This is a genomic window from Mycobacterium ostraviense, from assembly GCF_002705925.1.
GTDB lineage: Bacteria > Actinomycetota > Actinomycetes > Mycobacteriales > Mycobacteriaceae > Mycobacterium > Mycobacterium ostraviense.
Window position 1 is genome coordinate 1373657 of the sequence record NZ_NKRE01000001.1, and the last position, 112530, is coordinate 1486186.

Genomic DNA, 112530 nt, shown 5'->3' on the forward strand with positions numbered 1-112530 from the left:
GGCTTTGGATCAGACTCCCGATACAACCGCACCGCGCGTTCACGCAGCTCGGCCGGATACTTCCTGTTCGCTGCCACTGCACACTTCCTTCCTCCAGGCATCTCAAGATCAAACCTGGTTCGGAAGTCTCCGAGAAACCGGGGGAAGCACACCGGAACGCTATTCGAATGAATTGAAGTCGTTGATGCCGAACTCATTTCACATCGGCGCGCAGCGAATCAAGCAATCCCAGCTGCCCCAGACCGTGATCGAGGAGACTTCGGGAAATACCTGGTCACGTCCCTCGAAATGGCGCTAATCGTCGTTACTATACGTGACCGCTCAAGCATAATAGTCAGTATGGTCAACCGGCTCTCCACCGATCAGCGGGCACAGATCGTGTCCTGTCTGTGTGAGGGTATGAGTATCCGCGCCACGGTGCGTGTCACTGGGGCCGCGAAGAACACCATCACCAAATTGCTGGTCGACCTTGGACGCGCATGCGCCGAATGTCAGGACGGCGCGCTACTTTACTTGCCCCGCAAGAACATTCAGTGCGACGAGATCTGGTCGTTCTGCTACTCCAAACAGAAGAACGTGCCCGATGAACACCGTGGCAAGTTCGGCTACGGCGACGTATGGACATGGACTGCATTCTGCGCCGACCCCACCAAAATCGTGCCCAGTTGGCTAGTCGGGGAACGGACCGCGTTCGACGCCGAAGTGTTCATGCGCGACTTGGCATCCCGGCTCGCCAGTCGGATACAGCTGACGACCGACGGGTTGCGCCTCTATGTGAATGCCGTAGAAACGGCGTTCGCCGGAGACATCGACTACGCCGTGCTGCACAAGCTCTACGACGCCCCTGGCGGCGCGGACAACGAACGCCACTACAGCCCCGCCGTCTGCACCGGAATCGAGATCAGAAAGGTCAATGGTGACCCGGACATGGACAAGGCCAGCACGTCCTATGTGGAACGCCAGAACCTCACCATGCGCATGGGCATGCGACGCTTCACCCGTCTCACCAACGGGTTCAGCAAGAAGGTGGAGAACTTGGCGCACGCGGTATCACAGCATTACATGAACTACAACTTTGCCCGGCCCCACGCCACGCTCACCAAGGACGCTGGCGGGCACAAGGTCACGCCCGCAATGGCTGCAGGCATCGAACGGCGCGTTTGGACGCACCGCGACATCGCAGCCCTACTCGACTGAGTGTTGGGTGGCGCGCCGTTCACATGAGCAGCTGAACTCCCAGCGCTCAGGCCATGACCCGGTGAAGTCGCCGTAGCAGCAGAATCGGATACGTTCACTGTCGGCAATCAGTTCGATTTCGTGCCAATCCTCGTAGATGCGGCACGACAACAAGTAGAGCTTGCGCGATAACCAGCGCCGGAATGGGACCATAGCGAGCCTTGCCAAGAACTCCGCTTTCGGCGAAGTCGTATAGCGTACCTCGCCGTAGCCGCCCACTCATCCGCCGTCAAACTGACCCACTACCCACGGCTGATCCTGGGCGGCGAGCGTGGCGATGGTCGTCAGCGCTATGTTGCGCTCGGGATCGAGGCCCTTGATCGCAACCTTGAGCCCGGCGAGGGTAACGCTGGCCTTCTCCGGTAGCTCCCACGTGTCGTCGCCGATACCACCGCACTACGTCGGCCTCGGAGGGAATATGGTCGATCAAGCCGGCATCCTTGGCGCTGGCAGCCTGTATGCCAGCTGAGTGCCGCCACCGCGTCGTACCCGCCCTTGCCCGCCGGGAACTGCCCCGAGCCTTGCCGTGCTCGGCGGCGTACAGCCCGCCTATGACGGTAGCGGCCTGCGCCGAGCCATATTTCGCGTCCTCAGCATGCTTGGCGTTGACGCCCTTAGTGTCGAACGGGTTGTGGCCCCCATCGCCCGGCCTCCGGCCGGCCATGTCAGTCCCGTCGTCGGTGTCAGGGCCAGCGGAATCGGCGGCGTGGAACAGTTCGCACCCGTTGTGGCCAGCGGCGTTCGCGCGAGCGGGACTGCCACCAGGAGCGGTATCGTTCATATTGTGCATCCCGTCGGTGGGGGTGCTCATCGGGTCCCCTTCTTCATCGGGAGTCGTTGGTGGTGCCGCTGGGCACATCGCGCGAAGGCGAAACGCGCGTCCCCAGCGGCATCGCTCTTTCTTGGGTCATTCCCGCTGCTGCACAGGCGGTTCCGGCGTCACGGTTGCCGGCTTTGACAGGGCTGTCATGCGGCTCCGCCAAGAACCGCGCGGATCTTCGCGGCCTGCTCGGGGGTCAGCGGCGGCGCGTCATCAACCAGCCTTCTAATTGCGGCGCGGTACTTATCGACGAGGTGGCCGTGCTCGACCAACCAGGCCACCGCCTCGTCGCGGTCGAAAACGTAACGACGCTGATCTAATTGGTAGGCGGGCAGGCCCTCGGCCACAAGTTCTTGGATGCGGCTCTGCGGCAGTTTGATCTCCCTGCCGAGCTGGCCGGAGGTGAGGAATGGCGCGGGGCGCAGGTTGGGCAATGACTTGAGTTTGGCGGCTGTGACGGACATCGCGCGAAATCTCCGAAGGGTTCGGTTCGATTTCGCGGGCATCCCTGAGCCGGGGCGACCCGACGTACCCCTCTGGTTAACCACGCACGGGCACCGTTCCGGCACCCTCAATGAGCGTCTGTACATACCTAGCGCCAAACCATCGGGGCTCGCAGTAGGCAGCCCTCGGCTCCTGCGGGTCTGCTCATCGCCGGGGGCTCCCGAAGACTATAGCGTCTCCGCGCTTCCGATAGCGCTAGACGAAAACTGTTGGCGCGCCGACTAACCCGTTAAAGTCGGCTAACTCAACAGGCCGCCTACGCCATCCGTGCGACCGCTATAGCGGCTAAATAATTTGTTCACGGCGACACCCAATGGCTCCCACCGGCCCACCTCGACTCCACCCGTCTGAGGAGCCAACCGCGGGTCAACACCTTCCATCACCCCGAGAAACTCTTCGCACCCGACGAGGATGGCGACCCTTAGGTTCAGCCATCAGCAGGACCTCCCGCGGCGAATCCGCATGCGCACAACGACTTCAAGCAAACCCAACCGCCGGGCCTTGGTTTGTGCGATCCCCGCACGCGTCCACCCCATGCTCTGCTCGACCGGCGGCAGGGCGCCGCAGCGCGCCGTACTCGTCGGGATCAGCCTGACCGCCGACGAACTTCTGGGCGCGACCATGTAGCGACGCGACAGCATGCCGTCAGCGGCGTGGCGCGCGCGCAATGACGTTGAGCCGCAGGGCTATCCGATCAAGACTTAGTCGGAACCCTTGACGGCCGCCCTCTCGCGCTCGGAGCGTACCGGTTGCCGACCGGGCAGCTGCCCGTCGGAGAGCAGTTTGCGCAGCTCCTTCTTGTTGAACTTGCCGACGCTGGTTTTGGGAACCTCGACGATGTAGGCGTATTCGTCGGGGAGCTGCCACTTGGCGAACTGGGCCTTGAGGTGCTCGTTGAGCGCTTCAGGCGTCGCGGCTTCGGCGGCGTCGACCACTACGCATGGCAAAGGTCGTTCGGTCCAGCGCTCATCAGGCTTGGCGATCACCGCAGCCTCGAGCACCGCCGGGTGCGACATCAGCGCGTTCTCCATCTCTATCGACGAAATCCATTCGCCGCCAGACTTGATCACGTCCTTGGCGCGGTCGGTGATTTGGATATAACCCAGGAGGTCGATTGTCGCGACGTCTCCGGTGCACAACCAGCCGTCATGGAATTTCTCCTGCCCCGCCTGCTCGTCGAGGTAGTAGCCAGACGCGATCCAGGGACCCGCGAGCTCCAGCTCGCCGCTCTGCTCGCCGTCCCATGGCAACTCGTTTCCCGATGGGTCGACGATCCGGGCCTCGACAAGCGGGCTGATGCGTCCCGTCTTTGATCGATAGCGCCACAGCTCCTCGCCGGTCGCACCGGCCGGCGCTTCGGCAACCGCTACCAGCGGACTTGTTTCGGTCATGCCGAAGCCCTGGATGAGCGGCGTGCCGAACGCCTCTTCAAACCGTTCCATCAGCGATCTCGGCACAGCCGCCCCGCCGCAGACGACGCGTCGCAGTGTCGACAGTGCCTCCGGCTTGTCCTCAGCTTTGCGCAGCACGTCGCTCCAGATTGTTGGCACCGCAGCGGCATACGTCACACGCTCGGATTCGATCAACTTCAACAACGGGTCGGCCTGAAGAAAACGGTTCGGCATGATCAGCGGCGCGCCAATCATCCCGCAGGTATACGGCAGGCCCCACGCGTTGGCATGGAACATCGGAACGACCGGAAGGACACGATCGCTGGAACGCACGTCGAGGGTGTCCGTCAGGCACTCGGCCATGGCGTGCAGCACCGTGGAGCGGTGTCCGTAGAGCACGCCCTTCGGGTTGCCGGTGGTGCCGCTGGTGTAACACAGGCTGGCCGCGGCCCGGCCGTCGAGCTCGGGGTAGTCGTAGCCGTCAGCCTGATCGGAAATCAGCTCCTCATATCGGCAGACGTTGGGAAGGCTTCCGCTACTCCCGTCGCCGATGACAATGAACCGCTCGACGCCGCCGATCTCGGGAAGGACCTTCTCGAGCTGCGGAACAAGCGAATCGTCGACGATGATCACACGGTCTTTCGCGTGGTTGACGACATAGGCCAGCTGCTCGTCGGAAAGTCGAATGTTCAACGTGTGCAAGACGACACCCATGCAGGGCACCGCAAGATAAGCCTCCAAGTGCTGCTGGGTATTCCACGCGAACGTTGCCACCCGGTCGCCGGGCCGCACACCGAAACCATGCAGAGCGTTGGCTAGCCTGTCGGCTCTGCGAACCACGTCGCCGTACGTGGTTCGAGTGGTGTTCCCGTCGGCATCGAGCAGTGTGACGACTTCGATCTGGGAATTCATGGTGCGCATGCGCCGCATGACGTGCTGGAGGGTGATCTCGTACTCGTTTTGGACTAGCGATTCCAACATCGGATTCTTCTCCTCCGGACACAGCGAAGTGGCTCGTCCATGCAAGTCAACGCTATGGACCACCTTGCTCGTGGGCGATCTCCCATCCGTAGGAACTGCCTCCCCCGACCGGCTTTCCAGCCCCAAAGTGGCCTCCCCCGGCAGGTAACGTCCGCGCCGGATGACTTCACAGAGGAGACCAATGAGTACACGCCCAAGTCAGGAGCAGGACTTGGAGACGCGCTTCGTCGACGTCGCTGGCCGCCGAGTACGGGTCGCGGTACGGGAAGGCGACGGAAGCCGTCCCCCGCTACTGCTGTGCAACGGGCTCGGGGTGAGCCTGGAGGGGCTCCAGCCGTTCGTCGACGCGCTGCGGCCGCAGACGGGTGTGATCCGCTTCGACGTCCCAGGGATCGGGGAGTCGCCGACCCCGGTGCTGCCGTATCGGATGTGGGGAATCGCGCGGCTGACAAGCCATTTGCTCGACGTCCTCGAGGTTCCCCAGGTGGACGTGCTCGGCGTCTCCTGGGGAGGCGCGCTGGCACAACAGTTTTCGTTCCAACATCGTCACCGCTGCCGCAAGCAGATCCTGGTCAGTACCGCACTGGGTGTGTTGGGAGGTATACCCGGCCGCCCGCGGGTGATCCCGGAAATGCTTTCCCGCCGGCGTTTCGACGACCCCGAACACGCCCGGCGGATCGCACCGAATATCTATGGCGGCAAGGCTCGTTCGGAAAAGCAATCAATTCCCATCTTCACGCACATGCGCAATGACCGGCGCGGTCTGTTCTACCAGCAGCTGGCCGCGCTGGGCTGGACCAGCCTTCCGTTTGCCCCCCTGATTCGCCAACCGACCCTGATCCTGACCGGAGACGACGACCCGGTCATTCCACCGGTGAACGGCAGGATGCTGCGCCAGGCGCTGCTGAACTCTGAGCTCAAGATCTTCCACGACGGTCACCTGGGACTGGTGACGAGTGCCGACGAGCTCGCCCCTATCGTCGAGGAATTCCTTGATCGGCAATAGCCGCGCGAATAGTCGCGTTCGGGGTATGGCGGTGCATCTTCGACGGCCGCCAGCCCAATCCCGCTGCGAGGAAGCATCCGCGCTGAATGACGTGTACGTGCCACTGCCAACTCCCGACCGACCAACCGGTCGCAATGACCCGTTACCGCAACCCACCGCAGGGAGCAAAGTAATGAATTCCGTTCGCGGCCAGCAAGAGCCGGACTCCTGGAGGAGTTTCGTCGACGTCGACGGCCGTCGGCTCCGGGTCGCTGTCCGCGACGGCGACGGTAGCCGCCCACCGTTGCTGCTGTGCAACGGTCTTGGGGTGAGCCTGGAGGGACTCCAACCCTTCGTCGATGCCCTGCCGCCCCAGACCGGCGTGATCCGCTTCGACGTCCCGGGGGTAGGCGAGTCCGAAACGCCTTCACGGCCATACCGGATGCGCATGCCGGCAAAGTTGACGAGCCGCCTGCTCGATGCGCTGCAGGTGCCGATCGTCGACGTGCTCGGCGTATCTTGGGGAGGAGCGCTGGCACAGCAGTTCGCGTTTCAATACGGTCACCGGTGCCGCAGGCTGATCGTGGTCAGTAGCACTCTAGGCCCCCCCATACCACGCCGGCTGGGCGTCGTACGCGAGATGCTTACCCGGCGCCGCTTTGACGATCCCACCCACGCCCGTGAGGTTGCGCCCACAATTTATGGCGGCAAGGCCAGGACGGGATCCCCGACACCTGCCATCTTCGAGCACATGCACAACGATCGGCGCGGTCTGTTCTACCAGCAGCTCGCCGCGCTGGGTTGGACAAGCGTTCCGTTCGCCCGGTTGATCCGGCAGCCGACGCTGATCCTGACCGGGGACGATGACCCGATCATTCCACCGGTGAACGGAAGACTCATGCGCGCACTACTTCCGAACGCCGAGCTGCACGTCTTCCACGATGGTCATCTCGGGCTTGTGACGAGTGCCGACGAGCTGGCTCCCATCGTCGAGGACTTCCTCGATCGCGCCTAACCCTCGAATACTCCCATTCGGGGTATAACGGTCCATCCTCCGACGGCTTGTTGCGCGATCTCACACGCCGCACGCTCGATGACATGCGCTTAGCAGTGATCGTGTCAAAGGAGTTCGGGTGAGCCAAGTTCCGCAGATGCAGGAGCGCACGGTCGAACTGATCGTCGCCGAACGCGAAGAACTCGCCGACGACGTAGTTGGCCTGGTGCTCGAAGAGCCGTCCGGTGGCGACCTGCCGGACTGGAACCCCGGCGCGCACATCGATTTGATATTGACCGACTCGCTGGTGCGACAGTACTCGTTGTGTTCGAGCCCGCTCGACCGACGGCGATGGAAGGTGGGCGTCCTGCTCGATCCGAACGGCCGCGGCGGATCCAAGCACGTTCATCACGAATTGCACCGGGGTTGCCGGATCCAAGTCCGCGGTCCCCGCAACCATTTCCCTTTCCAACGGGCGAATCGATACCAGTTCATCGCCGGAGGCATCGGCATCACCCCGATGCTGCCGATGATCGAGGCGGCGCAAGCGGACGGAGCTGACTGGCACCTGCTGTATGGCGGGCGACAGCGATCATCGATGGCCTTCGTGGATGAACTCTCGAAATACGGTGAGCGGGTGACGATCTGGCCCCTGAACGAGCAGGGTATGCCAGACCTTGCCAGCGTCCTCGGCAGCCCGCGTGACGACACCCTGGTGTACTGCTGCGGGCCCGAAGGCTTACTCAGCGCCGTCGAACAGTTCTGCCAGTCCTGGCCGAAAAACGCGCTGCACATCGAACGATTCGCGGCCAAGCCAGATGCGCACACGCCGTCCGAAGAAGCCCTCGACAACTTCCAGGTCGTATGCCAGCGCTCCGGCATCACCGTCGACGTCGGGCCTGGCGAATCAATCCTCGCGGCGATCAAGGCGAAAGGGGTCAGCATGCTGGCGTCGTGTATGGAGGGCATCTGCGGTACGTGCGAGGTGGCCGTGCTGGAAGGCAGCCCCGATCACCGCGATTCGGTGCTCGACGATGACGAAAAGGCCGAGAACGATTGCATGATGATTTGCGTGTCGCGGTCGCTATCGGAAAAGCTGGTGCTCGACATATGACCGCGAACTACCCCCGGGACTGCTGGTACGTGGCGGCCGTCAGTGACGAGATCGGCACAGCGCCTCTTGGCCGCCGGCTGCTGGATCGTCGTGTCGTGCTCTACCGACAAGAGTCAGGCCAGATCGTTGCGCTCGCCGACCAGTGCGGTCACCGCGGTTATCCGCTATCCAAGGGACATGTCAAGGGCGACAACATCGAATGTGGCTACCACGGGTTCCAGTACGACCCGACCGGAGCCTGTGCGAAGGTTCCGTCGCAGCCCCACCCGCCGTACGGAGCTTGCGTCGCGCGTTATCCCGTCCGTGAAGTTGCTCCGTTCGTGTGGATTTGGCTCGGCGCGCCCGGGCGCTCAGCAGGCCGGCCGGTGCCCGCGCTGCCATGGTTGACCGGGCACGATTGGGCTTCGTCGGGCACCTCACTTCGCGTGAACGCCAACTACATGCTGGTGCACGAGCACTATCTCGACCTGACGCACATCCCGTGGGTGCACCCGCAGGAGACGCCGCCGACCATCGGCTCGGTGGCGCCCCTCGACGAAATCGAGGTGTCCGAGACGTCGGTGACGTTCTCCCGCAACATGCCGGTGGCGCCGCTGGCCGACTGGGAAGCGGCGGCGACGGGCCTGCCGCGTGATCGCGATTACCACCGCCGGCATTACGGCACGTTCATCTCGCCCGCCGTGCTGGTGGAAGGGTGGGATCTCTTCGGTGCCGACGGCCAGACCTTCGGGCAGGTCCGAATCCAAGCCGTGACGCCTGAAACGCCTTGGAATACCCATCTTTTCTGGCAGTTCGCCCGCAACTACAGCCTCGACGACGAGCGGGTCGGACAAAGGTTACACGCCGTCTTCGAGCAGGTCATGCGGGTCGACGTCGGCGTCGTCGAGACGATCCAGGACACCGTCGGTTATGCAGGCGCCGCGAATGGATTCCATGTGTCGGCCGACGCGGGAGTCCTGAAAGTGCGCCGCATCGTCGAGTCGATGCTCACACACGAACGCCAGTACCGCTCCCCCACCGCCGGGATGCCGGTGCAGGCATGAAAGCGATCACCACCTACCTGTCGCCGGAACTGCTCAGTGGCACATCCGCTTTCATCACCGGTGGTGGCAGCGGCGTTAACCTCGGCATAGCGCGCTGCTTCGCACAGGTGGGCGCCGACATCGCGATCTGTGGCCGCACCCCGGAGCGCCTGGAGGCGGCCGCCGAAGAACTCGGTGAACTCGGGGCAACAGTGTCGATATCGGTGGCCGACGTCCGCGACATGGATGCGATGTCAGCCGCATTTATTAAGGCGCGCAATGACATTGGGCCGATATCCACCGTGGTTTGCGGGGCCGCCGGCAACTTCCTGGCTCCCGCGGAGACGATGTCGAGCAATGGATTCCGAACCGTCATCGACATCGACCTGCTCGGCTCGTTTCACGCGGCGCATGCGGCTTTCGATCAACTCAAGGAGACACGCGGCAGCCTGCTGTTCATCTCGGCGGGTCAGTCGGACGCGCCGTATCTGTATCAGGCACACGTCGGCGCCGCCAAGGCGGCGATCGACAGCCTAGTGCGACACCTCGCCCTGGAGTGGGGCCCGCACGGCATCCGTAGCAACACCATCGTCCCCGGTCCGATCGAGGGTACGGAAGGAATGAAACGGCTGGCCGCGCAGGTTGGCCGCCAGGCCTGGACCGACGGCATCGCGTTGGGCCGGTTTGGCACGGCCGAAGAGGTCGGAGCCATGGCGGTGGTTTTGGCATCGCCGCTGGCGTCGTTCGTGACGGGCGCGCGCATCGTGGTGGACGGTGGACTGGCGTTGTCCGGGTCGGGCATCTTCAACCACGCGCTCGCGGTGGCGTCGGCAGACCGCACGCCGGCAGGTGATCGATGACGTCGCGATGTGGGCCTATCCCCACCAGGCACCCCCAACGAGAGATGTGCTTCCGCCGTGTGCCGGATCGTCAGGCGAATCGGCCGGTGGCAACCTGCTTTCATGACCAGAATTGCCGAACACCCCCTGATGATCACGGACCCCGAATTGGACCTAGCCGCCAGGTCGTTCTGGGAACAGGACTTCGAGCAGCGGGATAAGGCCTTCGCGCGATTGCGCACGGAGCGGCCCGTCTCCTATAGCCGGCCGTACGAGTCGACATTGCTGCCACCGGATGAGAACACGCCGGGATTCTGGTCGGTCACCAAAGCCGCGGATTGTCGCCACGTTTCCCGCACCAAGGAGCTGTTCTGCTCCGGCCTAGGCGTGTTGATGGAGGACATGCCGATAGATGCCATCAGGGCCACGGCGTCGTTTCTGGTGATGGATGGCGAGGACCATCGCAGGCTGCGCGGCCTGATCCAGCAGGCCTTCACCGTGCGCAACATCCGGAAATTGGCTGACTGGGTGGCCCAAACCGCACGGGAGCGCTTGGACGAGATCATTGACCGCGGCGAGGGCGACTTCGCCGATCTGTACGCGAAGTACGTCCCCGGCCGGATCTTCGCTCACTTTTTCGGCGTCGAACGCGACAGCGAAGAGCAACACATCATCATGGAGGCGGCCGAGCGGATGCTGGCGTGGGACGACCCGCGGATGGCGCTGGGTCGTGATGCCCTGACCACGCATGTAGAGGAAGCCATGCGCATTCAGGCCGTCGCGCTCGCGCAGGCTAAGAAGTGCCGCAAGGATCCGAAGGACGATCTCATGAGCTGGGTCGCCAACGCGGAGTTCGAGGGCAAGAAGCTCGACGACCAAGAAATAATGTCGTTTTTCTCGCTGCTGGGTTCGGCCGCCAACGACACCACCCGCCACACCATCGCACACGCGGTGCGGCTGTTCGCGCAGCACCCGGACCAGCGCGATCTGCTCGTTGAGGACCTTCCCGGCCGGGTGGGCACTGCTGTGGAGGAGGTCGTGCGCTACAGCAGCCCGGTCATGCATTTCCGGCGCACCGCCACGGCGGACACGACGATCGGCGACGCCGAGATCAAGAAGGGCGAGCACGTCGTGATGTGGTACTGCTCGGCGAACCGCGATGCTGAGGAGTTCGAGAATCCGGGCAAGTTCGACATCCTTCGCAACCCGAACGATCACCTTGGCTTCGGCGCCGGTGGCCCACATTTCTGCCTCGGCAACACCCTTGCGCGTCAGATGCTCAGCGCGGTCCTCACCGAGCTTTATGCGCGCATTCCCGATATCACTCTGGCTGGCGAGCCCGAGTTCCAGATCAACAATTTCATCCACGGCGTGCACTCGCTGCCGGCGCGCTGGACGCCTCCAACCCGTACCTGACCATCACCACGAGCAACCGCGCGGCTTTCCGGCTGTCGGGGGGCGAAAAAATGCTACTGTCGCCCTTGTCGATGCGATCTAGGGGCGTAATTGGCTCAGGACCTCGTACACGTCGCAGCTCAGGAGGCCGCCGCGGTCGCGGCATCGATTGACGTGGCCGAGCTAGCCGAGCGCATCGGCCTGCGCGCGGTGGCGGTGGTCGCAGAACTGCACCAGCCCGAAGACAAGGACCTCGAGCAGTTGACGGTCGAGGCCGCGTTGCCCAACGTGCAGGCGGTGCTGCGCGGGTTCGCTACCTGCGAGTCGCCGGCCTCGGCACAGGCCCCAGAGGTGACCCTCAACTGGGTATCCACCTTGGCGCAGCGAGGCATCAGCGTCGCGGCGATTCCGCGCTGCTATGTGATCGGGTTGGGCATGTGCGACGCGGCAATACGTGAGGCGGTGCAGCGGCTGGATGCTCCCGAAAAGGTGAAGTGGCAGTTGGCCAATTCCGCCTCACGGTACCTCTACGGATTCTGCGAAAAGGTCTCCGGCGACCTCGTCGATTACTACCAGCGGGAACGCGAGCTTTGGATACGAAGCGCCGACTCCGTTCGTGCGGAACTGGTCCACGCGATCGTGGCGGGACGTCCAGTTGATCTACATGCGACGAGCGCGGCGCTCGGATACAACCTGGAACGACGACACGTCGCACTGATGGTTTGGGTTGATCCCCGCTCGCAACACAAACCGTCGCTACAGGCATTGAAAGGTGCCGCCGCCGCGGTCGCACACAAACTCAAGGGCGTAGAGCTACTGGTCGTTCCGGCGGGCCCGTCAATGGTCTGGGCTTGGACGGGCGGACCAAACGTGACCGATTCCCCGCCCGGCGCATTGTCGGTCGACGCGCCGCTTCTCGCCTCGGTCGGGGGAATCGGCGCCGGGCTGAACGGGTTCATCCAGTCCCATCGCCAGGCGCGTGACGGCCGCCGCGCGAGCGGTGTGTTTTCCCACCCGTCGGGCACGGTTGCCCGCTACCACGACATGGTGCTGCGCGCGCTACTGACCCAGGATCTGTCGGCCGCGGGGCAGTTCGTCAAAGCAGAGCTTGGCGAGCTCAGTTTGGACACTGAGCGCAGCCGCAGGCTCCGTGCGACGCTTGTCGCCTTCTTCGAGGAGGGTATGAGCTGGGCAAAGACTGCCGAACGGCTAGCTTCGCTAGATCCGGCACAGCCGGAATTTTGAGTCAAGTTTGACGTACTTGGGCTCGATTTGGCGTCTAGGCGGCCAATAGTGTTGTGCGACTGAGGTTTTCCAGGGCACCGGTCCGCCGGTCACGGTCTCAACCCCATCCGACCGGAGCCCCAAGACCAAAGCTGACCACGACATGCCTCGTCGGGCTGGGGTGAAACCCCGTTAGGTGTGCATCAAAACACCGTGATGTACCGCGTTGAACAGGCGAAAGACCTGCTCGGCCGTTCGCTAGTCGACCGCCGACTCGAGCTTGAGGTGGCGTTGCGCCTCGCTGATGCCAGCACCAACCTCAGTCCCGGCGGGCTAGCCTCCGCGGGCCAATCCGACACGCAAACTTCCTAGCGCCGCCCTGTGGCCGGCTTCCAGTGCCCGGCGTGAGATTTGGAAGCGGCTTCCATGTTGAAGGGGCGCACGCCTCAGTAGCTTTGGCCACATGAGTACCGCCACCTTAGATCCGCCCGGCACCGCCGATTTCTGGCCCCGACCCGGTGAGAACGTGCTGCGTTTTCCGGAAATCCGTTCCATCCGCGTTGCCGACGCTGGGAAGTGGTCTCTCGTGGGCGATCCCCTGCGCGATCCGGAACTACGGGAGCGAGTCGTGTTGGCGTTGCGCGAGGTCGCCGCGCTGCCCGAACTCGAAAACCTTGAAACGCTTCACGACGACCGCAACTTCGGAAACATTCACGCCGCCCTCAAGTCGGCCTACAGTCATCTCGCCGAAGTCGCCGGCAAGAGCTCGACAACCAACGGACCGAGCCGCTCGCAACTCGTCGCGTTGCTCACCAAAATTGGCCACCTGCAACTGGCGGTCGCCGAAGCCCAGGCCACGCAGAAGAATGGCCGCTACGCCGCCACCCGCAACGCGCTATCCAGGTTGCACGGTGTCGACTCGGTCGAGCAGATGCTCGAGCGCGCGCCGGCCGAGCTGTGTCGATGCGGCTTCGATCGCGCCATCGTCTCCCGCGTCGAGGAGTCGATGTGGTGGGTGGAGAGCGTTCACGTCAAGGGCGACCCGGAATGGGCCAGCGAAATCGCCCGGGTGGGGCGCGCCCATCCGGTGCACATCGACCACATGCTCATTGAAAGCGAAATCATGCGTCGCCGTGCTCCGGTGCTCGTCCGAGACGCGCAACATGATCGCCGCACCAATGCCGCGATCGGGCAAGCGTCGCTGTCGCGGTCCTATGTCGCCGCGCCGATAATGCCCGACGGCCGGATCATCGGCTTGCTGCACGCCGACTGCTACGTCAGCCGCCGGCACGTCGACGACGAGGACTTGGCGGTGCTGTGGATGTTCGCCGAGGCGTTCGGCTACGCATTCCAGCGCACCGCGCTCAGCGAGCGATTACGCGCGGCGCGCAACGAGATTCAACGTATGGTGCGTGGCATCGCGACCGCAGCGGACGACCTGTGCACCGCCCGGACCGAGCTCGTCCGCCCGCAGCCACAGGCTGATGGTGTCGCTGCGCCACCCCCCATCGCCGCATCACTGGCCGCCAATTCCGGCATCGAGTCGCTGCTATCGCGCCGTGAGATCGAAGTGGTGGCGCTCATGTCCCAAGGCAAGAGCAACGGTGCGATCGCAACGCATCTAGTGATCTCCGAGGGCACCGTCAAGACGCACGTCAAGCACATTCTGCGAAAGTTGAAGGCGTCGAATCGAGCTGAAGCGGTGTTTCGGTACATGCGGATGACCGCCGTGCATGGATCCGCACCGGCAATGCAGGGACGTCTATCAACCGTCACGCGATAGCGAGATATTTTCTCGTCCAACGTTGGCAGGCGTCGCGACCGTCGGCTGTCGGCGGCACTAGCGGCCGCCCACGCCAGTTCATCGAGATGTGCGAAAACAGCCGATGCTCGATCTTGTTCCATTTTGAGGTTCCGGGCGACAGGTGGCAGGTCATCAGCTGGGGCCTCGGCGACTCCTGAGCACCGATCTGTTCGCGAAGCACGGCCATGCCGACAGTGATGCATCATGATGCGATTGCCGCTATTATCGGATTCGTGCGGACAACGGTGGTGATTGACAGCGATGTCGCCAGTGAGATCGAGCGCCTGCGCCGCGAGGGGATGGGCCTGAGCGAGGCCCTGAATCTGCTGGCGCGCAGAGGGATGGCCCGGGGAGCCCCACCCACGTCGGTTGTGTACAAGCATCGGACCTCGCGTATCGGCCTGAAAGTAGACGTCACGAACGTCGCCGACGTGCTCGATCTGCTCGACGATGATCGTTGACGCGAATTTGCTGCTGTATGCCGTCGACGAGAGCAGCGCCCATAACGTCGCCGCCGCGTCCTGGCTAGAAGAAGTGCTTGACGGCGATAGCCGAGTCGGCTTGCCCTGGCAGACAATCGGTGCGTTCTTGCGAATCGCTACCCATCCAAGAGTCGCTGAGAATCCGTTGTCCGGCCCCGCCGCTTGGAGATACGTGGCGGAGTGGCTCGCCGTCCCAGTGGTGTGGATCCCACCCGCGACCGAGACCACAGCGCGGGTCTACGCGAGACTGTCCGAACAAGTGGAGATCACGGGTAACCTCGTGCCAGATGCCCAACTAGCCGCGCTCGCGGTCGAACACGGGGTCGAATTAGCCTCTGCCGACACAGATTTCATGCGGTTTCCCGGACTTCGCTGGATGAACCCGCTGAGCGCATAGCTGCCCGCCGGATAAGCGGGTTTGCGGGACAACACTTTCCATAGGCTTCCCGGCAAGTGTTTGGGCTCAGATAGCACCGGTGACCGACTGACCAAGTGCCGTGCCCGGAGCCGGACCGCGCGCACCCCGGCCTATTGACCGGCAATCGGAAGAAAACAACGGCCATCACGAACTGGGGTTCCCCCAAAATAGTGGACACGGTTAACTTGCTTCCGTGGTGACAGTCAGTGTGCGCTCGTAGTCGATAGGTGAGCGCATCCCGATCGCTGAATGCCGGCCCTCGATCGCTTCTTGCCACCAGATCCAGCCACACGCTAATTGTCCTACACCGCAAGGCAAATCCGACGCAACGACTCACTCTATTACCGAAACCTCTTTAATGGCGATGGCGCCGTTAGCTCGAGCACCGTGCCACATAGGAGGCTTCCCACCTTCGGCCGTGTCAAACGGTCAGTGCCGGGTTTGCCGTTTGCGCACCACGTCTTCGAGGTGCAGGTCGTGTGGTCGTGGCGCAAAGGTGACGCGTTCGATCGAGCATCTTGGTTCGGCACCCGGCGAGGAGGAGTTGATGGCCTTGAAGGCCGCGGCCAACCGGTTGGCCGCCGGGCAGACAGAGCTGGATCTGGCAATCGGCGGCAGCTTTGATACAGGCGCAATGCCGATCCTGTACTCGCAGACGACCCACTGTGGGAGGCGCAATGTGTCGCGTACCGGGTCCTGGTATTGAGTCAGCGACCAAGACCAACGACGTGTTTCATGCTCTGGTGCTCGCACGTGGCATCGGGCCAATCAGCAGGATCTACGCCGAGCGGGTGTTGCGCGAAGTCAGACACAAACCAACAACCTCCTGGTCCAGTGCGCGGCCAACCGTCGTCCGAACGCCCGCCGACCGATAGCACTGCGCTTCCTGCGCACGCCGACAGAGGTCCTGGGCGCCGACAAGGTCGAGGGCTTGCTTTGGACGCGGACGAAGGCTCAGCCCGCCGCCACGGACGTCATCCCGACGGGCCTGCTGATCAGGTCCATCGGCTATCGGGGAAATCCCCTGCCAGGGTTGCCGTTCGACGACACTCACGGCGTCATCGAGCACATCGATGGCCGCGTGGTAGGGCGCCTGGGAAGCTACGTCACGGGATGGATCAAACGCGGACCCACAGGCGTGATCGGGACCAATAAGAAGTGCGCCCGCGACACCGTGCGTGCACTTCTGGACGACGCCGATGCCGGTCGGCTGTCCACCGACCGCTCACTCGATCGTTTTGCGGTTGCTGCGCGGCTACGGCAGCGTAGCCGAGACGTTGTGGATTTGACCGGGTGGAACGCGATCGATCTCAGCGAACGCCGGGGCGGCCGCGCCGAGGGGCGCCCGCGTCACAAGCTCACGCGGGTGCCAGAGCTGGTCGCGGCCTCGCAGGACAGTCGCTCCGGCGGTCCTCACCACTACGACGTCATCGTGGTCGGATCGGGACTGGGTGGTTTGTCCAGCGCGGCATGTCTTGCGGCGTCGGGCAAGTCCGTTCGGGTTGCCCCGACCTCGTCGTGGCCTTGGCGAATCGTGACCGATGAGCGCATATCCACCGTGGCAATCTCACCCGGCTGCATCTCGACCGCATCGACCTGCTCAATACGCACATCCAGACGCTCACCGGGCTGATCGTCGCACTCATCACCGAGCACAGTCTGGGCTGGGCGCGGGATCTGCTCGTAACGATCCTCGGTATCAGTGCAACGGCGCGGAGAACATCCTCGCCGAGACAGGGATCGACATGACCTGCTTCGACACCGCCGCCCACCTCGCCTCCTGGGCTGGTGTCTGCCCAGGGCAGCATGAGTCAGCCGGGAAGTCCCGCCAGGTGCACACGCGCCCGGGCAACGCTCACCTCAAAGGTGCGCTCGGGATCGCCGCGATGGCCGCCGCGCGGACCAACGGGTCATTCTTCCAACACCGCTACAAGCGACTCGCTGCCCGCCGCGGGCCAACCCGCGCCCTCGTAGCCATCGAACATTCCCTCCTGAACGCAGTCTGGAACATCCTCACCAACGGCGAGCCCTACCGAGCCGGACAAACCGCCGCCTAACCCACCTAACCTAAACCCAAACCGCCCCAGCGCCAGTCACGCTCGCCGGGCGGTCACCCACGCCCACTCACCACCGCATCTTCGCGTCAGGCACCGAGGGTGTTGCGCGGGCAGTTTTCGTGAGTCAAGCCGGGCACTTGCAGTTTGGCGCTTCTGGCGCCAAACTAGCGCCATGCCCAGTGTGCAGATCAAGGACGTTCCGGAGGACACTCACCGAGTTCTGCGGGAGCGAGCCGCACGCGCACATCAATCCCTACAGGAATACCTCCGAAGTCGGCTCATCGCCGACGCGAATCAACCCACGCTGGATGAGGTGTTCGACCGCATCACCACACGTCGCGGCGGCCGCGTGTCTTTCAGAGCCGCCGTCGACGACGTTCGGGCTGATCGTGATCGTCGTTGATGCGAGCGTACTGGCCGTAGCGCTGGGCGACGACGGGTCGGACGGCCGGCTCGCGCGGGAACGTTTGGCGCACGAGACGTTGGTTGCTCCGGAACTCATCGACCTCGAGGTGGTCTCGGTGTGGCGCCGCCACGTCGCGGCAAAACGGATGCCGGCTCGCAGGGCCGCGAGCGCGGTGGCGGACCTGACGGATCTGCCGCTGCGTCGGTCCTCACATCAGCCATTGCTCCACCGGGTATGGGAACTGCGGCATGTCCTGACGACCTACGATGCCGCCTACGTTGCGCTGGCCGAGGCTCTCGACGTCGTACTGGTCACCGCAGATGCACGCCTTTCCCGGGCTTCGGGCACCCGTTGCGAGATCGATGTTTTGGGCAAAGTCGGCGACTACTGACAGCCGTCGCGGGGTCTGCTTGAGACCAGGTCCGCCACGACAATGGACGATGGCGGGACGGCGTTGATCTGGTTGCCGCGCACACCGGAGTCCTGGTGCGCCAGTCACATTGGTAAAATCGGTCTTTCGCCGAACCGGTAGGCAATTTGCCGGGCTCACTCGGAAATTCATGGTGACCAGTAGTTGGTGGGCGGGCTGCCCGCAGGTGTTGGGCGGCGTCGGTGTGGGGTTGGTGGCGGCGTCGACGGGCGTGTGGGGGGTGCCCGTGAGATTCGTGCGTTCGAGCGCAACGATGGCGGTTCGCCCGGCGGCCGATGGCTGATCCGACTGTCATTCCGCCAAATCGAGTGTGCGCTGGCGGCTTTGAGTGTGTGTGTAGGGCGGCACCCAAGGTGGGGCCGAGTTTTCGCCATGAGTACACGCTCGGCGCGGTCTACGTGTGAACGATCGACTTGTACCCAACCCCACCAGCCCCGTGCAGCCTGACCCCCGACGAACCTACGGGCGCGACCACCAAGACTCCTGCTCGCTGCCCCCTATTCGTAGGTCGCTTGCCGGAAGTGCTCCGACGCTCATCGGTTCCGACGTGGATGCGAGGCGGGCGGCTACCGAACCGATCGCACCCGGCGGACGCGCTTTCGGGTCCCGAACAACCTTCAGTCGCAACATCTTCCGCAGCAGGCCCACCAAGCTAGCGCTAACGGATCTCGATGACGGCGTTCGATAACACCGGCGTGCCGCGGTCCTTGCAGAGCGCTTCGACGAACACCGCCTCGGGTTCCTGCCAAATCCGGACGGTAATCGTTTCCCCGGGGAAAACCACTCCGGCGAATCGAGCGCGGTAGCGTCCGACACGGCCGACGTCTCCGTCCAGTGCCGAGTCGACCACCGCCTTTAGGACCATCCCGTAGCTGCACAGGCCGTGCAGAATGGGCTGATCGAAACCGCCCTTGCGGGCAAACTCGGGGTCGGCATGGATCGGGTTCATGTCGCCGGACAGGCGATAGAGCAGCGCCTGTTGCGGCAGGGTCCGACAGTCAACTTCCACGTCCGGCGGCCGGGCCGGTGGAGCCGGCGGCGGTGATGCCGATCGCGCACCATCGCCGTCGCCAAACCCTCCCTCACCTCGAATGAACGCGCTGAACCGGTTGGTGACCAGAGGCTGATCGCCTTCGGCGTCACGGGTGACCGTCTCGAGCACCACCAACGCCGCCTTGCCCTTATCCACGACGTCGCTGATCCTTGCCGACGTTCGAACGGCGCGATTGACGGGCAGAGGTCCGTACAGTTCCATCTCCTGCTCGCCGTGGAGAAGTTTGCTCAGATCGACGTCCATGCCGGGCAGCTCCAGCATGTCGAACAACATCGGGGAGGCCGGGATCACCCCGAATGACGGCAGAACTTTGAGCTGGCCCTCATACGTATAAGCAAGCTCAGCGGGATCGGTGGGCGGAACGCCGGCGCCCAAACCCAGGTGGTAGAGGATGACATCGCTCGCGCTCCACGAGCCCTGCCGCTCCGCGAGTTCTGCGCCCAGGACCGAATCTACATCGATGGGCATGTCATCAACCTTGAGACTGCTTGAAGACGTACGTGCCGGGGGCCGGGTCAAGCGGCGTGTACCGACTGTTGCCGAGTCGGTCTGGTGCTTTTTTCTTCTCGCCCGCCCGCTCAGCGAGCCACGGCGCCCAGTCCTGCCACCAGGTGCCCTTGTGCGCCTGCGCGGACCGCAGCCATTCCTCCGGCGTCGGGCACGACTCGTCGCCGATGCGGTAAGCCGATTTCGGGTTCCCGGGAGGGTGGATGACCGCGGCGATGTGGCCGCTGGTCGACAGCGCGAAACGTGTCTTGCCGCCCAGCATTTCGATGCTGCGATAGCAACTCGGCCAGGGGGTTAGGTGGTCGGTTTCGCCCGCGGCTATATAGGCGTCGCAGGTGATCTGGGCCAGATCGATCGGCGTGCCGAGGACCCGGAGGGCACCGGGGGTCGCTAACGGATTGGCGAGCGCGAGGTCCACCAGATCGGCGTGCAGCCCCGCCGGCATGTTCATCGAATCCAGATTCCAGAACAACAGGTCGAGCGCCGGCGGTTTGTTGCCGAGGTAGTAGTTGTTGACAAAGTTGTTCCAGACCATGTCGTTTGGTCGCAGCCACGCGAAAGTTCGCGCCAACTCTGTGCCGGCGAGGTAACCCTTGCGCTTGATTTTCGCTTTGGCCGCTTTGGCGATATCGGGCGAGGCGATGCTGAGGATGGGACCGCCGCGGCGAACGTCAAGCACGGTGACCATAAGGCTCAGACTCGCGACCCGATCGATGTGGCCCAGCGCGGCCATATGCGCGACGGCGGTAGTGGTGGCGATTCCGCCAGCACAGAAGGCCACCACGTGAACCGCGTCGGCTCCGGCGATCTCGCGTGTGGTCTCGATCGCCTCGACAATTGATTCGAGGTAGTCCTCAAGGTTCCAGCCCGCGTCGTCGCGGGTCGGGTTCGCCCACGACAGCGCGAACGGCTGCAGCCCGTGGTCACCGAGAAACTCCACCATGCTCTTGCCGGGCGAAAGGTCAACGACATAGAACTTGCTGATCATCGGCGGGATGAGCAGTACCGGGACCTTGTGCACCTGTTCCGCGCGCGGCTCGTACTGAATGAGTTCGAAGCGATCATCGCGGCGCACCACGGCACCCGGCGATGCAGCCATCGTCTTTCCGACCTCGAACGGGGTGGGATCGACACTAGCCGGCAGCTTGATCGGGGAGCGGGCATCGCGCACTGCGGCGCGTGCGCCCGTGACGAAGTTCTCTCCCCCACGATCGATCGTCGTCTTCCATACGGTGGGGTTGGTCAGCGGGAAATTCGTCGGGGCCAGCGCGTCGATCAGGTTGTCGACCACCAGGCGCAGGCGTTCGTGGTCGGCCCAGTCCAAGCCTGATTCATCGGCCAGAGCGCGCGCGTAGTCGCTGACGCTCAGATACCCCTGGCAGATCCGACGAAACAGCCAACTTTTCGTCCACGCAGGATCGCGGAATCGCGAATCACCCTTTGGCGGAGTGCGTCCGGACCGACCCGCGATCACCCGGGCAAGGTCGGCGGCGACCGTCGCGGTTTGGCCCGCTAGTAGGCGGGGTCGCAGTGCAAGCCCACCGGCCGCCTTGAGAAACTCCGCGCCGGGCACGAACCGGCTTTCGGCGCTGGCGGCCTCGGTCAGCAGCTGGTCGAGGCCGACATTCTGCACCTGACCGGTGGGGTCGGTGATCTCCGGCCGCACGGCCCCGGATCGCGCCTGCGCCAGCGGAGCGCCCGCGTTGTCGGACTTCGATGATCGCGTCCCCGCTCTAGACTTCGGCTCGGCGCCGTTCGTCCCCGAAACGTGGGTCGCCCTCGAAGCACGGGCCTTTTGCGTTGGTGCGTCCATAGCAACACGCTATGAATCCCGCGAAGTGTTGGGGACCTCCCATTTGCCGTAACTACGTCTCCCAAATGGGCTTTCGCGAAAGGAACCGGCCCCGATCCTGGGTACCGTTCATGCCGTGCCGTGAAACTGTGATTCGGCACTGTTCTTCGCAGCGAAAGGAGTTCGCGTGCCTGTCGAACGCCTGCTGCCCACCGACGAGGCTCGCGAGCTGATCCATCTCACGCGGGAAATCGCAGACAAGGCACTCGAGCCGATCGTCGACCACCACGAGCGGATGGAGACCTATCCAGAGGGGGCCTTCGCGACCCTCGGTGCCGCGGGGCTGCTGAGCCTGCCGTATCCCGAGGAATGGGGAGGCGGGAATCAGCCGTACGAGGTTTACCTGCAAGTGTTGGAAGAGATCGCCGCACGATGGGCTGCGGTCGCGGTGGCAGTGAGCGTCCACAGCCTGGTTTGCCATCCGTTGGTCGCGTTCGGCACCGACGCACAGAAGCAAGCGTGGCTGCCGGAAATGCTGAGCGGCAACATGATCGGAGCCTACAGCCTGTCCGAACCACAGGCCGGCTCCGACGCGGCCGCGCTGCTATGCAGTGCTGCCGCCGTGGACAACGGGTACCGTGTTAGCGGCGCCAAGGCATGGATCACCCACGGCGGCATCGCCGACTTCTACACCCTGTTCGCGCGCACCGGCAAAGGCGCACAAGGTATTTCCTGCTTCCTCATGCCCAAAGACACCGAGGGGCTCACCTTCGGCAGACCGGAAGAGAAGATGGGCCTGCACGCGGTGCCGACGACGACGGCGCACTACGACGATGTGTTCATCGCTGTTGAGCGGCGCATCGGCAACGAAGGACAGGGCCTACCAATCGCGTTCAGCGCACTGGACAGCGGACGCCTCGGAATCGCGGCCATTGCAGTCGGATTGGCGCAGGCGGCGCTCGATGAAGGGTCGCCTACAGCCAGCAGCGGACCACCTTCGGCCGGAAGATCATCGACCACCAAGGCCTGGGATTCCTGCTGGCGGACGCCGCCGCAGCGGTGGATTCCGCACGCGCGATGTACTTGGACGCCGCCCGACGCCGCGATGCGGGGCTGCCCTACTCCCGGCACGCGTCCGTCGCAAAGCTGGTCGCCACCGACGCCGCCATGAAAGTCACCACCGACGCTGTCCAGGTGTTCGGCGGCGTCGGTTACACCCGCGACTACCGCGTGGAACGCTACATGCGGGAGGCCAAGATCATGCAGATTTTCGAGGGCACCAATCAAATCCAGCGACTGGTGATCAGTCGCAGTCTCGCTAGTCACTAAGCAGCTCCCACCAGAGGAGCCGCGGGCGCGAACCGCACTGAAACGAAAGGAGATGCCGAGTGGAGATCAAAGACGCGGTCGCCGTAGTCACCGGAGGCACGTCCGGCCTCGGTCTAGCCACCACGAGGCGACTCCTTGACGCAGGTGCGCACGTCGTCGCGCTCGATCTGAAGGGCGAGGAGGTGCTCGCCGAGTTCGGCGATCGTGTCCAGTTCGCCGGGGGCAGCGTCACCGACGAGGTGGCCGTGGCCGCGGCACTCGACACCGCGGAATCGCTTGGCCCGCTGCGCATCGTGGTCAACTGTGCCGGGGTGGTCAACGCCGTCAAGACCCTTAGCCGGGCTGGCGCTTGCCCACTCGATGAGTTCACCAAGGTGGTCCAGGTCAACCTGGTGGGCACGTTCAACGTGATTCGGCTGGCCGCCGAACGCATGGCCCAGACCGAACTGCTCGGCGAGGAGCGCGGCGTCATCGTCAACACCGCGTCGGTGGCTGCGTTCGACGGACAAATCGGGCAGGCCGCCTACTCGGCGTCGAAGGGCGGGGTGGTCGGTATGACGTTGCCGATTGCCAGAGACCTGGCGAGCATGGCCATTCGCGTTGTCACCATTGCACCCGGCCTGTTCAAGACGCCCATGCTGGCGTCGCTGCCCGAGCAAGCGCGAAAGTCGCTGGGCGCTGCGGTGCCGCATCCGAGCCGACTCGGCGACCCCGACGAGTACGCCGCACTGGCCGTACACATCGTCGAGAACCCCATGCTCAACGGCGAAGTCATTCGCCTCGACGGCGCGATCCGCATGGCGCCGCGATGACCGTTTCGGTGAAGAGCTAAGGAGAACCGATGCCTGCGCCCGCTATCGCCCGATGGCTCGAGTTCATGGAGCAAGGAAAGACAGACGTCCTCGACAATTTGCTCGCCCCAGATGCTGTCTTCTACTCCCCCACTGTCTTCGCCCCGCAAGAGGGTCGGGCGAAGGTAGGCGAGTACTTGCGTGCCGCAGAGCTCATGTTCTGCAACGCCGACTTTCGCTATGTCGCACAGTGGTTCGACGATCGCTGCGCAGTTCTGGAATTCACCGCGGATCTCGAAGGCGTGCTTATCGAAGGCGTCGACATCATCCACTGGAACGACGAGGACACGATCACCTCTTTCAAGGTGCTGGTGCGCCCGCTGAAGGCGATCCAGGTTGTCGTCCCCAAGATGGGCGAGCTGTTAGGCGCGGGACGAACGGCAATGAAGGTCGTCTCGCTGCTCGACAGGCCATCCAGGACGGCTCTGGGCGGGAGCGACCAGGTGAACCAGGCTAGGCTGCTAGCGCTTTCCGATATTCGAGGCCTCGGCGACCTCTCCGACGCGAGTAGCCGAGTCGCGACAATCGCCGGTGTGTTCAGCCAGCGCGGTGATCCGCGGGGTGTCTTTCCACTGATCTACCGCCTTGGCCTGGATGCTGTCGCGGCGGCCAGGTCCACGGTGGCTACGGCTTTGTGCGTCAACTCACCGCCGACGGCCGAACCAACCATCTCGAGTCCATCTGGCGCGACAGCAAAGTCGGCGAAATCTATGAAGGCGCTAGCGAAGTCAAACTGTGGAGCATCGAACGCCGCAGATTAGGAAGGAGACAACGAATGCAAATCTCAGCCGCGGTGGTGCCAGAAGTGGGCGCGCCGTTCAGTCTCACCGAGGTCGAACTTCAAGACCCAGCACCTGATGAGGTGCTAATCGAGATCGCCGGAGCCGGCATCTGTCACACCGACATCGCTGTGCAGCACGGGCAATTGCCGTTCCCGCTGCCCGGCGTCCTGGGCCATGAGGGCAGTGGAACCGTGGTGCAGGTCGGCGCCGACGTGAAGTCGCTCGCCGTCGGTGATCAGGTCGCAGTCAGCTTTAACAGCTGCGGCGCATGCCCCACTTGCGCGACAGGTGCACCCGCCTATTGTCACGACTTTCTCGCATACAACTTCGGCGGAGTGCGCCCCGACGGATCCTCCGGGTTAGCCTCTGCCGGAACAACATTGGGGGCCAACTTCTTCGGCCAGTCATCGTTGGCGACGCACGCGCTGGCTCACGAACGAAACGTCGTGAAGCTACCACCGGGTGTCCCGGTCGAACTCGTGGGGCCGCTCGGATGCGGCATCCAGACCGGGGCCGGCGCAGTGATGAACTCGCTTGACGTTCAGCCCGGATCGACGGTGGTAGTCGCCGGCGCGGGGGCTGTCGGCCTGTCCGCGGTGCTGGCGGCCGTGGTGCGCGAGGCCACGTCCATCATCGCAATCGATCTGCACCAGAGCAGGCGGAAGCTAGCCACCGAGCTTGGCGCCACCCATGCTATCGACCCTAACGCTGGCCCTCTGGCCGACCAGATTAAAGCGATCTCGCCGGCGGGCGCCGGTTACGCGATTGACACTACGGCGGTGCCGCCCGTCACCGAGCAGCTGCTTGCCTGCCTTGGCGTGCGGGGCAAGCTGGGATTGCTTGGCGTGCCTGCCAGTCCGGAGGCAGTCTTTTCGGTTGGGCTGTTTGAGCCACCCCTGCTCGGCCTCACCATCCGAGGCATCATCGAAGGCGACGCCGACCCGCAGACCTTCATCCCCTACCTGCTCGATCTGCATCGTCAGGGCAAGTTCCCGTTCGACAAGCTGATCACCACGATGCCGCTGGCCCAGATCAACGAGGCGGTGGAGGCACAGCACCGCGGCGAGATCCTCAAAGCCGTGCTGACTCCGTGATCCAGCTAGAACCTGCTCGTTAGAGTTGCGCAATGACCGAATACGAGGCCATCGTCCTTGAGTCATCCGGGCCGATTGCCCGCATCACCTTGAATCGCCCCGATGCCGCCAACGCGATGAATGACACACTGCTCCGCGAGCTTGCTGATGCGGCCAAGCGCTGCGATCGCGGTGCCACCAGGGTTGTCGTCCTCACCGGTGCTGGACGATTCTTCAGCGCCGGGGGAGACCTCAGGGCGATGGCATCGTCATCGAGCACGCCCGGCGACTACGTCAAGGCGATGGCCGACGACCTGCACCGCGCCATCTCCACGTTCGCCCGGATGGACGCGGTACTGATCACCGCCGTCAACGGGGTTGCGGCTGGAGCCGGTTTCAGTCTGGCGGTGACGGGCGACCTGGTGCTTGCGGCAGAGTCGGCGTCGTTCGCGATGGCTTACACCACAGTCGGTTTGAGCCCCGACGGCAGCTCGTCGTTCTATCTGCCCCGGCTCATCGGCGTCCGCAGGACGCAGGAGCTGATGTTGACCAATCGGGCACTGTCCGCCGCTGAGGCGTTGGCTTGGGGCTTGGTGACAGAAGTCGCCGAGAGTACGGAGCTGGCTGCCCGCACGGATGCGCTCGCGGAGAAGGTCGCCTCTGGCGCAAGGCAATCCGCGTCATCGGTGAAGAAGCTGGTGTTGATGTCGTTCAATACCGGCCTCGAGGAACAGATGGAGTTGGAGGGTCGACTCATCGCCGAATGCGCCGATTCCCCCGACGGAAACGAGGGCATCAACGCGTTTCTCGAAAGGCGCCGACCGCAGTTCGCGCACTAAGCGCCGAGCGACTGGACCAAATCTCCACGCAAGGAAACCGGCTGCAGCTGCTGTCGGGTCGGGACCGAAGATCTGGCCAACACAGCGGCGCCGATTGGTTCAGCGCTACTCCGACGCCGCCGCCGCCGAATTGCTCGTGCCCACCCTGCCCGCGTTCGCCGCGTCAAAGACCGCGACATGGGCGGACCGGCTCGCACCACGCGACCTCTCGGATGGCTTTGACATGGTCGTCGAAAGACAGTGACGATTGCTTGCCGTTCACCCTGAACAGCACCGACGTGTAGGCGCGGCCGTCTTTGCGGCTGCGCACTCGAAGCGTCGCCATGCAGGCAGAAGACGCCTGATGTTGACCGCGATGTTGACGGGACAATCGCTAAAACGCCGTGACCCGTGGTTTCTCTGTGGAGCTAAGGGGACTCGAACCCCTGACCCCCACACTGCCAGTGTGGTGCGCTACCAGCTGCGCCATAGCCCCGAGATGTCGTGCCCATCGAAGCTACACCACCGCCGGGAAGGGTTCAAAGTCCCAGGCCACGGCACCTACCCGATGACCTGATTGACCACCTCACGCGCGGTCTTCTGCACCTCGGCCAGATGCTCGGGCCCGCGGAACGACTCCGCGTAGATCTTGTAGACGTCCTCGGTGCCCGACGGGCGCGCGGCAAACCACGCATTGGCCGTCGTCACCTTGAGCCCACCCAGCGGGGCACCGTTGCCCGGCGCGGCGGTCAGCTTGGCGGTGATCGGCTCGCCCGCCAGCTCGGTGGCGCTGACCTCGTCGGCCGATAGCTTGGCCAGTCGCGCTTTCTGATCCCGATCAGCCGGCGCATCCACCCGGGCGTAGGTCGGCGCACCATACTCATCAGCCAACGCCAGGTACCGCTGCGACGGCGTGGCGCCGGTGACCGCCAGGATCTCGGCGGCCAGCAAAGCCATGATGATGCCGTCCTTGTCGGTGGTCCACACCGAGCCGTCCCGGCGCAGAAACGACGCCCCCGCCGACTCCTCACCACCGAACCCGATGGTGCCGCCGATCAAGCCGTCGACGAACCATTTGAAGCCCACCGGCACCTCGACCAGTCGACGGCCCAGCCCGGCGACCACCCGGTCGATGATCGACGAGCTGACCGCGGTCTTGCCGACGGCGATGCCCGCCGGCCACGACGGTCGGTGGGTGTAGAGATAGTCGATCGCGACGGCCAGGTAGTGGTTGGGATTCAGCAACCCCTCGTCGGGGGTGACGATGCCGTGCCGGTCGGCGTCGGCGTCGTTACCGGTGGCGATCTGGTAGCGGTCGCGGTTCGCGATCAGCCCTGCCATCGCGTCCGGGGAGCTGCAATCCATCCGGATCTTGCCGTCGTGGTCGAGCGTCATGAACCGCCACGTCGCGTCGACCAGCGGATTGACCACGGTCAAGTCCAGGCCATGACGCTGCGCGATCTCGGCCCAGTAGTCCACGCTGGCCCCGCCGAGCGGGTCGGCGCCGATGCGGACTCCGACCTCGCGGATCGCGGCGACGTCGACGACGCTGGGCAAGTCGTCGACATAGTTGGCCAGGTAGTCGTGGCGGCGGGCGGCGCGCAGCGCCCGCGCGACCGGCACCCGTTGCACCGCCGAGACGCCGGCACGCAGAATCTCGTTGGCGCGCTTGGCGATTGCGCTGGTCACCGCGGTGTCGGCGGGGCCGCCGTGGGGCGGGTTGTACTTGAAGCCGCCGTCGGGCGGCGGGTTGTGCGACGGCGTCACGACGATGCCGTCGGCCAATGCCGTAGTGCGGCCCCGGTTGTAGGTCAGGATGGCGTGACTGATGGCCGGAGTCGGGGTGTAGCGGTCGCGGCTGTCCACCACCGCCGGCACGTCGTTGGCGGCCAGCACCTCCAGCGCCGACACCCAGGCCGGTTCGGAAAGTCCGTGCGTGTCACGGCCGATGAACAGCGGCCCGGTGGTGCCCTGCTGCGCGCGGTACTCCACGATGGCCTGGGTGATCGCCAGAATGTGGGCCTCGTTGAAGGCGCCGTCAAGTGCCGAGCCGCGGTGCCCGGAGGTGCCGAACACCACCTGCTGTGCAACGTCGTGGGGGTCGGGTTGGATCGAGTAGTACGCCGTCACCAGGTGCGGTAGATCGACGAGGTCTTCGGGCTGGGCCGGCTGACCGGCTCGCGGGTGGGCCACCATGGCACCAATTCTGCCCATTGGCACCTTGCCCGCCGTCGGTCAGGCTCTACGCTGCGAAGCGCACCCTTGGCACACCGGAAGGACTCGACCAGTGGCACGCCATGACTACCGGGAGTTGGCCGCGATCTTCGCCGGCGGAGCGCTGGGCGCGCTGGCACGTGCGGCGCTGGCCACCCTCGCGGTCCCCGACTCGGCACGGTGGCCATGGCCGACGTTCACCGTCAACATCGTCGGCGCATTCCTGGTGGGCTACTTCACCACCCGGCTGCTGGAACGGCTGCCGCTGTCGAGTTATCGGCGCCCGCTGCTGGGCACCGGACTATGCGGTGGCCTCACCACGTTCTCGACCATGCAGGTCGAGACGGTCAGAATGCTCGAACACGGCCACTGGGTGCTCGCCGCCGCCTACACCGTCGTCAGCATTGTGCTCGGCTTGCTGGCGGTGCAGCTGGCCACGGTCGTGGTCCGCCGGGTGCGGGTGCGCGGATGATCTCGGTTGCCGTCTGGCTGGGCGTCATGGTCATCGGCGGGATCGGGTCGGTGTCGCGGTTCCTGGTCGATCGCGCCGTCGCGCGCCGGACGGCGCGGGCATTTCCCTACGGCACGCTGGCGGTGAACCTCAGCGGTGCCGCGCTGCTGGGGTTCCTCGGCGGCTTGACGTTACCCAAAGACGTTGCGCTGCTGGCGGGCACGGCGTTCGTCGGGGCCTACACCACCTTCTCCACCTGGATGCTGGAAACCCAGCGGCTGGGCGAGGACCGCCAGCTGCGTGCGGCATTGGCCAATATCGCCGCCAGCGTCATACTCGGACTGGCGGCGACGTTGCTGGGCCAATGGATCGCGGAGCAGATATGAGTGAGCAAAGCCTGAAGTTGACCGCTTACTTCGGCGAGCGACAGCGTGCGGTCGACACCAAACGGTTTCTGGCCGACGCGATGCTGGATCTGTTCGGCGAGAACGGCGTCGCGACGAGCGTTTTGATGCGCGGTACCACGGGCTTCGGGCCCGAGCACGAGCTGCGCTGCGACCGGATGCTGAGCTTGTCCGAGGATCCTCCGGTCACCATTGTCGCCGTCGACGTCGCGTCGAAGATCCGCGGTCTGGTCGACGATGTGACGGCGATGACCGACCGCGGATTGGTGACGTTGGAACGCGCCCGACTGGTCACCCGACACAGCGGCGCCGAGGCGCTGGGCGAGATGGAAAGCCGAAACGGGGATGCCGCCAAGCTCACCGTCTACGTCGGCCGTCAGGTGCGGGTCGGTGGGACCGCCGCTGGCTACGCCGTCTGCGAACTGCTGTATCGGCACGGATTCGCCGGTGCCACAGTGCTTCTCGGCGTCGACGGCACGGCATATGGTGAACGTTTCCGGGCGCGCTTCTTCGGCCGCAACGTCAATGTTCCGTTGATGATCATCGCTATCGGTTCGGTTCCGCAGGTGTCGGCCGCCGCCACCGACCTCGCCGGCCTACTGCCCAACCCACTGCTGACCATCGAACGGGTACGGCTGTGCAAACGCGACGGCGAGCTGTTGGCCCGCCCCCAACAGCTGCCGCCGACCGACGACCAGGGACGAAATTTGTGGCAGAAGCTGATGGTGCACACCGCCGAAGCGACCCATCATGAGGGCCTGCCGATCCACCGCGCGCTGGTGTATCGACTGATGCAGTCGCAGACGGCCCGGGGCGCGACTGCCCTGCGTGGAGTCTGGGGTTTCCATGGCGATCATAAACCGCACGGGGACAAGCTTTTTCAGCTCGCGCGTAGGGTACCGGTGACCACCATCATCGTCGATACGCCGGAGGCTATCGCGCGCAGCTTCGATATCGTTGACGAGCTGACTACCCGCCACGGGCTGGTCACCAGCGAGATGGTCCCGGCGGCGGTGTCCTTGACGGGATCGCCGGGATCGCCTAGAGCGGCCGAAACGCCGCTGGCACAGTACAACTACTGACGGTCGACCGTCACTGCTGCCGAAGGGCAGGCACGTCGTCGAGCGTGCGCGGCAGCACGTAAAGGGCCACCCGCCGGTTCGCCAGTTCGTGTTCGCCGAGGAAGACGCAGCCACCGTTTTCACAGAAGTGGCGTATCCCTTTGCTTCGATAGTCCGGGTCGAAAATGATCCGGCGACACTGCGGTTCGGCATTGAGCACGCTGGCCACAAAGTGCGGCAGTAAGAGTTGAGCGACACCAAGGGAGATGATGTTCGGGTCGGCGGTGGCGGCGTGGATACCCAAATCATAGGGATCGGATTCGTAGAGGGTAGAGATCAAATCCTTTGCAGCCCAGTATAATTCGAGGTAGCCGTAATATTGGCCGTCCAGACTGCCGACGAACGGCCGCGAGTAGTTGCCGTCGAGCTGGGCTCGCAGATACCGCTGCCACCGCGCCGCCGGCCACACGCATTCCCACGCTCTGGCCAAGTGCGGCCTGCTCATCCACTCGGCGATCATCTCCGCGTCGGTATCCGGGTCGGCCAGCCGAAACGCGTACGGCGAGGGCACCGCCGGCGTGGGCGGCGGCGGGACGTTACGGACCTCGTCGGTGAGATCGGTCAGTTGGCGCGGGAAAAGCGCGTCGGCTTCGCTCATGTCAACCCGCAAGCCTACCTACCGCACCCGTTGCGGACAGCCATTTGTCGGCCAGCGCCGAAACCCAGCCGGCTACCGCGCCGGCATCCGCCGGCGGCGCCTGGACCAGCACCAGCTCGTCGATGCCCAGTTCGGCCAGGGTCTCGACATCGCTGACCCGGGGGCTGCGCAGCGCCACGGCCAGTGACAGCCCATCAGGGTCTCGACCCGACTCGGCACACAACTGCTCGAGCCTGCCGACCCGTTCGCGCACCGCGTCCACGCCGTCGAGGTTGAACCCGTACCAGCCGTCCGCCCAGGCCGCGACTCGTCGCATCGCCGCATCGCTGTTGCCCCCGACCACGATCGGGATGCGGCGCTCCCGAGCCGGCTTGGGGTTGACCCGGACGCAGTCGAACGCGACGAAGTCTCCGCTGAACGACGCCACATCGTCGCGCCACAACGTGCGCATCGCGGCGACGTATTCGGCGGTGCGCGCCGCGCGGCGCTCAAACGGCACCCCGAGCGCTTCGAACTCCTCTTTGGACCATCCGACGCCGACGCCGAGTACCAGTCGTCCGCCGCTCAGCCGATCCAGGCTCGCCGCCTGCTTGGCCACCACGACCGGGTTGCGCTTGGGCAGCAGCAACACACCGGTAGCGACCGCTATCCGCGACGACGCGGCAGCGGCGAACGCCAACGCGACCATCGGGTCCAGCCAATCCGCCTGGGCTGGAACCGCGATGACGCCGTCGTCGGAATACGGATACCGGGACTCGGGCCGATCCACCATCACGACATGTTCGCCGGCCCACAGGGTGGCGAAACCGGCGTTGTCCGCCGCGGATGCGACGGCGTCAATCACCGTCCGGTCGGCGCCGGATCCGATCCCCAACGCATGCAATGCGAGCCGCATCCGACGATCGTCTCATGCCGGTCAGCGACTCTCGAGCAGCTTCGCCAGGACGGCCGCGTGACTGCCGTCGATTTCGCGCGTGGCGGTGACCAGGGTGATGGGCCCGCTCGCGGCGAGCTTCCGCAGTTCGGCCAGCGCCGGGCCGCCGGACAGTTCCGCTTCGTAGCGCGCCTCGAATTCGTCGAACCGCTCCCGCCGGTGGTGGTACCACTCACGCAGTTCCGTCGACGGGGCCACGTCCTTACGCCAGACACCCACTCGCGGGTCGTCTTTGCGGATTCCCCTTGGCCAGATGCCGTCGACCAGGATGCGCTGTCCCACGTCGGCATCGGGGTCCGCGTAGATCCGCGTTATTCGAATCTGGCGCTTGGCGACCATGGCGTCAGTGATACAGCAGATTGGTGTGCTGGCTGCAGTAGCTGTTGACGGCAGCGAGCACGGTCGACCTCGCCTCCTGCTGGGTGAAGTTGCCGGGGCCGCCGACGAGTCTGTTGACCGTCGCCTGGTACGTCTGCGGGGTGGGGCTCTGGTCGAGCATCGCGCAGGTGGTGTGGGCCTCGGCGATCATCGTCTGCAGCGAGACCCGGCCCTGATAGTTGACTCCGTTCTCGGAGAGCCACTTCGTGTAGTAGGAGTCCTCGGTGCTCAGCGGATCGGCTTGGGCAACCGGGCAGGTCGGCAGCGCCAGGCCCACCAGCGCTACCGCAAGCGTTTGTGCAGGCCTCATGATCCGCCTCCCGATGAGCGTCTTCAGCACCGAAGCAAGCAGGACCAACGCTACGCCGGGAATTCCCAGTTGGGGGCGGCGGCGGCGTCTCGATGTCGATCACGTCCGGGGCGAATGTCATCAATGTCGGCGGACCGTGTTACTATCGAACACATGTTCGATTTAACGAGGATCGGCCCTCGCGCCGGCCAAGCGGCCCTGATCGAGCGCATCGCCGAGCTGGAGAGAATCAAATCGGCGGCCGCTGCGGGCCAGGCTCGAGCGGCGGCCGCCCTGGACGCGGCACGCAGGGCCGCCGAAGCTGCCGGCGGCATGCCCGCCGATCGGCGCGGACGTGGGGTGGCCAACGAGGTCGCGCTGGCGCGACGAGACTCACCGGCCCGCGGCGCCCGGCATCTCGGCCTTGCGAAGGCCCTGGTGCACGAGATGCCGCACACGCTGGCCGCGCTGGAATGCGGCGCCCTGTCGGAATGGCGGGCCACCCTGATCGTGCGGGAAAGTGCGTGTCTGGACGTGGCGGATCGGCGCACGCTGGACGCCCAGTTGTGTGGTGACCTGGCGAACCTCGATGGGCTGGGCGATGCGCGGGTGGCCGCGGCCGCCAAGGCGATCGCCTACCGGCTGGACCCGCATGCCGTCGTCGACCGGGCGGCCAAGGCCGCCGAGGAACGCACGGTCACCATCCGACCCGCACCCGACACCATGTCGTATGTGACCGCCCTGCTCCCGGTAGCCCAGGGCGTGTCGGTGTATGCGGCGCTGCGCCGCGAAGCTGACGCTTGCTGCGACGGGCGCTCGCGCGGACAGGTCATGGCAGACACCCTGGTCGAGCGGGTCACCGGCCGGGCCGCAACGGTCCCGACCCCGATCGCGGTCACCTGGTCCTGTCCGACGAGACACTGCTCGGCGCTGACAGCGCACCGGCGGATGTCTGCGGCTATGGCCCCATCCCCGCGGCCGTGGCCCGCGCGATGGTCGCCGACACCGTCGCTGACCCACGCTCGAGAGCCACGCTGCGCAGGCTCTACGCCCATCCGAAAAGCGGAGCGCTGGTCGCCATGGAGTCACGCGTGCGACTGTTTCCTCGCGGGCTGGCCACCTTCATCGAGTTGCGGGATCAGCGGTGCCGAACGCCTTACTGCGACGCGCCGATTCGCCACCGCGACCACGCCCGGCCGTGGGCCGAAGGCGGTGCGACCACCGCCAATAACGGGCTCGGCTCCTGCGAGCGCTGCAACTACGCCAAGCAAGCCCTTGGCTGGGAGGTGACAACGAGCGATGAAAACCACACGCACACAGCCGAATTCACCACCCCAACGGGCAAGCGATACCGGTCCGGGGCCCCACCGCGGATACCGCCGATTACGGTCAGTGACGTCGAGGTCCGCATCGGCATCGCGCTCGCTCGGCACGCCGCCTAGTAGTGGTAGGTGTCCGTCGGGGCGGGCATGTGAACCCGTTCGTCCTCGAACTCCGACACTTCGATGCCGTAGGCACGGGCCAGGTCGAGGATCTTGGTGGCCCGCGCAATGCGCGGCAGGTCGGAGCCGTTGCGGATCTCTCCCCCGTCGCGCTGGAACTCGGCGAAAAACTCTTTGGCCCAGCCGATTTCGTCTTGCGATGGCGACAATCCCTCGTTCACCACGGCGCACTGCTCGGGCGAAAGGCAGATCTTGCCGGTCATCCCGAATTCGACGGAAACCGCGGTGGCCTCGATGAGCTTGAGCGGGTTGGTGCCGATGGTCGGCCCGTCGATGGCACTGGGCAGGTTGGCGGCCTTGGCGGCGATGGTGAACCGTGACCGAGCGTAGGCCAGGGTGGTCGGTTCTTCGCCGAAACCGGTGTCGCGGCGGAAATCGCCGATGCCGAAGGCCAGCCGAAAGGTGCCTTTCGCCGCGGCGATCTCGGTGATGCGCTCCAGGCCCCGGGCCGTTTCGACCAGCGCCACGATCGGCACGTTCGGCAGTCGCAGCGCGGTCTCGGTGACATGGTCCACCGATTCCACCATCGCCAGCATCACACCGCCGATCGACGTGCCGGCCAGTGCGGCTATGTCGTCGGCCCACCACGGGGTACCGAAGCCGTTGATGCGAACCCAGTCGCCGTTTCCGGCACCCAGCCACCGCACAACGTTGTCGCGGGCGGTGGGCTTGTCTTTGGGCGCAACCGCATCCTCGATGTCGAGGACGACGATGTCGGCACGAGAGTGTGCCGCGGACTGGAAACGCTCGGCGTGCGCGCCGTTGACCAACAGCCAGCTTCGGGCTAGCACCGGATCGATGCGTGAACCGATGTCATCGGGATCCGAAGCGGCGCCGTCGACCTGGTCATACATTGCGTGTTCAGTGGTCATCATCATTTCCGTGGGTATGTAGCGCGGTTCCCTAAACCGTAACCTCATCGCGAAACGGGCGGTCCGGCCGACCCGCGTCAGCGGCGCGAACGGCGACGTTCGTGGCCGGCGGTCAGCCGGAACAGCGCGCGGTCCAGGGTCGGCAAGATCTCGGTGATGGCGATTTCGCCGGCGGTGAATCGCGCCACCAGGCCGTAGGCCAGGTTGGACACGATCGGGGGCAGGTCCGCGACGAGGTCGGGGTCGGCCTCGCCGAGCACGGCCATCGCGGCGGGCGCGACGGCGTCGAGACCCCGGCTCACCAGCCGCTGACCTCCGGGGGCAGACCGCGCACGGTAATAGGCCCGCAGCATGTCCGGGTGACGCTCCCAGGGTTCGAAAATCGTCCGGAACACGCGCATCAGGCCGTCGTAGACGGATTCGTCCGGGCCGGGTGTCTGTGTGTCCAAACCGGCATAGCGGTTTTCGTCCATCCAGCGCTCGAGCGCCGACAGGATCAGCGCGTCTCGGGTTGGATAACGCTTGTAGATGGTGGCCAGCGAGGTCCGCGCGCGCCGGGCCACCTCCCGCAGCTGGACGGCGTCGTAGCCTCCGGTCTCCAGGATGTCGACGACCACTTCCAGGATGGGATCGGGGATCCGGTCGTGCGGGCGCTCCAGATCGCCGGTCACCACTTCAGCGCTAACCAAATTTCACCCTTGCCCTCGCTCAGTAACATCGTTACCGTACCGGGTGTAACACCGTTACTCAACGTGGAGGAGCGATGGCCGGCCGAGTCGACGACAAGGTCGCGTTTGTCACCGGCGCGGCCCGCGGCCAGGGCCGCAGTCACGCCGTGCGGCTGGCGCAGGAAGGCGCCGACATCATCGCGGTCGACATCTGCCAACCGATCGAGAACTCGGCGGCACCACCCGCGACACCCGAAGACCTCGCGGAGACGGCCGACTTCGTCAAGGCTCTGGACCGGCGGATCGTCGCCGCCGAAGTCGACGTCCGCGATTACGACTCGCTCGAGGCCGCCGTCGACGGCGGGGTCGAGCAACTCGGCCGGCTGGACATCGTCGTCGCCAACGCCGGCATCGGCACCGTGGGAGTCCGGCTGGACCGGATGGACGAGGACCTGTGGCAGCAAATGATCGACGTCAACCTCAGCGGCGTCTGGAAGTTGGTGAAAGCCGCAGTGCCCCATTTGGATTCGGGCGCATCGATCGTCTTGACCAGTTCGGTCGCCGGGCTCAAGGCATATCCCTACACGGGCACTACGTGGCGGCCAAACACGGGGTCGTCGGGCTGATGCGGTCCTTCGCCGTCGAGCTGGGTCCACGCAACATCCGCGTCAACTCGGTACACCCGACACACGTGAACACGCCATTGTTGATGAACGACAACACTTTTCGGCTGTTTCGGCCCGACCTGGAAAATCCGGGCCTCGACGACTTTGCCCTGATCTGCCGGACCTTCCACGTCCTGCCGATCCCGTGGGTGACGGCCGAGGACATCAGCAACGCGGTCCTCTTCCTGGCCTCTGACGAATCGCGCTACATCACCGGCGTTGCGCTTCCCGTCGACGCCGGCAGCTGCCTCAAGTAAAGGACCAGCACATGAGAACCAAGCTCTACTACGACCCCTACGACGTCAACATCGCCGCCGACCCCTACCCCACCTACGCCCGCCTCCGCGATGAGGCGCCGATCTATTACAACGAGGGCTACGACTTCTGGGCATTGTCGCGACATGCCGACGTCGAGAAGGCACTGGCGGATTGGGAGACGTTCTCCAACAGCCGCAGCGACATCCTCGAACTGATCCAGTCCAGGTTCGACATGCCCCCCGGCGTGATGATGTTCGAGGACCCGCCCGCACACACCAGGTTGCGCGGGGTTATGTCGCGGGTATTCACGCCCCGCCGGATGGCCGAGCTCGAAGACCAGATCCGGGCGTACTGCGTGCGTTGCCTGGATCCGCTGGTCGGCTCCGAGGGCTTCGACATCATCGCCGAGCTCGCCTCGATGATGCCGATGCGCGTCATCGGCATGCTGCTGGGCATCCCCGAAGGCGACCAGATCAGCGTGCGGGACGCCAACGACGCCAACCTGCGCACCAAACCCGGTACCCCGATGAAGGTGGCCAATCCGGACAAGATCGCGGACGGAAGCATCTACGCCGACTACATCGACTGGCGCGCCAACAACCCCTCCGACGACCTGATGACCGCGCTGCTCAACGTCGAGTTCGAAGACGAAAACGGCGTCACCAGAAAGCTCACCCGCAACGAGGTGCTGCATTACACCCAGGTCGTCGCCGGCGCCGGCAACGAAACCACCGGACGTCTGATCGGCTGGCTGGCCAAGGTCCTCGCCGAGCATCCCGACCAGCGCCGCGAAGTCGCGCGGGACCGTTCGCTATTGACCCGTACGGTCGACGAAACATTGCGCTACGAACCCACCGGCCCGCATGTCGCGCGCTACACCCTGCGCGAGTTCGAGTGCTACGGCACCACGGTGCCCGCCCACAGCGCCGTACTGCTGCTCTTCGGCGCCGCCAACCGAGACCCGTTGCGCTACCGGGATCCCGACACGTTCGACATCCACCGCGACAACATCTCGCACCTCACCTTCGGTAAAGGCGTGCACTACTGCCTCGGCGCGAACCTGGCACGGCTGGAGGGTAGGGTCGCCCTCGACGAATTGCTCAACCGGTGGCCCGAATGGGACATCGACTACGACAGCCTCAAGCTCGCGCCGACCTCCACCGTTCGCGGCTGGGAGCGACTGCGGATCGTCCTACCCTGAGCCCGCGGAAACCGGGTCTGCGGCAACCGCATGAAACCCTGGCCCGCGATGGTGTTGGATGGCGGAGTGGCAGGCATCAGTCGCAGCCGGACCATAACGGCCGAGCCGCAGGCGATTTGGGACATCCTGGCCGACTTCGGCGCCCTGAGTTCGTGGGCCGGCGGGATCGACCATTCGTGTGTGTTGAACCACGGCCCGGGCGGCGGGCCGGTGGGCACCACCCGCCGGCTGCAGGTGGGCAGCAATGCGCTGGTGGAACGCATCACCGAGTTCGAGCCACCCACCAGGTTGGCCTACGACATCGCGGGCCTGCCGCCGCGGTTACGCAAGGTCACCAATTGCTGGACGCTGCGCCCTAGCGGCCCGGCGGGCGAGGCCACGGTGGTGAGCCTGACCAGCACGGTCGAGGTCGGCGACGGCAAGCCGGCGCGGATGGCGGAGTGGGTGGCGCTGCGCGTCCTGGCCAAGCAGTCCGAGGCGATGCTGGCCGGGCTGGCACACCGATTGGAGAACACCCATGTCTGATCGCCCCGACATCGTCATCGTGATGACCGATGAGGAACGCGCGGTACCGCCCTACGAGTCGGCCGGCGTCCTGACCTGGAGGCAGCGCACTCTGACCGGGCGCCGCTGGTTCGACGAACACGGCGTGAGTTTCACGCGGCACTACACCGGCTCCCTGGCCTGTGTGCCGAGCCGCCCCACGATGTTCACCGGTCACTACCCCGACCTGCACGGGGTGACCCAGACCGACGGGATCGGCAAACGATTCGACGACTCGCGGCTGCGCTGGCTACGCGCCGGCGAGGTGCCGACCCTGGGTAACTGGTTCCGCGCGGCCGGCTATGACACCCACTACGACGGCAAGTGGCACATTTCGCACGCCGACCTGCACGACCCGGCCTCGGGTGGATCCCTGGCCACCAATGACGACGACGGCGTCGTCGACCCGGCCGCGGTGCAGCGCTACCTCGACGCCGACCCGCTAGGCCCCTACGGTTTCTCCGGTTGGGTGGGTCCCGAACCGCACGGGGCCGGCATGTCCGACTGCGGTCTGCGCCGCGACCCGCTGATCGCCGATCGGGTGGTCACCTGGCTCAACGACCGCTACGCGCGGCGGCGCGCCGGTGACGCCGCGGCGCTGCGCCCCTTCCTGCTGGTGGCCAGCTTCGTCAACCCGCACGACATCGTGCTGTTCCCGGCGTGGGTGCGACGCAATCCGCTCAAGCCGTCCCCGCTGGATCCGCCGCCGGTACCCCCCGCGCCCACCGCCGATGAAGATCTGCGGGCAAAACCGGCTGCCCAGATCGCGTTCCGAGAGGCCTATTACTCCGGTTACGGTTCGGCGCGGGTGGTCAAACGCAACTATGGACGCAACGCGCAGCGCTACCGCGACCTCTACTACCGGCTGCACGCCGAAGTCGACGGGCCGATCGACCGGGTGCGCCGAGCGGTCACCGAGGGCGGCTCGGACAATGCGGTCCTGGTGCGCACCGCCGATCACGGCGACCTGCTGGGAGCGCACGGCGGACTGCACCAGAAGTGGTTCAACCTGTACGACGAGGCCACCCGGGTGCCGTTTGTCATCGCCCGCATCGGCGCCAACGCGACCACGGCACGCACCGTTTCGGCGCCGACATCGCACGTCGACCTGGTGCCCACGCTGCTCGGCGCGGCGGGAGTCGACGTCGACGCCGCGGCCGCGCACCTCGCCGAGTCGTTCACCGAAGTGCACCCGCTGCCCGGCCGCAACCTGATGCCGGTGGTCGACGGGGGACCCGCCGACCAGTCCCGGGCCGTGTACGTGATGACGCGTGACAACGTGCTCGAAGGCGACACCGGCGCGTCGGCGTTCGCCCGGCAACTGGGCCGAACCGTGAATCCGCCTGCGCCGCTGCGGATCAAGGTGCCCGCGCACGTAGCCTCCAACTTCGAGGGGCTGGTGGTGCGCGTCGACGACTCCGATGCCGTGGGTGGTGCCGGGCACCTGTGGAAGCTGGTGCGCACCTTCGACGACCCGGCTACCTGGACCGAACCGGGCGTGCGTCACCTGGCCGGCAACGGCATCGGCGGCGAGGCGTACCGCACCGATCCGGTCGACGACCAGTGGGAGCTCTATGACCTGACCGCCGACCCCATCGAGGCCGACAACCGATGGACCGACCCGGACCTGCACGAGTTGCGCCAATATCTGCGGATGCAGCTCAAGCAGCACCGGGCGGTGTCGGTGCCCGAGCGCAATCAGCCGTGGCCGTATGCCAAGCGTCAGCCGCCGGCCGACCCGTCCGGCGGCATGGTACGTCGAGTGCTGGGGCGATTTAGGTAGTCCGGGCGACGCTGACGCGAGCTTATGGCTCCGCGAGCAGGGCGCGGGCCATCTCGATCGACTCGATTTCCAGCCCGGCGAGGTCGGCGTTGTAATCGGGTCCCAACAGGTCACCGCCCTCATGCATGCCCCTCAGCGGGCCGTCGATGAACTCGTCGAGGGTCAACGAAGCCGGTTCCATACCCGCCCACTCCCCCGTTGCGTGCCGGCGGGCATAGGCCGCTGTGGAGTAGACCAGATGTACGCAGACCGGCTCGTCGTCTTCGGTCACGTAGTCATTCGAGTGCACCCACGCTCCCCGCAGATCGGGGCCGAGCAGCACCCAGACTTCTCGGGTCGCGCGTACCCGGTCGATGAAACACTGATAGTTCGCCTGAAGGTCGGCGGTCAGGTGGAGAGCCACGCCCGACTCTAACCGCCGCAGCGCCCAGTGGAACGAGCTGCCGCGTGTCGGCGAACCTTTGCCAGCGGGCGTCATGGTCATCGTCGGGCTGTGACAGCGGCCGTGACCGCCGATCACGCCAGCTGGCCGAGCTCGGTCGCGAGCTTGTCCAGGTATCGAAGCGTCTGGTCGTACGGCTCGGTGGGCAGGTCCAGCAAGACGCGCTCGACCCCCAGCGGCCGGTATCCCTCGAGATCCGTTGCCGTCGCGTCGCCCCAGTGGCAGACGGTTACCGGTACGTCGCTGCCGGCCAGGGCGCGCAGTCGCTCAAGTGCGCGCGACAGTTGCTCCGGTGACGGGCTGATCGCGATCCATCCGGCGTTCAGCTCGGCGATGCGGGTGAAGTTGGCCGGCCCACCGCCGATATAGAGCGGCGGGTAGGGCTTCGTCACCGGCTTCGGCCAGCAGTAGATCGGGTCGAAATCGACGTATTTCCCGTGGAATTCGGCTTGCTCCTGCGTCCAGATCTCGATCATGGCCCGCAGCCGCTCGTCGGTCACGCGTCCGCGAACCGCGGGATCGACACCGTGGTTGGCCACTTCTTCGCGCAGCCAGCCCACGCCGACGCCGAACCGAAACCGCCCCTGCGACACCAGATCGAGCGACGCAACCTCTTTGGCCGTCAGGATCGGATCGCGCTCGGGAACCAGCGCGATGCCGGTACCCAAAACCAGCGTCTCGGTGGCAACCGCCGCCGCCGTCAACGCCACGAACGGATCCAATGTCCGGTAGTACTTATGCGGAATGGGTCCTCCGCCCGGGTAGGGGCTGCGCGTGTCGACCGGGATATGGGTGTGTTCGGCGAGAAACAGCGACTCGAATCCGCGCTGTTCCAGGGCCGTCCCCAGCTGCGCCGGGCCAATGCCTTCGTCGGTAACAAACGTCAAGACACCGAAGCGCATGCTTGCTCCTCTCGTCATATGCGCGATGACCTTCGGCCGGTGGGCGAAGCGACGCGGCACCGGCCGAGCGTAGTACCGATGTCCGGGCGCGACCAGCGACAGCCTCGGCCGCCGCGCGTGCGGGCGGCCGACGCAGATGAGGTACTCAGCTACCCCACTGCGCTGGGCAACCGGTTGGCGACCAGTTTCGGTTTTGACGTCAGCTTGTTTGCTTTACGAATTCCCTTGTCCATCAGCGCTTCAGGGGCGACCTTGCGCAGCAGCGACAGTCCGTGCGCCAGGCTGCCAGCCGGATAGCGCACTTTCGGCCGTCGGCTGGTCGCCGCCTTGAGCACGACCCGAGCCACCACCGCGGGATCATCCCCGTGGTGCACTCCCTCGGCGATGACGCGTCGGGCGTTCTCGCGAGCGGTCACGTAACTGTCGATCAGCGAATCGGCATCGACCGCATTGGCGCCGAACGAGGTCCTGGTGAAACCGGGTTCGACAACTGACACCCGCACACCGAATTCCCGGGTTTCATGATCCAGGGACTCCGAGAACCCCTCAACGGCATGCTTCGACGCCGAGTAGAGCGCGGCGTAGGGCGCAGGCAACAAACCCAACACCGAGCCGATGTTGACGATGCGGCCGCCGCCCTGCGCGCGCAGATGCGGCAGCACCTCACGAGTCAGCCGCACCATGCCGAAGAAGTTGGTGTCGAAGAGCTGCCGCGCCTGGGCAACCGAGCTCTCCTCCGCGGCGCCGATGATCCCTATGCCGGCATTGTTGACCAGGATGTCGATGCGACCGGCCCGCCGAATCACCGAAGCGACGGCCGTGCTGACCGACACGGCGTCGGTGACATCCAACTGCACCAATTCCACCCCGGGTATCGGTTGCGTGCTACTCGGGTTGCGACTGGTGCCGAAGACCTCAAAGCCCTTCGCCGCGAAAGCGTTCGCCACGGCGAGGCCGATTCCCGAGGAAACGCCGGTAACCAATACCACTGGCGATCGTCCGTCCATCTCCACTCCTAGTAAACCGACTGGTGTACTTTTGCTTGCGCAACGTTACGCCGCTTGATGCGGTTTGTAAACCGTTCGGTATACTTCTATCCATGGCTGGGCAGCACGTGACACGCAGGGGCGGCCGCGGCGCACGTCAGCGCATCCTGGACGCGGCTGCCGAGTTGTTCTACCGGGAGGGCATCAACGCCACCGGCGTCGAACGACTGGCGAGCGCATCGTCGGTGTCCAAACGGACTCTGTACCAACACTTTCCGAGCAAGACAGCGGTAGTCGAAGAGTACCTGCGCAGCATTGGAGACGTTGCCGCCAATCCGCCGCGGGTCAGCGGCAAAGCCGCAGAGCAGACGCCGCGCAGCCGATTACTGGCGTTGTTCGACAGTCCCCGTGCCGGGACAGCACCGCTGCGGGGTTGCCCCTTTCACAATGCCGCCGTAGAGGCAGCGGGAGCGATGCCAGGAGTTCAGAGCATAGTTCGGGCAGCCAAGCAGAATTTCATCGATGGGCTCACCGAGCTGTCCCGGGAGGCGGGCGCCAGCGACCCACGCTCACTGGGCAATCAACTCGCCGTTCTCTACGAAGGTGCGGCCGCGCTGGCTACCTCGCTCAACGATGCATCGACGTGGGAGCAGGCCCGCGCCGCAGCTGAGACGCTGATCGACCAAGCGCTCGCCTCATAACGCGCGGGCCTTGGCGCCCCCCCGGCTCCGTAGTCTGGATCAGGTGAGCGTTGCACCGGATATGACAGTCGCGCTGCAGGACCGCTTCTTGCGCGCGTTACCGGAACTGGCGGTCCGCTGGCAAGCCGATGCGCCGCCGGACGCACGGCTGCTGGTGCTCAACGAGCCGCTGAGCGGCGAGCTTGACCTCGAAGCCGGCTGGCTGCGCAGCGCCGACGGGGTGCGGTTTCTGGTCGGCACCCTGCTGCCCGAGGGCGCCGCCCCGGTGGCCCAGGCCTACGCCGGCCATCAGTTCGGCGGCTACGTCCCGCGGTTGGGCGACGGGCGGGCGCTGCTATTGGGGGAGCTCGCCACCGCCGACGGTCGGCTGCGCGACATCCACTTGAAGGGTTCCGGGCCCACGCCGTTCGCCCGCGGCGGTGACGGCTGGGCGGTCGTCGGCCCGATGCTGCGCGAATACGTCGTCAGCGAGTCGATGCACGCCCTGGGCATTCCGACGACGCGCTCCCTGGCGGTCGTGGGGACCGGGCGCCCGGTGCAGCGCGAGACCGTGCTACCCGGCGCCCTGTTGGTGCGTGTCGCCAGCAGCCACCTACGCGTCGGCAGCTTCCAGTACGCGGCATTCACCGGCGACCTGGAACTGCTGCGACGCCTGGCCGACCATACGATCGCCCGCCATCACCCCGACGCCGCCGAGGCCGAGCGTCCCTATCTGGCGTTGTTCGAAGCGGTGGTCGCGGCGCAGGCGTCGCTGATCGCCCAGTGGATGCTCGTCGGGTTCGTCCACGGGGTGATGAACACCGACAACATGACCATCTCCGGCGAAACCATCGACTATGGGCCGTGCGCGTTCATGGAGGCCTACGACCCCGAGACGGTTTTCAGTTCGATCGACCACTGGGGCCGCTATGCCTACGGCAATCAGCCGGTGATCGCGGGCTGGAACCTCGCCCGCTTCGCCGAGGCGCTGCTGCCGCTGCTCGCCGAGGACACCCAGGAGGCGATCGCACTCGCCGAGCAGGCGTTCGGGGTGTTCCGCACCCGCTATGACGCGGTGTGGTCGTCGGGGATGCAAGCCAAGCTGGGTTTGAGCACAGCCGCCACGCTGGTCGACGAGTTACTACCGATGCTGCAGGAGAGCCGCGTCGACTACACCTCGTTCTTCCGTCACCTCGCCAAAGCGGCCCGCGGCGACGGCGAGACGGCGCGCGGACTGTTCGTCGACCTCGCCAGGTTCGACGGCTGGCTGTCGCGTTGGCAGGCTCTGGGACCGGACGCCGAGCTGATGGACCGGGTCAACCCGATCTACATCCCGCGCAATCACCTCGTCGAGGAGGCTCTGGCAGCGGCGACGGACGGCGATCTTGGTCCGGTCGAACGGCTCCTTGACGCCGTCACACACCCGTATGCCGAACGGCCGGGCCTGCAGCGTTACGCCAATCCCGCGCCGCGGGATTTCGGCGCCTACCGAACCTTCTGCGGCACCTGAGCTCATACCCGTAACCTGCTGAACCACACCACCAGCAGAAGGAGCTAACGGATGACGTGGCAGATCGTGCTGTTCACCATGGGTTTGATCGTGGCCGGAGTCGCGGCATTGCTCTGGGTGTTCTCCGCCGGCGACAAAGCCCGCGCCCGCGGCAAGACGGTGACCATCGGCGCCCTCGCCGCGGCGGTGCTGTTCTTCCTGCTGGGCAGCTTCACGATCGTCGGAACCCGCCAAATCGCCATCGTCACCGCCTTCGGGCGTCCCAACGGCGTCAGCCTGAACAATGGCTTCCACGGCAAGTGGCCGTGGCAGATGACCCACCAAATGGACGGCGCGGTGCAGATCGACAAGTACGTCAAGGAGGGCAACAACGACCAGCGGATCATGGTGCGGCTGGGTAATCAGTCCACTGCCCTGGCCGACGTCAGCATCCGCTGGCAGCTCAAGCAGCCCGCCGCCCCGGAACTGTTCCAGCAGTACAAGACGTTCGACAACGTGCGGGTCAACCTGATCGAGCGGAATCTGTCGGTCGCCCTCAACGAGGTTTTCGCCGCCTTCAATCCGCTGGACCCGCAGAACCTCGACGTCTCCCCGCTGCCGAAGCTCGCCAAGCGCGCCGCCGACATCATGCGCCAGGATGTCAGTGGCCAGGTCGACATCTTCGACGTCAACGTGCCCACCATCCAGTACGACCAGGGCACCGAGGACAAGATCAACCAGCTCAACCAGCAACGCGCCCAAACCTCGATCGCAGTGGAGGCCCAGCGGACCGCCGAGGCCCAGGCCAAGGCCAACGAGATCCTGTCCCGCTCGATCAGCAACGACCCCAATGTCGTGGTACAGAACTGCATTACGGCCGCGATCAACAAGGGGATCAGCCCGCTGGGTTGCTGGCCGGGCAGCTCGGCGCTGCCCACGGTTTCCGTGCCCGGACGCTAGCCGACCCCACCTGATCGACATGAGAGGGTTGGTGCCCATGGAGATTCCGTTCGCAGACGCCGTGCGCGGCCGGTTCGGCCGCCGCGACGCCGAGTTCGACTTCATCGAGAAGTTCGAACACGAGGCCTTCGATGGTGAGGCAGCCGAGGCGGCACCCGACACCGTAGACCTGCCCGCGGCAGAGCCGGCCCTGCTGCTGCAGAAGATGGAGAACCGACTCATCCGGCAGCACCTGGCCAACCCGGACGTGTTGAGCGACGAGGAACTGCGCAAGCTGCGCTACATCCTCAATTTCGCCAGGCTCGCCGACTTCGAGCCGGGCGCCGCCGGGCCCGGTGGCAACCGTGGCCGCGGTGACGTCTCGGTCGGCGCCGAAGTTGCCCCGTGGCGCTCCAGGGTCACCGACGCGCTGTATGGACCGCTGCGCGAAGAGGCGGATCCGGTCACGGCGTTGCAGACGGCACGCGAGGCGCTGCAGGGTCTGGCCGCCGACCAGGACGACCAGCGACGCGTGCTGATCGAGCGCCACGGCAACGACTTCTCCCCCGCCGAGCTGGATTCGGAGGTCGGCTACAAGAAGCTGGTCACGATCCTCGGCGGCGGCGGGGGGGCCGGCTTCGTCTACATCGGCGGACTGCAGCGGCTGCTGGAGGCCGGCCAACTGCCCGACTACATGATCGGCTCGTCGTTCGGCTCCATCATCGGTAGCCTGGTGGCCCGCGCCCTGCCGGTGCCGATCGAAGAGTACGTGGAGTGGGCCAAGACGGTGTCGTACCGGGCCATCCTCGGACCCGAGCGGCTGCGCCGCCGGCACGGCCTGGCCGGGGTCTTCGCGCTGCGCTTCGACCAGTTCGCGCTGGCCCTGCTCAGCCGGGAAGACGGCGTGCGAATGCGGATGTCGGACTTGGCCATTCCGTTCGACATCGTGGTCGCCGGGGTGCGACGGCAGCCCTATGCGGCGCTGCCGTCACGGTTTCGCCGTCCGGAACTGGCGGCGCTGCAGATGCGGTCGCTTCCGTTCCGCCCGATCGGCATCGGACCGCTGGTAGCGGCCCGGATGTGGCAGGTGTCGGCCTTCATCGACTTGCGGGTGGTCAAGCCCATCGTGATCAGTGGCGACGACCCGGACCGGGACTTCGACGTCGTCGACGCCGCGTCGTTCTCGTCGGCCATCCCCGGTGTGCTGCACCACGAAACGCGCGACCATCGCATGGTCGGAATCCTCGACGAGTTGTGCGCCGAGAAGGACATCGCGGCGATCGTCGACGGCGGCGCGGCCAGCAATGTGCCCGTGGAACTGGCGTGGAAGCGGGTGCGCGACGGCAAGCTCGGCACCCGCAACGCGTGCTATCTGGCCTTCGATTGCTTTCATCCGCAATGGGATTCGCGGCACATGTGGTTGGCCCCGATCACCCAGGCCGTCCAGTTGCAGATGGTGCGCAATCTGCCGTATCTCGATCATCTCGTCAAGTTCCAGCCGACGCTGTCGCCGATCAACCTGGCGCCCTCCGTCGCCGCCATCGACCGCGCCTGCGAGTGGGGACGCGACAGCGTCGAGCAGGCGATCCCGGTAACCACCGCGCTGTTGCAGCCGACGTGGTGGGAAGGCGACGGTCCGCCGGTCGCCGAGCCCGCGGCGCGCGCGAAGTCGGTGGCGTCGTCGATGAGCTCGGTGCTGGCCGCGATTCAGTCGCCGACCGGACGCTGGGCACGGTGGCGAAACCGCCACCTGACGTAAGATCGCCGGCGACTCGCTCGGGTGGCTACCATGGCCCTCATGCCCGAGCCGGTCCCGGCTTCCGAGGAAGCCGCCGCACTCGGCGGCGAGACTGCCGCCCTGCCGAATTCGGCACCCACCGACGCAGTTCACGCGGCATGGTCGCACGACGATCAACCCCTCGAACCCGACGAACCCGACGAGTGCCAGGACATCCGCGACGACGACAGGACTTCCGCAATCGAAGCGGCCGTCCAGTCCTGGGGCACGACGTGGGGCCGTGCCGCGGCGTTGCTGCTGCTGGGTCTCGGTGTCGCAACACTCATCGTGATCGGCGGTTGGGCGCTGACCACCGAGAAATCCCCCGACCAGGGCGGGCAACCGCCCTCGGCTGCGCGGGCGACGACGGCCGCTCCGACGGCGACGTCCGCGCCGGCTGCCACCACAATCGCCTCGACCCCTGAGCAGGACAGCGACTACATCAGGGCCCTCAACGATCGCGGCATCACGTTCGCCAATCCCGATGCCGCGGTCTACAACGGCAAGTTGGTCTGCATGAACTTCCGTCGCGGCATGACTGTGGACCAGATAGTCGCGGCATTTCGGGCGAGCAATCCGGCGCTGAGCAGCAACGCCGAAGATTACGTGGCGATCTCGATGCGCACCTATTGTCCGTAACGCGGCCCCTAACGCGGCAATGTCCGGGTGTTCTCGGACCGCGCGGTGGGTACCTACGCATCTATGACGGATCCGAGTAACCGGAATTCCCGCCAACCCACCAACCTCAACGGCCGGCTCACGCGGCGCCGACACAAACTTGCTCCGGACCCCGGCATCCGGCGCGCCATCCTGGTGGCCGCCTCGATGTCGGTGCGCGAGCACGGGGTACGAGGGCTCAACGTCGCCACCGTCCTCGACCGCGCGCAGCTGAGCACCCGCGCCTTCTACCGGCACTTCGAATCGAAAGACCAACTGGTCGCGGCGGTCTTCCTGGAGGTGGCCCGGGTCGAGGCGACGCGGCTGCGAACCCATATGGCCAAGGCCGCCAACCCGATCGAGGCGGTGGCCGCCTGGATCGACGCGCGACTGGACCTGGCCTTCGACGAGACCGTGAAGGCCGATCTGCGGCACCTGTCCGTGGAGGCTCAATCACATATGCTCAACGCCCCCGAGCTCGTCGCGCCGGCATACGCCGAAACGCTTGAGCCACTGGTCGAACAGCTTCACCTGGGCTTGCGACAGCACCTGTTCCACGACATCCATCCGGTGAGCGAGGCGCAATCCATCCAGGGGGTGGTGTGGGCGAGCACCGAGCAGCAGTGGGCATCCGGTGATGGTGAACGCGACGGCGTTCGGGAACGCACCGTCCGGTTCTGCCTACGCGGGCTGGGCGTGGCGCCGGACACCATCGCCGAAGTTGCCGGCGCCGGCTGCTAAGCCGGCTGCTAACCCGCCTGCTAAGAAGGTGCGATGGACCTCGGCTTCACCGGATCGAAAGCTGTCGTCACCGGAGGCAGCAAGGGCATGACGTCTCCGGCGGCTGGAAGCCGCCGGCTTCTTCTCACGCCGCTTGAGCGTGAAGGGCCAGTCCGGCCCGGAGGATGTTGCGTGCGGCCATCTGGTCTGCTTGGGTGCGATGCGAGCATCGCTGGCAGACGAACACCGCTTGGGTGACACGGTTTTCGGCGGCTGCATAGCCACATTTCTCGCAGCCATCCGTGGGGGCACCTCCCGCTTGGGGGGAGTGTGCCGGGGGTCGACCTCAATCCAGATACGCCCAGCATCTTCCGCTTTGGCGCGCAGAATCGAGACGAAGCCACCCCAGCCCGCGTCCCCAATACTTGGTGAAAGCCCGGACTTCGCCCGGGCACCGTTAGGCAAATACTGCCCCGGATTGTCCTCATCGGCGACGGGCTTCGCCCGCCGCATCACGTTGGCGATCTTGAGATCCTCCACCACCAACAGGTCATATGCCTCGACGAGCTTGCGGGCCTGTTTGTGGTGAAAGTCCTTACGCTGGTTGGCGATCTTGCGATGCCACGCAGCGACTTTCTCCCGCCGCCGCTGGCGGTTCTTCGAACCACGCTGGGCTCGTTCCAGCCGCTGCTGTGCCGCGGCCAGCTGCTGCGCCGATTGCCGACCCCAGCAAGGATTGTCGACGTGCTCACCGTCACCGGTGGTGGCGAAACCTACGATGCCGACGTCGATCCCGACCTGCCGGTCGCTGGCCGGCAACGCATTACTCGGAACGTCGTCGCAAGACAGCACCAGCATCCACCGCCGGCCTTGGCGTTTGATCTGGATTGTCTTGACCCGACCCACCACCTTGCGGTGCAGCTCCACCTTGACCTGACCGATGCCCTGCAAGTACACCCGCTTGGTGTCGGGCAGCCAGCGAGCGCCGTCACCGTCTTTAGGCCACTCCACACTGTCGAAGCGGGCCTTGCCCTTGAACCGCGGATAGCCCGGCTTCACGCCGGGCTTGGCTACACACCACGCACCATATGCAACGACACCGACAACTGCCGGACACGACACTGTTCGCCCGGCCGGATCCCTTCGACGACTCAAGCCGCCGGTCCCCTCCGGCCGCTACTGATGGACGTTGCGGCCTGGGATGCCGCGTTCACGCTGGGCATCATGTCGGGTGTCCGTTCGATTCGCGCGGCCTTGCCGTTGCTGCGGGCGGCTGACTGGGCCCGCATCGTGACCCTGTCGCCACTCCATTCAGCGGCAGAGTCCGCGCCTGGTCGGCTACACCGCATCGAAGGCCGCGCTGAGCAGCGTCACCAAGAACTTGTCGAAAAGCCTTGCCAAGGACGGCATTCTGGTGAATTGCGTGTGTCCGGGGACCATCGTCACGGCCAGCTTCACTGAACAGCTCACCGATGTCCTGGCCGCCGATGGCCTGGATGCCACCAAACCGCACGACGTTATGACCTGGATTGACAAGCATTTCCACCACCCATGCGATCTTGGCCGCGCCGGTCTTCCCGAGGAGGTCGCGTCCGTCACCGCTTACCTGGTGTCGCGGCGCAACGGCTATGTCACCGTCGCGACGGTGAACGTTGACGGCGGCTCGGACTTCATCTAACCGGCGGTGCGAGCGTCCCGCCGGAACGGCAGCACATGCACCAATGGCACGACGATGGCTCCGACGGCCAATCCGATGAGCGCCGAAACTCCGGTGTCGACCGGCCATGCCAGCACCGCGCCCATGGACCCCGCAGCGTGGCGCACCTGCTCCTCGAAGTGCTGAACCAAGGCGTACGGCGGGTGCCAGCCGACGCGGTCGCTGCCGACCAACAGGATGTGGCCGCCCACCCACAGCATGGCCACCGTCCCGACCGTCGCGAGCGCTGAGAGCAGTTTCGGCATCGCGGCGACCAGGCCCCGGCCGACCTGCCGGCCCAACCGGGATCCGGTTTCGGCAAGCTGCAGGCCCACGTCGTCCATCTTGACGATGGCGCCGACGGCCCCATACACCACTGCGGTGATGATCAGGGCAACAACGACGAGGATGACGAGCCGCGGCAAGAACCTCTGGCTGGCCACCTCGTTGAGGGCGATCACCATGATCTCGGCCGACAGGATCAGGTCGGTCCGGACTGCGCCGCTCACCACCTCCTGCTCGCTGGCCGGGCCGGCCTCGGAATCATGACCACGGATGCTGCCCCACGCTTTTTCGGCGCCCTCATAGCAGAGGTAGGTAGCGCCCAGCATCAGGATCGGGGTCAGCAGCCACGGCACCAACTGACTCAGCAGCATTGCGGCCGGCAGGATGATCAGCAGCTTGTTGCGCAGCGATCCGATCGCAATGCGCTTGATGATCGGCAGTTCGCGCTCGGCGGCGATCCCGTGCACGTATTGGGGGGTGACCGCGGTGTCGTCGACGACCACTCCGGCGGCCTTGACGCTCGCGTGGCCGGCGGCGCTGCCGATGTCGTCGACCGAGGCCGCGGCCAGCCGCGCCAGGGCCGCGACGTCGTCCAGGAGGCCGAACAGCCCCGCGCTCATCGCGTCTCCCCCATGGCGATCGAGGTTACCGTTTGCCCGGGCCGGTAGCCCGTCGCGGCGATCACGCCGACGGAGTCCAATGCACCACTTTCATCGCCGTCATCTCGTCGAGCAGCTCGGGGCCGAAGCCGAAGCCACTGCCGCTGGCTCCCCGCGGCTCCGACGCGCCGCCGGGCGCGCCACCGAACACCGCGTTGATCTTGACCGTCCCCACCGGAAGCGTTCGCCAGGCCTGCTGCGCGTGGCCCATGTCCGCGGTGAGCACAGTAGCGGCCAGCCCGTAGCGGTCGTTCGCGGCTTCGGTGAGCGCAGTCTGGAAGTCGGCGACGACGCGTACGGGTGCCACGGGACCGAACGTCTCGTCGCTGAACACCAGCATGTTCGGGTCACAATCGGTCAGTACCGTCGGCGGATAGAACGCGCCCGGCCCCGGCGCGGGTTCGCCGCCGGTCAGCACGATCGCGCCCTTTTGGACCGCGTCGACGACGTGGCGGTACACGTGGTCGCGATGACGCCGGTCGACCAGCGGGCCGATCCGATCGGCCCAGTCGCGCGCCTGGCCAACCAGCTCGTCAACGAAGCGACCGGCCAGTGGCTCCACCACGTAGATACGTTCCACCGAGACGCAGATCTGCCCGGCGTTGGCGAACGCTCCGGTGGCGGCCTGTTCGGCCGCCCAGCACGGGTCCAGGTCGGCATCGACGATGAGGGCGTCGTTTCCGCCGTTTTCCAGCACGGCCTTGGCGCCGCGTTCCGCGCAGACTCGAGCGATGGCGCGACCGGTCGCGCTGCTGCCGACGTGCGCCACCACGTCGACATCGTCGGCCGCTGCCAGGCAGGCGCCGACCCGCGCGTCGCCGTCGAGGATTTCCAGCACGCCATCGGGAAGGTGTGCGGCGAGCAACTCGGCAAAGCGCCGGCCCGTGGCAGGGCATCGCTCACTGGGCTTGTGCACGACGGTGTTACCGGTGACCAGGGCGGCGCCCAGCAGACCAGCGGCAACAGCGATCGGGTCGTTCCACGGGGTCAGCACCGCGACCACCCCGCGGGATTCGGCGATCATGAAGTCCGTGGCGTTCCAACTGCCCTGCAGGCTTCGCCCGCGGTGCAGCGGTCCCAGCTCGGCATATTGGCGCAGCGTGTCCACGCCGGCCTGAACATCGCCCAGGACATCGTCGACCGGCTTACCAGTTTCGCGTTCGATCAGCTCGGCGAGTTCCTCGGCCACCGATTCCACCGCCGCGGCGGCAGCTCGGACCCGGGCAGCCCGTTCTCCCGCGGCGGTGCGCACCCAGCCGCGGTGAGCGTCGCGGGCGCGGGCAACGGCGCGCCGGCACTCCTCGGCACCGGCGATCGGCACCCGGGCCACGGTGTCGCCGCTGCGCGGATCAACAATGGTCAATTCCAGCGTGTCGGGCACGTCTGAGACTTGACCCCAAGCGGCACGGCTAAACCCGCGCTGACCGCATGGAAGCGAATTCGGCGCCGTGGTGCCGTTAGCCGCACCGCGAGCTCACGATGACGACGACCGATGCTCGACCGGCCGATCCGCGGATCGGGCTACTCGGTAGGACGGCACTCGGTGTCGACCAGGGGCACGATCTCCCGGACCGTGCGCAGCGTCATCCGGCCACCGGGGTCTTCGGCTGTCGAGGGCACGACGGCCAGGCAGTCGGCCCCGGCTCGGTGGTAGGCGCGCAGCCGGGCCGCGATCCGGTCGGCGCCGCCCAGCGCACCCACCTGATCGAGCAATTCGACGGGGACGGCCGCCGCCAGTTCGCGTCGGGTTGCGCCGGTGCGCGCGCTGCGGACGAGGTCGCCGAAGCCCAGCCCGGCGAACATTTCGCCGTAGCCGGGCGGCGCGAGATACACGGCCAGCTGAGCCGCCACCTGCGCGTGCGCGGCGGCACCCGGGTTGACCGCGACCGGCACCCAGACCGTCAGGCGCGGCGCGCGACGGCGGACCGCGGCGGCAGCGGCGTCGATCACCTCGCGAACCTGCGCGACGCGCGCCGGCGACGCGAGGTTGAGCACCACCTCGTCGGCGTGCTGGGCCGCCAGCCGGATCATGCCAGGACCGAACGCCCCCAACGCAATTCGGGTATCGGGCGGCGTGCTGCGGAGCCGGAAACCGTGGCTGCTGACGTGCCGGCCGTCGTAGTCGACGCGCTCGCCGGCCAATATCGACCGCAGGCATTCGATGGTTTCGCGCATGACCGGCACATGGTGTGCCCACTGGCGGTTGTGCCAGCCGCTCACGATCGCCGGACTGGACGCCCCCAGGGCAAGCTCGACCCGATTGCCGGTGAGGGAGGCAACCGAACCGACTCCCAGCGCCAGTGTCACCGGGCCGCGGACACCGACGGCCAGCGGGCCGATTTTCAGGGTCAGGTTGGGCGCCCGCAGCCCGACCGCGGTCGCCAGCGCGAACGCGTCATAGGTGGCCATCTCGCCGATCCAGAGGCCGTCGAAGCCCGCGTCGGAGGACGCCTGTGCGACTTCCATTGCTTCGTGATCGGGCCGGTCAAGCCAAAACGGCAGGGCGACCTCGACGTCGATGCCGCTCACAGCATCGACACGTCGCTGGGTTGGTCGAGCAGGACCCGGCCGGACAGCTCGCGGGAGGCCTCGTTGACCTGGAAGTGGGCGGTGGCGGTAAACGCGTCTCGGAACCGGCGCTGCAATGGCGAGCTGTCGTAAATGGCGCTGCCCCCGGCAAGGTCGTACATGGTGCGCACGACGTCAGCCGAAGTCCGCACCGCATGCGTGGCCGCCAGCCGGAGCCGGTTGCGCAACGCCACCGGCACCGCATCGGCATCGTGGCTGGCCCGCCACGCGGCGTCGATCGCCTGGTAGTACAGCGCGCGCGCTGCACCCAGTGCCGACTCGGCCGTCGCCACCGCCGCCTGGGTCGCCGGGCGTTCGGCCAGAGTGCGGGTGGAGCCCAGACCCTTCTTTCCAGCGGCCAGTTCGACGAGGTCGTCGATCGCGGCGCGCGCATTGCCCAATGCGGCCGCGCCGATCGACAGCGCGAAGAAGCCGAACACCGGAAAGCGGTACAGCGGCCGATCCAGGGCAGGTCCGTCGAAGACCGAGAGCACCCGGTCGGCGGGCACGAAAACCTCGTCGGCGACGCTGTCGTGGCTGCCGGTGCCGCGCAGGCCAAGGGTGTGCCACGTGTCCAGGACCTTCAGGTCCGATTTGGGCAACGCGACGACGCACGGCACCCGCTGATCGTCGACGAAGCAACCGGCGAACATCATGTCCGCGTGGCTGATCCCGCTGCAGAACGGCCAGCGCCCGGACACCACGACACCGCCATCCACGGACTTCGCGGTGCCCCGCGGCGCCCACACCCCGGCCGCGACACCCCGTCCGCCGCCGAACATTTCCTCGCGGCTGGACGCCGGTAGGTAGGCGACCAGCAGGGCGCTGGTGATGGCGATCGATACGCACCATCCCGAAGAGGCGTCACCGCGGGCAATCGCTTCGGCGCACCGCAGCGCCTTTCCGGGCGCCAGCTCCAACGCCTCGACCTCGTGGGGCATCGTGGCGCGCAGCAGTCCGGCCGCATCAAGGCTGGCCACGAGTTCGTCGGGAAGTCGGCGATCGTGGTCGATCTGCCCCGAAAGCTCGCGAGCCGAGAGTGCGATCTTCTCGGCGACGGTCATGATGTCGGTGGCGGTCGGGTCCGGCTGATGCATCGGGGGCTCCTGTGACGGTGACGGTTCAACCAACGTACTCCATCGGTTCAGTAATTGAACCGGGTAAAGTGATTGAACTATGGCCACTGCCGATCTGTCCCACCGCTTCGCCGGGGAGTCGGTCGGGCGGGCCCTCGAGTTGGTCGGTGAGCGCTGGACACTGCTCATCCTGCGGGAGGCGTTCTTCGGGGTGCAGCGCTTCGGCCAGTTCGCGCGCAATCTCACTATTCCGCGGCCCACCCTGTCGTCACGGCTGCGGATGCTCGTCGAGGCCGGCCTGCTGGAACGCGTTCCGTACTCGCGGGATCCGGAGCGTCACGAGTACCGGCTCACCGAGACCGGCCGCGAACTCTTCGCGGCGATCGTCGTCCTGATGCGGTGGGGGGACGACCACTTGCCGAACCCCGACGGGCCGCCGATCATGCTGCGCCATCACAGCTGCGGAGAGTTCGTCGATCCACGCCTGATCTGCGCCCGCTGCGGCGAGGAGATCACCGCGCGCAATGTGACACCCGAAGCCGGCCCGGGTTTTCGTGGCGAGGCTAGCGACTTCGCCGGCCGGAAATAACAATCTCGGCCTCAACCTATTGCGAATTGATAAGCAACCCAAACACGTTGCTCAACAACGCTATACACGTTACCCGGCGAAATTATGGTCTGTCCGTGCGCCGTCGAACCGTCCTGAAGCTGCCGCTGCTGGCAGCGGGCACGGCGCTGACCACCGTCCCCCGAGCCGCCGCGGAACCGGGCCGGTGGCCGGCCGAGCGCGCCAACAGCTGGTATCAAGCGCAGGGCTGGCTGGTCGGCGCCAACTACATCACGTCGAACGCCGTCAACCAGCTGGAGATGTTCCAGCCGGGCACCTATGACCCGCGGCGCATCGGCGGCGAGCTCGCCGCGGCGCGGTCGCTCGGGTTCAACACGGTGCGGGTCTTTCTGCACGACCAACTGTGGGCCCAGGACCGGCAAGGCTTCCAAGGGCGTCTCGCGCAGTTCGTCGCGATCGCCGCGCGTCACGGCATCAAGCCGCTTTTCGTCTTGTTCGACTCCTGCTGGGACCCGTTCCCCAGGCCGGGCCGTCAGCGCCCGCCGAGGCCCGGGGTGCACAACTCCGGGTGGGTGCAAAGCCCGGGTGCCGAACACCTCGGTGATCGCCGCTACGTCAGCGTTCTTTACGACTATGTCACCGGAGTCGTGGGCCAGTTCCGCAGTGACGACCGGGTTTTGGGTTGGGACCTGTGGAACGAACCCGACAATCCCGCGCGCGTGTATCGCAAGGTGGAGCGAAATGACAAGCTGGCGCTGGTCGCCGACTTGCTGCCCCAGGTGTTCCGGTGGGCGCGGGCAGTCGATCCTGCTCAGCCGTTGACCAGTGGGGTCTGGCAGGGAAGCTGGGCCAATCCGGGGCAACGCAGCACGATCAGCGGCATCCAACTGGACAACTCGGACGTGATCACGTTCCACAGCTACGCCGCGCCGGCTGATTTCGAGGCCCGCATTGCCGAACTCACGCCACTGGGGCGCCCGGTCGTCTGCACCGAATACCTGGCTCGCACCCGGGGCAGCACTGTCGAGGGTATTCTGCCAATTGCCAAGCGGCACAACGTTGGAGCGTTCAACTGGGGTTTGGTCGCCGGAAAGACCCAGACGTACCTGCCGTGGGACTCGTGGGATCACCCGTACCGTACGCCACCGAAGGTGTGGTTCAGCGACCTACTGCGCCCGGACGGGCGAGCCTATCAGGACGGCGAATTCCAAACGATTCGCAAGCTGACCGGCGTCCAGCAGGAATAACGCTGCGCGCATCGCCTGCAGGGGCGAGAAAGCAATATGTTCCGCCACGCGCCTCCGACCGCTACGATTCCGCTGAGTCGCGCACAACCACGAGGTGGTGGACATGTTTCGGGAACTCGCCGTAGGCGCAATAGGAATGGGTGTCCTCGGAGCGGGGCTGCTGGTCGCTCCGCCGGTGCAGGCCGACGACCCCCCGTACCACATTCTCAGCGCCCAGGATCTGTGCAACCTGGTGTGGCCAAGCTCGGAGGCCATGCCGGACCCGTCCAAAGCCCCGCCGGCCGTTGGACTTATCTGTGTCCGGCAGGGCGGGCTGCTTCTCCGGTTGGCCCGGGATCAGCCGGCCATCTTCTCCAATACCTTCACTCTCGAACCGGGCAAAGCTCCTGAGCTGCCGAAAGGTTCGGTGCGCGTCAATCCCAACGATCCGCTCAGCGACTGGATCATTCCGGACTGCTACATCCCCGATCGCATCGACTGCAACCCCAACGCGCCCGGCCACCGCTGACCCGCTTCATACTATTCAGGGCTTGGCCCCAACCGTCTTGACGGGCAGTCGCGCCCAGCCCCGCACACTGGACGTTCGTGCCCTGCTGGCGTTGTCGTAGTCGACCTCCCAGTCGGTCCATCGCTTGAGGACCTCTTCGAACGCAACCCGGGCCTCGAGCCGCGCCAGGGCCGAGCCGAGGCAGAAATGCAGTCCCTGCCCGAAGCTCAAATGGCCACCTTGGCGGTGGATGTCGTAGCGATCCGGTTCGCTGAATCTCTTTTCGTCCCGATTCGCCGAACCGTTGAGCACCAGCATGTAGGAGCCCTGGGTCACCGTGTGCCGGTACAGCTCGACGTCGCGAGCGACGTAACGCGCCTGCACCGGCGACGGCGGCTCGTAGCGCAGGGTCTCCTCGACCGCCGAGCCGATCAGGTGCGGATCCGCGACGAGTTCGCGTCGTTGGCCGGGGTGCTCGCCGAGCAGTTGGCCCATGAAACCGATCAGCCGCGCGGTGGTTTCGTTGCCGGCACCGGCGATCATCGCGGTATAGGCCAAAACTTCGTTGCGTTCGAGGCGCCGCCGGGATCCGTCTGGCTCGTCGACTTCCGCGTTGAGCAGATCTGTCATCAGGTCGTCGGAGGGATGCGTCGCCCGCCACTGGATGTACTCGGCGAACATCGCCATCGAATCCTCGAAGATCGTCGGGCTGACCCCCGCTTGTCGCGGTCCGACCGCAAGGTTCTGGTCGTTGCGGTCACGGATCAGCTGTTGCGCCTCCTCGGGAATGCCCAGCAGGTAGCCGATGGTGCGCATCGGCATGATCGCCCCCAGATCGGCGACGAAGTCGAACCCGTCCGAATCACGAAGCGGATCCAATGCGCGACAACAGAATTCACGCACCAGCCCGTCGACGGCCAGCATCCGCCGGGGGGTGAAAACCCGCGACAACAAGCGCCGGTGCAGATCGTGCAGCGGCGGATCCTCGAACAGCAGAATTCCCGGCGGAACATCGATGCCGCTGAACAAGATGTCGGCCGTGGTGCCCCGTCCCGACCGATACGTCTGCCAATCATGCAGTGCCGCAGCCACGTCGTCGTAGCGGCTCAGCGCATAGAAGTTGTACTTGTCGTTGAAATACAGTGGGGCCGCTGCCCGCATCCGCTTCCACACCGGATACGGATCGTCGTCGATGTCGAAGTCGAACGGATCGTAGTAAAGCTCCTCTCGGGTGGCCACTCATCCGCCCTGCCGGGGTTGGTTCGGTACGCCGGGAAATAGCTGCTCCGTCGGCCCAGAGGTCACCCACCCGCCCAGCTTGGTGACCAGGTGGGGCGCAAAGACCGCCCCGTAGAGCAGGTTTCCGATGACGACGACGGCGACGACGGACAGCACTGCCGACTGCAGCCGGCCCGTCGACCGCTTGTCGGCCCACATCTCGATGACGTTTCGTCCCTCGGCATCCGTGCGGCCGAGCAAGTAGGTGAAGACCATCATCTGCACGCCCAACGCCAGGGAGTCGTAGACCGGGTACTGGTGCTTGGCGCCCTCGAAGATCGCCAGGCCGGGAATCACGTAGCCGTAATGGAAGACGCCGAGCCGGGCCCCGACGAACGCGTTGAACACGAAGGCCCAGCAGAAGCCGACCACGAGCCCGACAATCAGCAGCGTGATCGGCCGGCACCAGCCGAACCGCGCGCTCAACCGTCGCCCCAGCGGCGCGCCGATCACCGCGGGCAGCACGAAATAGCCGATGTAGCCGACCGGCACCGACGAGGGCAGCCCACCCCATGTCATGTTCAACGGCCACCACGACGGCACCCGCGGTAGGGCGGGCGGGAACTGCGCGTACATCGCCCAGTCGTAGGGCGCCTCGATCCACGAAAACGAGATCGCCGAGATGCACAGCAGCAGCAACGGGTGCAGGCGACGGCGGCGAAAACTCAAATACACGCCCGTCGCGGTGAACACGATGCCGCTACCCCAGCCGAAGACGACGGCCGCTGTCAGCAACGGCGTCAACTGGGTACTCATCGTGAGCGCCCGTCACGCGCTTCCGGGTCGAGGTAGATCACCAGGCCGAAGATGACGGCGATCAGCCCGAACAGGGTTCCGAGCATGATGACCGCGCCCACAACACGCCCTTCCGGCAGGCTACCCAGGTTTGTGATAGTGGATACTATTCTAAGTCGGAGGTCAAGGCCGACCATCGTGAAGTGCCGTCAACCGCTGAACGCGGTTCAGGAGTAGATGACCGTGTCCCAGCGACTTTCGCCCAGGAACGCGCCGGTGGCCCGAGCGCCGGTTCAGCCACTGCGCCGGCCCCGCGGCGAGCCGCGCCGGCTCCTGCTCGATGCCGCGCGCGAGCTGTTCGCCCGCCAGGACTACCGCGGCACCACGACGCGTGAAATCGCGCAGGCCGCCGGAGTCAGCGAATACCTGCTCTTCCGGCACTTCGGTTCGAAGGCCGGGCTGTTCCGGGAAGCTCTGGTTCTTCCGTTCACCAGTTTCGTCGACGAGTTCAGCCGGACATGGCAGTCCGTCGTCCCGGAGGAGACCGACGAAGAGGAACTGGCCCGCCATTTCGTCGAACGGCTCTACGACGTGCTCGTGGAGCATCGGGGCCTGCTGCTGACGCTCGCGGCATCGGAGGCCTTCAGTGAGGAGGAAACCGAGGACACCGGCATCGCCGACATGCGGCGGGCCATCGCGGTGCTCGGTCAGATCAGCGCCGAGGGCATGCGGTTACGCGGAATCCGGTCCAGTCAGCCGGACCTGCCGGCGCACTCGACGGTGGCGATGATCGTCGGCATGGTCGCACTGCGGTCGACCTTCTTCGGGCCGGTGCCGCCCCCGCGGGAGGCGATCGTCGACGAACTTGTCCAGGCGATTCTGCACGGCTTCCTGCATCGCCGCGACTGAGCGGTGCTTGACCCGAAATCAGGCGGCGATACCGAGTTCCCGGTTGATCTGCGGCCAGTATTGGAAACCGTCCGGAGTAAGCAGAATCCAGTCGTGAATTTGACCGTTGGCCAAGACGAAGCTGACCGGCGCCCCTTGGGTGACGGCCGCTTGCTGCAGGAAAAACACGTCGGGTGCGAGTATGTCCAGGTTGCCCGAGTAGACATACGTCGGCGGCAGTCCGCTCAATGAGCCATTCAGCGGACTCACCATGGGGTCGGTCACGGCAAGATTGCCGGCCCACACCTTGCCGATCTGTTGCGCGGGCCCGGCAGGAAGCAACGGATCCTGGACCAGCCCAATATTCGGATTCGTCATTCCCACGTCCAGCCAGGGAGACACCAGAACCATTGATTCCGGTACGGGATCGCCCTGGGCCACCAGGTATTGGGTAGCCGCCAGTGCGAGGTTGCCGCCCGCCGAGTCGCCGATCACGCTGACGTTGGACGGCCCGTATTGAGCGATTTGCGTGGAGATGAAGCCAGCCATCGCGGGTACCACCGTGCCGGCGGTACCGCCTTCTTGCAGCAGCGGGTAAATCGGGACCTGAACGGTCGCACCGGTCTGCTGGGCCATTACCGAGTAATTGATCCAGTGCAAAAACGAGGGCGGAAAGATGAACGCGCCACCGTGAATGGCGACCACGTATTCGCCGGTCGGATTAGCCGGCGTGATCTGCACGACGCTCATCCCGTTATACGTTGTGTACTGCACCGTCTCCCCCAGCAGCAAATTCAAGAAAGGTGGCGGGGAGTTACCGAGGAACCACGACAGTGGCGGGATGTCGCTGGCGAACAACGCCAAAAGCGGGTTGCCGGGCACCGCAAGTTGAGTTTCGAGGCCGGACAAACCGAGGAGGGGTTTTACCGGCCACAGCGCGGCTTCTTCAAGCCTGGTCGCTAGCGACGGGGCGCCGGTGAAGGTCCCCGTCTGCGTTGCCGCGAAGGGCCGATCAGCCGGCGACCCGAAGATGCCGGTGATGAGGGTGTCCGACACCCGGGTGAATCCGGTGGCCAGTGCCGTGGGGGTCTGCTGAATTTCCTGCTCTACCAAGGCGAAACCGTTTCCGATCGCTGTGGCGAATTCGGCTGGCAGTCCAGGCAGATTTTGCAGCGCTTGTTCCCATGGGGCCAACTGCGCGACCGTCGCGGCGGCACTGCTGTGATATCCGCTCATCGTGGCGACGTCCTGAGCCCACATCTGCTCGTATGCAGCCTCGGCGGCCGCGATCGCCGGTGCGTTTTGACCGAACAGGTTGGAGATCACCAGCGACACCAACCGACCACGGTTGGCAGTGATCAGTTCAGGGTGCACGATGCCGGCCAGCGCTGCTTCATAGGCGATAGCCGCCGCCCGGGCTTGGGCTGCTGACCGTTCGGCTTGAGCGGCTGCCGTTCCCAGCCAGTCCACGTAACGGGCTGCCGCGGTCGTCATGGACGCCGACGCCGCGCCTTGCCAGGCCTGAGCCCCCAGGTCCGAGGTTATCGAGCCGAATGCGTTCGCCGCTGAGCTCAATTCACTGCCGATCCCGTCCCAGGCCACCGCCGCCTCCAGCATCGGCCCCGATCCCGGTCCAGCAAGCAGCAACACCGAATTGACCTCGGGCGGCCACACCGAAAAGCTCATTACCCTTCCCCCCTCGATTCCCCCTCGATCAGCCTTATTCCAGGAACGTACCTCGCGCCTTGGCGGAAGAGTTTCCGGGGCAGTCGCTGTGGCAGTCGCCGAAAACCCCGGTTCCGTCGAAGACATTCGCGCGCCGGGCTGAGTGCTGATTCTTGCCGCCGCAAAGCCGCGGTGGCAAAGGCAGCGGATTTCGGCCCGTTCTGCTCGCCTTCGACAATCGCGGTCAGACGGCCTTGGTGGAGCCGACGTAGGACAGCACCACGTCGGATTCATCGGTAACGCGGGTCATGGTCGCATACGAGCGGATGAACGACTGGCCGACGCACCCGTCGATCTTGATATGGAAGTCGCTGATCATGATCCAGGGATTTGGTCCCTTGAACTCTTTGCGGACCACCGGCACGATGACGACGAATCCGGGCTTGAGGCCCACGCTGACCACGTTGTTGTACTGCCCACTGGCCAGCGGGATGACGATCGGCGGCTCGCCGGGTCCCAGTGGCAGCTGCGCGGCGAGCGAGGGTGAGACTGCGCTGCCATTTGCCATGACAAAGCCGTTGGAGGTGCTCTGGTCGATCCCGCAACCGATTTCGTACCCGACCTCGAGAACGCCTCGGGGGGTTTCCGGCCCGGTTAGCGAAGCGCCGAAGATTCCGCTGGAGAGATATTCGCGAGACGACAGCGCGGTGGTCAGCGGAGACACCGGAACGTGTCTCTCGTCCTTCGCGCCGAGGGCCAGGATCCAGCCGTCAGGAGTGTTCACCCTAACCGGTGTGCCGGGAGGTACCGACCCGTCGACCAGTGGCACAGCACCGGGAGGGGGTTCGGCATCGGGTTGAGCACCTGCCGACGGTGCGGTCATTGATACGACGAGGCTCACAGCCAGCACCGCAGCACGGCGAATGACCGCGGGAATCGGCGTCACAGCCGATACGCTAAGCACCGCCCCATTCCCTCACGGCTTTGCTGGGTGACGAAATCAGAGTTGTTGCGCGTTTGTAGCTGGTTTGCGATTCAGAAGAGGCAGGCTAGCAAGGCCCGCGTCGCTCACCGCCGGTCGCCGAGCGGTTCCTGTTTGCCGGAACACTCACAGGTGCGCGTGGCGAGTAAACTTCGGGGATAGCCAGGCATTCGTGACAGATGGCAGAGAGGGCGATCAATGACCCCGCAAAGGTTCGCTCGAACAGTGCTCGCCATCCTGATAGCCAGCGCCGGAATAGGGGTAGCGGCTCTGCTGGGCAGCAGCGGTATCGCTCGCGCAGACCCCGACGATGACACGCCTGTCATAATCGACGATTTTCTCTTCACCCCGATATTCACGCAGGATCCGCAGGCGCGACGTCCCGGCAGAGCAGGAGGCCTCGAACAAGACTGGGGCCGTATCGGAATGATCTGTCAGAACCGAACTGTCAAGTGCCAAAAGAACGGATTTTAGCGCCGAGTCTGACAACCTTCCCCAACAACGGATCGGCCACGGCTCGCAGCGGCGACATGAACCCCGCGACCACTTCCCGCGTGAAGCCCGCCCAGCGGATCCGGGCAAGAACGCGAATCCTGCTCGTGGCGAAGAGAATAGGCGAGCCGTCCGGGCTGCGAATAAGGGCGCCCATCGGTCATTTCCAGGCCGTGCAAGCCCACTTGGTCACCATCCACCAACAGGCTGCTGTGGTGGCCTCGGCCCTCGAAGACGCGGTCGAACTCGGCCGCGGCGGCTTCGAAATCGGTTGCGCCACAATACTTGCCGACCTGGCGGCACAACTGGTGACGGCGGCAGCCCATCAGACGCATGGCGCAATCGGTATGACGAAGGAGTGTCCGTTGCACTATTTGACCCGTCGAATCTGGGCCTGGCGAGACGAAGGCCGAGGGCATCATCGCTGGGCAGACCGGCTCGGCGCAGCGCTGGGCCCCGACGGGCTCTATCCAGCCATCCAGTGCGGGTCGGAGGTGGTGCCGTGAACCGACTACAGCGCGACGACGGGATCACGCTGGCCTACCGGGTGCACAATCCGCAAGCGCCGGGTGTGCCGCTGTTGCTCACGCACGGTTTCGGCGCCACCGCGGGCATGTGGGACCTCAACATCGATGCCTTGAGCGCCGACCGGCCGGTGATCGTCTGGGACCAGCGCGGCCACGGCGGCAGCGAAGCCCCCGAGGACATGGCCCGCTACAGCGAGCAGATCAGCGTCGCCGACATGGCGGCCGTTCTCCACGCCGCAGGCGTTGATCGGGTCGTGCTCGGCGGAATGTCCTTGGGCGGCTACCTATCCCTGGCCTTCCGCCTCGCCCATCCGCACCGGGTGGCGGCGCTGGTGCTGGTCGACACGGGGCCCGGTTACCGCAACGACGCGGCCCGCGACAAGTGGAACGCCTGGGTGGAGCGGCGAGCCCAACGACTCGAACGGGGCGAAGCGCCCACCGACATGTCGCCGGAACTCGCGCAGGCCGTGCATCAGCACCCCGAGGGGCTGCCCCGCGCCGCCCGCGGTGTCATGGCCCAGAAGGACGCTCGGGTGATCACGTCACTCGACAGCATCACGGTGCCCACGCTGGTGATTGTCGGCGCCCAGGACACCGACTTCCTGGCCAGTGCCGACTACCTGGCCCGCAAAATCCCCAGGGCCCGCAAGGTTGTCATCGACAATGCGGGGCACGCGGCGAACATGGACCAGCCCGGGGCGTTCAACGCCGCGGTCCGCGAATTCCTGGATCAGCTGTGAACACCCCGGATGTCACAATCGAACGCGGCGGCCACGTGGCCGTCGTGGAGATCCATCGGCCCCCCAACAACTACTTCGAAACCGCCTTGATCAAAGGCATCGCCGACGCGTATGAGCGGCTGGACGATGACGCGCAATGCCGGGCGATCGTGTTGTGCGCGGAGGGAAAGCACTTCTGCGCCGGCGCCGACTTCGCCCGGCCCGCCGGCGATCGGGTGTCGCCAGGCGAGCTCTACGTTCAGGCCGTCCGGCTGTTCCGCACCGGCAAGCCGGTCGTCGCCGCGGTGCACGGCGCGGCGATCGGCGGCGGGCTGGGGCTTGCCCTCAGCGCGGACTTCCGGGTGGCCGCGCCCTCCTCGAAGTTTGCGGCCAACTTCAGCCGGCTCGGGTTGCATCCCGGCTTCGGCATCACCGCCACGTTGCCGCGCGTGGTCGGCCAGCAGAAAGCGCTTGAGTGGCTGCTCACCGGTGAGCGTTTCGGAGGTGAAATCGCCCACGCAGCAGGGTTAGTCGACGAATTGGCCGCCGACGGTGAGGTGCGCCCGGCGGCGATTCGGTTCGCCGAGCGCATCGCCGCCTCGGCTCCCTTGGCGCTGATAAGCATCCGTGCCACCATGCGCGCCGGACTCGCCGAGGCGATCGCCGCGGCCACCGCCCGCGAGCTCGAAGAGCAAACCCGGCTGCAAGCGACCGCCGACTTCCGCGAGGGCGTGGCCGCAGCGGCCCAGCGTCGCGCCCCAACTTTTACCGGTCGCTGAAGTCACACCCGGAGAAGTCGGGCTCCGGCGGTCGGGCAGCGTGGGCTCGGCATCCATCGGCGCCTGCACCCGCTTCTGCGGACCCGATGCCGTGCTGACGCGGGCCGGCACCCCATCGGCGGGATTCGCTACCCGGCCGTGCCGGTTTGTAGGCTTTCGGGCATGCCGTTCGACAACGGTGAGGTATTCGCCGGCTACGTGATCGAGCGCCTGCTCGGCACCGGCGGGATGGGTGAGGTTTACCTCGCCCAGCATCCCCGTCTGCCGCGTCACGACGCGCTGAAGGTCTTGTCCTTGGCCGCCACAGCCGACGATGAGTTTCAGGCGAGATTCAAACGCGAAGCCGAATTGGCGGCGACGCTGTGGCACCCCCATATCGTCGGCGTTCTCGATCGCGGTGAATTCAACGGCCGGCTCTGGATCTCGATGGAGTACGTGGACGGCACCGACGCGGGCCGGCTGGTCCGGGAGCGCTACCCGGATGGCATGCCCGAGCAAGACGTCGCGGAAATCGTGACTGCGGTGGCCGATGCGCTCGACTTCGGTCATGATCGCCGGCTGCTGCATCGTGACGTCAAGCCCGAGAACATCCTGGTGACCGCGCCCGACGGCCACCGGCGCAGGGTGCTGTTAACCGATTTCGGCATCGCTCGCCGAATCGACGACGTCAGCAACCTCACCGACGTCAACGTCGCCATCGGAACCATCAGTTACGTGGCCCCCGAGCAACTGCTGGGCAAGCCACTTGACGGCCGCGCGGACCAATATGCGCTGGCTGCGACGACATTTTACCTGTTAACCGGCGCCCCCCCTTTTCACGACTCGAATCGCGCCGTCGTCGTCAGCAACCATCTCAATGCGCCACCACCGCGGATATCGGAGCGCCGCCCCGAACTCGCGCACCTCGACGCCGTCCTGGTAAGGGCGCTGGCCAAAAACCCCAGCGAGCGATACCCGACGTGTGCTGAGTTCGCCCGGGCTCTCACGCAGCAGGGCGCCCCGGCGCACTCCCAAACGTCGGGGCCGGGTCCCGCTGCGGACCTCGGTTCGGGCGGACGTCCAGCCACCCAGCGCCTCGAGCGTCTGATTGTTCACGGGACAGCACGCGCCGTAGCGCAAAGCGCGGTCGGAGCCCAATCTCAGGTCGGGATCTTGTCGTTCCAAGTAGTCCCATATGAGCCGCTCGGCAACCGGCGCGCTCCACTTCCCGTCGAGATCCAAACCGACCTCGTAGCGGGTCATCTCGCGGACGGGGACGAGGTCGAGGTCACCGGCCTGTGGGACGGCGAGACCCTGGACGCCGACAAAATCGTCAACTTGTCAGCCGGAGCCCGTCCGAGGCGACGCCGGTCGGAACTCGGCGCCACATCGCCGCGAGACAAGGCGCCGAAAGGCAGGAAACTCTGGCTCGCCGCGCTCGTCGCCGTCGTCGGTGTCATCGCGTTGACCGCGGCGGCGATTCTGTACTTCACGGACATTTTCGGCACCCGGACCCGCCCCGGACCAATCGTCAAGCCGGTGAGCGCAACGGTTTTTTCACCGGACGGCGCCCCCGACAATCCGCAGCAGGCGAACTTGGCGATCGACGGCAACCCAAACACAGCGTGGTCCACCGTTACCTATCAAGACGCGGTCCCGTTCCCGAAATTCATCGAGGGAATGGGGCTGTTGCTGCGCCTATCCCAACCGACCGCGTTGAGCGCCGTGACGATCGACGTGTCCAGCACGGGAACCCAGGTGCAGATCCGCTCGTCACCCACCCAAACCCCGACCAAATTGGCCGACACCACCGCGCTGACCCCGAATACGCCACTGCAGCCGGGACACAACCGCATCACGGTGGATAACCGGACCAAGACCTCCAATGTGCTGGTGTGGATCTCCACCTTGGGCACCACCAATGGCCAGAGCCGGACGGCAATCTCCGAGATCACCCTGCAGGCGGCCGGGTAGGCGCAACTGCTGGTCGTCGGCAGCCACGGCCGCGGCGGATTCGCAGGCATGTTGCTGGGTTCGGTCGGGGCGGCGGTGGTCGACAGGGCCAAGATCTCCGTGATCGTGGCGCGTCAGTCCTGACGGCGGGCTGTTCAGCACCTGCGATCAGGCCGCGATACCGAGTTGCTGGTTGATCTGCGGCCAGTACAGCAGCCCGCCCGGAGTCAGCAGAACCCAGTCGTGAATTCCGCCGGGTTTCAAAACGAAGCTCATCGGGGCCCCTTGGGCTAATGCTGCTTGCTGGAGGACGGCCGCTTGTTGTGCAAGTGGATCCAGCGAGCCGGAGTAGACATACGTCGGCGGAAGGCCGTCAAGTGACCCATACAGCGGGCTGACCAGATAGTTGTTCGCAGGAAGATTGCCTGCCCACACCGCGCCGAGTCCCCCAGTCCCCACATCCAGCCACGGAGACAGCAACACCATCGACGACGGTACCGGTTCAGACTGGCTGACCAAGTATTGGACGGCCCCCAGTGCGAGGTTGCCGCCCGCGGAGTCGCCGACCACGCTGACGTTCTGGGCTCCGTATTGCGCGATCTGCGACGAGATGAAGCCGGCTGTTTGGGGTACGACCGTGGCGGCGGTACCACCTTGCTGGAGCAACGGGTAAATCGGCACTTCGAAGGTCGCGCCGGTCTGGTAGGCCGTCACCGAGTAATTGATCCAGTGGAAGAACGAGGCCGGGAAAATGTACGCCCCACCGTGCAGGGCAACCACGTATTCGCCGGTTGGAGCGGCCGGCGTGATCTGCACCACGCTCATCCCCTGATACGTGGTGTACTGCACCGTTTGCCCCAGCAGCAGATTCAACAGTGGTGGCGGGGAGTTGCCCAAGACCCACGACAGCGGCGGGATGTCGCTGGCAAGCAGCATCAGGAGTGGATTACCTGGCACTGAAGTCAGAGATGCGAGCCCGGAGCTGAATCCGGCGGCAATCGTTGTGGGGATCTGCTGGATTTCCAGCTGAACGCCGAGCACCGCCTGCTCAAAGGTCGCAAGAGGCGCAGCGCCGGCCGCTTCGGCGGTGGCATACGCCCCCGCCGCGCCGGTCAATGCCTGCACGAACCGCTCATGGAAAGCCGCCGCGTGTGCGCTGACAGCTAGATAGTCCCGGCCGTGGGCGGAAAAGAAGGCAGCGATCGCCTCTGACACCTCATCCTCGGCCGCGGCCAATACCTCAGTGGTGGCGGCGGCCATGCCCTGGTTTGCGGTTGCGACCACCGAACCAATCGAAGCCACCTCTGTGGCCGCGCCGGACATTAGCTCGGGAGACGCAAGAACATACGACACCGTGCCGCTCCACCCGTTAGGGGCAACCCGTCGCGTTGCCCAGCCGATACCGATCACCGAGTAGCCGGAGCTTATGCCGAGGCCGGGTAATCACGTAGCGGTTCGCCGGAAACCGGCTTCCCGGCGGACCTCACGTAAAAGAACCCCGGAGCGGTGGGATGTCTGGTAGTGATCGCCGGGCTGTTCGCTTCAGGCGGTCCGGGGGACGACGGACGCAGCCGTCGGGGTGCCGATTGCGTGTTGAACAATTGCTCGACGATTGTGCAACATCGGCGTATCTTGGTACTCGTGACGGGGACCATCGGCTTCCGACCTACTGAAAAAGATGAAGAGATCATCAAGGCCGCAATGCGCAGCGGCGAGCGCAAGAGCGACGTCATCCGGCGGGCACTGCAGCTGCTCGAACGGGAAGTGTGGATCAAGCAGGCTCGCACCGACGCTGAGCGGCTTCGAGACGAGGACGTCTCCACCGAACCGGACTCGTGGTGATTCGGGGAGCGGTATACCGGGTCGACTTCGGTGATGCGAAGCGAGGGCACGAGCAACGCGGGCGGCGCTACGCCGTGGTCATCAGTCCCGGCTCGATGCCGTGGAGTGTCGTAACTGTAGTACCTACGTCGACAACGGCCCACGCTGCGGTCTTCCGCCCAGAGCTAGAAATCATGGGAACAAAGACACGGTTCCTGGTCGACCAGATCCGAACGATCGACGTCGTCTATGTGCACGGCGATCCGGTCGACTACCTGGACCGTGACGACATGGCCAAAGTGGAACACGCCGTGGCGCGATACCTCGGTCTGTGATGGCTGTCGTTGCCTGCAAATGGGCCGCCGACCCGGCCCATGAAAAGTGGAGCTGCCGGGAATCGACAGCTTCCCTGATCCCCTGGACGCCGGCGAAGCCTACGGCGTCCTTCACGTATCCAACCGGGCATGCTGAACACCTACAGCCGCCGCGGCCAACGTCGGGGCCAAGCGCAGATGCACTTTACCTCGATGCGCTTCGGCGGTCCGGTTTGACAATCACCGATGTCAGCGCTGTCATCGACGGCGGGCACGCGATCTGTGACTATCTGAGGCAAGGGCATTCAGGGGCGGAAGCGGCCAACATTGCGATGTCCAACAACTCAACGCTACGGCCGGTTGACGCACTGGGTAGCGGTGGCCCATGATCTGCTGCGCGGACGGTACTTTACGTCTATGGACTGTTACCCGTGGCGGCGCATCGGCTAGCGTGCGAAGGGGGCATCTCCAACGCATTGTCAAGGTAAACTTGACAATGCTCCACGTAAAGATAGTCTTTACACATGGAGATCAGGGACAGCGCCCGGAAATGGGGAGTTCCCGACGCCGACATGCTCCACGCCGTCGACAACGCCATCGTCGTGATATCCCGCGGCTACCAAGGCGATGAGCAATGGCTCATCATCGGCCCCGCCCGCAACGGCGCGCTACTGGAGATCGTCGTCCCTGCCGATCCGCCGGAACGCATCATCCACGCCATGCCGCTGCGAGCGTCGTTCTACCACTACCTACCCACCATCCCACCGCAATGAACAACGAGGTGATACACATGAGCAAAATCAAGGCAGACCCCACCGCCGAGGACATCAACACCTGGCTCGACACCATTGAACCGGACCCGGCTGACGCCCGCGACGCCACCCACTTCCGCCGCATCCGCGCCGCCCGCAAGGCGCTCGACGATGCGCACGACGAGCTGTGCGCCGCGGTGAAAGCCGCCCGCGACGCCGGCGACACCTGGGCCATGATCGGCTTGGCGCTCGGCACTACCCGTCAGGCGGCGTTTCAGCGCTTCGGCCAGGAGGATTGAGCAGCCGCCCCATGACGTCGGCGGCCGCCTTGCCCGCCGTGCGGTCCAGGTGTCCGTAGATCTTGCTGGTGACCGAGGTGTCCTCGTGGCCGAGGTGTTGCGAAACCACGATCAGTGGAACTCCGGCGGCTAAGAGCCAACTGGCGGCGGTGTGTCGCAGGTCGTGGAGCCGGACGGCTTTGATGAGCACGGGCTTGTCCCGGGTTGTCGGGGTCGACGGCCTGGGCTTTGGCCACCGCGCGGTTCCATACGTTGGATCGCCAGCTATAGAGGCGGATCGGCCCGCCGTGACTGTTGGTGAACAGCCATTCGCCGGTGTAATCGAGACCGTCGAGGATATGGGGCGGGACGTCGATGGTGCGATTGCTGCGCTTAGTCTTCGGCTGGCCAAGTTCGTATCGGGCATAGCTGCCGTCGGGACACGCTTCGACGCCTTGTTGATGCGAAAGGTTCCCGTGGTGCGGTCGACGTTGGCCGGGTGAGTGCGGTGGCTTCCGAGAAGCGGCAACCGCTAGCAACCAGGAAGTCCAGCAGCGGATGCCAGCGTGTGGCGAAATGGGAGCGTAGTAGCTGGTACTCGTCGCCGGTGAGGAAGCACATTTCGCGGCGCACGGTGCGGGGTAGTCGGATGCCGGCGGCCGGGTTGGCCGCCAGCTCGCCCTCGCGGACCGCAGCGTTGAGGCAACCCGACAGAAGCCCCTCTTGTTCTGGATTGTCTTGCCACTGGCGCCGCCATCGCGCAGGGTGTTGACCATGTGCTGATGTCGGACCGTCTCAGCGCGGCCAGCGGAATTGTCCCGAGCGTGGGTTCGATGTCGCGCGCCAGGTAACGCTTGTATTCGGTGAGGGCCTTGCGTTCGACACCTGACAGCGCGTCGAGGTGGCGGCCGATCCAGACTCCTATGGTAAGCGGCGGCGCCACATCGCGGGCCCGTGGCGCCGGGTGTCGATGCCGTGCATGGACAGTGCGCGACGAGCCCCGTGGGCTTTGATGAGCGTTGTCAGCGCTTCGGCCTGACGAGGGTCGTCGAAGGTGATACCGGTCTGCCGCCCGTCGATCCAGTAGAGGACGGTGTGGGCGGTGGTGCCGTCCTTGCGTGGTCGCTTCCGTATCGATGCCCAGTGCGAACTTGACAAATCACTTGACATGACGGGGAGCTTCCCATGTTAAGGTCTTTGACCTGCGGTTATTCGGTGGAGCTGCCGGGAATCGAACCCGGGTCCTACGGCATTCCCTCAAGGCTTCTCCGTGCGCAGTTCGCTATGCCTCTGCTCGGATCTCCTGATCACGCGAACTAGCCAGGATGACGATCCCAGTCGCTGTTGGTGTCCCGATGAGTCCCGCGACCGAACTCATCGGTTGATCCCTCTAGCTGATGCCAGGGTCCGGGTCGAGGGCGGTCCCGGTCTGACAGACTAGCCGTCGCTTAGGCAGCGAGAGCGTAGTCGCGCTGATGTGAATCGGCGCTTATTTGGTTGCAACGACGCTTACGGTGGTCTCTTGCCTGCACCGGCACGCTTCCCTTGATTCGATGCGCGAAGTCGAAACCGTTCAGCCCCATGTCTTCGAGCACCCTTGCCGACTTCCGGCAAGACAATCAATGGTACGCGTCTACCAACAACGGGCAACGGGATTATCTTCCCGATCAGATCACGAAGTTCAGACGCTCGACGATCCGGCCCGCGAGGTCCTTGTCGCCGCCGAGTTCCACGTCCTGGCTTCGGGCGGGGCTCATCGGACGACCGCCGGCAAGCCTGGTGAACTGCAGTCCATCGAGCCGGATGGTCGCGGTCGGTTCTTGTCCGCCGAAGTCGTCGACCAGCTGCGCCCTGCCATCGACGCTGACCCGGATGGTGCGGGCCAATGGACCGGTCAGCTCGAACAGCACCCGGGAGCCGTCGGGCGCTTTGGCCAGCTTGCCGACGACGAATCCCATGCTGGAAGACATTTCGTCGAGGGCCAGCTCGGCGGTCCGATCGCCCAACTCGTCGTCGGACGACGGCCGCTGCAGCGCCTGGCGGATGTCCTGTTCGTGCATCCAGCAATCGAAGGTACGGATCCGCATGAAGCGCCCGTAGGTGTCGGGGCCCGCCGGCGTCGTGGTCGCCGCGTTCCAGTCGGCCTCCGGCATGGTCTCCAAAGCCTTGCGGCGCTTGGTGGTCACCTCGCAGAACCGCTCCAGCAGGCTGGTGCCCGACTCTCCGCTGAGATGAATCACCCAGCTCTCGTTCATCACTCCGATGGGGTTGCGCACGTGCTCGAGTGCGGAGACGTCGATATCGGCCTCCGGTGCGCCGATGCCGAGCAGGAAGGACTCGGTACCGATGATGTGCGACACGACCGCCTTGACGTTCCAGCCGGGCAGCGGGCTCGCCGCCTGCCAGTCCGCCTCGGGCAGCCCGTCCAGCAGCGCATCGAGGGAGTCCCACACGGCGAAAAGTCCCTCCAGGACATCGGACTTGTCGAGTTGGGTCAGCGGTCGATCGGCCATGGACGGATAGTAGGCCGGTCACCGCTAAGAGGAGAGTCCGACCCACACCAGGAAGAGGCCGCTGAGCAGCAACGCGATCCCTGCTGCCCCGAGCCTGGCGGGCCAGGCGAAGATGGCGACCCAAATGCCTAGGGCCATCGCCAGCAGTGCGTGAACCATGCGCAGGGCGACCAGGACCCGGTAGCGCAGTACCGAAGGCAAGACCCGGCGCGGCACTACACGAAACATCCAGACGAAGGCGGCGATCAGCACCGCAACCAGGACCGCTATGAGCACCCGCAGCAATCCGGTCGGTTTACCGTCGTTGTAGATGTTCACGACGACGGCGGAAAACACGCCGATGACCGCCGCGACGACGGTCACGTATTGAAATACCTTTTCCAGGACCGCCCCAATGTTCCGGCGCGCCCCGGCTCCCATCGCCGGGTCGATGCCCGCCGCTGCGAAGAAGCCGCGCAGGGCAGGGATCAACCTCCAGCGGTGGAGTCGATTGACGGCCAAGTTGTTGATGGCGGTGGCGTTGTCTGGATCTCGTAGCAACGCCTCCCGATACATCGCCTCGGATTCGGCGAGCCGCCGGAGGTCGTGCAGGATCGCCCCGCGCAGAATCAGTGACTCGACATTGGCGGGTGCAAGCCGCAGCGCTTGGTCCGCCGCGTACAGCGCATTGGGCAACTGCTGGGCTTTCCTCAACAACCTCGCGTAAAGCCGGTGTACCACAGCCTCATTCGGATGAGCAAGCACCGTCCGCCATGCCATGCAGAGAGCATCCCAGTCGCGGCCCAGACCTTCGAGCGACAGCGTATACATCCGCATCGCGAATTCGTCCTGTGGCGCGGCAGATAACGCCGCGTATGCGCTATGCGCGGCGCTGAGATGGTTGTCAAGCAGGTATTCGGCGCGAGAGTACTGGGTCAACAGTGCCGGATCGTTCGGATTCTGTGACAACAGCCGACGCAACGACTCTCGTGCGTGTTCGTATTTTCCGGTGTCGAAGTAGGCTTCTACGACGTGCATGGCGTCATCGGACTGGTCGGTGTCCGTCTCCGACATCACCGAACCTTTCTGCACCGCAAGTACTTTGCCAGCTCGTCGTAGGTGCCGTCGTTGTTGGCGAATTCGACGACGTTACGCGCGGTTTCGAACCAAGGTCCAGCACTGGGCCTGATCTGCGCGGCAGCAGCCTGGACGTCAGCCATCGTGACCGGACGCACCTGCCCACTGCGCATCGAATCGGCCATCGCCAATTGCGTGGCGCTGTCGCAAACATGCGCCAGATCGGCACCCGAGAACCCGTCCGCGCGGCCCGCGATCGCCCCGGGGTCGATCCCGGCGATCGGCCGATCCTTCAAATGAAACCGGACTATCCCCGCCCTGGCCTCGGCGTCAGGTAACCCCACGAAAATCATTCGGTCAAATCGCCCGGGCCGCCGCAATGCCGGATCGACGTCCCAGGGCGCATTGGTGGCGCCGAGCACATAGACGCCGTCGTTGGCGGACGTAGCGGTGTCGAGTTCTTCCAGCAACGTGTTGACGATGGTGCGGATGCCCGAGCTGCCGCTCAGCGCGGAACGCCGGTGCCCCAACGCGTCGACCTCGTCGAAGAACAGCACACAGGGCGCGTTGCGGCGGGCATTGTCGAAGGCCGAACGGATGCTGCGCTCGCTGTCTCCCTGGTAACGATGCAGCACGTCGGCGATTCCCAGCTGGTAGAAGTTGGCGCCCAACTCACCCGAAACCGCCTTGGCGATATAGGTTTTGCCGCACCCGGGTGGTCCGTACAGCAACAGCCCGCCGCGGGCGGACACCTTGTATGCCTTCATCAGATCGGGATTGCGCAGCGGCCCGAGCAACGACAGTTCCAGTTGCTGTTTGACGTCGGCCATGCCCGCGACGTCGGCCAGCCGCACCTGGCTGCGCTGCAGCACGTCGAAATCCCCCTCGGCCACGACGTCGGGGGCCGCCTCGACGAAAGCAGGCTCGATGATGTCGGCAACTTCTTTTTCCGCGCTGGACCAGTCGAAGCCGGCTTCGACTGGAGCCTGCGGCTGAGCCGGGACCGGCTCGGCCAGTGCGGCAGTGCACCGCTGCAGCAGGCTCAGCGCGCCGGCGTTGCCGGCGTCCTGGCTCAATGCCGCGCTGCAATGTCCCAACGCCTCGGCGTAGCGGCGCTTGTCCGCCAACAGGGTAGCCAAATGCACACGCAGCTCGACGACTTCGGGACTGCGCTGCACCGCTGCGGACAACTCGCGAATAACAGGGTCTTCAGTCACGGCCATCCCCCGTAAATACCGCACCCGCCCCCTGCGCGCCAGTCAGAGCCGTCAGCCCATGCCCTTGGCGCGGCGGCCAAGCTCCCGGATCACTTCGCGCTGGGCGTCGCGGCGGGCCAGGTCCTGGCGTTTGTCGTGGGCGTGCTTACCGCGGGCCAGCGCGATCTCGACCTTGACCTTGCCCTCGGTGAAATACAGCGACAACGGCACCAGCGCGAAGTTGCCTTCGCGCAGCTTTCCGATCAGCGTGTCGATCTGACGCCGGTGCAACAGCAACTTGCGGTTGCGCCGCGGTTCGTGGTTGGTCCAGCTGCCGTGTTGGTACTCCGGAATGTGCAGGTTGCGCAGCCAGATTTCGCCGTCGTCGATGGTGGCGAACGCGTCGACCAACGACGCGTGTCCCTCGCGCAGGCTCTTCACCTCGGTACCCTGCAGTGCCATGCCGGCCTCGAAGACCTCGATGATCGAATAGTTGTGCCGGGCCTTGCGATTGGTGGCAATGATCTTTCGGCCGATCTTCTTGCCAGCCGCCTTGGCCTGCTTGGACTGCCCGGCCATCGCTACTGCCGCACGTAGATGCGCAACGTCGCGTAAGCCGTCAGCCCGGACATCGCCACGCCCAGCAGCAACAGCCACGGCGCGATGTAGAGGATGTCGGCATAGTCCACGCGGGCGATCAGATTGGCTTGGTAAAACTGGTTCAGCGCGTTCTCCAAAAACATCGCCCGCACCAGGATCAGGCCGCCGATGGCGATGAGGACACCGACGGTCGCGGCCAACATCGCCTCCACCAGGAAGGGCAGTTGGGTGTACCAGCGGCTGGCCCCGACCAATCGCATGATGCCGATCTCGGTGCGCCGCGTATAGGCGGCGACCTGGACCATGTTGGCGATCAACAAGACCGCGCCGATGGCCTGGACGAGCGCGACCGCAAACGCGGCATTGCTCAGCCCGTCGAGGACGGCGAACAGCCGGTCTATCAGATCCTTCTGGTTGAGTACCGACAGCACCCCGGGCTGGCCCTGCATTGCGGTGTCGAAGTCCTTGTGCTGCTCGGGATTTTCCAGTTTGACGATGAACGACGCCGGGAAGGAATCCTTTCCGGCCACGTCCTTGTACTGCGGGAATTTCCGGATGGCGTCGTCATAGGCCTGCTGCCGGTTGAGGAAGCGCACCGCCTTGACGTCGGATCGCTTTTCGATCTTCTCGCGCAGCGCTTTACACGGGTCGCTGTCGCAGGCGGGATCGTTGGCCGAGACGTCGTCGGTCAGGAAGACCTGGGTTTCGACCCGGTCGAGGTAGATGGCTCGGGAGTTGTCGGCCAGCCGGACCACCAGCAGTCCGCCGCCGAACAGGCCGATCGAGATCGCGGTCGTCAGGATCATCGCGATCGTCATGGTGACATTGCGACGAAGGCCGGTCAGGACCTCGTTGAGCAGGAAGCCGAAGCGCACTTAGCGATCCATCCCATAGACGCCGCGCTGTTCGTCACGAACCAGCCGGCCCAGCGACAACTCGACGACCCGCTGCCGCATCGAGTCGACGATGTGGTGGTCGTGGGTGGCCATCAGCACCGTGGTCCCGGTTCGGTTGATCCGCTCCAACAAATCCATGATGTCCTTACTGGTATCTGGGTCGAGGTTGCCGGTGGGCTCGTCGGCCAGTAGTACCAGCGGCCGGTTCACAAAGGCGCGGGCGATCGCGACCCGCTGTTGTTCGCCGCCCGACAACTCGTCCGGCAGCCGGTTGGCTTTGCCCGACAATCCCACCGTCTCGAGCACCTCGGGCACCACCCGGTTGATCGCGTCGGTGCGTTTGCCGATCACTTCCAGCGCAAAGGCGACGTTTTCGTACACGGTCTTTTGCTGAAGTAGCCGAAAGTCCTGAAAGACGCAGCCGATCACCTGACGCAGTTTGGGGACGTTTCGACCACGCAACTTGTTGACATGAAACTTCGACACCCGCACATCTCCGGATGTCGGCGTCTCGGCCGCCAGCAACAACCGCATGAAGGTCGACTTGCCCGAACCCGACGGGCCGATCAGGAAGACGAACTCACCCTTGTCGATCTTGACGTTGACGTCATCCAGCGCCGGACGTGCCGACGATTTGTACTGCTTGGTGACATGGTCCAGGGTGATCATCACGGCACGCCAGTGTAGCGGTGAGTTTCGCTGGGAAGCGAAATTCACCTGGCCGGGGGCGTCGAACTGGGCGGTGGGCCCGGCCCAGGCGGGGGTGATGGCTCCGGTGTGGTCGGTGTCGTGGTCGCCGGGCAGAAGGGCGGCGGCAGCAAGCAAGGCGGCGACCAAGGCGCCGTGGTTGTGGTCGCCGTGGTGGTGGGCGGTTGCGTCGTAGGTTCCGTCGTCGTCGGCGCCGTGGTGGTGGGTGTCGGGCGCACCGTGGTCGTGCCAGGTGGTTGGACTCTGTCCCGCGGTACCCAGGTGTAGTCGGGATCGGGCACAAAGCCCGGCGGCACCACTTGCGCAGGCCTTGCCGGGGCCGGTTCCGGACGGTAGGTGTCATAGGTCCACCACACGGCCAGGAACGCGACGATCAACACCACCGTCGACGTGCGCACTCGGCCACCGAACAGGTGGCTCGGGGCGCGCCGCGCGCCATCCGCACGCTTACCCAGCACATTGGGCCAGAAGTTCATCGCTGCCGCACCACAGGTGCGGCAGCGGCGGATTCGGCGGCTTGGGCGGCAGGAACCGCGGGGTCTTCGACCAGACCCACCGTCGCGTCGGCCGCAGTCACGATGCCCGCGCGAGCCAGCGCCCGGATGACCAGCACCCGCAATTGCCGACCGGCTTCGAACTGCTTGCCGGGCAGCGTGCGGGCTACCAGCCGCAGGGTGACCGTGTCGAGTTCGATGCTTTCCACCCCCATCACGGTGGGTGAATCCAGCAGCAACTCCCCCAGCACCGCGTCGTCACGTGCGTGCTCGCACTCCTGGTGCAAGACCTCGTTGACCCGGTTCAGGTCGGCATTGGTCGAGACCGGGATGTCCACCACCGCGCGGGCCCAGTCTTTGGAGAGGTTGACCGATTTGACGATCTGGCCGTTGGGAACGGTGAACACTTCGCCGTCGGGAGATCGCAACTTGGTCACCCGCAATGTCACGTTCTCGACGGTGCCCGACGCGTCGGTCGGCGACCCCAGGATGGTGAGCTGGACCAGATCACCGAAGCCGTACTGCCGCTCGGCGATGATGAAAAAGCCCGACAGCAGGTCTTTGACCAGCTGCTGTGCGCCGAAGCCCAGCGCCGCGCCGATCACCGTGGCCGGCGCGACCAAGCCGCCCACCGAAAATTGCAGGACGTCGGCGATCTGCATGGCCACGACGATGCCGATGAGGACGATCGACACCCATGAGATCACCGATGCCACGGCCTGACGGTGCTTGGTCGCCTCCGAGCGAACCAACGCGTCGCTTTCGGCAAATCCCAGGTCGAGCTGGCGAGTCACCCGTTGGGCCACCCAGCTGACGAATCGGGCCGCCAGCACGGCTGCGATCAGCAGCATGACGATGCGCAGGCCGCGGGTGATGATCCATTCACCGAGCGGCCCACGCCAGAAGTCGTGCCAGCGTCGCGCGGCTGAAAACGCAAGAATAGTGGTGTTAGTTGCTGTCATCTTTTCGGTTACGCCACCGGATTCCTGCTTCCAAGAACCCGTCGATGTCTCCGTCCAGGACGGCCGCCGGATTGCCTACCTCGTATTCGGTCCGTAGATCCTTGACCATCTGGTAGGGGTGCAGGACATAGGACCGCATTTGGTTACCCCAGGAACTGCCGCCCTCACCCTTCAATGCATCCAGCTCAGCGCGCTCTTCTAAACGCTTGCGTTCCAACAACTTTGCCTGAAGAACCCGCATCGCCGCCACTTTGTTCTGCAGTTGCGACTTCTCGTTCTGACAAGTGACGACAATACCCGTTGGGATGTGGGTTAAACGCACGGCGGAGTCTGTGGTGTTCACCGACTGGCCGCCGGGCCCGCTGGAGCGGTAGACATCGACCCGCACGTCGCCCTCCGGGATGTCGATGTGGTCGGTGGTCTCCACCACCGGCAGCACCTCGACTTCGGCGAACGACGTCTGCCGGCGGCTCTGGTTGTCGAACGGGCTGATCCGCACCAGTCGGTGGGTGCCCTGTTCGACCGACAACGTGCCGTAGGCGAACGGCGCGTGCACGGCGAAGGTGGCGCTTTTGATGCCGGCTTCTTCGGCGTAGGAGGTGTCGAAGACCTCGACCGGATATTTGTGTTGCTCGGCCCAGCGGATGTACATCCGCATCAGCATTTCGGCCCAGTCGGCCGCATCCACCCCGCCCGCGCCGGAACGGATTGTGACCAGGGCCTCACGCTCGTCGTATTCGCCCGACAGCAGGGTACGCACCTCGGTGACCTCGATCTCGGCTCGCAGCGCCTTGAGCTCGGCATCGGCCTCGGCCAGGGCTTCGGCGGCGGCTTCCCCCGCTTCCTCGGCCGCGAGCTCGTAGAGCACCGGCAAGTCGTCAAGGCGGCTACGCAGCTGCTCGACCCGCCGCAGCTCCCCCTGTGCGTGCGACAACTCGCTGGTCACGCGCTGCGCGCGAGCCTGGTCGTCCCACAATTTGGGGTCGGACGCCTCGTGCTCGAGCTTGTCGATCTTGGCCCGCAAAGCGTCGACGTCGAGCACCCGTTCCACCGTGGTCAGGGTGGAGTCAAGGGCAGCTATCTCAGCTCGTCGGTCGGCTTGACGGTCGGGTTCCACAGCCCACCACGTTACCGGGAGTTACCGTGGTCAGCGTCTAGCATCATGGGACCAGTGCATCGCGCGACTGCGACACAACCCTTTCCGGGCCTTTCCGGGCACGAACAGAAAGCTCGAGCATGCGGCCACACCACCGTCCCTACCACGTCGCCATCGTCGGCTCCGGGCCGTCGGGGTTCTTCGCCGCGGCATCGCTGCTGAAGGCCGCCGACACCGCCGACCACATCGACGTGGCCGTCGACATGCTGGAGATGTTGCCGACGCCCTGGGGGCTGGTCCGCTCCGGGGTAGCGCCCGACCATCCCAAGATCAAGTCGATCAGTAAAACCTTCGAAAAGACGGCCGACGATCCGCGCTTCCGCTTCTTCGGCAACATAGTGGTGGGTGAACACGTCTCCCCCGCCGAACTCGCCGAGCGCTACGACGCGGTGGTCTACGCCGTCGGGGCGCAGTCCGACAAGCCGCTGGACATTCCCGGGGAGGATTTGCCGGGCAGCATCGCCGCCGTCGATTTCGTGGGCTGGTACAACGCACATCCCAACTTCGAACATGCCACGCCGGACCTGTCGGGTTCCCGGGCTGTGGTGGTCGGCAACGGCAACGTCGCGATCGACGTCGCGCGCATCCTGGTCACCGATCCCGAAGTGCTGGCGTGCACCGATATCGCCGATCACGCGCTGGAGTCGCTGCGCCCGTGCGGCGTCCGGGAAGTGGTGCTCGTCGGCCGGCGCGGTCCGCTACAGGCGGCGTTCACCACGCTGGAGTTGCGGGAACTGGGTGAACTGGAGGGGGTCGACGTGGTGGTCGACCCGGCCCAGCTGGAGGGCATCAGCGACGAGGACGCGGCCGTGGCCGGCAAGACCGCCAAGCAGAACATCAAGGTGCTGCGCGACTACGCCCAGCGCCCACCGCGTCCCGGCCACCGCAAGATTGTGTTCCGGTTCATGACCTCCCCGATCGAGATCAAAGGTGACGGCAAGGTGGAGCAGATCGTGCTCGGACGCAACGAACTGGTCGCCGACGAGAGCGGATGGGTGTCGGCCAGGGACACCGGCGAGCGCGAGGAGTTGCCGGTGCAGCTGGTGGTGCGTTCCGTCGGCTACCGTGGGGTGCCGACACCCGGACTGCCGTTCGACGAGAAACGCGGGACCATTCCCAACACCGCTGGCCGAGTGGAAGGCAGCCGCAACGAATATGTGGTGGGGTGGATCAAACGCGGCCCGACCGGCGTGATCGGCACCAACAAGAAGGACTCCCAAGACACCGTCGACACCCTGGTCGCCGACTTGGCGGCTGCTGAAGAGCTGGCGAGTTTCCCACCCGACCATGGCGAGCAGCTGGCCGCCTGGCTGGCATCCCGGCAACCTCAGCTGGTCACGACGGCCCAGTGGAAAATCATCGACCACTTCGAACGGGCGGCCGGCGAGCCGCACGGGCGTCCCCGCGTCAAGCTGCCCAATGTCGCCGAGTTGCTGCGTGTGGGGCGCGGCTGATCAGGGGTCGACCAGCACACCGGGGTTGAGGATTCCGGCCGGGTCGAGCGTGGACTTCGCCGCGCGCAGGGCCGCCGCGAACGGGTCGGGGCGTTGCCGGTCGTACCACGGGCGGTGGTCGCGACCCACGGCGTGGTGGTGGGTGATGGTGCCGCCGGCCGTGCTGATCGCCTCGGACACGGCGGCTTTGATCTCGTCCCACTGCGCGTCGAGCGAACCCCAGCGTCCGCCCGCGTAGATGCCGTAGTACGGGGCGGGGCCGTCGGGATAGACATGGGTGAATCGGCACGTCACCAGGCCGGTTCCGCAGACGTGTTCGATCGCGATTCGGGCGGCATCGGTCACCGCGGCGTGCAGGGCGTCGAATCTTGCCCAGGTGCAAGCGGTTTCGAATGTTTCGGCGATGACGCCGCGGCGGGCCAGGGCGTCTCGTTGGTAGGGCATTCGCAGGAACGCCGAGCGCCAGTTCTTGGAAGCATCGTTTTCTGTTGTGCTGGTTGCTGTTTCGCGGGCAGGCCGCGCGGTTACCCAGCCGCCGTGGTCGGCGGCTATCTCCACGGCCCGGGCCAGCCACGCGTCGATCGGATGGTCCGCCGATTCGAAAGCCAGCACCAGCAGCCCGCCGCCGACCGTGGTACCCGCATTCAGGAACGCCTCGGCCGGGTCCAGTAGCCGGCAGTTCGCCGGGTAGAGGCCGGCCTGTGCGATCGCCCGGGTTGCCGTGACCGCAGCGGCCCAGTCGTCGAAAGCGATCGACGCGGTGAGCTGCCAGCGCGGCCGGTCCTGCAACCGCATCCACGCCTCGGTGATGATGCCGAGGATGCCCTCCGACCCGAGGAACAGCCGATCCGGGGACGGTCCGGCGCCGGACCCGGGCAGCCGCCGCGACTCGCTGACCCCGGCCGGGGTGACGACGCGCATCGACTCGGTCAGGTCGTCGATGTGGGTGTACAGGGTGGCGAAATGTCCGCCGGAGCGGGTGGCCAACCAGCCACCGAGGGTCGAAAACCCGAAGGACTGCGGGAAATGGCGCAGCGTGAGACCGTGTGGGCGAAGCTGATTTTCGATCGACGGCCCCAGCGCTCCCGCCTGGATGCGCGCGACCCGGCTGACCCGGTCGATGTCGAGCACTGCGTCCAGCGCGCCGATGTCCACCGTGACCGCCGGCTCGTCGAAGCGCGGCTCCACTCCCCCGACCACCGAACTGCCGCCCCCGTACGGGATGACGGCGACGTGCTCCCGCGTACCCCACTCCAGCACGTCGACCACGTCCTGCTCGCTGCGCGGCCGTACGATCAGGTCCGGCAGGTGGTCGAGGCGGCCCTGCAGATTACGCGCGACGTCGCGAAACGCCTTGCCGCGCGCATGCCCGGCGCGATCGAGCGGGTCGGCCGAGCACAGCCCGGCCAGCGACGCAGGTGGGGCGATCCGCGGGGGCGCCACCCCGAGCGCCGTCGGATCCGGGGGCTGGTGGTCGGTCAGGTCATGGTCGGGCAGCAGCGCTGCGACGCGTTCCGCCAGTGCCTGCGTCTCTGCCTGCGACAGCGCGTCCTCGACGTCACCCCAGCCCCACCACGAACGCATGCTGTGTGGTCAGCGTTTGACGACGACGACGGCTCCGCCCACCACCAGCAGCACCAGCGCCGTGGCAATAGCCCAGCCGAGGCCCGCCAGCCACCAGATGACGGCCAGCAATGCCAGCACCGGTGACAACACGAACAGCACCATCCCGGGGTGCTGCTTGATCACCGCGAGCGCGCTGGTCGCCCGGACCCGATCGATTTCCTTGCCTGCCATGCGTTCAGCATGCCATGACACCGGCCCGGTCAACCCCCTTCTTCGTCGTCATCGTCTGCGTCGCGTAGGAGTTTTTCGGCGTGGTGGAAGGTGTTGGTTCTGGGCTGGCCCGTTGATCCAGACGAGTCGAGATGCGGGGGTGGGATCCATTCGGTGTCGCCGTGGGTGCTCTTGCGGGTGCTCCAGCCGCCGTCGAGGAGTTTGTGGTGGGGTCCGCAGGCGAGGGTGAGGTGGTCGATATCGGTGCGGCGGGTGGCGGCCCACTCCCGCACATGGTGGACCTCGCACCGATACCCCGGAACATCACAGCCCGGCGCTGAGCAGCCACGTTCTTTGGCGTACAAGACAATTCGCTACCCGGGCGACGCGAGGCGTTGGGTGTGATACAGCGCCAGCGGTTTCCCGTCGTCGAAGATAGCGAGGTAATGATTCGCCTGGCGGCCCAGCCGGATCACATCCGACATGGGCAGCAGGGTGCCGCCACCGGTGAGGGCCTTGCCGGACGCCGATTCGAGGTCTTTGAGCGTAGTGGACCCGATGATGCTGGCCGGTAACCCGTTGTGCTGCCCCAGATTTCCGCTGGCCAATAACCCGCGCAGGGCGGCGTTGAGGGCGTCGTGATTGCGTTGGCCTTCCGAGCGGGTATCACACTGCGCGGCTTCCTCAGGCGCTGGGCCATCAACTACCGGGCTCTCGTCGGCCGGGTTGCATATGCCCGGAGCGCCTAGTTTGGCCAGGACCGCCTCGACGCTGGCCCGGGTTTCCGGGGTCAGCCAGCCATTGAGCCGCGACATACCATCAAGGCCCTGCTTGCCCAGGATCAGGCCGCGCCGCCGCGCCCGGTCGCCATCGGAATAGGTGCCGTCGGGGTTAAGGCAGTCCATCAGCCGCTGCGCGAGTTTGGCCAGTTGGTCGGGCCGGTACTGGGTGGCCAACCGGGCCAGATGCTTCGGCTTTCTCCCGCGTCTCGATGTCCACATCGACAGGCAGGTGGCGGAAAAAGTCGCGGATCACCCGGACATGCGCCTCGCCGATGTTGTGCTTCCCCCGGTTTCTCGGAGACTTCCGAACCAGGTTTGATCTTGAGAGCCTGGAGGAAGGAAGTGTGCAGTGGCAGCGAACAGGAAGTATCCGGCTGGTACAACCCCCGCCGCATCCAAGCTGGCCTCTGCGGGCTCTCACCCGACGAATATGAAGCTGCCTGGAAGGACAACCAGCAGCACCACCCCCAAGCGAGCTACCCTCCCACTCGAGGGGGTCGGTCCCAAATAAAAAAAGTCTCCGGGAAACCGGGGGAGGTCCATGTTGGCCGTCTCGCTGGGCGGCAGCGGTGGCGCTCAGCTGCGGCGCCAACGGCTCGCCGGTCAAGGCCAGACGCTGCCCCAACTCGGCGGCCTCGCCCACCCGCCGGCCGGCCTCAGCGCGGGTGATCCGCAGCCGGCTGGCCAACGCCGCGGGCAGCCTACCGCCCAATTCCTCCTCGGTGGACTGCTCGGCAATCTGATTGATTAGCGACTGTTCGATGCTGGGCAGCTGACGCCGCGTCGTCTCACAGTGCTCCAGTAACACCAGCCGTTCGGGAGTGGTCAACGCGTCGAAGGAGAGTTCGAGCAGCCGTGCCATTGTCGCCTTAAGCGAATCGAAGGTCGCGACGACCTCTTCACGACTAGTCGAAAACATGTTCGAATTCTATCGTGGGTCACCGACATTGATGATGTCGAACGGACGGGGCCGGTCTCTGGCTTCATCTGCCGGGAGGAGGACCGGCAGCACCGACATTGACCAAACCAGGCGCTTGACAGTTCCGTCATCTGCGTTTGTCTCCGCGGCTGTCACCGCTACCGCGCATCACCCGACCGGGACCCGGCAATCGCGTAGCCCTTGACCCCCGAGGCATGATCGGCGTCGCACCCCGGTCGGCAGCTCGCCCCAATCGCCCCTCGACCAGGTCGACGGCGAAAACCGTTGCTGCGCCTACCGCAAACGCGCTGCGCAGCGCGCACAGTCCGACCGCTCCTTGGCGGTGTTGCTGTTCTGCATCGCGTTCGGTTTGTCGATGGACTATGAAGTCTTCCTGATCGCGAGAATCCGCGAGTATTGGTGCGTGCTGACGCGGGACATGTCCGCCATGGCCCCGGCCCCACGACGAGCCGCCAATGACGAAAGAGCGTCACCCGCGGCCTCGCCCACACCGGCCGCGTGATCGCCGCCGCAGCGTTGATCATGGCGGTCAGCTTTGCGGCACTGACTTCTGCCGGCGTCTCATTCATGCGGATGTTCGGTCTCGGGCTCACGATCGCGGTGCTGGTCGACGCCACCGTGGTGCGGATGATCCTGCTTCCGGCGTTCATGTTCCTCATGGGCCAGTGGAATTGGTGGGCGCCCGCGCCGTTGCCACGCCTGCACGAACGCATCGGCATCGACGAATCCACAAGCCTGCCTTGACCGCTCGGTGAGCGACGGATTCCCCGACTCTCGAGCCACGAATCCCGCTGCACACCCGCAGCCGCGACCCGCCCGATACCAGCGTCACCAAACGGCCCAACCATTACCGTGAAACCACAGTGACACTCGACATTTGCCGAAATGACGAATGACCCTATCAACCACGGACAATGGCCCGTAACGTCCACCGTGTGGACATCGAGGTGCTTGCGAACGCAGTTCTGCTGGCCTGCCGCGCCCCGTCGGTGCACAACAGTCAACCGTGGCGGTGGGTCGTAGAGCACCATGCCGACGTCTACACCGCCCACCTCTTCGTCGATCGCCACCGAATCGTGCGGGCGACAGATCATTCCGGCCGTGAAGCACTCATCAGCTGCGGCGCGGCACTCGATCACCTGCGCGTCGCGGTGACGGCCGCGCAGTGGCAGCCGAGCATCACTCGCTTCCCCACCCCAGGCCGCCCCGACCACCTGGCCGCAATCGAATTTTGCCCCACCGATCACGTCACCGCGGCCCAGCGACAGCGGGCCGAGGCGATTCTGCAGCGCCGAACCGATCGGCTTCCGTTGGACCGCCCCAGTTACTGGGACTTTTTCGAGCCGGTCCTGCGCGGCGCCGTCGACGACGACGTCGCGATGCTGGATGTCCTCGCCGACGAGCAACGACCACTGCTGGTGCAGGCGTCACAGTACAGCGAAGCCCTGCGTCGTGACGATCCGTCTTATCATGCCGAACTCGACTGGTGGACTTCGCCATTCGCATTGGCAGAGGGTGTGCCACCGAGCGCCCTGGCATCCGACACCAACGACTCCGGGTCGACGTCGGCAGGGATTTCCCGGTGCGAAGCCACCAGCAGCGCCGTCCGCAGATCGCGGCCGACTGGTCGAAAATCCTTGTGCTGTCCACACCTGACGACACTCGACTGGACGTATTGCGGTGCGGCGAAGCGCTGTCGACCGTCCTGCTCGAATGCACCATGGCCGGTATGGCGACCTGCACGCTGTCCCATCTCATCGAGTCGAGCGAAAGCCGAGACATCGTCCGCGGCCTGATCGGCCATCGCGGCGAGCCACAAGTCCTGGTGCGCGTGGGGATCACGCCACCGATCGACGATGCTCCCCCGCCCACACCGCGGCGGCCGCTAAACACCGTCCTGGAAATTCGCGAAAAGCCCGAGAAAGGTTGAGCCGATGCCCGACGAGCCAGTTACCTTCCTGTCAGCCGATGAGAGTTGGAAACTTCTAAGCAGCGCCGCGCTCGGCCGACTGGTGACCAGCATCGCCGGCGAGCCCGAGATCTTCCCGGTCAACTACGTCGTGCAGGACCGCACCGTGCTCTTCCGAACGGCCGAGGGCACGAAATTGTTTCTCGCCGTGACGAATAGCCCAGTCGCATTCGAGGCCGATGATCACAACGCGGTGGAAGGCTGGAGTGTCATCGTCAAAGGCCGTGCACAGGTTCTGCGTACCGATACAGAGATCCAGAAAGCCGAGCAGGCCCAACTGCGGCCATGGGTCGCGACGTTGAAGCTGCACTACGTGCGGGTTATCCCGTCCGAAATCACCGGCCGGCGTTTCTTGTTCGGACCGGAGCCGGACCGTACCGAGACGTTTGCGTGACGACCGGTCACCGGTCGACGAGAACATATCCCGTCACACGACCAAGGACAACGGTCCCTTGCTGCGGCGGGCCTTGCGCCGCTTGCTGATTGCCACCAGGCGTGCTACCGCGGCTTCGATTCCCCGCGCCAGCTGATCGACGTCGGCCACCGCGTCATAGTCGGTGAGAATGCCGAAGCACAGGTCGTCGGCGTAGCTGAGCATCGCAACACCGGTTCGCAGGTGCATCGCCAGCGGCGGAACCGGGAATACCGCGACCACCCTTCTGCCCAAGACCTTCAGCGGGTGACGCGGCCCGGGCACGTTCGTCGCCACCGTCACGATCCCACGCTGTGGCAGCCGCATCAGCAGGCCGACCGCCCGGGCCGTCACCGCGAACGGAATGCGATTCGCAACCGACATGAACACGTTTCCGGCTTGCGGCTGACCGCTAGTCTTGGCCTGGCTCAGCCGTTCATGTACCCTCCGCAGCCGCTGCACCGGATCCTCTTCCTCCACAGGCAGATTCGGAAGCATCGCGGATACGCGATTGTCGATCTCGCCGAAGGCGCCCGTAGAGCGGACCGAAACCGGTACCAAGGTCCGCAACGAACCCGGTCGGGGCCGCTGCCCACGCGCGACCAGGACGTTGCGGTAGCTCTCGGTAATCGCCGCCAGGGCAACGTCGTTGATGGTGACACCGAACGTCTGACACACCAAATCGAGGTCGGCCAGCAAGACCCGCGCTCCGCCGAACCTACGCAAGTCGCTCAGCGGCCCGTTCAGCGTCGACTCGGCGGGGGTCAACAGACCGGCGACCAGTTCGCCGGCGCCCTGGACGACGCGGACGATACCTGACGTGATCGCGCCGGGGGCAGTCCATAGGCCATTCAGCAGGCTCAAGGGATTCGATGCGCCCAGCTCTGGTTTCAGCGCGGCGTGGGTCTGCTCCGCGAAACTGTCCCGAGCGACATGACCGCTGGGGTCGCACAATCCGGCCAGAATGTGGGCAGCCGCGATTCCGTCGGCCATGCAGTGGTGGACCTTGGTCAGCATCGCCCAGCTGTCGTCGGTGAGACCTTCGATGACCCAGAGCTCCCACAGCGGGCGGTCGCGGTCCAAACGCCGAGCCATCACGTCGGCGACCAGCCGGTAAAGCTCGCGGTCGTCGCCCGGATGTGGCACCGCAACCCGCCGCACGTGCCGGTCGATGTCGAAGTCCGGGTCGTCCACCCATTCGGGAGCACCCAGGTCCAACGGGTGCAGCCGCAACCGTTGCCCGAACCGCGGACAGGCGCGAATGCGCTCGGCGAACAGCGAAACCAGCACATCCTGGTCAGGGGCGGGGCCTTCGATGACCGCAAGGCCGCCGATGGCCAGACTGACTCGCGGATCGACATCTTCGGCCTTGAGGAACCCGGCGTCCAGCGTCGTCAGGTGAGTCATTATCAGCGTCTTTCCCCAGTTATCTGCAACTCTCGGTACCACTATGCCCCGGGCCCAGGGCATCATGGCAGGGCCAAAGGTCCCTGCTTGCCGAGGGCTTCGTCCTCTGCCACGATCAATTGCCGCGCCCCGATCCTTGATGCATGACAGCGATGGGACGGCTGGTCTGAATCGGAAAGGCAGCCATGAATGCCCAATTCCCGGATGCGGGCGCCCTTCGAGCGGTCCTCACGCTGGCTACCCGTGCGCCCTCGGTCCACAACACCCAACCGTGGCGGTGGCGGGTGGGCGCGGCAAGTCTGGACCTGTTCTCCGAGCCCGACATGCAACTGCACAGCACCGACCCGGACGGGCGCGATCTGATCATCAGCTGCGGTGTCGCGCTGCATCACTGTGTCGTTGCCTTGGCGTCGATGGGCTGGCGCGCCAAGGTGAACCGCTTGCCCGATCCGGACAACCCCCGCCACCTCGCGACCATAGAGGTCCAGGCTCAGGATGCCGATCCCGCCGACATCGCACTCGCCGCGGCCATCCCGCGGCGCCGGACCGACCGTCGGGTCTACAGCAACTGGCCGGTGGCCGGAGGTGACGTCGCCCAGATGGCCGCGCGGGCGGCTCGCTGTGGGGTCATGCTCCGCCAGGTCGACGCATTGGACAAGATGAGATCAATTGTCGCCCAGGCTGTGTGGCGCCATGCGGGCGACGACGAGTACATCCGTGAGCTGACGACCTGGAGTGGGCGGTACGGCGGCGTGGCCGGGGTTCCGGCCCGGAACACTCCGCCGTCGGATCGCAGCGCCCCGATCCCCGGCCGACTGTTCGCCGCACCGGCGCTGGCCCAACCCTCCGGCGTCTCGCCCGCCGACGACGGCGGCGTCATCCTGGCCTTGGGCACCGACAAGGACGACCGGGCGTCTCGGCTGCGGGCCGGGGAGGCAACCAGCGCCGTCCTGTTGACCGCGACCGCCATGGGATTGGCGTCCTGCCCGATCACCGAACCATTGGAGATCCAGAGCACGCGCGACGCCGTTCGCGCGGACGTGTTCGGCGACAGCGGCTACCCGCAGATGCTGCTCCGAGTCGGTTGGGCGCCGATCAATGCCGACCCGTTACCGGCCACGCCGCGGCGTAGTCTTTCGCAGGTCGTCGACGGGCCCCGAGAGCTACTGGAGGAGCGGGGCTGACCAGCGTAGCGATGTGCCGCCGCTGGCGGTGGCTTCGATGGCGAATTCGCCACCAGCCTCCTCTGCGCGCCGGCGCAGATTGGTCAGGCCGCTGGCGGTGAACTGGTCGGGCATTCCACATCCGTTATCGCTCACCTCGATGCACAAGTCGTCAGCGACTTTGACCCGGACCATCAATGTCGTGGCCTGCGCGTGACGAACGGCGTTGCTGACCGCTTCCCTGACCACCGCCTCGGCGTGATCGGCCAGCGGGTTGTCTACCACTGACAGCGGGCCGACGAATTGGACGGAGGTGCGCAACCCCGATCCGGCGAATTGGGCGACGGCGGCATCGATTCGCTGCCGGAGCCGGGTGATGCCCTGTGAGCCTCCGTGCAGATCGAAAATCGTGGTGCGGATCTCCTGGATGACCCCCTGCAGATCGTCGACTGCTTCCGAAAGCCGTTGCTGCACTTCGGTAATCCGCGCCCGCGGAACGGCAGCCTGCAACGCCAGACCGACGGCGAAGAGCCGCTGGATCACGTGGTCATGCAGGTCGCGTGCGATCCGGTCGCGCTCGGTCACGACGTCGAGCTCACGCATCCGGCGCTGCGAGCCGGCCAGCTGCAGCGCCAGCGCGGCCTGGTCGGAGAACGCGGCCATCATCTCGAGTTGGTCCTCGGTGGCCGGTCCGGAACTGTCGTGGCGCAACAGCACGACGACACCGGCGCAGGTATCGGTAGCCCGCAGCGGTAACAGCAGCGCCGGACCCGCGACGTCGGCACCGTCCAGCGCAAACTTCTCGACCTGTTTCGGGCTGCTGTCGACGCAGACATCCGCGAGCGCTGTGTCTGTCAACGAAATGACCTGCCCCGTAACGGAAGCCACGGCACTGCCCACCGTCTCGATCACCAGCAGCTCCGTTACGTCGGCGGCCGGCACGCTCTCGTCGTGCGGAACGGCCACCAGAGCCGCGTCGGCCGCGGTCAGCTTGAGCGCCTTCTCGGCGACAAGCCGAAACACCGTCGCGGGTTCGGCACCGGAGAGCAACTCGGTGGCGATGTCGCGGGTGGCCTCGATCCACGACTGTCGCGTCGTGGCCTGTTGGTAAAGCCGGGCGTTCGCAATGGCGATGCCCGCGGCCGCGGCCAGCGCCTGGACCAGCAATTCGTCGTCGTCGCTGAACGGCTGACCGTTGGTCTTGTCGGTCAGGTACAACGTGCCCAGCGACACGTCGCGCACCCGAACCGGCACCCCGAGGAAGGTGCGCATGGGCGGATGGTTGGCCGGAAAGCCCACCGATGCCGGATGCAATGAAAGGTCGTCCAGCCGTAGCGGTTTGGGCTCGTCGATGAGCAGCCCGATGATGCCGAGGCCCTGGGGCAGGTGGCCGATCCGCTCGACGGTCTCTTCGTCGAAGCCCTCATAGACGAACTGCAGCACCCGCTTGTCCCGATCGTGCACCTCCAGGGCACCGTAGCGAGCATCGACGAGATTGGTCGCCGAGTGCACGATGGTGCGCAGGGTCGCGTCCAAGTCCAGACCCGATGTGACGACGAGCATGGCTTCCACCAGCCCGTCGAGGCGGTCGCGTCCCTCCACGATCTGCTCGACCCGCTCCTGCACTTCCACCAGCAGCTCACGCAGCCGCAGCTGGGAAAGCGTCTGGCGCAGCGGACGCAGACCGGAGTCCAGGGTTGTGCCCGTACCGATAGGAAGCCTGTCGTCAGCCATGGGTGCGCGTCACCCAGCGCCCGGCCCCGAGCGCTGCAACTGCGTTGCGAATACCGCGGCCTGCGTCCGGCGCTCCATTCCCAGCTTGGCCAACAGCCGCGATACGTAGTTCTTCACCGTCTTTTCGGCCAAGAACATCCGGTCGGCGATCTGCTTGTTGGTAAGACCCTCGCTCAACAGCCCCAGCAGTGTCCGCTCCTGCTCGGTCAGGCCCGACAACGGGTCCGGCTTCTCGACACCGCCCCGCAGTTTGGACATCAATGCGGCAGCGGCCCGATTGTCGAGCAGTGACCGTCCCGCGCCTACCTCTTTGACGGCGCGGGCCAATTCCATCCCCTTGATGTCCTTGACGACATATCCGCTGGCACCGGCCAGGATCGCATCCAGCATCGCCTCATCGGAGGTGTACGACGTCAGGATCAGGCAGCGCAGTTCCGGCATGCGCGACAACAGATCTCGGCACAGCTCGATGCCATTGCCGTCGGGCAGCCGGACGTCGAGCACCGCCACGTCGGGGTTAGCCGCCGGGATTCTGGCCATCGCTTCGCCAACCGAACCCGCCTCACCGACGACCTCGAGTTGAGGGTCCGCGTCGAGCAGGTCGATCAGGCCGCGCCGTACCACCTCGTGGTCGTCGACCAAGAAGACTGTTACCAAGACTTCACTCCTGAGATAGTCCCGAGATTGGCTGTTCCTAGAGGTTGCCACTGCGCACGGTCAGCACCGAGCATCCTGCGCTGTAGACGTTGCACGCCTGCGCGGCATGGGAGTCCGTGACATACAGCTGGTCCGGCTTGGCATTGGCGGCAATGTAACGGCAGGCATGTCCGCGGATGACCGTCGACTCGACCTTGACGTCGGGGTACAGCCGCGTCCACCGGGCCAGCCGGCGGCTCAGTTGCGCTTGCGCCAAACGGTTTCCGTCCCCGGCATCGCCCGATGTGTCGGGCATGCGTGCCGAAAGAGCCCGCAGCGGTACCCCCCGCAGCCTTGCCTCCTCGAACGCATGTCGCAGCACCGAACCGTTGTTCACCTCCGCGACCACCGTGCTGACCTTCGGCACCGGCACTCCGCCGGGGGGGAGCTGGATGACCGCCACCGGGCATAACGCCGATCCGGCCAGCGTCGCCGCGACCGAGCCCTCGCCGCGGCGCGCGTGGTTGAGCCCGATGGACCCGACACAGACCATCACCGCCGACCTGGACTCCTCCATCAGCTTGGTGAGCGGCCTGCCCCGCAGGACTTCGGTTTCCACCTTGACCGGGTGTCCGGTGGCTTCCACGGCCCGGCACACGTCGAACAGTGCCGCGTGCGCGGTGCCTTGCCGACCATCACGACCGCCGCCGCCCGACGGTTCCAGCGGATCGATGACGTACACCAGGCGCAGCGGAATGTCTCGGCTGACCGCCTCGTCGATCGCCCACAGCGCCGCCTGGGTTGCCGCCTTCGATCCGTCGATACCGACGACCACCGCCGGAGCTGACGGGTTGCTCATCGTGCTCTCCTCTGCTGAGCCGTTGGCTACTCGCACGTTATCGATGAGGCACCCGGCTTACCCAGGGGCGTTGGTCCCGATATCAGTGCCATTGGTCCCTACAGAACAGCGGCCAGTCAAACCCACTATTGCCAGCGCGGCGATAGACGAATTGGATGTTTACGAGCCGCCGTTGCATGTGAACAAGGAGTTGAATCCGCGGCGATACAGCCCATCATCCAGACAGGAGATCTCGGAATGGCTGCCCAACAGACATCGTCATCGCCAATTCCCAGCCAGCAAGCGTCGCGTCCCTTGATCGGAAAGGGCTGGATTCAGGGTGTGGCCCTGGTGATGATCTTCGGCTTCCTGGTGATGGGAATCCTGGTCTACCGCACCTATACCGCGGCGATGCCGATGCCGGACAAGGTCGTCACCGAATCGGGACAGGTCCTGTTCACCGGCGACGACATCACCCGCGGCCAAGAGCTCTACCAGGCGCGTGGCCTCATGCAATACGGTTCGGTGCTCGGCCACGGCGCCTACCTGGGGCCCGACTACACCGCCGACTACTTGCGCATGGCCACCGACGACGTCGCCGATCAGCTACGGGCCGAAGGTGTGGCCCACCCCCGCGATCGGGTGGTCACCGAATTCCGGACCAACCGCTACAACCCCGATACCAAGACGCTGGTGTTCACCGACCGCCAGGCCGCGGCGTTCGAGCGGATCCAAAACCATTACGCGGCCTACTTCGGGGAGAACTCGACGAAGTACGGGCTGCTGCCGCAGCTGATCACCGACAAGGCGCAAATCCGGGACCTGACGGCGTTCTTCGCGTGGACGGCATGGGCGGCCGCCGCCGAGCGGCCCGGCCACGAGTACAGCTACACCAACAACTGGCCGGCCGAGCAGCGCGTCGACAACGGTCCGACCGCAGCGGTGATCCTGTGGTCGGCGCTGTCGCTGATCGCGTTGCTGGGCGGCATCGGGATCATGTTCGCCATCTACGGACGCTGGAGCCAGAAGGTCGGCTGGCACAGCGCCGAGGCGTCCAACCTCTCCTTCCGCCAACCCGGCGAGGTGAGCCTGACGCCGGCCCAGCGGGCGACCATCTGGTTCTTCGCGATCGTGTCGGTGCTCTTCCTGGCCCAAACACTGCTGGGCGCCGCCGCCGAGCACTACCGGGCCGACTTGTCGAACTTCTTCGGCCTGGACCTGGCCCGGCTGCTGCCCTACAACCTGGCCCGCACCTGGCATCTGCAGCTGGCGCTGTTCTGGACCGCGGCGGCGTTTCTGGCCGGCGGCATCTTCCTGGTGCCGTTCATCAGCCGTCGGGAGCCCAAACGCCAGGGCCTGCTGGCCTACGTGTTGCTGGGCGCGGTTGCGGTCGTGGTGTTCGGCTCGCTGATCTGCGAGGCGCTCTCCATCTACGGCGTGATTCCCCAGGGCGGGCTGCTCTCCCAGCAGTGGGAGTACCTCGACCTGCCGCGGCTGTGGCAGATCCTGCTGATCGTCGGCATGTTCGTCTGGATCGCCATCATCTTCCGCGGCATGCGCGCCCGACTCAAAGGCGAGTCGAAGATGAACATGCCGTGGTTGTTCTTCTTCTCCGGCCTGGCGATCCCCACCTTCTACGCCGTGGGGTTGTTGGCCAGCAGCGGTACTCACTACACCGTCGCTGATTTCTGGCGGTTCTGGGTGGTGCACCTGTGGGTCGAGGACTTCCTCGAACTGTTCACCACCGTGATGGTGGCCTACATGTTCGTGCTGCTGGGTGTGGTGCGGGAACGCATCGCCCTGGGCGTGATCTTCCTCGATGTCATCCTGTACTCCGCCGGCGGCGTCATCGGCACCATGCACCACCTGTACTTCTCGGGCACCCCGGTGGAGCACATGGCGCTGGGCGCCTTCTTCTCGGCTGCCGAGGTCATTCCGTTGACCTTCTTGACGGTGGAGGCGTGGGCGTTCCTGCAGCTGGGTGCGCGCCAGCAGTCCGGCGACGGCAACCCGTTCCCGCATCGCTGGGCGGTGATGTTCCTGGTCGCGGTCGGGTTCTGGAACTTCGTGGGAGCGGGCATCTTCGGATTCCTGATCAACCTGCCGGTGGTGTCCTACTACGAGATCGGCACCGCACTGACGGCAAACCACGGGCACGCGGCCATGATGGGGGTATACGGCATGCTGGCCGTGGGCCTGGCGATGTTCGCCTTCCGCTATGTGATCCCGGCCGACAAGTGGCCGGAGAAGCTGGCGCGGATCTCGTTCTGGGGCATGAACATCGGCCTGGCCTGGATGGTGTTCGCCACCCTGCTGCCGCTGGGCATCCTGCAGCTCTACCACTCGGTCAACGACGGCTACTTCGAAGCCCGGTCGCTGGGCTACATCACCAAGCCCGGCAACGCGGTGATCGAATGGCTGCGGATGCCCGGTGATCTGATCCTCATCGTCGGCGGCGTGCTGCCGTTCGTTTGGATCGCCTGGACCGCGTTGCGCAATTTCCGCTCCGGTTCGACGGTCGAGGAATTGCCGGAATACCCGCTGTACACCGAGGTTCAGGCGGAGCCGACATCCGGTGCTAAGTCGCCGGCGAGGGACTGAGCGGTGGCGCCGCCGGCTGCCTCGGTCTGGCTGTTCGCCGGGTATTCGCTGGCGTTGCTGGCCATCGGGTGGAGCTTCGACTCGATGGCACGGCGGGCATCGGCGCGTGCGGCCCGCTGGCGCACCGGCCGATTCACCTATCACCCCGACCACGACGCCTGGGTGTGTCCACAGGATCAGTGGCTGTGGCCGAGTTCGTTCGATCCCAAGCATCGGGTCATGCGTTATCGCGCGTTGCCGGTGGTGTGCAACAGCTGTCCGGTCAAAGACAGCTGCACGACGTCGGACCACGGCCGGGAGGTCAGCCGGGAGGTGGACCCGTGGCCGCACTCGGATGCCGGGCGGTTTCACCGCGGGATCGCCTGCTGCGTGGCCGCTTTGGGAATCGTGCTGCCGCTGGCGACATTGATCGCCAATCACTCGCCGGCTGAGGTGTTGGTGTTGACGGGCACCATGCTGGTGGTCGTGCTGCTCGGGTTGCCGCTGGCCCGCCACCTGTGGAATACCCCGTCTAACGCGCCGGACTATCTGCCGCATCGCACCGCGATCGAGGACCAGGTGGCTGCCGCGGTCGACCGGTATTCGACTCGCTGGGGCGGCTGGGAAGGCAAGGAGGACAAGACATCGTGACCGCTGTGGTGATCGGCTTCATCGTTGTCGGTGTGGTGGTGCTGGTAGTGCTTGCCGTGCTGTCGGCCGCCGTGCTGCGCGAGTATGAGCGCGGCGTGGTGTTCCGGGTGGGGCATGTGCGCCCGCTCTACCAACCGGGACTTCGGTTTCTTATTCCGTTGGCGGACACAATGATCCGGGTCGACCAGCGGCTGGTCACGCTGACCATCCCGCCGCAGGAGGTGATCACCCGTGACAACGTGCCGGCCCGGGTCAATGCGGTCGTCATGTTCCAGGTGACCGACCCGATGAAAGCGATTCTGGCGGTGGAGAACTACGCGGTGGCCACGTCGCAGATCGCGCAGACGACACTGCGCTCCCTGCTGGGCCGCGCGGACCTGGATACCCTGCTGGCACATCGCGAGGACCTCAACAGCGATCTGCGCACCATCATCGAAAAGATGACCGAGCCGTGGGGTGTGCAGGTTCGGGTGGTGGAGATCAAGGACGTCGAAATTCCCGAGTCGATGCAACGAGCCATGGCCCGAGAAGCCGAAGCCGAGCGGGAACGCCGCGCCAAGGTCATCAATGCCCGGGGCGAGCTGCAGGCCTCAGAGGAACTGCGCCAAGCCGCCGAGACCTTGTCGAAGAGCCCCGCCTCGCTGCAATTGCGCTATCTGCAAACTCTTTTGGAGCTGGGCGCCGACCAGAACTCGACGGTCGTCTTCCCGCTGCCGGTCGACATCATCACCCCGTTTCTGCGGCAACCTGAACTGTTGCGGAGCGTTGTCGACAACTTCAACCACCGCGGCTAAACGACGACTAAACGGGCAACCGCACCGTCCGAGGAACTCACAGAGCGGCGGCGGCATGCCGGACGTGCCCGGCATGCCGACGGGCACGCTGAAGCGGGCCTCGAACGTCGCGCCGCGCTACGGGTCCGGCTCACCGTGATGTCGCGCCGACCGCCGGCCGGCTGATCACCGGCCGGACCCTTCGTCGACTCCGGTGGCCGGCCGCGGTGTCGCTACCGGGACACCTGCACCCGACCATTGCGGCGATCGGGCAAATCGCGAACGCCGAGCAGCCCCGGCAAACTTTCGTTTCTCGCTGGTCCATCTGGGCAAATTAACTGCGAATTCAGGTAGCCGTCGCCTAATATTCACTCCGGCCGGCGTACGCGGTCGGCTGCGGCTTGCCAGTTTTTGGGCATTCCGGAATCGAAGGTCACAAGATGCCCTGTGCGAATGGCCCACCAGCGACCCAACTCCCACGACGCTGCCTGAAAACAGCCCGGAAGGTCCTGGGCCGCAATCTCACTGAGCCGATGTGTTGTTAGTACCCGGATTCCGGACCGACGGGGACAACCAAACTTCCACGACACCGCCTACCGGCACCAATCGACGCCAGCACCGAACCGAGCGCGGGCACCGGCTACCGCATGCACTATCTAAGGAGCTGTGACACAATGGATTTCGCCTTATTGCCACCAGAAATCAACTCCGGCCGGATGTACACCGGACCGGGCCCGGGCTCGCTGCTGGCCGCGGCGGGCAGCTGGGACACGCTGGCGGCCGAGCTGGACACCACCGCCCAGACCTACGAATCGGTGGTTTCGGGCGTGACCGCTTTGGATTGGTATGGCCCCGCATCGGAGTCGATGGCCGCAAAGGTCGCCCCGTATGTGGGTTGGCTCCACACGACGGCGGCCCAGACAAAGCAGACGGCCATGCAGGCCAGGGCCGCGGCGGCGGCCTTCGACCAAGCGTTCGCGATGACCATGCCACCGCCGGCGATCGCGGCGAACCGCATCCAGCTGATGGCGTTGATCGCCACCAACTTCTTCGGCCAGAACACGGCGGCGATCGCGGCCACCGAGGCGCAGTACGCCGAGATGTGGGCCCAGGACGCCGCGGCGATGTTCGGCTACGCCACCAGCTCGACGGCGGCGGCGCAACTGGCGCCGTTCTCTTCGCCGTCGCAGATCACCAACCCGGCCGGGCTCAGCGCCCAGAGCGCCGCGGTCGCCCAAGCCAATGCCAGCGCGGCCGCCACCGACCCGGTGTCGCAGCTGATCTCCGCGGTGTCCCAATCACTGGGGGCGCTGTCCGGAATACAACTACCCAATCTCCTTCCTGCCGACTACGCCGTCCTCGATGGCATCTTCGGGGCGTACGCGACATTCAGCGCAATCTCGAGCCTCGAGTCGGTTGTCGACGGCATCATCGGAGATGAAGCCGCCTTGGCGCCGGCGCTGACCAGTGTCGCGGACACGATGCCGGCCGAGGCCGGCTCCGTGCTCGTCGCGGCACCACAGCCGACCGGCGCCGGAATGGGGCTGGGTACCAACGCGGTGCTTGCGAGTGCGGGCCGGGCCGGTTCGATCGGGCAACTATCCGTGCCGGCGAGTTGGGCCGCCCCGGCCACCCGGACCGTCTCGGCATTGTCGCCCGCGGGCCTGACCACGATTCCGGGCACCGAGGAAGGCGGCGCGGGTGCGCCGGGCGTCCCGGGAATGGCCGTGCCGGCGCCGTCGCGTGCCTCCGGCGTGCTGCCCCGGTACGGGGTGCGGCTCACGGTCATGGCGCACCCACCGGCGGCCGGGTGACTCGGTTAGTCGGGTGGCGGCTCGGCCGGCGCGAAGTTCCAATTGTCCGGATTCTTCGGCGAATACACGACCGGAAGTACCTGCCCGGTGGCCGGCCACTGGCTGACGTCGACCGCCATCCGCCGATACACGCTGTGCTCGTTGACGGTTGGGCCGTTGAGGACGCCGGAGATGGTGACAAACTGCTCACCGGTCGCATCCGGCCGAGGACTGACGCCGGTCACCAACAGCGTGCCGCTCGCCAACGCACCGCGCGGGCCCGGCGGAAAGAACCGCGGAGCAAGAAACACCACCAGGACCGCAACCAAAATGAGCAGCACACCCAATTCCCATCCCACGCCGCCATGGTAGGACTGCTGGCGTGACTCAGCAGGATCTGCTCCTTGCGCTGGCGCTCGCCGACCGCGCGGACGCGGTGACCCGCGCCCGGTTCGGCGCGCTCGACCTGCACGTCGACACCAAGCCGGACCTGACGCCGGTGACCGACGCCGACCGGGCGGTTGAAGCCGACATCCGTGCCACACTCGGCCGGGAACGTCCGGGTGACAGCATCGTCGGCGAAGAGTTCGGCGGAACCACCACTTTCAGCGGACGGCAATGGATCGTCGACCCGATCGACGGCACCAAGAACTTCGTGCGGGGGGTGCCGGTGTGGGCCAGTTTGATCGCCTTGCTCGACGACGGCGTTCCGTCCGTCGGTGTGGTGAGCGCGCCCGCGTTGCAGCGACGGTGGTGGGCCGCGCACGGGCAGGGTGCGTTTGCCTCGGTTGGCGGCACGCAGCCGCGCCAACTGTCGGTTTCCTCGGTGGCGGAATTGGATTCGGCGAACTTGTCGTTCTCGAGTCTGTCGGGCTGGGCGCAGCTCGGCTTGCGAAATCGTTTCATCGAGCTGACCGATGCCGTGTGGCGGGTGCGCGCCTACGGCGACTTCCTGTCTTACTGCCTGGTGGCCGAGGGGGCCGTCGATATCGCCGCCGAACCGGAGGTGTCGGTGTGGGATCTGGCGGCGCTGGACATCCTGGTACGCGAAGCCGGTGGGCTACTCACCAGCTTGGACGGCGCCCCCGGCCCCCACGGTGGCAGCGCGGTGGCGACCAACGGCCTACTGCACAAAGAAGTTCTGGCCAGGCTGCGCGCGGAGTAGCCTGGCGTTCGAGAACGACATGACCCTCCTTTCGCCACCGGACGACCCGTTCACCATCGCAACGAAACACTGGCACCGCCTCGACGACGGCCGGATCCAGTGCGACGTATGTCCGCGCGCTTGCAAGCTGCACGAGGGGCAGCGCGGGCTGTGCTTTGTCCGCGGCCGGAGTGCTGACCGGATTGTGCTGGCCAGCTATGGACGCTCCAGCGGGTTTTGCGTCGATCCGATCGAGAAGAAGCCGCTCAACCATTTCTTGCCCGGCTCGGCCGTGCTGTCGTTCGGCACCGCGGGGTGCAACCTGGCATGCAAGTTCTGCCAGAACTGGGACATCTCCAAGTCGCGGGAGACCGACACCCTTGCCGCCCGCGCCGGTCCCGGCGACATCGCTCGTGCTGCCGCCGAAATGGGTTGTCGCAGTGTGGCATTCACTTACAATGATCCGACGATCTTCTGGGAATACGCCGCCGACGTCGCCGACGCCTGCCACCAACGGGGCATCAAGGCGGTCGCGGTGACGGCCGGGTACATGTGTCCGGCCCCACGCGCGGAGTTCTACCGGCATATCGACGCCGCCAATGTCGACTTGAAGGCGTTCACCGAGGACTTTTATCACAAGGTCTGCGTCGGCCACCTGCGCGACGTGCTCGACACCCTCGTTTACCTACGGCATGAGACGCAGGTGTGGCTGGAGATCACCACCCTGCTGATCCCGGGCCGCAACGACAGCGACGCGGAGCTCGCCGCCGAATGCGCATGGATTCGCGAAAACCTGGGCGTCGACGTGCCGGTGCATTTCACCGCATTCCATCCCGACTACAAGATGACCGACACACCGCCCACGCCGCCGGCCACCCTGACGCGGGCCCGTCGGATCGGCATCGACGAAGGCCTGCGGTTCGTCTACACCGGAAACGTCCACGACACCGAAGGCGGCACCACATACTGCCCGGGGTGCGGGACTGCGGTGGTGGTTCGCGATTGGTATGCGATGCGGCGTTACGCGCTGACCGATGACGGATGCTGCCGAGCGTGTGACCGTCAGTTGGCCGGTGTGTACGACGGCCCCGCGGGAGGTTGGGGCCGGCGCCGGCTTCCGCTGCCCACCAGCCTGTCAACGGTGTGAATTAACTAACACTAGCCCCATTTATCTTACTCGGGAGTAAGATACGGTTATCGCATCGCCCATCGACAGAGGCAAGCTGACATGACCAACACACTTCCTGCTGCTGAACCCGCTTCCGGCTCGCCCGCCCGGCGTTCCCGGGCGCGCCTTTCCCGCCGAGGCCGCCAAAGCGCAATCGGGATGCAGCCGCACAAACGGACCGGAATCGACGTCGCGCTGGCCATCCTGACGCCCATCGTCGGTCAGGAATTCCTGGACAAGTACCACCTGCGCGACCCACTGAACCGGACCCTGCGCTACGGCGCGAAAACGATCTTCTCCACCTCCGGGGCTGCAAGCCGGCAATTCCGGCGGGTGCAGGGCCTGCGTGGCGGCCCGACCCGGCTCAAGGCCAGCGGCAAAGACTACTTCGACCTCACTCCCGACGACGACCAGAAGATGATCGTCGAAACCGTGGACGAGTTCGCCGCCGAAATTCTGCGACCCGCCGCACACGACGCCGACGAATCCGCGACCTACCCGGTCGACCTCATCGCCAAAGCCGCCGAACTCGGCATCACCGCAATCAACATTCCCGAAGACTTCGACGGCATCGCCGAGCACCGCTCCAGCGTGACCAACGTGCTGGTGGCCGAGGCACTGGCGTACGGCGACATGGGGCTGGCATTGCCGATCCTGGCCCCCGGCGGTGTGGCGGCAGCGCTGACCCATTGGGGCAGCGCGGACCAGCAGGCCACCTACCTCGCCGAGTTCGCCGGCGAGAACGTTCCGCAGGCGTGTGTGACCATCGCCGAACCGCAACCGCTGTTCGACCCCACAAGGCTCAAAACCACCGCCACCCGCACCCCGTCCGGTTACCGGCTCGACGGCGTCAAGTCGTTGGTCCCGGCCGCTGCTACCGCCGAGCTGTTCATCGTCGCCGCGCAGCTGGACGGCAAACCGGCGTTGTTCATCGTCGAGTCGTGGGCCAAGGGTCTGACCGTCAAGCCGGACCCGAGTATGGGTATCCGCGCCGCGGCCCTGGGCCAGCTCGAGCTCACCGGGGTCTCCGTCCCGCTGAGCGCCCGCCTGGGTGAAGACCAGGCGACCGACGCCGACTACTCGGAAGCGATCGCGCTGGCCCGGCTCGGCTGGGCCGCGCTGGCGGTCGGCACCTCGCACGCGGTTCTCGACTACGTCGTTCCCTACGTGAAGGAGCGCCAGGCCTTCGGCGAGCCGATCGCCCACCGCCAGGCCGTAGCGTTCATGTGCGCCAACATCGCCATCGAGTTGGACGGGCTGCGGCTGATCACCTGGCGTGGCGCATCTCGCGCCGAGCAGGGACTGCCTTTCGCCCGCGAGGCCGCGCTGGCCAAGCGGCTCGGCGCCGACAAGGGGATGCAAATCGGCCTCGACGGCGTCCAGCTGTTGGGCGGCCACGGTTACACCAAAGAGCACCCGGTCGAACGCTGGTACCGCGACCTGCGGGCCATCGGCGTCGCCGAGGGTGTCGTCGTTATCTGAGTCGTTATCTGATCCGAGCTGAAAGTCCAACGATGGCAATCAATCTGGAATTACCCCGCAAACTGCAGGCCGTGATGACCATGACGCATCAGGGTGCCGCCGAAATCATGCGGCCGGTGTCGCGCAAATATGATCTGAAAGAGCATGCGTACCCGGTGGAACTGGACACCATGATGAGCCTCTTCGAGGGTGTCGCGGACGCCAAATCGGTGGCCTTCGCCGGAGCTGATGCGCTCGGTGACACCGAATCCACCACCGACAACCACAACGGCGCCAACATGGCCGCGCTGCTGCAGACGCTGGAGGCCTGCTGGGGTGACGTCGCGCTGATGTTGACAGTCCCCTACCAGGGGCTGGGCAACGCGGCCATCTCCGCGGTCGCCACCGAAGAGCAACTCGAGCGGCTGGGCAAGGTGTGGGCGGCGATGGCCATCACCGAACCGGGATTCGGATCGGACTCGGCCGCGGTGTCGACGACCGCCACCCTGGACGGCGACGAGTATGTGATCAACGGCGAAAAGATCTTCGTCACCGCCGGATCGCGCGCCACCCACATCGTGGTGTGGGCCACCCTGGACAAGTCCAAGGGCCGCGCGGCGATCAAGTCGTTCATCGTGCCGCGTGAGCACCCGGGTGTCACGGTGGAACGTCTCGAACACAAGCTGGGTATCAAGGGATCGGATACCGCTGCAATTCGATTTGACAACGCGCGCATCCCCAAGGACAACCTGCTGGGAAGCCCGGAAATTCAAGAGGGCAAGGGCTTTTCCGGGGTGATGGAGACCTTCGACAATACCCGGCCGATCGTTGCCGCCATGGCTATCGGGGTCGGCCGCGCGGCGTTGGAGGAGATTCGCAAGATCCTCACCGATGCCGGGGTCGAGATCGACTACGACAAACCCGCCTATGTCCAGAGCGCTGCCGCCGCCGAGTTTCTGCGGATGGAGGCCGAATGGGAGGCCAGCTACCTGCTGGCGCTGCGCGCGGCATGGCAGGCCGACAACAACATTCCCAACTCCAAAGAAGCGTCGATGAGCAAGGCCAAGGCCGGCCGGATGACCAGCGACGTGACGCTGAAGAGCGTCGAATTAGCCGGCACCACAGGCTATTCCGAACAAACCCTGCTGGAGAAGTGGGCCCGCGACTCCAAGATCCTGGACATTTTCGAGGGGACCCAGCAGATCCAGCAACTGGTGGTCGCCCGTCGGCTGTTGGGTCTGTCGTCCGCCGAGCTCAAGTAGAAGCAGACCCGCTGCCTCGTTGCCGTCCAGCGCAACGACTTTCACTCCAGTAACAGCAGTCTCCGTGGGATTGGGGCGGGCGTTTTGCCCACCTCTGCGCGACAACGTCGTTGCGTGTGTGCGTGACCGCGGTGTCGCTGCGAGCGGTTATCGGGCTGCGCTCCGGTGTGGGGAGATGGAAATCGCGTGCCGGTGGGGCTGGGTCGGCGGCTGACGGCGTCGAGTGTGCCGTGGGGGTTTTCGAGTGTGCGTCTATGGCATCGACATTGCATCCAGGGCGGTAATCGGGCAATTCTTTCGCCCTGGACGCACAGTCGACGCCCTGGACGCACACTCGAAATAGCGGCAGGACTACCGATTCGGTGAGCACATGAGAAATCCCCCGAATGCCACTCCATCACAAGAGATTTGAGCGCAGGTGCGGTATTGGTGTGCCGAGAACACAGCCGGTCGACCAGCAGTATTCGTGGTCACCCTGAATTTCCGAGTGAGGTGGGCAAAATGCGGACCGGCAAGCCCAGATGCTCAGGTGGCCAATGTGAGTGACTGCCGTGATTCAGCATCACCCACCCCGGGCACCGGTGCCGATGTTTCCGGAGCCGACGACGGCCACCGGCCACTTCGCTTGTGGTGACCTGGTTTTCCTCAGATGAAGATCAGCGACACCGCGCCCAGGCCGCTGATGGCGGCCGAGCCGGCATCGCCGGCGTGGACGAAAGCGGCGGTGGTGAACGAAACCGACATGACGAACTGCCCGGCCAGGATCTCGGTACCGAACGGGGCGAGCGCGTTGGCCAGCCAAGCCACGGCCGTCGCCGGGTCACCCAACACGGCCGATCCCAGGCCCGAGTCGACTTCGGTTCCGTTGAGGCACAGCGATGCTCGTGCAGTGCACAGATCGAGGTCGCCGGTGTAAGCGACCCAGTCCCCGATCACGACGGCTCCCGAGCTGGCATTGTCGGCGACTGGTGTCACACAGCGTCAGTCGCCAGTCGGTGATCCGGCTGTCGACGATCTCGAGCGCGACCGCGACCGCGTCGGTCGCGGCACGCACGTCCTCGACGGCGACCCCAGGACCGCGCAGCGGTTTACCAAGCAGGAACACCACTTCCGGCTCCACCCGCGGTGCACACAACCGGGTGCGCGCCACGGCCGACCCGGCTGGCAACACCATGTCGTCGAGGATGTAACCGAAGTCCGGCTGGTCGACGCCGAGCAGGGTTTGCATCGGTTCCGAGGTGAGGCCGATCTTGTGGCCGGCCAGCGATCTTCCGTCGCTGAGCCGGCGCGCCAGGTTCACCTGCTGGATCGCGTAGGCATCGGCGACGTCCATACCGGGATACCGCACCGTCAACGGGCCGATCGGTGCGGCGTTGGCATCTGCAGTGGCAAGCAGGGCGGCGGCTTGGCCGATCATTGTGGACAGCAGCGTCATCGGCCTTGGTTCTCCTCGATCATTCGCAGCGCGGTGTCGTAGAGCGCCTTACCGTGGATCTCGAACATCGCAGTGAGATCCACACTGTCGCCGCCGATTTCCTTGGCGATGAACAGGCCGTCGGCGCCGGCGATGGCATAGGTCGCCAGCTGGTGCACCTGCTCGTCGGTCAAGCCCGGGGCCAGATCGCGAAGACTGCGGCTCAGCGCATCGAAGGCCTGGTCCCGGACCTGAATGAACATCGCCCGCGCCCGCGGTTCGACCGGGCGGCGCTCCAGCGCCAGCATCAGCCCCAGCCGCAGGAAGTCCGGTGAATTGAGCACCGCCTTGGCGGTTCCGGCCACGACCTCGCGCAGACGGTCGCGCGCGAGCAGATCCCCGGGCAACTGCCACACCTTCAGCCAGTTGCCGAAGCTGCGTTCGATGACGGCGGCGATCAGATCGTCCTTGTCCTTGAAATGCCAGTAGATCGAGCTGGCCGGAAGCCCGCACTTGGCGCTCACCGCGCCGATGCTGGTGCCCTCGTAACCACGCTCGGCGGCAATCTCGGTGGCCGCATCCAGGATTCGGTTTCGCGACAGCTCGCCGTCGGCCCGCCGCTGACGGCGCTTGGGTTCGCTTTTCGGATTCTTGGCCATCTGACTCCCGCCTCTTGACTATGTAGTGATCACTACACTACCGTAGCGATCACTATAGAACAAGTCCCGGCCTACGGGGCCCGACGGAAATGTGAGAGGGCAGTGACGGACACTTCGAGTTACGACGTCGCGATCATCGGCTACGGGCCGACCGGCGCGACCGCGGCCAATATCCTGGGCCGGCTTGGACTCAAAGTCGTCGTGATCGAACGCGATCCGGACATCTACCTGCGTGCCCGCGCCATCTCGATCGACGAGGAGGTGATGCGGGTGTGGCAGTCGGTGGGGCTGGCCGACCGGCTGCAGCAGGACATGCTGCCCGGCCGGCCGATCGCCTTTGTCGACGCCAACTGTGTGCCGTTCATCGAGTGGGTCATCGGGTCGAAGGGCTCCGGGCATCCACCGCAGCAGTTCATCTATCAACCCGCCGTCGACCAGGTGCTGCGCGAAGGTGTTGCCCGCTTTCCCGACGTCGAGGTGCTCGTCGAGCACGAATGCCTGCGCGTCCTCAACAAAGGTGACGAAGTCGAGCTGATGCTGGCCGACCTGGCCACCGACACCTTCAAACGGCTGCGCGCGTCCTACGTGATCGCCGCCGACGGCGGCTCGTCGCCGACCCGGGGGCAACTGGGCATCGGCTATGAGGGGCGCACCTACGGGGAGCGCTGGATCGTCATCGACACCAAGGTTCTGAAGACCTGGGATGCCCATGACCGCTTGCGGTTTCACTGCACGCCCAAGCGCCCCACCGTCGACTGCCCTACCCCGCTGATGCATCACCGCTGGGAGTTCCCGATCCGCGCGGACGAGGACGAGAAGAAGCTGTCCGGTCACGAGGAGATCTGGAAGGTCCTTGGCGCCCAGGGCATCACACCGGAAAATGTCGAGATCCTGCGCGCCGTGGTGTACAGCCACCACGTCCGCTTCGCCGACCGGTGGCGGGCCGGCCAAATTTTCTTGGCCGGCGACGCCGCGCACGCCATGCCGCCATGGCTGGGCCAAGGCATGTCGGCCGGGGTTCGCGATGTGAACAACCTGTGCTGGAAGATCGCCGCAGTGCTGCGCGGGCAGGCTCCCGACACGCTGCTGGATTCCTACCAGAGCGAGCGGCTGCCCCACGTCAAAGAGGTGACTCGACGCGCGGTCATGATGGGCCGGCTCATCACCGAACGGCACCGGCCCGTCACCTTCGTCCGCGATCATCTGCTTCGCAGGCTGACCCGCGGACTGCCCCGTTCGGTGGATGTGCTGCAGAAGTACTACTGGATACCGGACGCGCGGCACGCCGACGGGTTCCTGGCGGCCGGGCAACCGGCCGTCGGCTGGCAAATACCCCAACCCCGGGTCATCGACAGCAAGGGTGCGACGGTCCGCCTTGACGACGCTCTCGGGAACCAGTGGGCGATCCTGCACACCGGCGCGCTGCCCGCCGGCGCCGGCGCGTGGACCGAACTCGGGGTGCCAGGTTTTCGGATCGACGGGCCGAACTCGGTAAGGGCCGACGACGCGATCCGCGACAGCGGCGGCAATCTGCTCGCCTGCCTGAAGCACAAGTCAGCGGCGGCCGTGGTGGTACGCCCGGACGGATTCGTCTATGCCGCAAGCGCTCCCGGCCGGCCGCTGCCCCCACCCCCGGCCGGGCTGACGCATTGCAGCGCACCCGCCAAAGTCGAGCCGATCAGAAGTGGAGCAGCAGCATGACCGTCACCGGCACCGCGGTACCCGACGACCTCATCGACTCGCGCTACCAAGCATCCATCGACCCCGAGGTGGTGGCCAACCCGCCGCTGCGGCGGCCCTCGGGACCGACGGCGCTGCGAACCTTGTGGCGGATGGATCTCACCCGCGACAAACGGCTCAAGCAGCTGCCCAACCCCACGCTGGTGCTGTGGGGCCGCGACGACAAGGTCAACCGTCCCTCCGGTGCAACGCTGTTGGTCAACCTGATGCCCAACGCCGGGCTGGTTATGACACCCCATACCGGCCACTGGATGCAGCGGGAACGCGCGGACCTGTTCAACCAGCTGGTCAGCGAATTCCTTTCCCCCGACTCGAAATTGGCAATCTCATGACTGACACCTCCACTTCGGTCTTCGGCCGGGTCCACCTCGGCTACATCGTGATCGAGACCGAGAAGTTCGCCGACTGGCGACGTTTCGGCCGCGACGCCATCGGCATGCACCTCGACGAGACCGCGCCCGGGGTGCTGCGGTTCCGACTCGACGACAACGAATGCCGCTTCCTGTTGCAACGGGGCCCTGCCGAGGATGCCACCACCCTGGGGTGGGAGCTCGACGACCACGCCACGTTCGAGACCATCGAGGCGCGGATCAAAAGCCACGGCGTTCCACTCACGGTAGGGTCCGACGACGATGCCGCCTTGCGTGGCGTCGAGCGTTTCGTCCGGTTCCTCGGGCCCAACGGCCTGACCCAGGAGATGTACGTCAACGCCCGCAACGGCTCCGAACCGCTGACCTTGGCGGCCAGCGACGGTTTCGTCACCGGGGTGGACGGCATGGGTCACGTGGCCATCACCACCAAGAAGCCACACCAGATGCGCGGTTACTACGACACGGTGTTCGACGCGCGGCTCAGCGACTGCATCGACGAGACGATCAGCGGCGTCAAATTCACAATCCGGTTCCTGCGGGTCAACGAACGCCACCACACGGTGGCGATCGCGTCGACAAAACACTTGCCGATCAACCCGATTCGCACCAGAATTCAACATTGCAACGTGCAGGTCGCCAAGCTCAACGACATGACGCTGGCCTATCAGCGGGTGAAGGAGCTGGGGTTCGACATGGCCCTTTCCGTTGGCCAGCACACCAACGACAAGGAGTTGTCGTTTTATGCGGTAACCCCGTCGGGGTTCGAGTGGGAACTGGGCTGGAATCCGATTGTCGTCGACGAATCGACCTGGGAGCCAACCACTTATCAGGGCATCAGCATCTGGGGGCATGCCCCGGAGGGGCAGACGATCGTCGACATCTTCGAGCGGTTCAAGGTCGGCGCACAGTCGATGCTGCATCGCGAGAGCGACGTGCCCGAGCTCTGCGGAGCGGGTACTCCCGACGACTGAGCCGAGGCTGGTCAAGCCAAACGCGACCGGGTGGAAACCAATCCAGCCGGTGCGGTTAGCGTCGAACGCTATGGACACGTTTCAAGCGCTGGTGGCCCGCCAGGACGAGGATCGGATCAGCACGGCGGTGGAGACGCTGACACCGGCCGACCTGCCGCCCGGTGAGGTGACCATCCGGGTGCTGTACTCGAGCGTCAACTTCAAAGACGCGCTCGCGTTGACGCCGGGCGGCGGTGTGGTGCGCAAGTACCCCGTCATACCGGGTATCGATCTGACCGGCGAAGTCGTGGACTCGCAGTCGCCCGAGTTCGCCGTGGGTGACATGGTGCTGGCCCACGGCTATCAGATTGGGACGGGCCACCACGGCGGCTACGCGGAATATGCCCGGCTGCCAGCCGATCAGGTGGTACCGCTGGGCGCGTTGAGTCCGCACGACGGCGCGGCGATCGGCACCGCCGGCTTCACCGCGGCGATGAGCGTGCAGGCGCTGATCGATTGGGGTATCGCACCAGACGCCGGGTACGTCGTCGTCACCGGCGCCTCCGGTGGCGTCGGCACGGTCAGCGTCGACCTGCTGGCGGCCGCGGGCTATCGAGTGGTGGCCTCGACCGGCAAACCCCAGGCCGCCGAACTGCTGAAAACTCTTGGCGCCAGCGAGGTTATCGGCCGGCTGCCCGCCGACCCGGACGTCAAACCGCGGCCATTGGCCGCCGCGCGCTGGGCGGCCGCGGTGGACTGCGTGGGCGGCGCGACACTGGCCGATGTGTTGAGCGCCGTCGACTACGGCGGGGCGGTGGCCGCCAGCGGCCTCACCGGCGGGCCAGCGCTGCATACCACGGTGATGCCGTTCATCTTGCGCGGCATCGCCCTGCTGGGAATGGAGTCCGTGCAGATGGCGATCGGTCCGCGCCGCAACCTGTGGGCACGCCTTGGCGATTCGCTACGGCCACGACATCTGGCCGACATCCCCACCGAGGTCGACGTCAAGGATGTCGTCGAGGTGGTCGACCGGGTCCGGGCCGGCGCGTTCACGGGGCGGGCTGTGGTGCGGGTAGCCGGCGGGTTCTAGATTGGGCCGGGGACTGACGGGGCTTGACAGGGCTTCACAGGGAGGTGGCATGCGCGCGGCACGGGTGACTCGGCTAGACGGTCCGGACTCGGTCGAGGTGGCAGAGGTCGACCAACCCGTGGGCGACGGCGTGGTCGTCGACGTATACGCCGCCGGCGTCGCATTTCCCGACGCGTTGCTCACCCGCGGGCTCTACCAATACCGTCCAGAGCCACCGTTCGTGCTCGGAGCCGAGATCGCCGGGGTGGTCCGCTCGGTACCCGAGGATGCGCAGGTGCGGGCGGGCGACCGGGTCGTCGGCCTGACGATGCTCACCGGCGGCATGGCCGAGGTCGCGGTGCTCTCCCCCGACCGGGTGTTCAAGCTGCCCGACAATGTGAGCTTCGAGGCGGGAGCCGGCTTGCTGTTCAACGACCTGACGGTGTATTTCGCCCTCAGTGTCCGTGGCCGGTTGCAGCGCGGCGAAACGGTACTGGTGCACGGTGCGGCCGGCGGCATCGGCACGTCGGCGCTGCGGCTGGCACCGGTGCTCGGGGCGTCGCGCACCATCGCGGTGGTCAGCACCGAGGAGAAAGCCGCGATCGCGACCGCGGCCGGGGCCACCGACGTGGTGCTGGTCGACGGGTTCAAGGACGCGGTCAAGACGCTGACGGAAGGTCGCGGCGTGGACGTGGTGGTCGACCCGGTAGGCGGCGACCGGTTTACCGATTCGCTACGCTCACTTGCCCCGGCGGGACGCCTGCTGGTCATCGGCTTCACCGGGGGTGAGATACCCACCGTCAAGGTAAACCGGCTGCTGCTCAACAACATTGACGTGGTCGGTGTCGGCTGGGGCGCCTGGGCCGGAAAGCACCCCGGCGCGCTGGCCGAGCAGTGGGCCGCGCTCGAACGGCTGCTCAGTTCTGGCGAGCTGCCTCCCCCCGAGCCGGAGGTCTACCCGCTGGAGCAGGCCGCTGCCGCGGTGGCGTCGCTGGAAAATCGCACCGCCAAAGGCAAAGTCGTGTTGCGTGTCCGCGACTGAGTCAAGCCAGAACCCGGTGCCCAAGCGAGAGCTCACCTGTACTGCGCCGACCACCACACGAACAGCTGGTCCAACGTATGCGTCTTGTCGCCCCCGACGGAGCCCATCAGCAGCTGCGAGTCGACCGTCCATGTGACGTGGGGATAGGTACCGGATCTCGGTCCACCTACCCCCTGGCCGACCAGGCATGACAGTTTGTCGCCTCGCTGCGGATTTGTGGCGCTTGCCAGTCCTGCGGTGACGGACCTTTCCCGGGGCACGCGACCAGACTCTCGTTCAAATCGGCCCGGGGTGGCTTGTTGAAACCGCTGGCCAATGTGCCCGCATCGGGAAAGAGCCAGTAAACAACCGGGGCTTGGAGCCCCGCTTTGGCACACCGCCCTGGCAACCGATGCTGGTTGATCTGCGTGCCGGCAGAGTCGACTTTGCACTCAAGCGCAGCGGGGATCATGTCTTTCAAACGGTCCGCAGCGCTGGTGGTTTGTGTCGTGGCTGGGACAGTCGTCGCGGTGGTGATTGACGCACTCGATCGCGAATTCTTCGGAGACGGGCCGTTGCCGCAGGCGGCGACGGCAGCCAGCACCGAAATGACAACGCTGGCGGCGAGCACGACTTTCCCACGCCGGCGCACTCGCCGAGTTGCCCTCCGAGCCGGCAACTGGGCCACGTGTCCCACCATGATGAGCATGATAGTGATCCGGTTCATGCATGCGGTTGATTCACTGGACCCGCGGCGGCTCTTGTTTCCACCTCCCAGGAAAGTAATGTCACTTTCAGTTTCGTAGTCGCCTCGTGGAAGCCGAGCCATGGAATCCTTTGTTCACCTGCGGAAGGGCAAGACACCGCGGCGCCTGCATGCCGATCTCGACGGGCTCAAGGACGACGAGCTGGGCCGCGGCGGCTTCACCGGCCGGACCGCCAACATCTACCGCCGCCACGACCCCACCGCGTACCGGGCGGTCGGCCCACTGCGGCCGGTGGACGTGCTGGCTAGCGAGCTGAAACCCGGCGACGCCACCGATGCCGACGGCGGTCCACTGCTGATGTTCCACAACGCCGACTGCCGGATTCTGCTGAGCCGCCGCCACCAGCCCATGCCGTTCTACAGTCGCCACGTCGACGGCGACTTGCTGTGCTTCGTCCACCGGGGCAGCGGCATGGCCGAAACCGAGTTCGGACCGTTGCGTTACCGGGAGGGTGACTGGGTCTATATCCCCAAGGCCTGCACCTGG

General features: G+C 65.6%; 107 protein-coding genes, 1 tRNA gene, 1 other RNA gene and 17 pseudogenes (1 of these 126 running past the window's edge). 72 read left to right on the plus strand and 54 right to left on the minus strand.

What is annotated here, in order from left to right; genetic code table 11:
• Both CDN38_RS29930 and CDN38_RS06060 read left to right on the plus strand, forming a co-directional pair.
• Positions 1 to 298, plus strand: a pseudogene (locus CDN38_RS29930) (hypothetical protein); the annotation flags it as partial.
• A gap of 41 nt (positions 299 to 339) precedes the next feature.
• Positions 340 to 1197: an IS1 family transposase gene (locus CDN38_RS06060; protein ID WP_201258240.1), complete on the plus strand. Its 858-nt coding sequence runs from the start codon at positions 340 to 342 to the stop codon at positions 1195 to 1197.
• 1005 nt (positions 1198 to 2202) lie between these two features.
• Here CDN38_RS06060 and CDN38_RS06070 read toward each other — a convergent pair.
• Positions 2203 to 2520 (minus strand): hypothetical protein, encoded by a 318-nt coding sequence (locus CDN38_RS06070; RefSeq protein ID WP_075509031.1) that lies wholly within the window; start codon positions 2518 to 2520, stop codon positions 2203 to 2205.
• Between the two features lie 339 nt (positions 2521 to 2859).
• Here CDN38_RS06070 and CDN38_RS32865 point away from each other — a divergent pair.
• Positions 2860 to 2985: pseudogene (locus CDN38_RS32865) on the plus strand (hypothetical protein); the annotation flags it as partial.
• A 276-nt stretch (positions 2986 to 3261) separates the two neighbouring features.
• On the opposite strand, the gene CDN38_RS06085 reads toward CDN38_RS32865, so the two are convergent.
• Positions 3262 to 4932, minus strand: coding sequence for a long-chain fatty acid--CoA ligase (locus CDN38_RS06085; protein ID WP_075509029.1), 1671 nt, complete (start codon positions 4930 to 4932; stop codon positions 3262 to 3264).
• A 181-nt stretch (positions 4933 to 5113) separates the two neighbouring features.
• On the opposite strand from CDN38_RS06085, the gene phaZ reads away from it, so the two are divergent.
• The 9 genes from phaZ (at position 5114) to CDN38_RS06130 (ending at position 14288) form a co-directional block, all read left to right on the plus strand.
• A complete protein-coding gene (gene phaZ / locus CDN38_RS06090; RefSeq protein ID WP_075509028.1) occupies positions 5114 to 5938 on the plus strand; it encodes a poly(3-hydroxyalkanoate) depolymerase in 825 nt (274 codons plus the stop codon).
• Between the two features lie 172 nt (positions 5939 to 6110).
• Entirely contained in the window at positions 6111 to 6932 is an 822-nt protein-coding gene (locus CDN38_RS06095; protein ID WP_075509027.1) for an alpha/beta fold hydrolase, read from the plus strand.
• Between the two features lie 118 nt (positions 6933 to 7050).
• Complete coding sequence (locus CDN38_RS06100; RefSeq protein WP_233026771.1) at positions 7051 to 8025, plus strand: PDR/VanB family oxidoreductase; 975 nt, start codon at positions 7051 to 7053, stop codon at positions 8023 to 8025.
• Positions 8022 to 9068 carry a Rieske 2Fe-2S domain-containing protein gene (locus tag CDN38_RS06105; protein WP_099318859.1) on the plus strand — a complete coding sequence of 349 codons (1047 nt, stop codon included), beginning with the start codon at positions 8022 to 8024 and terminating at the stop codon, positions 9066 to 9068. Before CDN38_RS06100 ends, CDN38_RS06105 begins: the two co-directional genes overlap by 4 nt.
• Positions 9065 to 9907, plus strand: a complete 843-nt coding sequence (locus CDN38_RS06110; RefSeq protein ID WP_075509024.1) for an SDR family oxidoreductase — start codon at positions 9065 to 9067, stop codon at positions 9905 to 9907. The genes CDN38_RS06105 and CDN38_RS06110 overlap by 4 nt, the downstream gene beginning before the upstream one ends.
• Before the next feature lie 102 nt (positions 9908 to 10009).
• On the plus strand, positions 10010 to 11302 hold the full coding sequence (locus CDN38_RS06115; protein ID WP_075509023.1) for a cytochrome P450: 1293 nt from the start codon (positions 10010 to 10012) through the stop codon (positions 11300 to 11302).
• 90 nt (positions 11303 to 11392) lie between these two features.
• Positions 11393 to 12526, plus strand: coding sequence for a PucR family transcriptional regulator (locus CDN38_RS06120; protein ID WP_075509022.1), 1134 nt, complete (start codon positions 11393 to 11395; stop codon positions 12524 to 12526).
• A gap of 177 nt (positions 12527 to 12703) precedes the next feature.
• Positions 12704 to 12877 carry a helix-turn-helix domain-containing protein gene (locus CDN38_RS06125; protein ID WP_082276991.1) on the plus strand — a complete coding sequence of 58 codons (174 nt, stop codon included), beginning with the start codon at positions 12704 to 12706 and terminating at the stop codon, positions 12875 to 12877.
• Between the two features lie 91 nt (positions 12878 to 12968).
• The gene (locus tag CDN38_RS06130; protein ID WP_099318860.1) at positions 12969 to 14288 is read left to right on the plus strand and encodes a LuxR C-terminal-related transcriptional regulator; all 1320 of its coding nucleotides are present in this window, start codon (positions 12969 to 12971) and stop codon (positions 14286 to 14288) included.
• Positions 14289 to 14346: 58 nt separating this feature from the next.
• Here the strand turns inward: CDN38_RS06130 and CDN38_RS06135 are convergent.
• Positions 14347 to 14436 (minus strand): annotated as a pseudogene (locus tag CDN38_RS06135) (ISAzo13-like element transposase-related protein); the annotation flags it as partial.
• Between the two features lie 58 nt (positions 14437 to 14494).
• Between CDN38_RS06135 and CDN38_RS06140 the strand changes: the two are divergent.
• From CDN38_RS06140 to CDN38_RS06150, 3 genes are all read left to right on the plus strand, one after another.
• Positions 14495 to 14770: a CopG family transcriptional regulator gene (locus CDN38_RS06140; protein WP_233026772.1), complete on the plus strand. Its 276-nt coding sequence runs from the start codon at positions 14495 to 14497 to the stop codon at positions 14768 to 14770.
• Positions 14760 to 15188: a TA system VapC family ribonuclease toxin gene (locus CDN38_RS06145; RefSeq protein ID WP_075509577.1), complete on the plus strand. Its 429-nt coding sequence runs from the start codon at positions 14760 to 14762 to the stop codon at positions 15186 to 15188. Before CDN38_RS06140 ends, CDN38_RS06145 begins: the two co-directional genes overlap by 11 nt.
• 517 nt (positions 15189 to 15705) lie before the next feature.
• Complete coding sequence (locus tag CDN38_RS06150; protein ID WP_075510666.1) at positions 15706 to 15915, plus strand: hypothetical protein; 210 nt, start codon at positions 15706 to 15708, stop codon at positions 15913 to 15915.
• 713 nt (positions 15916 to 16628) lie between these two features.
• Here the strand turns inward: CDN38_RS06150 and CDN38_RS29295 are convergent.
• Complete coding sequence (locus CDN38_RS29295) at positions 16629 to 16820, minus strand: hypothetical protein (protein WP_180276293.1); 192 nt, start codon at positions 16818 to 16820, stop codon at positions 16629 to 16631.
• Between CDN38_RS29295 and CDN38_RS32870 the strand changes: the two genes are divergently transcribed.
• The 3 genes from CDN38_RS32870 (at position 16751) to CDN38_RS06165 (ending at position 18063) form a co-directional block, all read left to right on the plus strand.
• Positions 16751 to 17266 (plus strand): transposase, encoded by a 516-nt coding sequence (locus tag CDN38_RS32870; protein ID WP_082277116.1) that lies wholly within the window; start codon positions 16751 to 16753, stop codon positions 17264 to 17266. The genes CDN38_RS29295 and CDN38_RS32870 overlap by 70 nt on opposite strands.
• A gap of 172 nt (positions 17267 to 17438) precedes the next feature.
• Complete coding sequence (locus tag CDN38_RS32875; RefSeq protein WP_075510669.1) at positions 17439 to 17669, plus strand: FitA-like ribbon-helix-helix domain-containing protein; 231 nt, start codon at positions 17439 to 17441, stop codon at positions 17667 to 17669.
• Entirely contained in the window at positions 17575 to 18063 is a 489-nt protein-coding gene (locus CDN38_RS06165; protein WP_269821505.1) for a type II toxin-antitoxin system VapC family toxin, read from the plus strand. The genes CDN38_RS32875 and CDN38_RS06165 overlap by 95 nt, the downstream gene beginning before the upstream one ends.
• Before the next feature lie 697 nt (positions 18064 to 18760).
• Here CDN38_RS06165 and CDN38_RS06170 read toward each other — a convergent pair.
• Positions 18761 to 19624 (minus strand): MaoC/PaaZ C-terminal domain-containing protein, encoded by an 864-nt coding sequence (locus CDN38_RS06170; protein WP_075510671.1) that lies wholly within the window; start codon positions 19622 to 19624, stop codon positions 18761 to 18763.
• 4 nt (positions 19625 to 19628) lie between these two features.
• Complete coding sequence (locus CDN38_RS06175; protein WP_099318861.1) at positions 19629 to 21476, minus strand: PHA/PHB synthase family protein; 1848 nt, start codon at positions 21474 to 21476, stop codon at positions 19629 to 19631.
• 166 nt (positions 21477 to 21642) lie between these two features.
• Here CDN38_RS06175 and CDN38_RS06180 point away from each other — a divergent pair.
• The 7 genes and pseudogenes from CDN38_RS06180 to CDN38_RS28880 all read left to right on the plus strand — a co-directional run bounded on the left by CDN38_RS06180 (position 21643) and on the right by CDN38_RS28880 (position 26573).
• Positions 21643 to 22784, plus strand: a pseudogene (locus tag CDN38_RS06180) (acyl-CoA dehydrogenase family protein).
• A 59-nt stretch (positions 22785 to 22843) separates the two neighbouring features.
• Entirely contained in the window at positions 22844 to 23596 is a 753-nt protein-coding gene (locus tag CDN38_RS06185) for a 3-hydroxyacyl-CoA dehydrogenase (protein WP_099318862.1), read from the plus strand.
• 29 nt (positions 23597 to 23625) lie between these two features.
• Positions 23626 to 23907, plus strand: a pseudogene (locus CDN38_RS32355) (nuclear transport factor 2 family protein); the annotation flags it as partial.
• Positions 23908 to 24269: 362 nt separating this feature from the next.
• Positions 24270 to 24332: pseudogene (locus CDN38_RS32360) on the plus strand (hypothetical protein); the annotation flags it as partial.
• 78 nt (positions 24333 to 24410) lie between these two features.
• Positions 24411 to 25511, plus strand: coding sequence for an NAD(P)-dependent alcohol dehydrogenase (locus tag CDN38_RS06195; RefSeq protein WP_075510718.1), 1101 nt, complete (start codon positions 24411 to 24413; stop codon positions 25509 to 25511).
• A gap of 32 nt (positions 25512 to 25543) precedes the next feature.
• Positions 25544 to 26329: an enoyl-CoA hydratase/isomerase family protein gene (locus CDN38_RS06200; RefSeq protein WP_075510674.1), complete on the plus strand. Its 786-nt coding sequence runs from the start codon at positions 25544 to 25546 to the stop codon at positions 26327 to 26329.
• Positions 26330 to 26423: 94 nt separating this feature from the next.
• Positions 26424 to 26573, plus strand: coding sequence for a hypothetical protein (locus CDN38_RS28880; RefSeq protein WP_408633000.1), 150 nt, complete (start codon positions 26424 to 26426; stop codon positions 26571 to 26573).
• Positions 26574 to 26731: 158 nt separating this feature from the next.
• Here the strand turns inward: CDN38_RS28880 and CDN38_RS06205 are convergent.
• A tRNA-Ala gene (locus CDN38_RS06205) sits at positions 26732 to 26804 on the minus strand.
• A 65-nt stretch (positions 26805 to 26869) separates the two neighbouring features.
• Positions 26870 to 28504, minus strand: coding sequence for a phosphoglucomutase (alpha-D-glucose-1,6-bisphosphate-dependent) (gene pgm, locus CDN38_RS06210; protein ID WP_075510675.1), 1635 nt, complete (start codon positions 28502 to 28504; stop codon positions 26870 to 26872).
• A 91-nt stretch (positions 28505 to 28595) separates the two neighbouring features.
• On the opposite strand from pgm, the gene crcB (CDN38_RS06215) reads away from it, so the two are divergent.
• From crcB (CDN38_RS06215) to CDN38_RS06225, 3 genes are read left to right on the plus strand one after another with little or no spacing between them, the layout of a single operon-like run.
• Positions 28596 to 28994, plus strand: a complete 399-nt coding sequence (gene crcB, locus CDN38_RS06215; protein ID WP_075510676.1) for a fluoride efflux transporter CrcB — start codon at positions 28596 to 28598, stop codon at positions 28992 to 28994.
• Positions 28991 to 29359: a fluoride efflux transporter CrcB gene (crcB, locus tag CDN38_RS06220; protein ID WP_075510677.1), complete on the plus strand. Its 369-nt coding sequence runs from the start codon at positions 28991 to 28993 to the stop codon at positions 29357 to 29359. The genes crcB (CDN38_RS06215) and crcB (CDN38_RS06220) overlap by 4 nt, the downstream gene beginning before the upstream one ends.
• Positions 29356 to 30459: a DUF190 domain-containing protein gene (locus tag CDN38_RS06225; protein WP_075510678.1), complete on the plus strand. Its 1104-nt coding sequence runs from the start codon at positions 29356 to 29358 to the stop codon at positions 30457 to 30459. The genes crcB (CDN38_RS06220) and CDN38_RS06225 overlap by 4 nt, the downstream gene beginning before the upstream one ends.
• 10 nt (positions 30460 to 30469) lie before the next feature.
• Here the strand turns inward: CDN38_RS06225 and CDN38_RS06230 are convergent, their stop codons facing one another.
• From CDN38_RS06230 to CDN38_RS06245, 4 genes are read right to left on the minus strand one after another with little or no spacing between them, the layout of a single operon-like run.
• Positions 30470 to 31096: a GNAT family N-acetyltransferase gene (locus tag CDN38_RS06230; RefSeq protein WP_075510679.1), complete on the minus strand. Its 627-nt coding sequence runs from the start codon at positions 31094 to 31096 to the stop codon at positions 30470 to 30472.
• A gap of 1 nt (position 31097) precedes the next feature.
• Complete coding sequence (locus tag CDN38_RS06235; RefSeq protein ID WP_075510680.1) at positions 31098 to 31991, minus strand: LLM class F420-dependent oxidoreductase; 894 nt, start codon at positions 31989 to 31991, stop codon at positions 31098 to 31100.
• Positions 31992 to 32012: 21 nt separating this feature from the next.
• Positions 32013 to 32369 (minus strand): DUF488 domain-containing protein, encoded by a 357-nt coding sequence (locus CDN38_RS06240; RefSeq protein WP_075510681.1) that lies wholly within the window; start codon positions 32367 to 32369, stop codon positions 32013 to 32015.
• 4 nt (positions 32370 to 32373) lie between these two features.
• Positions 32374 to 32718 (minus strand): DUF732 domain-containing protein, encoded by a 345-nt coding sequence (locus tag CDN38_RS06245; RefSeq protein WP_075510682.1) that lies wholly within the window; start codon positions 32716 to 32718, stop codon positions 32374 to 32376.
• Between the two features lie 153 nt (positions 32719 to 32871).
• Between CDN38_RS06245 and CDN38_RS06250 the strand changes: the two are divergent.
• A pseudogene (locus CDN38_RS06250) lies at positions 32872 to 34139 on the plus strand (HNH endonuclease).
• On the opposite strand, the gene CDN38_RS06255 reads toward CDN38_RS06250, so the two are convergent.
• Positions 34136 to 35053, minus strand: a complete 918-nt coding sequence (locus CDN38_RS06255) for an HpcH/HpaI aldolase/citrate lyase family protein (protein WP_438502287.1) — start codon at positions 35051 to 35053, stop codon at positions 34136 to 34138. The pseudogene CDN38_RS06250 and the gene CDN38_RS06255 overlap by 4 nt on opposite strands.
• 95 nt (positions 35054 to 35148) lie before the next feature.
• The gene (locus CDN38_RS06260; protein ID WP_233026777.1) at positions 35149 to 35742 is read right to left on the minus strand and encodes a TetR/AcrR family transcriptional regulator; all 594 of its coding nucleotides are present in this window, start codon (positions 35740 to 35742) and stop codon (positions 35149 to 35151) included.
• A 92-nt stretch (positions 35743 to 35834) separates the two neighbouring features.
• Between CDN38_RS06260 and CDN38_RS06265 the strand changes: the two are divergent.
• From CDN38_RS06265 to CDN38_RS06280, 4 genes and pseudogenes are all read left to right on the plus strand, one after another.
• A pseudogene (locus CDN38_RS06265) lies at positions 35835 to 36661 on the plus strand (mycofactocin-coupled SDR family oxidoreductase).
• 11 nt (positions 36662 to 36672) lie between these two features.
• Complete coding sequence (locus tag CDN38_RS06270; RefSeq protein ID WP_075510683.1) at positions 36673 to 37863, plus strand: cytochrome P450; 1191 nt, start codon at positions 36673 to 36675, stop codon at positions 37861 to 37863.
• A 48-nt stretch (positions 37864 to 37911) separates the two neighbouring features.
• The gene (locus CDN38_RS06275) at positions 37912 to 38388 is read left to right on the plus strand and encodes an SRPBCC family protein (protein WP_075510721.1); all 477 of its coding nucleotides are present in this window, start codon (positions 37912 to 37914) and stop codon (positions 38386 to 38388) included.
• The gene (locus tag CDN38_RS06280; protein WP_075510684.1) at positions 38381 to 40189 is read left to right on the plus strand and encodes a sulfatase-like hydrolase/transferase; all 1809 of its coding nucleotides are present in this window, start codon (positions 38381 to 38383) and stop codon (positions 40187 to 40189) included. The genes CDN38_RS06275 and CDN38_RS06280 overlap by 8 nt, the downstream gene beginning before the upstream one ends.
• Before the next feature lie 22 nt (positions 40190 to 40211).
• Here CDN38_RS06280 and CDN38_RS06285 read toward each other — a convergent pair whose 3' ends face one another.
• The 3 genes from CDN38_RS06285 to CDN38_RS06295 all read right to left on the minus strand — a co-directional run bounded on the left by CDN38_RS06285 (position 40212) and on the right by CDN38_RS06295 (position 42540).
• A complete protein-coding gene (locus CDN38_RS06285; protein ID WP_233026778.1) occupies positions 40212 to 40673 on the minus strand; it encodes a DUF2750 domain-containing protein in 462 nt (153 codons plus the stop codon).
• 32 nt (positions 40674 to 40705) lie between these two features.
• Positions 40706 to 41533, minus strand: a complete 828-nt coding sequence (locus CDN38_RS06290; protein WP_075510685.1) for an LLM class F420-dependent oxidoreductase — start codon at positions 41531 to 41533, stop codon at positions 40706 to 40708.
• A gap of 149 nt (positions 41534 to 41682) precedes the next feature.
• Positions 41683 to 42540 carry an oxidoreductase gene (locus tag CDN38_RS06295; RefSeq protein ID WP_075510686.1) on the minus strand — a complete coding sequence of 286 codons (858 nt, stop codon included), beginning with the start codon at positions 42538 to 42540 and terminating at the stop codon, positions 41683 to 41685.
• A 92-nt stretch (positions 42541 to 42632) separates the two neighbouring features.
• Here CDN38_RS06295 and CDN38_RS06300 point away from each other — a divergent pair, with 92 nt between their 5' ends.
• From CDN38_RS06300 to CDN38_RS06325, 6 genes are all read left to right on the plus strand, one after another.
• The gene (locus CDN38_RS06300) at positions 42633 to 43220 is read left to right on the plus strand and encodes a TetR/AcrR family transcriptional regulator (protein WP_075510687.1); all 588 of its coding nucleotides are present in this window, start codon (positions 42633 to 42635) and stop codon (positions 43218 to 43220) included.
• Between the two features lie 61 nt (positions 43221 to 43281).
• Positions 43282 to 44709 (plus strand): protein adenylyltransferase SelO, encoded by a 1428-nt coding sequence (locus CDN38_RS06305; protein WP_438502288.1) that lies wholly within the window; start codon positions 43282 to 43284, stop codon positions 44707 to 44709.
• A 51-nt stretch (positions 44710 to 44760) separates the two neighbouring features.
• Positions 44761 to 45648, plus strand: coding sequence for an Rv3090 family protease (locus tag CDN38_RS06310; protein WP_075510689.1), 888 nt, complete (start codon positions 44761 to 44763; stop codon positions 45646 to 45648).
• A gap of 37 nt (positions 45649 to 45685) precedes the next feature.
• Positions 45686 to 47386, plus strand: a complete 1701-nt coding sequence (locus CDN38_RS06315) for a patatin-like phospholipase family protein (protein WP_075510690.1) — start codon at positions 45686 to 45688, stop codon at positions 47384 to 47386.
• Positions 47387 to 47425: 39 nt separating this feature from the next.
• The gene (locus tag CDN38_RS06320; RefSeq protein ID WP_232336951.1) at positions 47426 to 48043 is read left to right on the plus strand and encodes a DUF732 domain-containing protein; all 618 of its coding nucleotides are present in this window, start codon (positions 47426 to 47428) and stop codon (positions 48041 to 48043) included.
• A gap of 63 nt (positions 48044 to 48106) precedes the next feature.
• Positions 48107 to 48802 carry a TetR/AcrR family transcriptional regulator gene (locus tag CDN38_RS06325; RefSeq protein WP_082277126.1) on the plus strand — a complete coding sequence of 232 codons (696 nt, stop codon included), beginning with the start codon at positions 48107 to 48109 and terminating at the stop codon, positions 48800 to 48802.
• On the opposite strand, the gene CDN38_RS32880 is transcribed toward CDN38_RS06325, so the two are convergent.
• Positions 48743 to 49840, minus strand: coding sequence for an RNA-guided endonuclease InsQ/TnpB family protein (locus CDN38_RS32880; protein ID WP_438502280.1), 1098 nt, complete (start codon positions 49838 to 49840; stop codon positions 48743 to 48745). The genes CDN38_RS06325 and CDN38_RS32880 overlap by 60 nt on opposite strands.
• Before the next feature lie 123 nt (positions 49841 to 49963).
• On the opposite strand from CDN38_RS32880, the pseudogene CDN38_RS06335 reads away from it, so the two are divergent.
• Positions 49964 to 50459: pseudogene (locus CDN38_RS06335) on the plus strand (SDR family NAD(P)-dependent oxidoreductase); the annotation flags it as partial.
• Here CDN38_RS06335 and CDN38_RS06340 read toward each other — a convergent pair.
• The 4 genes from CDN38_RS06340 to CDN38_RS06355 all read right to left on the minus strand — a co-directional run bounded on the left by CDN38_RS06340 (position 50456) and on the right by CDN38_RS06355 (position 55086).
• Positions 50456 to 51382 (minus strand): DUF808 domain-containing protein, encoded by a 927-nt coding sequence (locus CDN38_RS06340; RefSeq protein WP_075510692.1) that lies wholly within the window; start codon positions 51380 to 51382, stop codon positions 50456 to 50458. The pseudogene CDN38_RS06335 and the gene CDN38_RS06340 sit on opposite strands and share 4 nt — an antisense overlap.
• Before the next feature lie 61 nt (positions 51383 to 51443).
• Positions 51444 to 52802, minus strand: a complete 1359-nt coding sequence (locus tag CDN38_RS06345) for an aldehyde dehydrogenase family protein (RefSeq protein WP_232336952.1) — start codon at positions 52800 to 52802, stop codon at positions 51444 to 51446.
• 140 nt (positions 52803 to 52942) lie between these two features.
• Positions 52943 to 53941, minus strand: coding sequence for an LLM class F420-dependent oxidoreductase (locus CDN38_RS06350; protein WP_275539809.1), 999 nt, complete (start codon positions 53939 to 53941; stop codon positions 52943 to 52945).
• A 5-nt stretch (positions 53942 to 53946) separates the two neighbouring features.
• Positions 53947 to 55086, minus strand: a complete 1140-nt coding sequence (locus CDN38_RS06355) for an acyl-CoA dehydrogenase family protein (protein WP_075510693.1) — start codon at positions 55084 to 55086, stop codon at positions 53947 to 53949.
• Between the two features lie 79 nt (positions 55087 to 55165).
• Between CDN38_RS06355 and CDN38_RS06360 the strand changes: the two genes are divergently transcribed.
• The 3 genes from CDN38_RS06360 to CDN38_RS06370 all read left to right on the plus strand — a co-directional run bounded on the left by CDN38_RS06360 (position 55166) and on the right by CDN38_RS06370 (position 57388).
• A complete protein-coding gene (locus tag CDN38_RS06360) occupies positions 55166 to 55654 on the plus strand; it encodes a winged helix-turn-helix transcriptional regulator (RefSeq protein WP_075510694.1) in 489 nt (162 codons plus the stop codon).
• A gap of 95 nt (positions 55655 to 55749) precedes the next feature.
• A complete protein-coding gene (locus CDN38_RS06365; protein WP_075510695.1) occupies positions 55750 to 56880 on the plus strand; it encodes a glycoside hydrolase 5 family protein in 1131 nt (376 codons plus the stop codon).
• Between the two features lie 103 nt (positions 56881 to 56983).
• Positions 56984 to 57388 carry a hypothetical protein gene (locus CDN38_RS06370; RefSeq protein ID WP_142361244.1) on the plus strand — a complete coding sequence of 135 codons (405 nt, stop codon included), beginning with the start codon at positions 56984 to 56986 and terminating at the stop codon, positions 57386 to 57388.
• Positions 57389 to 57403: 15 nt separating this feature from the next.
• Here the strand turns inward: CDN38_RS06370 and CDN38_RS06375 are convergent, their stop codons facing one another.
• Positions 57404 to 58606, minus strand: coding sequence for a cytochrome P450 (locus CDN38_RS06375; RefSeq protein ID WP_075510697.1), 1203 nt, complete (start codon positions 58604 to 58606; stop codon positions 57404 to 57406).
• Positions 58607 to 59401: a spirocyclase AveC family protein gene (locus tag CDN38_RS06380; RefSeq protein WP_075510698.1), complete on the minus strand. Its 795-nt coding sequence runs from the start codon at positions 59399 to 59401 to the stop codon at positions 58607 to 58609.
• A 216-nt stretch (positions 59402 to 59617) separates the two neighbouring features.
• On the opposite strand from CDN38_RS06380, the gene CDN38_RS06385 reads away from it, so the two are divergent.
• Positions 59618 to 60289, plus strand: coding sequence for a TetR/AcrR family transcriptional regulator (locus tag CDN38_RS06385; RefSeq protein WP_082277119.1), 672 nt, complete (start codon positions 59618 to 59620; stop codon positions 60287 to 60289).
• A gap of 18 nt (positions 60290 to 60307) precedes the next feature.
• Here CDN38_RS06385 and lipY (CDN38_RS06390) read toward each other — a convergent pair whose 3' ends face one another.
• The 3 genes from lipY (CDN38_RS06390) to CDN38_RS29305 form a co-directional block, all read right to left on the minus strand.
• Positions 60308 to 61954, minus strand: a complete 1647-nt coding sequence (gene lipY / locus CDN38_RS06390) for a triacylglycerol lipase LipY (protein WP_180276295.1) — start codon at positions 61952 to 61954, stop codon at positions 60308 to 60310.
• A 223-nt stretch (positions 61955 to 62177) separates the two neighbouring features.
• Positions 62178 to 62816 carry an MspA family porin gene (locus CDN38_RS06395; RefSeq protein WP_075510728.1) on the minus strand — a complete coding sequence of 213 codons (639 nt, stop codon included), beginning with the start codon at positions 62814 to 62816 and terminating at the stop codon, positions 62178 to 62180.
• A 294-nt stretch (positions 62817 to 63110) separates the two neighbouring features.
• Complete coding sequence (locus CDN38_RS29305) at positions 63111 to 63323, minus strand: hypothetical protein (RefSeq protein ID WP_161951630.1); 213 nt, start codon at positions 63321 to 63323, stop codon at positions 63111 to 63113.
• 191 nt (positions 63324 to 63514) lie between these two features.
• Here CDN38_RS29305 and CDN38_RS06405 point away from each other — a divergent pair, with 191 nt between their 5' ends.
• The 5 genes and pseudogenes from CDN38_RS06405 to CDN38_RS30440 form a co-directional block, all read left to right on the plus strand.
• Positions 63515 to 63913, plus strand: coding sequence for an acyl-CoA dehydrogenase family protein (locus tag CDN38_RS06405; RefSeq protein WP_142361245.1), 399 nt, complete (start codon positions 63515 to 63517; stop codon positions 63911 to 63913).
• Positions 63910 to 64674, plus strand: coding sequence for an alpha/beta fold hydrolase (locus CDN38_RS06410; protein ID WP_075510701.1), 765 nt, complete (start codon positions 63910 to 63912; stop codon positions 64672 to 64674). The genes CDN38_RS06405 and CDN38_RS06410 overlap by 4 nt, the downstream gene beginning before the upstream one ends.
• Entirely contained in the window at positions 64671 to 65432 is a 762-nt protein-coding gene (locus CDN38_RS06415) for an enoyl-CoA hydratase/isomerase family protein (protein WP_083044063.1), read from the plus strand. The genes CDN38_RS06410 and CDN38_RS06415 overlap by 4 nt, the downstream gene beginning before the upstream one ends.
• 162 nt (positions 65433 to 65594) lie before the next feature.
• The gene (locus CDN38_RS06420) at positions 65595 to 67385 is read left to right on the plus strand and encodes a serine/threonine-protein kinase (RefSeq protein ID WP_075510703.1); all 1791 of its coding nucleotides are present in this window, start codon (positions 65595 to 65597) and stop codon (positions 67383 to 67385) included.
• Positions 67386 to 67508 (plus strand): annotated as a pseudogene (locus CDN38_RS30440) (universal stress protein); the annotation flags it as partial.
• Positions 67509 to 67532: 24 nt separating this feature from the next.
• On the opposite strand, the gene lipY (CDN38_RS06430) reads toward CDN38_RS30440, so the two are convergent.
• Both lipY (CDN38_RS06430) and CDN38_RS06435 read right to left on the minus strand, forming a co-directional pair.
• The gene (lipY, locus tag CDN38_RS06430; protein ID WP_082277121.1) at positions 67533 to 68717 is read right to left on the minus strand and encodes a triacylglycerol lipase LipY; all 1185 of its coding nucleotides are present in this window, start codon (positions 68715 to 68717) and stop codon (positions 67533 to 67535) included.
• Between the two features lie 223 nt (positions 68718 to 68940).
• Positions 68941 to 69256: pseudogene (locus CDN38_RS06435) on the minus strand (hypothetical protein); the annotation flags it as partial.
• Here CDN38_RS06435 and CDN38_RS06440 point away from each other — a divergent pair.
• The 4 genes from CDN38_RS06440 to CDN38_RS06455 all read left to right on the plus strand — a co-directional run bounded on the left by CDN38_RS06440 (position 69200) and on the right by CDN38_RS06455 (position 70550).
• Positions 69200 to 69520: a type II toxin-antitoxin system PemK/MazF family toxin gene (locus CDN38_RS06440; RefSeq protein WP_075510705.1), complete on the plus strand. Its 321-nt coding sequence runs from the start codon at positions 69200 to 69202 to the stop codon at positions 69518 to 69520. The pseudogene CDN38_RS06435 and the gene CDN38_RS06440 overlap by 57 nt on opposite strands.
• Positions 69520 to 69888 (plus strand): DUF732 domain-containing protein, encoded by a 369-nt coding sequence (locus tag CDN38_RS32365; protein ID WP_082277122.1) that lies wholly within the window; start codon positions 69520 to 69522, stop codon positions 69886 to 69888. Before CDN38_RS06440 ends, CDN38_RS32365 begins: the two co-directional genes overlap by 1 nt.
• Before the next feature lie 135 nt (positions 69889 to 70023).
• Positions 70024 to 70272 (plus strand): hypothetical protein, encoded by a 249-nt coding sequence (locus CDN38_RS06450; protein ID WP_075510706.1) that lies wholly within the window; start codon positions 70024 to 70026, stop codon positions 70270 to 70272.
• Complete coding sequence (locus CDN38_RS06455; protein WP_232336953.1) at positions 70269 to 70550, plus strand: hypothetical protein; 282 nt, start codon at positions 70269 to 70271, stop codon at positions 70548 to 70550. Before CDN38_RS06450 ends, CDN38_RS06455 begins: the two co-directional genes overlap by 4 nt.
• Here the strand turns inward: CDN38_RS06455 and CDN38_RS30445 are convergent.
• The 12 genes from CDN38_RS30445 to prfB form a co-directional block, all read right to left on the minus strand.
• Entirely contained in the window at positions 70507 to 70956 is a 450-nt protein-coding gene (locus CDN38_RS30445) for a tyrosine-type recombinase/integrase (RefSeq protein WP_083044066.1), read from the minus strand. The two genes, CDN38_RS06455 and CDN38_RS30445, sit on opposite strands and share 44 nt — an antisense overlap.
• 494 nt (positions 70957 to 71450) lie before the next feature.
• A complete protein-coding gene (locus tag CDN38_RS30450) occupies positions 71451 to 71699 on the minus strand; it encodes a hypothetical protein (RefSeq protein WP_082277124.1) in 249 nt (82 codons plus the stop codon).
• A 43-nt stretch (positions 71700 to 71742) separates the two neighbouring features.
• Positions 71743 to 72110: a transfer-messenger RNA gene (gene ssrA / locus CDN38_RS06465) on the minus strand.
• Positions 72111 to 72196: 86 nt separating this feature from the next.
• Complete coding sequence (locus CDN38_RS06470) at positions 72197 to 73042, minus strand: maleylpyruvate isomerase family mycothiol-dependent enzyme (RefSeq protein WP_075510707.1); 846 nt, start codon at positions 73040 to 73042, stop codon at positions 72197 to 72199.
• 24 nt (positions 73043 to 73066) lie between these two features.
• Positions 73067 to 74095 (minus strand): tetratricopeptide repeat protein, encoded by a 1029-nt coding sequence (locus CDN38_RS06475; protein ID WP_075510708.1) that lies wholly within the window; start codon positions 74093 to 74095, stop codon positions 73067 to 73069.
• Positions 74095 to 75315: an AAA family ATPase gene (locus CDN38_RS06480; protein WP_180276296.1), complete on the minus strand. Its 1221-nt coding sequence runs from the start codon at positions 75313 to 75315 to the stop codon at positions 74095 to 74097. The genes CDN38_RS06475 and CDN38_RS06480 overlap by 1 nt, the downstream gene beginning before the upstream one ends.
• A 51-nt stretch (positions 75316 to 75366) precedes the next feature.
• Entirely contained in the window at positions 75367 to 75873 is a 507-nt protein-coding gene (gene smpB, locus CDN38_RS06485) for an SsrA-binding protein SmpB (protein WP_023371973.1), read from the minus strand.
• Between the two features lie 2 nt (positions 75874 to 75875).
• Positions 75876 to 76769: a permease-like cell division protein FtsX gene (gene ftsX, locus CDN38_RS06490; protein WP_075510710.1), complete on the minus strand. Its 894-nt coding sequence runs from the start codon at positions 76767 to 76769 to the stop codon at positions 75876 to 75878.
• Positions 76770 to 77459: a cell division ATP-binding protein FtsE gene (gene ftsE / locus CDN38_RS06495; RefSeq protein WP_075510731.1), complete on the minus strand. Its 690-nt coding sequence runs from the start codon at positions 77457 to 77459 to the stop codon at positions 76770 to 76772.
• 44 nt (positions 77460 to 77503) lie between these two features.
• On the minus strand, positions 77504 to 77974 hold the full coding sequence (locus tag CDN38_RS30455) for an Rv3103c family proline-rich protein (protein WP_083044068.1): 471 nt from the start codon (positions 77972 to 77974) through the stop codon (positions 77504 to 77506).
• The gene (locus CDN38_RS06505; protein WP_075510711.1) at positions 77971 to 78954 is read right to left on the minus strand and encodes a mechanosensitive ion channel family protein; all 984 of its coding nucleotides are present in this window, start codon (positions 78952 to 78954) and stop codon (positions 77971 to 77973) included. Before CDN38_RS06505 ends, CDN38_RS30455 begins: the two co-directional genes overlap by 4 nt.
• Positions 78941 to 80071: a peptide chain release factor 2 gene (gene prfB / locus CDN38_RS06510; RefSeq protein ID WP_075510712.1), complete on the minus strand. Its 1131-nt coding sequence runs from the start codon at positions 80069 to 80071 to the stop codon at positions 78941 to 78943. The genes CDN38_RS06505 and prfB overlap by 14 nt, the downstream gene beginning before the upstream one ends.
• Positions 80072 to 80190: 119 nt before the next feature.
• Here prfB and CDN38_RS06515 point away from each other — a divergent pair, with 119 nt between their 5' ends.
• Positions 80191 to 81564: an FAD-dependent oxidoreductase gene (locus tag CDN38_RS06515; RefSeq protein ID WP_075510713.1), complete on the plus strand. Its 1374-nt coding sequence runs from the start codon at positions 80191 to 80193 to the stop codon at positions 81562 to 81564.
• Here the strand turns inward: CDN38_RS06515 and CDN38_RS06520 are convergent, their stop codons facing one another.
• The 5 genes and pseudogenes from CDN38_RS06520 to CDN38_RS06540 form a co-directional block, all read right to left on the minus strand.
• Entirely contained in the window at positions 81565 to 83148 is a 1584-nt protein-coding gene (locus tag CDN38_RS06520; RefSeq protein ID WP_075510714.1) for an FAD-binding oxidoreductase, read from the minus strand.
• 9 nt (positions 83149 to 83157) lie between these two features.
• A complete protein-coding gene (locus CDN38_RS28885) occupies positions 83158 to 83361 on the minus strand; it encodes a hypothetical protein (RefSeq protein ID WP_075510715.1) in 204 nt (67 codons plus the stop codon).
• Positions 83362 to 83390: 29 nt separating this feature from the next.
• Positions 83391 to 84396: pseudogene (locus tag CDN38_RS30460) on the minus strand (HNH endonuclease signature motif containing protein); the annotation flags it as partial.
• A 270-nt stretch (positions 84397 to 84666) separates the two neighbouring features.
• Positions 84667 to 85041, minus strand: a pseudogene (locus CDN38_RS06535) (DUF222 domain-containing protein); the annotation flags it as partial.
• Positions 85042 to 85258: 217 nt separating this feature from the next.
• Positions 85259 to 85378 (minus strand): annotated as a pseudogene (locus CDN38_RS06540) (dehydrogenase); the annotation flags it as partial.
• Between CDN38_RS06540 and CDN38_RS06545 the strand changes: the two are divergent.
• The 3 genes and pseudogenes from CDN38_RS06545 to CDN38_RS06555 all read left to right on the plus strand — a co-directional run.
• Positions 85376 to 85806 (plus strand): annotated as a pseudogene (locus CDN38_RS06545) (MMPL family transporter); the annotation flags it as partial. The pseudogenes CDN38_RS06540 and CDN38_RS06545 overlap by 3 nt on opposite strands.
• A gap of 170 nt (positions 85807 to 85976) precedes the next feature.
• A pseudogene (locus CDN38_RS06550) lies at positions 85977 to 86992 on the plus strand (Acg family FMN-binding oxidoreductase).
• A gap of 4 nt (positions 86993 to 86996) precedes the next feature.
• Positions 86997 to 87425 (plus strand): pyridoxamine 5'-phosphate oxidase family protein, encoded by a 429-nt coding sequence (locus CDN38_RS06555; protein ID WP_075511196.1) that lies wholly within the window; start codon positions 86997 to 86999, stop codon positions 87423 to 87425.
• 33 nt (positions 87426 to 87458) lie between these two features.
• Here CDN38_RS06555 and CDN38_RS06560 read toward each other — a convergent pair whose 3' ends face one another.
• The gene (locus CDN38_RS06560; protein ID WP_075511195.1) at positions 87459 to 88850 is read right to left on the minus strand and encodes a WS/DGAT/MGAT family O-acyltransferase; all 1392 of its coding nucleotides are present in this window, start codon (positions 88848 to 88850) and stop codon (positions 87459 to 87461) included.
• 185 nt (positions 88851 to 89035) lie between these two features.
• On the opposite strand from CDN38_RS06560, the gene CDN38_RS06565 reads away from it, so the two are divergent.
• Positions 89036 to 90034 (plus strand): Acg family FMN-binding oxidoreductase, encoded by a 999-nt coding sequence (locus tag CDN38_RS06565; protein WP_075511194.1) that lies wholly within the window; start codon positions 89036 to 89038, stop codon positions 90032 to 90034.
• On the opposite strand, the gene CDN38_RS06570 is transcribed toward CDN38_RS06565, so the two are convergent.
• From CDN38_RS06570 to CDN38_RS06580, 3 genes are read right to left on the minus strand one after another with little or no spacing between them, the layout of a single operon-like run.
• Positions 90014 to 91747, minus strand: a complete 1734-nt coding sequence (locus CDN38_RS06570; RefSeq protein WP_075511193.1) for a sensor histidine kinase — start codon at positions 91745 to 91747, stop codon at positions 90014 to 90016. The genes CDN38_RS06565 and CDN38_RS06570 overlap by 21 nt on opposite strands.
• A gap of 9 nt (positions 91748 to 91756) precedes the next feature.
• Positions 91757 to 92404, minus strand: coding sequence for a hypoxia response regulator transcription factor DosR/DevR (dosR, locus tag CDN38_RS06575; protein ID WP_075511192.1), 648 nt, complete (start codon positions 92402 to 92404; stop codon positions 91757 to 91759).
• A 37-nt stretch (positions 92405 to 92441) separates the two neighbouring features.
• The gene (locus CDN38_RS06580; RefSeq protein WP_075511191.1) at positions 92442 to 93242 is read right to left on the minus strand and encodes a universal stress protein; all 801 of its coding nucleotides are present in this window, start codon (positions 93240 to 93242) and stop codon (positions 92442 to 92444) included.
• A gap of 237 nt (positions 93243 to 93479) precedes the next feature.
• On the opposite strand from CDN38_RS06580, the gene CDN38_RS06585 reads away from it, so the two are divergent.
• From CDN38_RS06585 to CDN38_RS06605, 4 genes are all read left to right on the plus strand, one after another.
• The gene (locus CDN38_RS06585; protein WP_099318864.1) at positions 93480 to 95822 is read left to right on the plus strand and encodes a nitric-oxide reductase large subunit; all 2343 of its coding nucleotides are present in this window, start codon (positions 93480 to 93482) and stop codon (positions 95820 to 95822) included.
• Between the two features lie 3 nt (positions 95823 to 95825).
• Positions 95826 to 96452 (plus strand): hypothetical protein, encoded by a 627-nt coding sequence (locus tag CDN38_RS06590; protein ID WP_075511189.1) that lies wholly within the window; start codon positions 95826 to 95828, stop codon positions 96450 to 96452.
• A complete protein-coding gene (locus CDN38_RS06595; protein WP_075511188.1) occupies positions 96449 to 97246 on the plus strand; it encodes a slipin family protein in 798 nt (265 codons plus the stop codon). Before CDN38_RS06590 ends, CDN38_RS06595 begins: the two co-directional genes overlap by 4 nt.
• A 653-nt stretch (positions 97247 to 97899) precedes the next feature.
• Entirely contained in the window at positions 97900 to 99039 is a 1140-nt protein-coding gene (locus tag CDN38_RS06605) for a PPE family protein (protein ID WP_075511187.1), read from the plus strand.
• 5 nt (positions 99040 to 99044) lie between these two features.
• Here the strand turns inward: CDN38_RS06605 and CDN38_RS06610 are convergent, their stop codons facing one another.
• On the minus strand, positions 99045 to 99377 hold the full coding sequence (locus CDN38_RS06610; RefSeq protein WP_075511186.1) for a hypothetical protein: 333 nt from the start codon (positions 99375 to 99377) through the stop codon (positions 99045 to 99047).
• Positions 99378 to 99400: 23 nt separating this feature from the next.
• On the opposite strand from CDN38_RS06610, the gene hisN reads away from it, so the two are divergent.
• The 4 genes from hisN (at position 99401) to CDN38_RS06630 (ending at position 104053) form a co-directional block, all read left to right on the plus strand.
• Entirely contained in the window at positions 99401 to 100183 is a 783-nt protein-coding gene (gene hisN, locus CDN38_RS06615; RefSeq protein WP_075511185.1) for a histidinol-phosphatase, read from the plus strand.
• Between the two features lie 19 nt (positions 100184 to 100202).
• Positions 100203 to 101309, plus strand: a complete 1107-nt coding sequence (amrS, locus tag CDN38_RS06620; protein WP_075511184.1) for an AmmeMemoRadiSam system radical SAM enzyme — start codon at positions 100203 to 100205, stop codon at positions 101307 to 101309.
• Between the two features lie 81 nt (positions 101310 to 101390).
• Positions 101391 to 102812, plus strand: coding sequence for an acyl-CoA dehydrogenase family protein (locus CDN38_RS06625; protein WP_075511183.1), 1422 nt, complete (start codon positions 101391 to 101393; stop codon positions 102810 to 102812).
• 32 nt (positions 102813 to 102844) lie between these two features.
• On the plus strand, positions 102845 to 104053 hold the full coding sequence (locus CDN38_RS06630; protein WP_075511182.1) for an acyl-CoA dehydrogenase family protein: 1209 nt from the start codon (positions 102845 to 102847) through the stop codon (positions 104051 to 104053).
• A gap of 645 nt (positions 104054 to 104698) precedes the next feature.
• Here the strand turns inward: CDN38_RS06630 and CDN38_RS32145 are convergent.
• The 3 genes from CDN38_RS32145 to CDN38_RS06640 are packed head-to-tail and all read right to left on the minus strand — an operon-like array spanning position 104699 to position 106126.
• Positions 104699 to 104884 (minus strand): hypothetical protein, encoded by a 186-nt coding sequence (locus tag CDN38_RS32145; protein WP_306316084.1) that lies wholly within the window; start codon positions 104882 to 104884, stop codon positions 104699 to 104701.
• A complete protein-coding gene (locus CDN38_RS06635) occupies positions 104874 to 105488 on the minus strand; it encodes a 2-keto-4-pentenoate hydratase (protein WP_306316085.1) in 615 nt (204 codons plus the stop codon). Before CDN38_RS06635 ends, CDN38_RS32145 begins: the two co-directional genes overlap by 11 nt.
• The gene (locus tag CDN38_RS06640) at positions 105485 to 106126 is read right to left on the minus strand and encodes a TetR/AcrR family transcriptional regulator (RefSeq protein WP_075511181.1); all 642 of its coding nucleotides are present in this window, start codon (positions 106124 to 106126) and stop codon (positions 105485 to 105487) included. Before CDN38_RS06640 ends, CDN38_RS06635 begins: the two co-directional genes overlap by 4 nt.
• A 102-nt stretch (positions 106127 to 106228) precedes the next feature.
• On the opposite strand from CDN38_RS06640, the gene CDN38_RS06645 reads away from it, so the two are divergent.
• The 6 genes and pseudogenes from CDN38_RS06645 to CDN38_RS06675 form a co-directional block, all read left to right on the plus strand.
• Positions 106229 to 107827: a bifunctional 3-(3-hydroxy-phenyl)propionate/3-hydroxycinnamic acid hydroxylase gene (locus tag CDN38_RS06645; protein WP_075511180.1), complete on the plus strand. Its 1599-nt coding sequence runs from the start codon at positions 106229 to 106231 to the stop codon at positions 107825 to 107827.
• A gap of 8 nt (positions 107828 to 107835) precedes the next feature.
• A pseudogene (locus tag CDN38_RS06650) lies at positions 107836 to 108198 on the plus strand (alpha/beta fold hydrolase); the annotation flags it as partial.
• Positions 108195 to 109208: a VOC family protein gene (locus tag CDN38_RS06655; RefSeq protein ID WP_075511179.1), complete on the plus strand. Its 1014-nt coding sequence runs from the start codon at positions 108195 to 108197 to the stop codon at positions 109206 to 109208. The pseudogene CDN38_RS06650 and the gene CDN38_RS06655, both read left to right, overlap by 4 nt.
• 70 nt (positions 109209 to 109278) lie before the next feature.
• A complete protein-coding gene (locus tag CDN38_RS06660; protein ID WP_075511178.1) occupies positions 109279 to 110277 on the plus strand; it encodes an acrylyl-CoA reductase family protein in 999 nt (332 codons plus the stop codon).
• Between the two features lie 49 nt (positions 110278 to 110326).
• Positions 110327 to 111298, plus strand: a complete 972-nt coding sequence (locus CDN38_RS06665) for an NADPH:quinone oxidoreductase family protein (protein WP_075511177.1) — start codon at positions 110327 to 110329, stop codon at positions 111296 to 111298.
• An 806-nt stretch (positions 111299 to 112104) separates the two neighbouring features.
• A protein-coding gene (locus tag CDN38_RS06675; RefSeq protein ID WP_099318865.1) for a homogentisate 1,2-dioxygenase crosses the window boundary here: on the plus strand, positions 112105 to 112530 show its 5' end (the start). 498 nt of this gene lie beyond the right edge of the window; the window shows 426 of its 924 coding nt (coding positions 1-426); its start codon is at positions 112105 to 112107; its stop codon lies off the right edge, out of view.

What these genes read in the sequence shown, in the direction of transcription:
- CDN38_RS06060 (WP_201258240.1), top strand. Translation starts at nt 340, where the DNA reads ATGGTCAACCGGCTCTCCACCGATCAGCGGGCACAGATCGTGTCCTGT.
- CDN38_RS06070 (WP_075509031.1), bottom strand. Translation starts at nt 2,520, where the DNA reads ATGTCCGTCACAGCCGCCAAACTCAAGTCATTGCCCAACCTGCGCCCC.
- CDN38_RS06085 (WP_075509029.1), bottom strand. Translation starts at nt 4,932, where the DNA reads ATGTTGGAATCGCTAGTCCAAAACGAGTACGAGATCACCCTCCAGCAC.
- phaZ (WP_075509028.1), top strand. Translation starts at nt 5,114, where the DNA reads ATGAGTACACGCCCAAGTCAGGAGCAGGACTTGGAGACGCGCTTCGTC.
- CDN38_RS06095 (WP_075509027.1), top strand. Translation starts at nt 6,111, where the DNA reads ATGAATTCCGTTCGCGGCCAGCAAGAGCCGGACTCCTGGAGGAGTTTC.
- CDN38_RS06105 (WP_099318859.1), top strand. Translation starts at nt 8,022, where the DNA reads ATGACCGCGAACTACCCCCGGGACTGCTGGTACGTGGCGGCCGTCAGT.
- CDN38_RS06110 (WP_075509024.1), top strand. Translation starts at nt 9,065, where the DNA reads ATGAAAGCGATCACCACCTACCTGTCGCCGGAACTGCTCAGTGGCACA.
- CDN38_RS06115 (WP_075509023.1), top strand. Translation starts at nt 10,010, where the DNA reads ATGACCAGAATTGCCGAACACCCCCTGATGATCACGGACCCCGAATTG.
- CDN38_RS06130 (WP_099318860.1), top strand. Translation starts at nt 12,969, where the DNA reads ATGAGTACCGCCACCTTAGATCCGCCCGGCACCGCCGATTTCTGGCCC.
- CDN38_RS06140 (WP_233026772.1), top strand. Translation starts at nt 14,495, where the DNA reads ATGCCGACAGTGATGCATCATGATGCGATTGCCGCTATTATCGGATTC.
- CDN38_RS06145 (WP_075509577.1), top strand. Translation starts at nt 14,760, where the DNA reads ATGATCGTTGACGCGAATTTGCTGCTGTATGCCGTCGACGAGAGCAGC.
- CDN38_RS32870 (WP_082277116.1), top strand. Translation starts at nt 16,751, where the DNA reads ATGAGCGCATATCCACCGTGGCAATCTCACCCGGCTGCATCTCGACCG.
- CDN38_RS32875 (WP_075510669.1), top strand. Translation starts at nt 17,439, where the DNA reads ATGCCCAGTGTGCAGATCAAGGACGTTCCGGAGGACACTCACCGAGTT.
- CDN38_RS06165 (WP_269821505.1), top strand. Translation starts at nt 17,575, where the DNA reads ATGAGGTGTTCGACCGCATCACCACACGTCGCGGCGGCCGCGTGTCTT.
- CDN38_RS06170 (WP_075510671.1), bottom strand. Translation starts at nt 19,624, where the DNA reads ATGCCCATCGATGTAGATTCGGTCCTGGGCGCAGAACTCGCGGAGCGG.
- CDN38_RS06175 (WP_099318861.1), bottom strand. Translation starts at nt 21,476, where the DNA reads ATGGACGCACCAACGCAAAAGGCCCGTGCTTCGAGGGCGACCCACGTT.
- CDN38_RS06195 (WP_075510718.1), top strand. Translation starts at nt 24,411, where the DNA reads ATGCAAATCTCAGCCGCGGTGGTGCCAGAAGTGGGCGCGCCGTTCAGT.
- CDN38_RS06200 (WP_075510674.1), top strand. Translation starts at nt 25,544, where the DNA reads ATGACCGAATACGAGGCCATCGTCCTTGAGTCATCCGGGCCGATTGCC.
- pgm (WP_075510675.1), bottom strand. Translation starts at nt 28,504, where the DNA reads ATGGTGGCCCACCCGCGAGCCGGTCAGCCGGCCCAGCCCGAAGACCTC.
- crcB (WP_075510677.1), top strand. Translation starts at nt 28,991, where the DNA reads ATGATCTCGGTTGCCGTCTGGCTGGGCGTCATGGTCATCGGCGGGATC.
- CDN38_RS06225 (WP_075510678.1), top strand. Translation starts at nt 29,356, where the DNA reads ATGAGTGAGCAAAGCCTGAAGTTGACCGCTTACTTCGGCGAGCGACAG.
- CDN38_RS06230 (WP_075510679.1), bottom strand. Translation starts at nt 31,096, where the DNA reads ATGAGCGAAGCCGACGCGCTTTTCCCGCGCCAACTGACCGATCTCACC.
- CDN38_RS06235 (WP_075510680.1), bottom strand. Translation starts at nt 31,991, where the DNA reads ATGCGGCTCGCATTGCATGCGTTGGGGATCGGATCCGGCGCCGACCGG.
- CDN38_RS06240 (WP_075510681.1), bottom strand. Translation starts at nt 32,369, where the DNA reads ATGGTCGCCAAGCGCCAGATTCGAATAACGCGGATCTACGCGGACCCC.
- CDN38_RS06245 (WP_075510682.1), bottom strand. Translation starts at nt 32,718, where the DNA reads ATGAGGCCTGCACAAACGCTTGCGGTAGCGCTGGTGGGCCTGGCGCTG.
- CDN38_RS06255 (WP_438502287.1), bottom strand. Translation starts at nt 35,053, where the DNA reads ATGTATGACCAGGTCGACGGCGCCGCTTCGGATCCCGATGACATCGGT.
- CDN38_RS06270 (WP_075510683.1), top strand. Translation starts at nt 36,673, where the DNA reads ATGAGAACCAAGCTCTACTACGACCCCTACGACGTCAACATCGCCGCC.
- CDN38_RS06275 (WP_075510721.1), top strand. Translation starts at nt 37,912, where the DNA reads ATGGTGTTGGATGGCGGAGTGGCAGGCATCAGTCGCAGCCGGACCATA.
- CDN38_RS06280 (WP_075510684.1), top strand. Translation starts at nt 38,381, where the DNA reads ATGTCTGATCGCCCCGACATCGTCATCGTGATGACCGATGAGGAACGC.
- CDN38_RS06285 (WP_233026778.1), bottom strand. Translation starts at nt 40,673, where the DNA reads ATGACCATGACGCCCGCTGGCAAAGGTTCGCCGACACGCGGCAGCTCG.
- CDN38_RS06290 (WP_075510685.1), bottom strand. Translation starts at nt 41,533, where the DNA reads ATGCGCTTCGGTGTCTTGACGTTTGTTACCGACGAAGGCATTGGCCCG.
- CDN38_RS06295 (WP_075510686.1), bottom strand. Translation starts at nt 42,540, where the DNA reads ATGGACGGACGATCGCCAGTGGTATTGGTTACCGGCGTTTCCTCGGGA.
- CDN38_RS06300 (WP_075510687.1), top strand. Translation starts at nt 42,633, where the DNA reads ATGGCTGGGCAGCACGTGACACGCAGGGGCGGCCGCGGCGCACGTCAG.
- CDN38_RS06305 (WP_438502288.1), top strand. Translation starts at nt 43,282, where the DNA reads ATGACAGTCGCGCTGCAGGACCGCTTCTTGCGCGCGTTACCGGAACTG.
- CDN38_RS06310 (WP_075510689.1), top strand. Translation starts at nt 44,761, where the DNA reads ATGACGTGGCAGATCGTGCTGTTCACCATGGGTTTGATCGTGGCCGGA.
- CDN38_RS06315 (WP_075510690.1), top strand. Translation starts at nt 45,686, where the DNA reads ATGGAGATTCCGTTCGCAGACGCCGTGCGCGGCCGGTTCGGCCGCCGC.
- CDN38_RS06320 (WP_232336951.1), top strand. Translation starts at nt 47,426, where the DNA reads ATGCCCGAGCCGGTCCCGGCTTCCGAGGAAGCCGCCGCACTCGGCGGC.
- CDN38_RS06325 (WP_082277126.1), top strand. Translation starts at nt 48,107, where the DNA reads ATGACGGATCCGAGTAACCGGAATTCCCGCCAACCCACCAACCTCAAC.
- CDN38_RS06340 (WP_075510692.1), bottom strand. Translation starts at nt 51,382, where the DNA reads ATGAGCGCGGGGCTGTTCGGCCTCCTGGACGACGTCGCGGCCCTGGCG.
- CDN38_RS06355 (WP_075510693.1), bottom strand. Translation starts at nt 55,086, where the DNA reads ATGCATCAGCCGGACCCGACCGCCACCGACATCATGACCGTCGCCGAG.
- CDN38_RS06360 (WP_075510694.1), top strand. Translation starts at nt 55,166, where the DNA reads ATGGCCACTGCCGATCTGTCCCACCGCTTCGCCGGGGAGTCGGTCGGG.
- CDN38_RS06370 (WP_142361244.1), top strand. Translation starts at nt 56,984, where the DNA reads ATGTTTCGGGAACTCGCCGTAGGCGCAATAGGAATGGGTGTCCTCGGA.
- CDN38_RS06380 (WP_075510698.1), bottom strand. Translation starts at nt 59,401, where the DNA reads ATGAGTACCCAGTTGACGCCGTTGCTGACAGCGGCCGTCGTCTTCGGC.
- CDN38_RS06385 (WP_082277119.1), top strand. Translation starts at nt 59,618, where the DNA reads ATGACCGTGTCCCAGCGACTTTCGCCCAGGAACGCGCCGGTGGCCCGA.
- lipY (WP_180276295.1), bottom strand. Translation starts at nt 61,954, where the DNA reads ATGAGCTTTTCGGTGTGGCCGCCCGAGGTCAATTCGGTGTTGCTGCTT.
- CDN38_RS06395 (WP_075510728.1), bottom strand. Translation starts at nt 62,816, where the DNA reads ATGACCGCACCGTCGGCAGGTGCTCAACCCGATGCCGAACCCCCTCCC.
- CDN38_RS06420 (WP_075510703.1), top strand. Translation starts at nt 65,595, where the DNA reads ATGCCGTTCGACAACGGTGAGGTATTCGCCGGCTACGTGATCGAGCGC.
- CDN38_RS32365 (WP_082277122.1), top strand. Translation starts at nt 69,520, where the DNA reads ATGGCTGTCGTTGCCTGCAAATGGGCCGCCGACCCGGCCCATGAAAAG.
- CDN38_RS06450 (WP_075510706.1), top strand. Translation starts at nt 70,024, where the DNA reads ATGGAGATCAGGGACAGCGCCCGGAAATGGGGAGTTCCCGACGCCGAC.
- CDN38_RS06455 (WP_232336953.1), top strand. Translation starts at nt 70,269, where the DNA reads ATGAACAACGAGGTGATACACATGAGCAAAATCAAGGCAGACCCCACC.
- CDN38_RS30445 (WP_083044066.1), bottom strand. Translation starts at nt 70,956, where the DNA reads ATGCCCGATACGAACTTGGCCAGCCGAAGACTAAGCGCAGCAATCGCA.
- CDN38_RS30450 (WP_082277124.1), bottom strand. Translation starts at nt 71,699, where the DNA reads ATGTCAAGTGATTTGTCAAGTTCGCACTGGGCATCGATACGGAAGCGA.
- CDN38_RS06470 (WP_075510707.1), bottom strand. Translation starts at nt 73,042, where the DNA reads ATGGCCGATCGACCGCTGACCCAACTCGACAAGTCCGATGTCCTGGAG.
- CDN38_RS06475 (WP_075510708.1), bottom strand. Translation starts at nt 74,095, where the DNA reads ATGTCGGAGACGGACACCGACCAGTCCGATGACGCCATGCACGTCGTA.
- smpB (WP_023371973.1), bottom strand. Translation starts at nt 75,873, where the DNA reads ATGGCCGGGCAGTCCAAGCAGGCCAAGGCGGCTGGCAAGAAGATCGGC.
- ftsE (WP_075510731.1), bottom strand. Translation starts at nt 77,459, where the DNA reads ATGATCACCCTGGACCATGTCACCAAGCAGTACAAATCGTCGGCACGT.
- CDN38_RS30455 (WP_083044068.1), bottom strand. Translation starts at nt 77,974, where the DNA reads ATGAACTTCTGGCCCAATGTGCTGGGTAAGCGTGCGGATGGCGCGCGG.
- CDN38_RS06505 (WP_075510711.1), bottom strand. Translation starts at nt 78,954, where the DNA reads ATGACAGCAACTAACACCACTATTCTTGCGTTTTCAGCCGCGCGACGC.
- CDN38_RS06515 (WP_075510713.1), top strand. Translation starts at nt 80,191, where the DNA reads ATGCGGCCACACCACCGTCCCTACCACGTCGCCATCGTCGGCTCCGGG.
- CDN38_RS06520 (WP_075510714.1), bottom strand. Translation starts at nt 83,148, where the DNA reads ATGCGTTCGTGGTGGGGCTGGGGTGACGTCGAGGACGCGCTGTCGCAG.
- CDN38_RS28885 (WP_075510715.1), bottom strand. Translation starts at nt 83,361, where the DNA reads ATGGCAGGCAAGGAAATCGATCGGGTCCGGGCGACCAGCGCGCTCGCG.
- CDN38_RS06555 (WP_075511196.1), top strand. Translation starts at nt 86,997, where the DNA reads ATGCCCGACGAGCCAGTTACCTTCCTGTCAGCCGATGAGAGTTGGAAA.
- CDN38_RS06560 (WP_075511195.1), bottom strand. Translation starts at nt 88,850, where the DNA reads ATGACTCACCTGACGACGCTGGACGCCGGGTTCCTCAAGGCCGAAGAT.
- CDN38_RS06565 (WP_075511194.1), top strand. Translation starts at nt 89,036, where the DNA reads ATGAATGCCCAATTCCCGGATGCGGGCGCCCTTCGAGCGGTCCTCACG.
- CDN38_RS06570 (WP_075511193.1), bottom strand. Translation starts at nt 91,747, where the DNA reads ATGGCTGACGACAGGCTTCCTATCGGTACGGGCACAACCCTGGACTCC.
- CDN38_RS06580 (WP_075511191.1), bottom strand. Translation starts at nt 93,242, where the DNA reads ATGAGCAACCCGTCAGCTCCGGCGGTGGTCGTCGGTATCGACGGATCG.
- CDN38_RS06585 (WP_099318864.1), top strand. Translation starts at nt 93,480, where the DNA reads ATGGCTGCCCAACAGACATCGTCATCGCCAATTCCCAGCCAGCAAGCG.
- CDN38_RS06605 (WP_075511187.1), top strand. Translation starts at nt 97,900, where the DNA reads ATGGATTTCGCCTTATTGCCACCAGAAATCAACTCCGGCCGGATGTAC.
- amrS (WP_075511184.1), top strand. Translation starts at nt 100,203, where the DNA reads ATGACCCTCCTTTCGCCACCGGACGACCCGTTCACCATCGCAACGAAA.
- CDN38_RS06625 (WP_075511183.1), top strand. Translation starts at nt 101,391, where the DNA reads ATGACCAACACACTTCCTGCTGCTGAACCCGCTTCCGGCTCGCCCGCC.
- CDN38_RS06630 (WP_075511182.1), top strand. Translation starts at nt 102,845, where the DNA reads ATGGCAATCAATCTGGAATTACCCCGCAAACTGCAGGCCGTGATGACC.
- CDN38_RS06635 (WP_306316085.1), bottom strand. Translation starts at nt 105,488, where the DNA reads ATGACGCTGCTGTCCACAATGATCGGCCAAGCCGCCGCCCTGCTTGCC.
- CDN38_RS06640 (WP_075511181.1), bottom strand. Translation starts at nt 106,126, where the DNA reads ATGGCCAAGAATCCGAAAAGCGAACCCAAGCGCCGTCAGCGGCGGGCC.
- CDN38_RS06655 (WP_075511179.1), top strand. Translation starts at nt 108,195, where the DNA reads ATGACTGACACCTCCACTTCGGTCTTCGGCCGGGTCCACCTCGGCTAC.
- CDN38_RS06660 (WP_075511178.1), top strand. Translation starts at nt 109,279, where the DNA reads ATGGACACGTTTCAAGCGCTGGTGGCCCGCCAGGACGAGGATCGGATC.
- CDN38_RS06665 (WP_075511177.1), top strand. Translation starts at nt 110,327, where the DNA reads ATGCGCGCGGCACGGGTGACTCGGCTAGACGGTCCGGACTCGGTCGAG.